This is a genomic window from Lysinibacillus sp. CTST325, assembly GCF_054665055.1.
Genome location: NZ_BAAFHO010000006.1, coordinates 1 through 115,343, shown reverse-complemented (window position 1 = coordinate 115,343; position 115,343 = coordinate 1). Strand labels below are relative to the sequence as shown.

The 115,343-nt window shown below is 38.1% G+C and carries 120 protein-coding genes, 1 tRNA gene, 1 riboswitch and 1 other annotated feature (1 of these 123 running past the window's edge); of the genes, 91 read left to right on the top strand and 30 right to left on the bottom strand.

Translation table 11 applies throughout. The features are described from left to right. The 5 genes from ACYQ73_RS15590 to pyk all read left to right on the top strand — a co-directional run. Window positions 1–569 carry the 3' portion of a FadR/GntR family transcriptional regulator gene (locus ACYQ73_RS15590; protein ID WP_460013332.1) on the top strand. It extends 73 nt beyond the left edge of the window, so only the last 569 of its 642 coding nucleotides appear in the window; its start codon lies off the left edge, out of view; its stop codon occupies window positions 567–569. Between the two features lie 21 nt (window positions 570–590). After that, on the top strand, window positions 591–1,439 hold the full coding sequence (gene accD, locus ACYQ73_RS15585; protein ID WP_460013331.1) for an acetyl-CoA carboxylase, carboxyltransferase subunit beta: 849 nt from the start codon (window positions 591–593) through the stop codon (window positions 1,437–1,439). Further along, the gene (locus tag ACYQ73_RS15580; RefSeq protein WP_460013330.1) at window positions 1,432–2,388 is read left to right on the top strand and encodes an acetyl-CoA carboxylase carboxyltransferase subunit alpha; all 957 of its coding nucleotides are present in this window, start codon (window positions 1,432–1,434) and stop codon (window positions 2,386–2,388) included. The genes accD and ACYQ73_RS15580 overlap by 8 nt, the downstream gene beginning before the upstream one ends. Window positions 2,389–2,666: 278 nt before the next feature. Beyond that, a complete protein-coding gene (gene pfkA / locus ACYQ73_RS15575; protein ID WP_460013329.1) occupies window positions 2,667–3,626 on the top strand; it encodes a 6-phosphofructokinase in 960 nt (319 codons plus the stop codon). A gap of 27 nt (window positions 3,627–3,653) precedes the next feature. Beyond that, window positions 3,654–5,414, top strand: coding sequence for a pyruvate kinase (gene pyk, locus ACYQ73_RS15570; RefSeq protein ID WP_460013328.1), 1,761 nt, complete (start codon window positions 3,654–3,656; stop codon window positions 5,412–5,414). Between the two features lie 91 nt (window positions 5,415–5,505). Here pyk and ACYQ73_RS15565 read toward each other — a convergent pair whose 3' ends face one another. Then, window positions 5,506–5,634: a hypothetical protein gene (locus ACYQ73_RS15565; RefSeq protein WP_460013327.1), complete on the bottom strand. Its 129-nt coding sequence runs from the start codon at window positions 5,632–5,634 to the stop codon at window positions 5,506–5,508. A gap of 252 nt (window positions 5,635–5,886) precedes the next feature. On the opposite strand from ACYQ73_RS15565, the gene ACYQ73_RS15560 reads away from it, so the two are divergent. Continuing rightward, window positions 5,887–6,276 (top strand): FxsA family protein, encoded by a 390-nt coding sequence (locus ACYQ73_RS15560; RefSeq protein WP_460013326.1) that lies wholly within the window; start codon window positions 5,887–5,889, stop codon window positions 6,274–6,276. Here ACYQ73_RS15560 and ACYQ73_RS15555 read toward each other — a convergent pair. After that, entirely contained in the window at window positions 6,260–7,225 is a 966-nt protein-coding gene (locus ACYQ73_RS15555) for an AI-2E family transporter (protein WP_460013325.1), read from the bottom strand. The genes ACYQ73_RS15560 and ACYQ73_RS15555 overlap by 17 nt on opposite strands. Window positions 7,226–7,476: 251 nt before the next feature. On the opposite strand from ACYQ73_RS15555, the gene citZ reads away from it, so the two are divergent. The 26 genes from citZ to ACYQ73_RS15425 all read left to right on the top strand — a co-directional run bounded on the left by citZ (window position 7,477) and on the right by ACYQ73_RS15425 (window position 34,643). Continuing rightward, window positions 7,477–8,592: a citrate synthase gene (gene citZ, locus ACYQ73_RS15550; protein ID WP_370075677.1), complete on the top strand. Its 1,116-nt coding sequence runs from the start codon at window positions 7,477–7,479 to the stop codon at window positions 8,590–8,592. A gap of 79 nt (window positions 8,593–8,671) precedes the next feature. Then, window positions 8,672–9,934 carry an NADP-dependent isocitrate dehydrogenase gene (icd, locus tag ACYQ73_RS15545; protein WP_460013324.1) on the top strand — a complete coding sequence of 421 codons (1,263 nt, stop codon included), beginning with the start codon at window positions 8,672–8,674 and terminating at the stop codon, window positions 9,932–9,934. Window positions 9,935–10,251: 317 nt separating this feature from the next. Further along, window positions 10,252–11,190 (top strand): malate dehydrogenase, encoded by a 939-nt coding sequence (mdh, locus tag ACYQ73_RS15540; RefSeq protein ID WP_460013323.1) that lies wholly within the window; start codon window positions 10,252–10,254, stop codon window positions 11,188–11,190. A 331-nt stretch (window positions 11,191–11,521) separates the two neighbouring features. Next, window positions 11,522–12,091 (top strand): hypothetical protein, encoded by a 570-nt coding sequence (locus tag ACYQ73_RS15535; RefSeq protein WP_460013322.1) that lies wholly within the window; start codon window positions 11,522–11,524, stop codon window positions 12,089–12,091. 103 nt (window positions 12,092–12,194) lie between these two features. After that, entirely contained in the window at window positions 12,195–12,989 is a 795-nt protein-coding gene (locus tag ACYQ73_RS15530; RefSeq protein WP_460013321.1) for a phosphotransferase family protein, read from the top strand. A gap of 149 nt (window positions 12,990–13,138) precedes the next feature. Next, window positions 13,139–13,579, top strand: a complete 441-nt coding sequence (locus ACYQ73_RS15525; protein WP_460013438.1) for a MaoC/PaaZ C-terminal domain-containing protein — start codon at window positions 13,139–13,141, stop codon at window positions 13,577–13,579. A gap of 52 nt (window positions 13,580–13,631) precedes the next feature. After that, the gene (locus tag ACYQ73_RS15520) at window positions 13,632–14,348 is read left to right on the top strand and encodes a response regulator transcription factor (protein WP_460013320.1); all 717 of its coding nucleotides are present in this window, start codon (window positions 13,632–13,634) and stop codon (window positions 14,346–14,348) included. Further along, window positions 14,345–15,880, top strand: a complete 1,536-nt coding sequence (gene pnpS, locus ACYQ73_RS15515) for a two-component system histidine kinase PnpS (RefSeq protein WP_460013319.1) — start codon at window positions 14,345–14,347, stop codon at window positions 15,878–15,880. The genes ACYQ73_RS15520 and pnpS overlap by 4 nt, the downstream gene beginning before the upstream one ends. A gap of 762 nt (window positions 15,881–16,642) precedes the next feature. Further along, window positions 16,643–17,011: a CidA/LrgA family holin-like protein gene (locus ACYQ73_RS15510; RefSeq protein WP_079561583.1), complete on the top strand. Its 369-nt coding sequence runs from the start codon at window positions 16,643–16,645 to the stop codon at window positions 17,009–17,011. Then, window positions 17,008–17,721: an LrgB family protein gene (locus ACYQ73_RS15505; RefSeq protein ID WP_460013318.1), complete on the top strand. Its 714-nt coding sequence runs from the start codon at window positions 17,008–17,010 to the stop codon at window positions 17,719–17,721. The genes ACYQ73_RS15510 and ACYQ73_RS15505 overlap by 4 nt, the downstream gene beginning before the upstream one ends. A 176-nt stretch (window positions 17,722–17,897) precedes the next feature. Then, complete coding sequence (gene hflK / locus ACYQ73_RS15500; protein WP_460013317.1) at window positions 17,898–18,887, top strand: FtsH protease activity modulator HflK; 990 nt, start codon at window positions 17,898–17,900, stop codon at window positions 18,885–18,887. Continuing rightward, window positions 18,887–19,897 (top strand): protease modulator HflC, encoded by a 1,011-nt coding sequence (gene hflC, locus ACYQ73_RS15495; RefSeq protein ID WP_460013316.1) that lies wholly within the window; start codon window positions 18,887–18,889, stop codon window positions 19,895–19,897. The genes hflK and hflC overlap by 1 nt, the downstream gene beginning before the upstream one ends. Before the next feature lie 489 nt (window positions 19,898–20,386). Then, entirely contained in the window at window positions 20,387–20,818 is a 432-nt protein-coding gene (locus ACYQ73_RS15490) for a DNA polymerase I (protein ID WP_460013315.1), read from the top strand. 200 nt (window positions 20,819–21,018) lie between these two features. Then, on the top strand, window positions 21,019–23,646 hold the full coding sequence (gene polA, locus ACYQ73_RS15485) for a DNA polymerase I (RefSeq protein ID WP_460013314.1): 2,628 nt from the start codon (window positions 21,019–21,021) through the stop codon (window positions 23,644–23,646). 12 nt (window positions 23,647–23,658) lie between these two features. Continuing rightward, window positions 23,659–24,531 carry a bifunctional DNA-formamidopyrimidine glycosylase/DNA-(apurinic or apyrimidinic site) lyase gene (gene mutM / locus ACYQ73_RS15480; RefSeq protein WP_460013313.1) on the top strand — a complete coding sequence of 291 codons (873 nt, stop codon included), beginning with the start codon at window positions 23,659–23,661 and terminating at the stop codon, window positions 24,529–24,531. A gap of 13 nt (window positions 24,532–24,544) precedes the next feature. Beyond that, complete coding sequence (gene coaE / locus ACYQ73_RS15475) at window positions 24,545–25,141, top strand: dephospho-CoA kinase (RefSeq protein WP_460013312.1); 597 nt, start codon at window positions 24,545–24,547, stop codon at window positions 25,139–25,141. Between the two features lie 206 nt (window positions 25,142–25,347). Continuing rightward, on the top strand, window positions 25,348–25,524 hold the full coding sequence (locus ACYQ73_RS15470) for a hypothetical protein (RefSeq protein ID WP_460013311.1): 177 nt from the start codon (window positions 25,348–25,350) through the stop codon (window positions 25,522–25,524). Window positions 25,525–26,019: 495 nt separating this feature from the next. Further along, a complete protein-coding gene (locus ACYQ73_RS15465; protein ID WP_142508812.1) occupies window positions 26,020–27,042 on the top strand; it encodes a glyceraldehyde-3-phosphate dehydrogenase in 1,023 nt (340 codons plus the stop codon). A 209-nt stretch (window positions 27,043–27,251) separates the two neighbouring features. After that, the gene (nrdR, locus tag ACYQ73_RS15460) at window positions 27,252–27,722 is read left to right on the top strand and encodes a transcriptional regulator NrdR (RefSeq protein WP_049667519.1); all 471 of its coding nucleotides are present in this window, start codon (window positions 27,252–27,254) and stop codon (window positions 27,720–27,722) included. A gap of 24 nt (window positions 27,723–27,746) precedes the next feature. Next, entirely contained in the window at window positions 27,747–29,111 is a 1,365-nt protein-coding gene (locus ACYQ73_RS15455) for a replication initiation and membrane attachment family protein (RefSeq protein ID WP_460013310.1), read from the top strand. A 24-nt stretch (window positions 29,112–29,135) separates the two neighbouring features. Beyond that, window positions 29,136–30,065: a primosomal protein DnaI gene (gene dnaI, locus ACYQ73_RS15450; protein ID WP_370075829.1), complete on the top strand. Its 930-nt coding sequence runs from the start codon at window positions 29,136–29,138 to the stop codon at window positions 30,063–30,065. 575 nt (window positions 30,066–30,640) lie between these two features. Beyond that, window positions 30,641–32,572, top strand: coding sequence for a threonine--tRNA ligase (gene thrS, locus ACYQ73_RS15445; RefSeq protein WP_460013309.1), 1,932 nt, complete (start codon window positions 30,641–30,643; stop codon window positions 32,570–32,572). A gap of 556 nt (window positions 32,573–33,128) precedes the next feature. Then, window positions 33,129–33,632: a translation initiation factor IF-3 gene (gene infC, locus ACYQ73_RS15440; RefSeq protein WP_024363824.1), complete on the top strand. Its 504-nt coding sequence runs from the start codon at window positions 33,129–33,131 to the stop codon at window positions 33,630–33,632. A 31-nt stretch (window positions 33,633–33,663) separates the two neighbouring features. Next, window positions 33,664–33,864, top strand: coding sequence for a 50S ribosomal protein L35 (rpmI, locus tag ACYQ73_RS15435; RefSeq protein WP_004226312.1), 201 nt, complete (start codon window positions 33,664–33,666; stop codon window positions 33,862–33,864). 61 nt (window positions 33,865–33,925) lie between these two features. Continuing rightward, window positions 33,926–34,285, top strand: coding sequence for a 50S ribosomal protein L20 (gene rplT / locus ACYQ73_RS15430; protein ID WP_004226314.1), 360 nt, complete (start codon window positions 33,926–33,928; stop codon window positions 34,283–34,285). A gap of 97 nt (window positions 34,286–34,382) precedes the next feature. Next, window positions 34,383–34,643: a DUF1294 domain-containing protein gene (locus tag ACYQ73_RS15425; RefSeq protein WP_460013308.1), complete on the top strand. Its 261-nt coding sequence runs from the start codon at window positions 34,383–34,385 to the stop codon at window positions 34,641–34,643. 125 nt (window positions 34,644–34,768) lie between these two features. On the opposite strand, the gene ACYQ73_RS15420 is transcribed toward ACYQ73_RS15425, so the two are convergent. Further along, window positions 34,769–35,161, bottom strand: coding sequence for a sigma-w pathway protein ysdB (locus ACYQ73_RS15420; protein WP_460013307.1), 393 nt, complete (start codon window positions 35,159–35,161; stop codon window positions 34,769–34,771). 103 nt (window positions 35,162–35,264) lie between these two features. On the opposite strand from ACYQ73_RS15420, the gene ACYQ73_RS15415 reads away from it, so the two are divergent. Both ACYQ73_RS15415 and ACYQ73_RS15410 read left to right on the top strand, forming a co-directional pair. After that, entirely contained in the window at window positions 35,265–35,750 is a 486-nt protein-coding gene (locus tag ACYQ73_RS15415) for a dUTP diphosphatase (RefSeq protein WP_460013306.1), read from the top strand. 96 nt (window positions 35,751–35,846) lie between these two features. Further along, on the top strand, window positions 35,847–36,935 hold the full coding sequence (locus ACYQ73_RS15410) for a M42 family metallopeptidase (protein WP_460013305.1): 1,089 nt from the start codon (window positions 35,847–35,849) through the stop codon (window positions 36,933–36,935). Window positions 36,936–36,989: 54 nt separating this feature from the next. On the opposite strand, the gene ACYQ73_RS15405 is transcribed toward ACYQ73_RS15410, so the two are convergent. From ACYQ73_RS15405 to ACYQ73_RS15385, 5 genes are all read right to left on the bottom strand, one after another. Beyond that, window positions 36,990–37,229: a hypothetical protein gene (locus tag ACYQ73_RS15405; RefSeq protein WP_460013304.1), complete on the bottom strand. Its 240-nt coding sequence runs from the start codon at window positions 37,227–37,229 to the stop codon at window positions 36,990–36,992. Between the two features lie 381 nt (window positions 37,230–37,610). Next, window positions 37,611–38,135: an AAA family ATPase gene (locus tag ACYQ73_RS15400; protein ID WP_460013303.1), complete on the bottom strand. Its 525-nt coding sequence runs from the start codon at window positions 38,133–38,135 to the stop codon at window positions 37,611–37,613. Between the two features lie 258 nt (window positions 38,136–38,393). Further along, entirely contained in the window at window positions 38,394–38,552 is a 159-nt protein-coding gene (locus ACYQ73_RS15395) for a hypothetical protein (protein WP_460013302.1), read from the bottom strand. 415 nt (window positions 38,553–38,967) lie between these two features. After that, on the bottom strand, window positions 38,968–39,963 hold the full coding sequence (locus tag ACYQ73_RS15390) for a serine hydrolase domain-containing protein (RefSeq protein WP_460013301.1): 996 nt from the start codon (window positions 39,961–39,963) through the stop codon (window positions 38,968–38,970). A gap of 13 nt (window positions 39,964–39,976) precedes the next feature. After that, window positions 39,977–40,435 (bottom strand): MarR family winged helix-turn-helix transcriptional regulator, encoded by a 459-nt coding sequence (locus tag ACYQ73_RS15385; protein WP_460013300.1) that lies wholly within the window; start codon window positions 40,433–40,435, stop codon window positions 39,977–39,979. Between the two features lie 237 nt (window positions 40,436–40,672). Here ACYQ73_RS15385 and argF point away from each other — a divergent pair, with 237 nt between their 5' ends. The 9 genes from argF (at window position 40,673) to ACYQ73_RS15340 (ending at window position 48,867) form a co-directional block, all read left to right on the top strand. Next, window positions 40,673–41,638, top strand: coding sequence for an ornithine carbamoyltransferase (argF, locus tag ACYQ73_RS15380; protein WP_460013299.1), 966 nt, complete (start codon window positions 40,673–40,675; stop codon window positions 41,636–41,638). A 319-nt stretch (window positions 41,639–41,957) separates the two neighbouring features. Beyond that, window positions 41,958–42,857, top strand: coding sequence for a LysR family transcriptional regulator (locus ACYQ73_RS15375; protein ID WP_460013298.1), 900 nt, complete (start codon window positions 41,958–41,960; stop codon window positions 42,855–42,857). A gap of 500 nt (window positions 42,858–43,357) precedes the next feature. Further along, window positions 43,358–44,686 carry an LLM class flavin-dependent oxidoreductase gene (locus tag ACYQ73_RS15370; RefSeq protein WP_460013297.1) on the top strand — a complete coding sequence of 443 codons (1,329 nt, stop codon included), beginning with the start codon at window positions 43,358–43,360 and terminating at the stop codon, window positions 44,684–44,686. Window positions 44,687–44,732: 46 nt separating this feature from the next. Then, a complete protein-coding gene (locus ACYQ73_RS15365) occupies window positions 44,733–45,746 on the top strand; it encodes an LLM class flavin-dependent oxidoreductase (RefSeq protein WP_460013296.1) in 1,014 nt (337 codons plus the stop codon). A 13-nt stretch (window positions 45,747–45,759) separates the two neighbouring features. Then, window positions 45,760–46,032 carry a glutaredoxin family protein gene (locus ACYQ73_RS15360; protein ID WP_460013295.1) on the top strand — a complete coding sequence of 91 codons (273 nt, stop codon included), beginning with the start codon at window positions 45,760–45,762 and terminating at the stop codon, window positions 46,030–46,032. A gap of 15 nt (window positions 46,033–46,047) precedes the next feature. After that, on the top strand, window positions 46,048–46,872 hold the full coding sequence (locus ACYQ73_RS15355; RefSeq protein ID WP_460013294.1) for a transporter substrate-binding domain-containing protein: 825 nt from the start codon (window positions 46,048–46,050) through the stop codon (window positions 46,870–46,872). Between the two features lie 26 nt (window positions 46,873–46,898). Continuing rightward, entirely contained in the window at window positions 46,899–47,603 is a 705-nt protein-coding gene (locus tag ACYQ73_RS15350; RefSeq protein WP_460013293.1) for an amino acid ABC transporter permease, read from the top strand. Window positions 47,604–47,614: 11 nt separating this feature from the next. Then, window positions 47,615–48,322 (top strand): amino acid ABC transporter permease, encoded by a 708-nt coding sequence (locus ACYQ73_RS15345; protein WP_460013292.1) that lies wholly within the window; start codon window positions 47,615–47,617, stop codon window positions 48,320–48,322. Between the two features lie 32 nt (window positions 48,323–48,354). Continuing rightward, window positions 48,355–48,867, top strand: coding sequence for an N-acetyltransferase family protein (locus tag ACYQ73_RS15340; RefSeq protein WP_460013291.1), 513 nt, complete (start codon window positions 48,355–48,357; stop codon window positions 48,865–48,867). Between the two features lie 195 nt (window positions 48,868–49,062). Here ACYQ73_RS15340 and ACYQ73_RS15335 read toward each other — a convergent pair whose 3' ends face one another. Then, window positions 49,063–50,442 carry an FAD-binding oxidoreductase gene (locus ACYQ73_RS15335; RefSeq protein ID WP_460013290.1) on the bottom strand — a complete coding sequence of 460 codons (1,380 nt, stop codon included), beginning with the start codon at window positions 50,440–50,442 and terminating at the stop codon, window positions 49,063–49,065. A 78-nt stretch (window positions 50,443–50,520) separates the two neighbouring features. Next, a complete protein-coding gene (gene sspI / locus ACYQ73_RS15330) occupies window positions 50,521–50,730 on the bottom strand; it encodes a small acid-soluble spore protein SspI (protein ID WP_100544862.1) in 210 nt (69 codons plus the stop codon). Window positions 50,731–50,966: 236 nt separating this feature from the next. Here sspI and ACYQ73_RS15325 point away from each other — a divergent pair, with 236 nt between their 5' ends. From ACYQ73_RS15325 to ACYQ73_RS15315, 3 genes are all read left to right on the top strand, one after another. Next, window positions 50,967–51,488 (top strand): sigma-70 family RNA polymerase sigma factor, encoded by a 522-nt coding sequence (locus ACYQ73_RS15325; protein ID WP_460013289.1) that lies wholly within the window; start codon window positions 50,967–50,969, stop codon window positions 51,486–51,488. Window positions 51,489–51,851: 363 nt separating this feature from the next. Next, complete coding sequence (locus ACYQ73_RS15320; RefSeq protein ID WP_460013288.1) at window positions 51,852–51,983, top strand: hypothetical protein; 132 nt, start codon at window positions 51,852–51,854, stop codon at window positions 51,981–51,983. Window positions 51,984–52,187: 204 nt separating this feature from the next. Continuing rightward, the gene (locus tag ACYQ73_RS15315; RefSeq protein ID WP_460013287.1) at window positions 52,188–54,350 is read left to right on the top strand and encodes a bifunctional diguanylate cyclase/phosphodiesterase; all 2,163 of its coding nucleotides are present in this window, start codon (window positions 52,188–52,190) and stop codon (window positions 54,348–54,350) included. 77 nt (window positions 54,351–54,427) lie between these two features. On the opposite strand, the gene ACYQ73_RS15310 is transcribed toward ACYQ73_RS15315, so the two are convergent. The 4 genes from ACYQ73_RS15310 to ACYQ73_RS15295 all read right to left on the bottom strand — a co-directional run bounded on the left by ACYQ73_RS15310 (window position 54,428) and on the right by ACYQ73_RS15295 (window position 57,021). Continuing rightward, complete coding sequence (locus ACYQ73_RS15310; protein WP_460013286.1) at window positions 54,428–54,799, bottom strand: hypothetical protein; 372 nt, start codon at window positions 54,797–54,799, stop codon at window positions 54,428–54,430. Between the two features lie 195 nt (window positions 54,800–54,994). Next, window positions 54,995–55,186: an H-type small acid-soluble spore protein gene (locus ACYQ73_RS15305; RefSeq protein ID WP_100544861.1), complete on the bottom strand. Its 192-nt coding sequence runs from the start codon at window positions 55,184–55,186 to the stop codon at window positions 54,995–54,997. Between the two features lie 12 nt (window positions 55,187–55,198). After that, complete coding sequence (locus ACYQ73_RS15300; RefSeq protein WP_460013285.1) at window positions 55,199–55,360, bottom strand: YfhD family protein; 162 nt, start codon at window positions 55,358–55,360, stop codon at window positions 55,199–55,201. A gap of 245 nt (window positions 55,361–55,605) precedes the next feature. Next, window positions 55,606–57,021: a LysM peptidoglycan-binding domain-containing protein gene (locus ACYQ73_RS15295; protein ID WP_460013284.1), complete on the bottom strand. Its 1,416-nt coding sequence runs from the start codon at window positions 57,019–57,021 to the stop codon at window positions 55,606–55,608. Between the two features lie 145 nt (window positions 57,022–57,166). On the opposite strand from ACYQ73_RS15295, the gene ACYQ73_RS15290 reads away from it, so the two are divergent. Beyond that, on the top strand, window positions 57,167–58,513 hold the full coding sequence (locus tag ACYQ73_RS15290) for an FAD-binding oxidoreductase (protein WP_460013283.1): 1,347 nt from the start codon (window positions 57,167–57,169) through the stop codon (window positions 58,511–58,513). A 76-nt stretch (window positions 58,514–58,589) separates the two neighbouring features. On the opposite strand, the gene ACYQ73_RS15285 is transcribed toward ACYQ73_RS15290, so the two are convergent. Then, complete coding sequence (locus ACYQ73_RS15285; protein WP_460013282.1) at window positions 58,590–58,985, bottom strand: (deoxy)nucleoside triphosphate pyrophosphohydrolase; 396 nt, start codon at window positions 58,983–58,985, stop codon at window positions 58,590–58,592. Window positions 58,986–59,924: 939 nt separating this feature from the next. Between ACYQ73_RS15285 and ACYQ73_RS15280 the strand changes: the two genes are divergently transcribed. After that, window positions 59,925–60,689 carry a TrmH family RNA methyltransferase gene (locus ACYQ73_RS15280; protein WP_427445818.1) on the top strand — a complete coding sequence of 255 codons (765 nt, stop codon included), beginning with the start codon at window positions 59,925–59,927 and terminating at the stop codon, window positions 60,687–60,689. Here the strand turns inward: ACYQ73_RS15280 and ACYQ73_RS15275 are convergent. After that, on the bottom strand, window positions 60,669–60,869 hold the full coding sequence (locus ACYQ73_RS15275) for a hypothetical protein (RefSeq protein WP_460013281.1): 201 nt from the start codon (window positions 60,867–60,869) through the stop codon (window positions 60,669–60,671). The two genes, ACYQ73_RS15280 and ACYQ73_RS15275, sit on opposite strands and share 21 nt — an antisense overlap. Window positions 60,870–61,339: 470 nt before the next feature. Between ACYQ73_RS15275 and pheS the strand changes: the two genes are divergently transcribed. The 3 genes from pheS (at window position 61,340) to ACYQ73_RS15260 (ending at window position 67,021) form a co-directional block, all read left to right on the top strand. Further along, entirely contained in the window at window positions 61,340–62,377 is a 1,038-nt protein-coding gene (gene pheS / locus ACYQ73_RS15270) for a phenylalanine--tRNA ligase subunit alpha (RefSeq protein ID WP_197144733.1), read from the top strand. 12 nt (window positions 62,378–62,389) lie between these two features. After that, window positions 62,390–64,807 carry a phenylalanine--tRNA ligase subunit beta gene (gene pheT / locus ACYQ73_RS15265; protein ID WP_460013280.1) on the top strand — a complete coding sequence of 806 codons (2,418 nt, stop codon included), beginning with the start codon at window positions 62,390–62,392 and terminating at the stop codon, window positions 64,805–64,807. A 246-nt stretch (window positions 64,808–65,053) separates the two neighbouring features. Further along, window positions 65,054–67,021, top strand: a complete 1,968-nt coding sequence (locus ACYQ73_RS15260; RefSeq protein WP_460013279.1) for a methyl-accepting chemotaxis protein — start codon at window positions 65,054–65,056, stop codon at window positions 67,019–67,021. Between the two features lie 126 nt (window positions 67,022–67,147). Here the strand turns inward: ACYQ73_RS15260 and rnhC are convergent, their stop codons facing one another. Further along, window positions 67,148–68,074, bottom strand: coding sequence for a ribonuclease HIII (rnhC, locus tag ACYQ73_RS15255; protein ID WP_460013278.1), 927 nt, complete (start codon window positions 68,072–68,074; stop codon window positions 67,148–67,150). Between the two features lie 133 nt (window positions 68,075–68,207). Here rnhC and zapA point away from each other — a divergent pair, with 133 nt between their 5' ends. Genes zapA through ACYQ73_RS15230 form a run of 5 tightly spaced genes read left to right on the top strand, consistent with a single transcriptional unit; the run spans window position 68,208 to window position 73,602 of the window. Beyond that, the gene (gene zapA / locus ACYQ73_RS15250) at window positions 68,208–68,468 is read left to right on the top strand and encodes a cell division protein ZapA (protein ID WP_370075581.1); all 261 of its coding nucleotides are present in this window, start codon (window positions 68,208–68,210) and stop codon (window positions 68,466–68,468) included. A gap of 5 nt (window positions 68,469–68,473) precedes the next feature. Then, window positions 68,474–69,013, top strand: a complete 540-nt coding sequence (locus tag ACYQ73_RS15245) for a CvpA family protein (RefSeq protein WP_460013277.1) — start codon at window positions 68,474–68,476, stop codon at window positions 69,011–69,013. 59 nt (window positions 69,014–69,072) lie between these two features. Further along, window positions 69,073–70,782 (top strand): DNA polymerase/3'-5' exonuclease PolX, encoded by a 1,710-nt coding sequence (gene polX / locus ACYQ73_RS15240; RefSeq protein ID WP_460013276.1) that lies wholly within the window; start codon window positions 69,073–69,075, stop codon window positions 70,780–70,782. Between the two features lie 18 nt (window positions 70,783–70,800). Further along, window positions 70,801–73,167 (top strand): endonuclease MutS2, encoded by a 2,367-nt coding sequence (locus ACYQ73_RS15235; RefSeq protein WP_460013275.1) that lies wholly within the window; start codon window positions 70,801–70,803, stop codon window positions 73,165–73,167. Window positions 73,168–73,188: 21 nt separating this feature from the next. Continuing rightward, window positions 73,189–73,602, top strand: a complete 414-nt coding sequence (locus tag ACYQ73_RS15230) for a DUF350 domain-containing protein (protein WP_370041571.1) — start codon at window positions 73,189–73,191, stop codon at window positions 73,600–73,602. 112 nt (window positions 73,603–73,714) lie between these two features. Here ACYQ73_RS15230 and ACYQ73_RS15225 read toward each other — a convergent pair whose 3' ends face one another. The 6 genes from ACYQ73_RS15225 to ACYQ73_RS15200 are packed head-to-tail and all read right to left on the bottom strand — an operon-like array spanning window position 73,715 to window position 75,689. Continuing rightward, window positions 73,715–74,146 carry a hypothetical protein gene (locus ACYQ73_RS15225; protein WP_460013274.1) on the bottom strand — a complete coding sequence of 144 codons (432 nt, stop codon included), beginning with the start codon at window positions 74,144–74,146 and terminating at the stop codon, window positions 73,715–73,717. Then, a complete protein-coding gene (locus ACYQ73_RS15220) occupies window positions 74,040–74,459 on the bottom strand; it encodes a hypothetical protein (RefSeq protein ID WP_460013273.1) in 420 nt (139 codons plus the stop codon). Before ACYQ73_RS15220 ends, ACYQ73_RS15225 begins: the two co-directional genes overlap by 107 nt. Continuing rightward, window positions 74,456–74,581, bottom strand: a complete 126-nt coding sequence (locus ACYQ73_RS15215) for a hypothetical protein (protein ID WP_460013272.1) — start codon at window positions 74,579–74,581, stop codon at window positions 74,456–74,458. The genes ACYQ73_RS15220 and ACYQ73_RS15215 overlap by 4 nt, the downstream gene beginning before the upstream one ends. Window positions 74,582–74,598: 17 nt before the next feature. Then, entirely contained in the window at window positions 74,599–74,808 is a 210-nt protein-coding gene (locus tag ACYQ73_RS15210; protein WP_460013271.1) for a hypothetical protein, read from the bottom strand. Next, window positions 74,805–75,464 (bottom strand): hypothetical protein, encoded by a 660-nt coding sequence (locus tag ACYQ73_RS15205; protein ID WP_460013270.1) that lies wholly within the window; start codon window positions 75,462–75,464, stop codon window positions 74,805–74,807. Before ACYQ73_RS15205 ends, ACYQ73_RS15210 begins: the two co-directional genes overlap by 4 nt. 36 nt (window positions 75,465–75,500) lie before the next feature. Then, entirely contained in the window at window positions 75,501–75,689 is a 189-nt protein-coding gene (locus ACYQ73_RS15200) for a hypothetical protein (protein WP_460013269.1), read from the bottom strand. 349 nt (window positions 75,690–76,038) lie between these two features. Here ACYQ73_RS15200 and ACYQ73_RS15195 point away from each other — a divergent pair, with 349 nt between their 5' ends. The 10 genes from ACYQ73_RS15195 to ACYQ73_RS15150 all read left to right on the top strand — a co-directional run bounded on the left by ACYQ73_RS15195 (window position 76,039) and on the right by ACYQ73_RS15150 (window position 89,611). Then, window positions 76,039–77,730: an AMP-binding protein gene (locus ACYQ73_RS15195; RefSeq protein WP_460013268.1), complete on the top strand. Its 1,692-nt coding sequence runs from the start codon at window positions 76,039–76,041 to the stop codon at window positions 77,728–77,730. Window positions 77,731–77,916: 186 nt separating this feature from the next. Next, window positions 77,917–78,498: a TetR/AcrR family transcriptional regulator gene (locus ACYQ73_RS15190; protein ID WP_460013437.1), complete on the top strand. Its 582-nt coding sequence runs from the start codon at window positions 77,917–77,919 to the stop codon at window positions 78,496–78,498. A gap of 14 nt (window positions 78,499–78,512) precedes the next feature. Further along, complete coding sequence (locus ACYQ73_RS15185; RefSeq protein ID WP_460013267.1) at window positions 78,513–79,286, top strand: enoyl-CoA hydratase; 774 nt, start codon at window positions 78,513–78,515, stop codon at window positions 79,284–79,286. Between the two features lie 117 nt (window positions 79,287–79,403). Beyond that, window positions 79,404–80,177: an electron transfer flavoprotein subunit beta/FixA family protein gene (locus ACYQ73_RS15180; RefSeq protein ID WP_460013266.1), complete on the top strand. Its 774-nt coding sequence runs from the start codon at window positions 79,404–79,406 to the stop codon at window positions 80,175–80,177. A 51-nt stretch (window positions 80,178–80,228) separates the two neighbouring features. Next, on the top strand, window positions 80,229–81,206 hold the full coding sequence (locus ACYQ73_RS15175; RefSeq protein ID WP_460013265.1) for an electron transfer flavoprotein subunit alpha/FixB family protein: 978 nt from the start codon (window positions 80,229–80,231) through the stop codon (window positions 81,204–81,206). A gap of 491 nt (window positions 81,207–81,697) precedes the next feature. Continuing rightward, window positions 81,698–81,931: a binding site (T-box leader), on the top strand. A 187-nt stretch (window positions 81,932–82,118) separates the two neighbouring features. After that, entirely contained in the window at window positions 82,119–83,477 is a 1,359-nt protein-coding gene (locus ACYQ73_RS15170) for an amino acid permease (protein WP_460013264.1), read from the top strand. Window positions 83,478–83,601: 124 nt separating this feature from the next. Then, the gene (trxA, locus tag ACYQ73_RS15165) at window positions 83,602–83,913 is read left to right on the top strand and encodes a thioredoxin (RefSeq protein WP_004226420.1); all 312 of its coding nucleotides are present in this window, start codon (window positions 83,602–83,604) and stop codon (window positions 83,911–83,913) included. 136 nt (window positions 83,914–84,049) lie between these two features. After that, window positions 84,050–85,840: an excinuclease ABC subunit UvrC gene (gene uvrC, locus ACYQ73_RS15160; protein WP_460013263.1), complete on the top strand. Its 1,791-nt coding sequence runs from the start codon at window positions 84,050–84,052 to the stop codon at window positions 85,838–85,840. 390 nt (window positions 85,841–86,230) lie between these two features. Then, a riboswitch (Lysine riboswitch) is annotated at window positions 86,231–86,409 on the top strand. 222 nt (window positions 86,410–86,631) lie between these two features. Then, the gene (locus tag ACYQ73_RS15155; RefSeq protein ID WP_460013262.1) at window positions 86,632–87,858 is read left to right on the top strand and encodes an aspartate kinase; all 1,227 of its coding nucleotides are present in this window, start codon (window positions 86,632–86,634) and stop codon (window positions 87,856–87,858) included. A 487-nt stretch (window positions 87,859–88,345) separates the two neighbouring features. After that, window positions 88,346–89,611 (top strand): methyl-accepting chemotaxis protein, encoded by a 1,266-nt coding sequence (locus ACYQ73_RS15150; RefSeq protein WP_460013261.1) that lies wholly within the window; start codon window positions 88,346–88,348, stop codon window positions 89,609–89,611. Window positions 89,612–89,806: 195 nt separating this feature from the next. Here ACYQ73_RS15150 and ACYQ73_RS15145 read toward each other — a convergent pair whose 3' ends face one another. Next, window positions 89,807–90,241: a YslB family protein gene (locus ACYQ73_RS15145; RefSeq protein ID WP_460013260.1), complete on the bottom strand. Its 435-nt coding sequence runs from the start codon at window positions 90,239–90,241 to the stop codon at window positions 89,807–89,809. A gap of 272 nt (window positions 90,242–90,513) precedes the next feature. On the opposite strand from ACYQ73_RS15145, the gene ACYQ73_RS15140 reads away from it, so the two are divergent. The 13 genes from ACYQ73_RS15140 (at window position 90,514) to ACYQ73_RS15080 (ending at window position 101,783) form a co-directional block, all read left to right on the top strand. Continuing rightward, window positions 90,514–91,122: a succinate dehydrogenase cytochrome b558 subunit gene (locus ACYQ73_RS15140; RefSeq protein WP_134026674.1), complete on the top strand. Its 609-nt coding sequence runs from the start codon at window positions 90,514–90,516 to the stop codon at window positions 91,120–91,122. 66 nt (window positions 91,123–91,188) lie between these two features. Beyond that, the gene (gene sdhA, locus ACYQ73_RS15135) at window positions 91,189–92,943 is read left to right on the top strand and encodes a succinate dehydrogenase flavoprotein subunit (RefSeq protein ID WP_460013259.1); all 1,755 of its coding nucleotides are present in this window, start codon (window positions 91,189–91,191) and stop codon (window positions 92,941–92,943) included. A 5-nt stretch (window positions 92,944–92,948) separates the two neighbouring features. Next, window positions 92,949–93,728 (top strand): succinate dehydrogenase iron-sulfur subunit, encoded by a 780-nt coding sequence (gene sdhB / locus ACYQ73_RS15130; protein WP_460013258.1) that lies wholly within the window; start codon window positions 92,949–92,951, stop codon window positions 93,726–93,728. Between the two features lie 391 nt (window positions 93,729–94,119). Further along, window positions 94,120–94,578, top strand: a complete 459-nt coding sequence (locus tag ACYQ73_RS15125) for an acyl-CoA thioesterase (RefSeq protein WP_460013257.1) — start codon at window positions 94,120–94,122, stop codon at window positions 94,576–94,578. Between the two features lie 350 nt (window positions 94,579–94,928). Next, window positions 94,929–95,150 (top strand): helix-turn-helix domain-containing protein, encoded by a 222-nt coding sequence (locus ACYQ73_RS15120; RefSeq protein ID WP_004226437.1) that lies wholly within the window; start codon window positions 94,929–94,931, stop codon window positions 95,148–95,150. Window positions 95,151–95,225: 75 nt separating this feature from the next. Next, window positions 95,226–95,678, top strand: a complete 453-nt coding sequence (locus ACYQ73_RS15115; protein WP_323653188.1) for a MarR family winged helix-turn-helix transcriptional regulator — start codon at window positions 95,226–95,228, stop codon at window positions 95,676–95,678. 10 nt (window positions 95,679–95,688) lie between these two features. Beyond that, complete coding sequence (racE, locus tag ACYQ73_RS15110; protein ID WP_460013256.1) at window positions 95,689–96,486, top strand: glutamate racemase; 798 nt, start codon at window positions 95,689–95,691, stop codon at window positions 96,484–96,486. Window positions 96,487–96,618: 132 nt separating this feature from the next. Next, window positions 96,619–97,368: a ribonuclease PH gene (rph, locus tag ACYQ73_RS15105; RefSeq protein ID WP_460013255.1), complete on the top strand. Its 750-nt coding sequence runs from the start codon at window positions 96,619–96,621 to the stop codon at window positions 97,366–97,368. A gap of 1 nt (window position 97,369) precedes the next feature. Then, a complete protein-coding gene (locus ACYQ73_RS15100; protein WP_460013254.1) occupies window positions 97,370–97,963 on the top strand; it encodes an XTP/dITP diphosphatase in 594 nt (197 codons plus the stop codon). 12 nt (window positions 97,964–97,975) lie between these two features. Then, a complete protein-coding gene (locus ACYQ73_RS15095; RefSeq protein WP_460013253.1) occupies window positions 97,976–98,479 on the top strand; it encodes a metallophosphoesterase in 504 nt (167 codons plus the stop codon). 511 nt (window positions 98,480–98,990) lie between these two features. Then, entirely contained in the window at window positions 98,991–100,451 is a 1,461-nt protein-coding gene (locus tag ACYQ73_RS15090; protein WP_460013252.1) for a protein adenylyltransferase SelO, read from the top strand. A 395-nt stretch (window positions 100,452–100,846) separates the two neighbouring features. After that, a complete protein-coding gene (locus ACYQ73_RS15085) occupies window positions 100,847–101,020 on the top strand; it encodes a DUF2639 domain-containing protein (RefSeq protein ID WP_460013251.1) in 174 nt (57 codons plus the stop codon). Window positions 101,021–101,081: 61 nt separating this feature from the next. Then, window positions 101,082–101,783 (top strand): YqjF family protein, encoded by a 702-nt coding sequence (locus tag ACYQ73_RS15080; RefSeq protein WP_460013250.1) that lies wholly within the window; start codon window positions 101,082–101,084, stop codon window positions 101,781–101,783. 811 nt (window positions 101,784–102,594) lie between these two features. Here the strand turns inward: ACYQ73_RS15080 and ACYQ73_RS15075 are convergent. Then, window positions 102,595–103,212 carry an SDR family NAD(P)-dependent oxidoreductase gene (locus ACYQ73_RS15075; protein ID WP_460013249.1) on the bottom strand — a complete coding sequence of 206 codons (618 nt, stop codon included), beginning with the start codon at window positions 103,210–103,212 and terminating at the stop codon, window positions 102,595–102,597. Window positions 103,213–103,412: 200 nt separating this feature from the next. Here ACYQ73_RS15075 and ACYQ73_RS15070 point away from each other — a divergent pair. After that, window positions 103,413–103,486 (top strand) — tRNA-Arg (locus ACYQ73_RS15070). A 138-nt stretch (window positions 103,487–103,624) separates the two neighbouring features. On the opposite strand, the gene ACYQ73_RS15065 is transcribed toward ACYQ73_RS15070, so the two are convergent. Then, window positions 103,625–104,173 (bottom strand): site-specific integrase, encoded by a 549-nt coding sequence (locus ACYQ73_RS15065; RefSeq protein WP_460013248.1) that lies wholly within the window; start codon window positions 104,171–104,173, stop codon window positions 103,625–103,627. Window positions 104,174–104,627: 454 nt separating this feature from the next. On the opposite strand from ACYQ73_RS15065, the gene ACYQ73_RS15060 reads away from it, so the two are divergent. The 9 genes from ACYQ73_RS15060 (at window position 104,628) to ACYQ73_RS15020 (ending at window position 111,033) form a co-directional block, all read left to right on the top strand. Beyond that, window positions 104,628–104,873 carry a hypothetical protein gene (locus ACYQ73_RS15060; protein WP_460013247.1) on the top strand — a complete coding sequence of 82 codons (246 nt, stop codon included), beginning with the start codon at window positions 104,628–104,630 and terminating at the stop codon, window positions 104,871–104,873. A 96-nt stretch (window positions 104,874–104,969) separates the two neighbouring features. Beyond that, entirely contained in the window at window positions 104,970–105,755 is a 786-nt protein-coding gene (locus tag ACYQ73_RS15055) for a hypothetical protein (RefSeq protein WP_460013246.1), read from the top strand. Window positions 105,756–105,775: 20 nt separating this feature from the next. Then, window positions 105,776–106,951 (top strand): GLUG motif-containing protein, encoded by a 1,176-nt coding sequence (locus tag ACYQ73_RS15050; RefSeq protein WP_460013245.1) that lies wholly within the window; start codon window positions 105,776–105,778, stop codon window positions 106,949–106,951. A gap of 4 nt (window positions 106,952–106,955) precedes the next feature. Continuing rightward, a complete protein-coding gene (locus ACYQ73_RS15045) occupies window positions 106,956–107,495 on the top strand; it encodes a hypothetical protein (protein WP_460013244.1) in 540 nt (179 codons plus the stop codon). Beyond that, a complete protein-coding gene (locus ACYQ73_RS15040; protein ID WP_460013243.1) occupies window positions 107,492–108,643 on the top strand; it encodes a hypothetical protein in 1,152 nt (383 codons plus the stop codon). Before ACYQ73_RS15045 ends, ACYQ73_RS15040 begins: the two co-directional genes overlap by 4 nt. 139 nt (window positions 108,644–108,782) lie before the next feature. Next, window positions 108,783–109,016, top strand: coding sequence for a hypothetical protein (locus tag ACYQ73_RS15035; RefSeq protein WP_460013242.1), 234 nt, complete (start codon window positions 108,783–108,785; stop codon window positions 109,014–109,016). Between the two features lie 82 nt (window positions 109,017–109,098). Next, a complete protein-coding gene (locus ACYQ73_RS15030; RefSeq protein WP_460013241.1) occupies window positions 109,099–109,359 on the top strand; it encodes a phage holin in 261 nt (86 codons plus the stop codon). Beyond that, window positions 109,359–110,102, top strand: coding sequence for an N-acetylmuramoyl-L-alanine amidase (locus ACYQ73_RS15025; protein WP_460013240.1), 744 nt, complete (start codon window positions 109,359–109,361; stop codon window positions 110,100–110,102). The genes ACYQ73_RS15030 and ACYQ73_RS15025 overlap by 1 nt, the downstream gene beginning before the upstream one ends. Window positions 110,103–110,616: 514 nt before the next feature. Continuing rightward, window positions 110,617–111,033: a hypothetical protein gene (locus tag ACYQ73_RS15020; RefSeq protein ID WP_460013239.1), complete on the top strand. Its 417-nt coding sequence runs from the start codon at window positions 110,617–110,619 to the stop codon at window positions 111,031–111,033. 74 nt (window positions 111,034–111,107) lie between these two features. Here ACYQ73_RS15020 and ACYQ73_RS15015 read toward each other — a convergent pair whose 3' ends face one another. From ACYQ73_RS15015 to ACYQ73_RS15005, 3 genes are all read right to left on the bottom strand, one after another. Next, a complete protein-coding gene (locus ACYQ73_RS15015) occupies window positions 111,108–111,356 on the bottom strand; it encodes a helix-turn-helix transcriptional regulator (protein ID WP_460013238.1) in 249 nt (82 codons plus the stop codon). Between the two features lie 237 nt (window positions 111,357–111,593). Further along, on the bottom strand, window positions 111,594–111,737 hold the full coding sequence (locus ACYQ73_RS15010; protein ID WP_427503580.1) for a hypothetical protein: 144 nt from the start codon (window positions 111,735–111,737) through the stop codon (window positions 111,594–111,596). Between the two features lie 123 nt (window positions 111,738–111,860). After that, window positions 111,861–112,550, bottom strand: coding sequence for a hypothetical protein (locus ACYQ73_RS15005; RefSeq protein WP_460013237.1), 690 nt, complete (start codon window positions 112,548–112,550; stop codon window positions 111,861–111,863). 995 nt (window positions 112,551–113,545) lie between these two features. On the opposite strand from ACYQ73_RS15005, the gene ACYQ73_RS15000 reads away from it, so the two are divergent. Continuing rightward, window positions 113,546–113,803, top strand: coding sequence for a hypothetical protein (locus ACYQ73_RS15000; RefSeq protein ID WP_460013236.1), 258 nt, complete (start codon window positions 113,546–113,548; stop codon window positions 113,801–113,803). A 544-nt stretch (window positions 113,804–114,347) separates the two neighbouring features. Then, window positions 114,348–114,740, top strand: coding sequence for a hypothetical protein (locus ACYQ73_RS14995; protein WP_460013235.1), 393 nt, complete (start codon window positions 114,348–114,350; stop codon window positions 114,738–114,740). Window positions 114,741–114,956: 216 nt separating this feature from the next. On the opposite strand, the gene ACYQ73_RS14990 is transcribed toward ACYQ73_RS14995, so the two are convergent. Then, window positions 114,957–115,343, bottom strand: a 387-nt coding sequence (locus ACYQ73_RS14990) for a transposase (protein ID WP_460013234.1), incomplete at its 5' end; no start/stop codon positions are given.

The following is a 115,343-nucleotide window of genomic DNA, read 5'->3' as shown; positions in this document are numbered from 1 at the left end:
AAAAAATACAGGCTGGTGAAAAGCTCCCTTCCGAACGAGTCCTTTCAGAACGTCTAGGTGTCGGGCGATCCTCCGTGAGAGAGGCATTGCGAAGCTTAGAATTGTTAGGTCTTATTGAAACGAAACATGGGGGAGGTACATTCCTAGCTTCCACACAAAAGCATCAGCTCGTAGAAATACTGTCGATGTTTATATTAGAAGATGAAAAATCAAAAAAGGATGTCGAATTAACGCGACAAATTCATGAAAAGGAAGCTATTCGCGTAATAAGTTGTACAGAGACTCTGCGAACACTACCTGTGTGGGACAGTTTTTTTGTAAAACTAGAGATAGAAGGTACGATTAATTGTCTGGATGTTTTACGGGAAATAATAATCACGTCAGGAAATCGTCTTTCACTAAAAGTATGGTTTCAGTTAGCAGTTTATGACGGTGACCGTTTAAATCGAAACTCAACAGAAGAAGAAAAATTAATCATTCAAACTATGTTGAAATCGATGCAGCTAGGCTTTGAAAGAGAAGCATTAAATGCTTACGAGCAGTGGATGAAGACTGTACGAAGTAATTAGACAACAAAGGGGGAGTCAAACATGGCAATTCGCAGCCTATTTACTAAAAAGAAAGAGGATGGACAAGAAAAGGGATTTCCAGAAGGACTTATGACAAAATGTCCAGAATGCCGTCATATTCAATTAACGAAGGAATTAGAAAAAAATCATAAAGTATGTTCAAAATGTGACCATCATTTCAAAATGACAGCGCAAGAGCGCGTAGTAGATTTCTTAGATGAAGGTTCATTTGTTTCAATGGACGATCATTTACAAACAAGTAACCCACTTAATTTCCCTGCTTATGTAGAAAAAATTGCAGCGGATCAACAAAAAACTGGATTAAGCGAAGCTGTGCTGACTGGGTTAGGTACCTTGGACGGAGAAGAAATTGTTGTAGCAATTATGGATTCTCATTTCCGTATGGGCTCAATGGGCTCAGTTGTCGGAGAAAAAATCACACTCGCCGTTGAAAAAGCTACTGAATTACGTCTACCATTTATTATCTTTACGGCTAGTGGTGGAGCGCGCATGCAAGAAGGTATTCTATCATTAATGCAAATGGCAAAAACGAGTGTGGCATTAAAACGCCATAGCGATGAAGGACTATTGTTTATTTCTATCTTGACGCATCCTACAACAGGTGGCGTTTCGGCAAGCTTTGCCTCTGTTGGAGATATTAATATTGCGGAACCACAAGCATTGATTGGCTTTGCTGGTCGCCGTGTCATTGAAGAAACAGTAAGAGAAAAACTGCCAAGTGATTTCCAAACGGCAGAATTTTTATTAGCTCATGGTCAGCTTGATGCCATCTTCCATCGAAAAGATTTACGAAACCAAGTAGCAGTGCTTGTAAAAATGCATACGAAAGGCGGCGTGCAACATGTCTAAAAATTTAGCTTTTGAAGAACCAGTAGTACAATTACGTGAAAAAATTGATGAGTTAAAAATGATTGCTGCCGATGCAGATGTAGATATGACAGGCGAAATCGAAACGTTAGAAACACGTCTAATACAGTTAGAACAATCCATTTATGCTAATATGAAGCCGTGGGATCGTGTACAGGTTGCTAGACATCCAGAACGACCAACGACATTACAATATATAGAGGCTATGTGTGAAAACTTTATTGAGTTACATGGTGATCGTACGTTTGGTGATGATGCGGCTATCCTTGGAGGAATTGCTCTTTTTGAAGGTCAGCCAGTAACAATTGTTGGACACCAACGCGGAAAATCAACTAAAGAAAACATTCGTCGGAATTTTGGTATGCCACATCCAGAAGGATATCGTAAGGCATTACGTTTAATGAAGCAGGCCGAAAAATTTAAGCGACCAATTATTTGTTTTATTGATACGAAAGGTGCTTATCCCGGTAAGGCTGCTGAGGAACGTGGTCAAAGTGAAGCGATTGCCAGAAATCTAGTTGAAATGGCCGGCTTAACAGTGCCAGTTATTAGTATTGTTATTGGAGAAGGCGGTAGTGGAGGTGCAATTGCATTAGGTGTAGCGAATCGTGTCTTTATGTTAGAAAACTCAACGTATTCGGTTATCTCACCTGAAGGAGCTGCATCGATTTTATGGCGTGATGGTAGCCTAGGAAAGCAAGCGGCAGAAGCAATGCGTATAACAGCACCTGACTTAAAAGAGCTTGGCGTTATCGATGGAATTATCCCTGAAATAACAGGTGGAGCTCATCGCAATGTAGCGAAGCAAGCACTTTATATAAAAGAATGCATAAGCGACACACTAAAAGCATTGAATTCTTTAAATGGCGAACAATTAATTGAAGACCGTTATGAGAAATTCAGAAAGATTGGACAATATACAGAAGCTTAAATTACAGTTTTAGGTTTTTGGATATGTAAATTTGCTCGAAAATAGTTAAAAATTGTGTTTTACATTAATGAAAAACTAAGAGTGAATAGTGTATAAAAATAATGAAAATATATTGAATGAATGTTAAAATTCGGATATTTTCGAATAGAAAGAGTGTGTGAAAGCGCATTCTTTTTATTTTTTATGTAAAAGTTATGTTTTTCTAGCCTCAGAACCCTTACATAGTTTGTTTTTTCATGTTAATGTGAATAATAATAGTATCTGCAGGAGGTTCGACAATGAAAAAAATTGCCGTATTAACAAGTGGTGGAGATGCACCAGGAATGAATGCAGCCATTCGTGCAGTTGTTCGTAAAGCAGCATATCATGGAATTGATGTTGTCGGAATTAAGCATGGCTATGACGGCTTAATAAAAGGTAATATGGAAAATCTCGATTTAGGTTCAGTAGGTGGCATTATTCAACGTGGTGGTACACATTTAAATTCAGCAAGATGTCCTGAGTTTAAAGAAGACGCTGTTCAGCAGCGAGGTATTGATAATATGCGTGAAGCTGGCATTGAAGGACTAGTCGTTATTGGTGGTGATGGTTCTTACCGTGGAGCTATGGATTTAGTGAAAAAAGGCTTTCCTGTTGTTGGCGTACCAGGAACAATTGATAACGACGTACCTGGAACCGAGTATACTATAGGATTCGATACTGCACTAAATACGGTCGTGGAATCAATTGATAAAATCCGCGATACAGCAACTTCCCATGAAAATTCCTTTATAGTTGAGGTAATGGGGCGAGATGCAGGGGACATTGCTTTATGGGCAGGTCTTGCAGCTGGGGCTGAAACAGTTTTAATTCCAGAAGAAGATTATAATTTGGATGAAATTGTGGCACGCTTAGACCGTGGAGCAGCTCGCGGGAAAAAGCATAGCATTATTATAGTTGCTGAGGGTGTTATGTCTGGTAATGAATTGGCAAAACTATTATATGAAAAAACAGGAAAAGAAACGCGTGTTTCTGTTCTTGGACATATCCAACGCGGCGGTTCACCAACTGCGCGTGATCGTGTTCTAGCGAGTCAATTCGGTGCACATGCAGTTGAATTGCTAATGGAAGGAAAGTCTGGCAGGGCGGTAGGTATCCGCAATCATCAAGTTATTGACTATGATATGCCTGAAGCTTTCGAAAAAAATCATGAGGCAGATGTAAGCTTATATACTTTAATGAAAGAACTATCAATATAATTTGTTATAAAACGGAGTGGGCAGAAAATGAGAAAAACAAAAATCGTATGTACAATTGGTCCAGCAAGTGAGTCACCAGAAGTTTTAGAGAAACTAATTGAAGCAGGTATGAATGTTGCCCGCTTAAACTTTTCGCATGGTTCTCATGAGGAGCACGAAGTACGTATTAATTTAATTCGTGAAGTAGCACAAAAATTAGGGAAACCAGTTGGGATTTTACTCGACACAAAAGGTCCCGAAATTCGTACGCATAATATGAAAAACGGAGAATTGCATTTAGCAGCAGGGCAAGTAATTGATATTTCAATGACTGAAGTTGAAGGAACTGAGTCAAGCTTCTCTGTAACGTACGATCGTTTAATCGAGGACGTTGAGCAAAACTCTATTATTTTATTAGATGATGGACTTATTCAATTACGTGTATTAGCAAAAGATATGGAAAAAGGCCTTATTCATACGATTGTTGAAAATGCGGGTGTCTTAAAAAATAAAAAGGGTGTTAACGTACCGGGTGTTTCTGTACAGCTTCCTGGAATTACAGAAAAAGATGCACAGGACATTCTATTCGGTATTAAACAAGGTGTTGATTTTATTGCAGCCTCGTTCGTTCGTCGAGCAAAGGATGTACTAGAAATTCGAGAATTACTTGAACAAAATGGCGGTAACCACATTCAAATTATCCCGAAAATCGAAAACCAAGAGGGTGTCGATAATATCGATGAAATCATCTTAGTTTCAGATGGATTAATGGTAGCACGTGGTGACCTAGGTGTTGAAATCCCGGCAGAAGAAGTACCGCTTGTACAAAAGAAATTAATTTTAAAATGTAATCAAGTAGGTAAACCAGTTATTACAGCTACACAAATGTTAGATTCAATGCAGCGCAATCCACGTCCAACACGAGCAGAGGCTAGTGACGTAGCAAACGCAATTATCGATGGTACAGATGCAATTATGCTGTCTGGTGAAACGGCAGCAGGGCTTTATCCAGTAGAATCCGTACAAACAATGAATAAAATCGCACAGCGTACAGAAAATTCATTAGACTATAAGGCAATCGTTTCTACACGTAGTCGTGAAAAAGAGGCAAATATGACTGAGGCGATTTCTCAGGCTGTAGCATACACTTCGATTAACTTAGGTGTGAGGGCAGTACTAGCACCAACAGAAAGTGGTAACACAGCAAGAATGATTGCAAAATATCGTCCTGGTGTACCGATTGTCGCTGTAACAGGTTCTGCCAATACAGCTCACGCATTAACACTAGTTTGGGGTGTAAACCCAGTTGTTTGTCAACGAGTTACGACAACAGATGAAATTTTAGAGCTAGCTGTTGATGAAAGCTTAAAGCACGGTTTTGTAACACACGGCGATGCAGTTGTCATTACAGCAGGTGTACCAGTAGGTGAAGCAGGTACTACTAACTTAATGAAAGTACACATCATCGGAGATTTATTAGCACGTGGTCAAGGAATTGGTAAAGCTTCAGTAGTAGGTAAAACAGTTGTTGCAAAAAATGCAGCAGAGGCACTAGCATATGATACAGACGGATGCATTATAGTAACAGTTGGCTCAGATCGTGATATGATGCCAGCACTTGAAAATTGTGTTGGTCTGATTACGGAGGAGGGCGGGCTAACAAGTCATGCAGCAGTTGTAGGACTAAGCCTTGGTATCCCTGTAATCGTCGGAGTAAAAGAAGCCACTACATTGATTCGTCACGGTCAAGAAATTACAATGGATGCTGAAACAGGAGTTATTTACAAAGGGCATGCAAGTGTACTTTAATCTATAATATAAAGCTCTAGTGCAAATAATTGTACTAGAGCTTTTCTTATAATAAAGAAGTAAATAGCATTTTGCGGTTTATCACCGAAATCTAGGGATGACATTTTGTTAAAACGTATGTCGTGTGTATAAGTTGATAGGAGTGGAGGCTGGGCGACTCCTTGGGGATTAGCGTCACAGATGAGACCCTGGAGCGAGCAACGCGAGTGAAGCGGCTCATCGGACGCCCCCAGGAAAGCGCCCAGCCGGAACGGAAATCAACCCCACGTTATGGTGACGAGCTGAATTTGCCTAGTTTAAACAATATTTAACCAAATTGAAATCGATCCTTTTCTCTCATGGAATGAGATTTACTATAAAAAGAATAACGTCATCGTCTCCTTAAATAGGACTCATTATTTTTTTAATGAAACTTAATGGGCTATAATAACGTATAAAAGGTATAGCGTTTTCAGCTAGAAAGGAGAAAAATATGAGAAAAGTTTTTCTTGGTTTCATTGTCTATGCATTAGCCGAGTTGGCGTTATTAATAGTAATGGGTCAAATTATTGGTGTTCTAAATACATTATTGCTTATAGTCGCTACAAGTATTATAGGTATTTATATAGTGAAAAATAAAGGTATGAATTCTGTACAAAAGGTAAAAAATACGATAGCACGCGGAGAAGCTCCCGGGCCAGCATTAGTTGACACAGTATTAAATTTCAGTGGTGGTGTACTTCTAGCATTACCAGGTTTTATAACAGATCTTGTTGGTTTATTACTGCTCATGCCTTTTTCTCGCAAAATGTTCCAGCCAATCTTTTATTATTGGATGCGGAAAAAAATGAAAAAAGGTCAATTTATCATCGTTCAAAAATAGCATTATCCTTTAGTTTAACCGCTAAAAATAAAAATATAGGGCTCAATAAAATGCCGTAAAAACCAAATAATAAAATAGAGGCAGCACTGATGAAAAAAGTATGGAATGTACGTAATTGTAATGTATTTGACCAAAGCATGGATTCAGCTAGCTGCCTTGTTAATTGAACGAAGAGATACAAAAGTAAAATAGCTACACATAAAAAGGTATTACCTTTTAAGTAAAAATAAAAGCTCATGGGTACAAGAAATACGCCAATCCCAAAGAACGGAAGCACATCTGCAAATGCAACTATAAAAGCTTTAATGATGGCTTGTTCAAATTGGAGAATCATAAATCCCGCACAAAGAATGAGCAGTGTAATCGTGAATAGCTGAAACTCCACGTACAAAAAGTAATGAAATAGCTGCATTATTTTAGAAAAATGCTTCTGCCATTCATTGCGGAATTTTTTTGGCACATATTGAAAAAACCAATATCGGGATTTGCGAGTTTCCAGTAGAGCGAAATAGTAAGCAACAAGGAATATAAATACTTCAATTACATGCTTCATGAATAGTTGGAAAATATTAGCTGTGTATAAAAAGATTGAATCGAAAATAGAAAGCGATTTTTCCTTTAAAACTTGGATGAACATTGATTCGTATTCATTGAAAAGCGGGAAATTTTGTAATGTATCTCTGATTTCAGGGAAGACAAGAATAATACTGTTTATCGATATGATAACGAGAAGAAAAACGCAAGCTAATATAAGTGCTTCTACAATAATTGCTGCAAGCCAATAGGTAATTCTACAATAAGAATGAAGAAATTTTATGATAGGATAAGTGGAAAAAGACAAAAAAATCGCGAGCGATACAGGTAATACGAACCATAATATTACCAAATAGAATATAAAAAATAAAATACTTGTAGTTCTTTCGTATGAAAAATATTTAATATTCCTCATTTTTACAAATTCACCCCGTTTCAAATGATAAATTAATATTGAAATGTGTGAAAGAATCTCTTTAAAGCTTATTTATAATCGCTCGTGCACCTTTTTCTTTATTCGGAGGTTTTTCATTCACAAAGCTGTCAAAAATGATTATAATAGCAATGTAAGCGATTAACTTAATGGTTCATATGAGCAAAAAACGTAAATGCGAGCTAATAATTGCATTTACCACTAAAAAATATATTATGAGGGAGCGATAATTTATGTCAGCAACTAAAGGTTTAGAAGGTATCGTAGCAGCGGAATCTAAAATCAGTTCAATTATCGATGACACACTTACATATGTTGGTTACAACATTGATGATTTAGCAGAGAATGCGTCATTCGAAGAGGTAATTTATTTATTATGGCATACTCGTTTACCAAAAGCGGACGAGCTAGCTGAATTAAAACAACAATTGGCAGACAACATGTCTATTCCACAAGCAATTGTGGATCAATTCAAAACATACCCACTTTCAACTGTACATCCAATGGCTGCACTGCGTACTGCAGTATCTTTACTTGGTGTATTCGATGAAGAGGCGGATGTTATGGATACAGAAGCTAACTACCGTAAAGCAATCCGTTTACAAGCTAAAATTGCTACAGTAGTTACTGCATTTGCGCGTGTTCGTAAAGGTTTAGAGCCAGTTGCGCCAAAACCAGAATTAGGATATGCAGCAAACTTCTTATACATGCTTAAAGGTGAAGAGCCAGCAGCAATCGAAGTGGAAGCATTCGACAAAGCATTAGTATTACATGCTGATCACGAATTAAATGCATCTACATTCACAGCACGTGTATGTGTAGCTACATTATCAGATGTTTATTCTGGTGTAACTGCAGCTATCGGTGCATTAAAAGGACCACTTCATGGTGGTGCAAATGAGCAAGTTATGAAAATGTTAACTGAAATCGGCTCACTTGAAAACGTTGAATCTTATATTCAAAATAAATTAGACAACAAAGAAAAAATCATGGGCTTCGGTCACCGCGTATACCGCAAAGGCGACCCACGTGCACCACACTTACGTGTAATGTCACAAAAATTAACTGAGCTAACTGGTAAACCAGAGCTTTATGAAATGTCAGTTAAAATCCATGACATGATCGTAGAACAAAAGAAATTACCTGCGAACGTAGACTTCTTCTCTGCGTCAGTGTATGATTCTTTAGGTATTGATCATGACCTATTCACACCAATTTTCGCAGTATCACGTACTTCTGGTTGGGTAGCTCATATTCTAGAGCAATATGCTAACAACCGCCTAATCCGTCCACGTGCTGAGTATGTTGGACCAGGCATGCAAAAATATGTTCCAGTCAGCGAGCGCTAATTCGGAAAATATGCTAGAATATTTGGGACTGTGTTACTGAAACACAGTCCTATGATTATGAATTTAGGAGGCAACATCAATGTCAAACAAAATTGTAGTTGAAAATGGCGTACTTAATGTACCAAACAATCCAGTGATTCCTTTCATCGAAGGTGACGGAATTGGTCCAGATATTTGGGCTGCAGCATCACGCGTAATCGACGCAGCAGTAGAAAAAGCTTACAACGGTGAAAAGAAAATCGAATGGTTAGAAGTTCTAGCTGGTGAAAAAGCATTCAACCAAACTGGTGAATGGTTACCGCAAGAAACTTTAGACAAAATTAACGAATACCTAATCGCAATCAAAGGTCCTCTTACTACTCCAATCGGTGGTGGTATCCGCTCTCTAAACGTAGCATTACGTCAACAGCTTGACCTATATGTATGCTTACGTCCAGTACGTCACTTTGATGGAGTACCTTCTCCAGTTAAACGTCCAGAAGACGTTGAAATGGTTATCTTCCGCGAAAACACAGAAGACATCTACGCTGGTATTGAATTCGAATCTGGTTCTGAACAAGCACAAAAAATCATCAACTTCTTACAAACTGAATTTGGTGTTAACAAAATCCGCTTCCCAGAAACTTCTGGTATCGGTGTAAAACCTGTATCTAAAGAAGGTACTGAGCGTTTAGTACGTTCTGCTATCGAGTACGCTATTAAACATAAACGCCCATCTGTTACTTTAGTACACAAAGGTAACATCATGAAATTCACTGAAGGTGGATTCAAAAAATGGGGTTATGAATTAGCTGAAAAAGAATTTGCTGATCAAACATTCACTTGGAACCAATATGATGCTATTAAAGCTGAACAAGGTGAAGAAGCAGCAAACAAAGCACAAGCTGACGCTTTAGCAGCTGGTAAAATCTTAGTTAAAGATTCTATCGCTGATATCTTCTTACAACAAATCTTAACTCGTCCAACTGAGTTCGACGTAGTTGCTACAATGAACTTAAACGGTGACTATATCTCTGACGCATTAGCTGCTCAAGTTGGTGGTATCGGTATCGCTCCAGGCGCAAACATTAACTATGTAACTGGACACGCGATCTTCGAAGCTACTCACGGTACAGCTCCAAAATATGCTGGTCAAGATAAAGTAAACCCATCTTCAGTATTACTTTCAGGTGTATTAATGCTTGAACACTTAGGATGGCAAGAAGCAGCTGACATGGTTACTAAATCTGTAGAGAAAACAATCTCTTCTAAAGTTGTAACTTACGACTTTGCTCGTTTAATGGACGGCGCTAAAGAAGTAAAATGTTCAGAATTCGCTACTGAATTAATCAAAAACCTATAATTTTCTATTCTAAAATAGAAATTATAGTTAAAGCGGAAGTATGTTCTGCCGATATAATTAGGGTGAAATGTAAATTTCTATTGACCTTAGCTTAATAAAATATTTACGATGAACTTGTTTAATCGAGGGAGGAGAATTTATTCTCCTCCCTTTTTTAAATTCTTTCAGCAGGTGTTTAAACACCCGCTGAAAGAAGCCTCCGGCGGATGTCACGGAATCGGAAAGGAGTTCTTTGTGTTTGCACAAAGCCGATTCCTGACGCAATTATGCCGAGGCATAATTGATTATATAACCTAATTTTAAAGGAGCGTATTCGAATGTCTCTGAAACGAAAAAAAATCTCAGTAATCGGTAGCGGTTTTACTGGCGCTACTGCAGCATTTTTAGCAGCTCAAAAAGAACTTGGTGATGTAGTGTTAGTGGATATTCCTCAAGCTGAAAACCCGACAAAAGGTAAAGCTCTAGATATGTGGGAAGCTGCACCAGTGCAAGGCTATGATTCTTATGTTAAAGGTACTTCTAATTATGCAGATACTGCAGATTCTGATGTAGTAATCATCACTGCTGGTGTTGCACGTAAACCAGGTATGAGCCGTGACGATCTTGTTCAAATTAACCAAGATGTAATGAAAGCAGTTTCTAAGGAAATTGCTAAGTACTCACCAAATGCAACAATCCTTGTTCTAACAAACCCAGTTGATGCAATGACTTACACAGTATTCAAAGAAACTGGCTTCCCTAAAAATCGTGTAATAGGTCAATCAGGTGTACTTGATACGGCTCGTTTCTGTGCGTTTGTAGCTGAAGAACTGAATATCTCGGTAAAAGACATCACAGGTTTTGTGTTAGGTGGTCATGGTGATACAATGGTGCCGCTTACTCGCTACTCATTCGCTGGTGGTATTCCATTAGAATCATTAATTCCAGCAGAACGTCTTGAAGAGATTGTAGACCGTACACGTAAAGGTGGCGCTGAAATCGTTAACCTCCTTGGTAATGGTTCTGCATATTATGCTCCTTCAGCGGCACTTATTGAAATGGCGGAAGCTATCATTAAAGACCAGAAACGTATACTTCCATCTATTGCATACTTAGAAGGCGAATATGGCTACAATGATTTATATCTAGGTGTTCCGACATTATTAGGTGCAAATGGTATAGAAAAAATCTTTGAGCTTGATTTAACAGACAATGAAAAAGCAGCTTTAGATAAATCGGCAGAGGCTGTCCGCGACGTTATGAAAGTTTTAGCTTAATAAGAGTTTATGAAATCGAGTGGGATTCATTCCTACTCGATTTTTTTTGTGTATAGAGACATCAAAGAGTTGGATGAATAGAGCGTCAAAAAGAGATATTTCATTACGGGATACCTGAAAATGGATATAGGTAATATCTAGAAATATCTAGAAATATCTAGGATCCTTAGCATACTGCCTAACCCATAATGAAGATTATTATAATCAATGTTTGACAAGAGCTACGGTATACAATTGGTAAAGGGCCAGCGGATATTTCTTCAACTAACCGAGCAGCTTAGTTAAACAAGATAAAAAGTTTGTTAGTACAAGTGAACATCGAGGTGACATTATGAAATTAACATTGGCAACAAACGAAGGAATCAATATCCTACATTCAAAATATAAAAAATTTAACACTCACCTTCTTGAAAAACCAAATGAGTTATACAATCGTATCGGTATTATGGACGTATTCAATCGTGTTCTTACTGAAGAAGAGGCATTTGAGTTATTGGGAGAAAACCATAATTTAAAGTACAGTGCAAATTTCTTGGATACTTTTACGCAACTTTTTCATAAAGAAGAGAATGGAGTGTATGTACACATTTATAAAAAAGGTTTGAGTAAAGAAGCGTTCAAATATAAATTAAGTTGCTTAAATCGGTCGAAGGCGAACATCTTTCGAAAATTGTTTTCCCGCAGTAAGGGAATTTATAAAATAGGAGACGTGGAAGCCCTTGTCTTTTTAACGAAACTCTCAGTAACTGAACTATATTTCGCAGATTTTTTCTTTCCTTCACTGGATACAGTGATAATAGGGAATTGTGATTTGTCGTTTCCTATTTATTCTAATTCGATAATAGGTTTTAATAAGTGTAAAGAGATTATTGAAGAAAACGGCTTGTTTATACGGCAATAGGTAATGAACAGTAATAGAAGTTCTGATTTATAGTTAAAGAAGGGATAATGATTATAGAGAAAGAATTAAATAGTAAAAATGCTTATTAGACGGGGTGTACTCAATGCAACCAATACATATCGATGAAATTCCAATTGAAATAAAAGAATATCTTAAAAATATTATTTCTATAAGGTTTCCAAGGCAAGGTTACACCTCTGATGTTGGGTTAATTGAGAATAACCAAGGGTTTTATGCACTAAAAAGGACAAAGGGAGAATTATTTTGTTCCTGGTTAAATAAAGAAATATCTGTATTAAACTGTTTGACTAATCAAACAAAACTACCTGTTCCAAAAGTGAAGAAATTTGTTGAACAAAAAAACCAAAGGGATTCCTGGGCTCTCCTTGAGTTTTTAAAGGGGGAAACACTAAGGACTGCTTTATTCACCGAGAAAAATGAAGAGAAACGGCAAGAATTGATATTTAATTTTGGTGCACTCTTATTTCAAATCCATACAACCCCTTGTCCAAAAGAGTTAATTTATGAAGGAAAATGGATTGACCAAATATTAAATCAAGCTGAATATAATTTGAAAAATTATGAAGTGGATGGAGATGAAAAATTATTAGAAAAAATTAAAACTAATAAACCCAACTTCTATAAACAAACTTTGATTCACGGAGATTTTACAATTGATAATGTTTTAGTCTACAACGGGGTAATTACAGGAGTAATTGATTGGGGAAGCGGAGCTTATGGAGACCCAAGATATGACGTATCATTGGCAATACGCTCAAAACCCAATGCCTTTGAAAATGAAATAGATAAAGAAATTTTTTTTGAAGGGTATGGGGAAAAGATTATTGATGATAACGAATATGATTATTTTGTAAATGGCTTATATGAATTCTTTTAATGTTTTGTTCTGCACTAAAGAGTTGCTTTCAAGAGGTAATCACCTCTTGATGCCGAATGAAGATCAAATGGTTATTCTGCTTTTCGTTGTACTTTTGGAATAAAATTGATACTATGAAGGTATATGATAGAAAAGGGGTTGGCGTATTTTTGCTTCAAAAAAACAGTAAGCTTGGTCTCACTATTGATGAAATTACAGTTGGCGAGAAGATTCATATTACCGAAAAGATAGAAGATAAGGATTTACTGCTTTATTTAGGACTTACGAATGATAATAATCCGCTTTATATTCAACATGATTATGCGGCGATGACACCTTTTCGAAAGCCAATCGTACCAACAATCATGTTAAATGGCATTATTACTTCAGCTGTGTCAAAGTATATTCCTGGACCAGGTGCACGAATTATTGAGCAACATATAAAATATTTAGAACCGCTCTATCATTATGAATTATTTGATACTCTTTTAGAGGTAACAGAAGTAAATAAATTACAAAATACAATTACTGTATCGGTACACTCTTATAATGAGCAGAAGCAGCTTATGATTGAGGGTACTTTGCTGGTGACACCACCACTTGCTTTATAGACGTCTTGAGATTTGAAATGGGGGTTTCAAATCACTAACGGAGGCTTTATACATGACAAAAACGATTTTAGTTGTAGAAGATGAATTTTCTATTGCGACATTATTGAAATATAATTTAGAACAGGCTGGATATGTTGTAGAAACAGCTGCAGATGGTCAAGAGGGTCTCGATAAGGCAATTGACTTACAACCAGATTTAATTTTATTAGATTTGATGCTTCCAAGACTTGATGGTATGGAGGTTTGTAAACAGATCCGTCAACAACGTATGAATACACCTATTATTATGCTAACAGCAAAAGATGATGAGTTCGATAAAGTACTTGGTCTAGAGCTAGGAGCAGATGATTATATGACAAAGCCCTTTAGTCCGCGCGAAGTGTTAGCACGGGTAAAGGCAGTTTTAAGACGTTTTACACAAAATGTAGTGCTTGAAGAGAAGAATGGGCCACAAGAGAAAATGTTTGAATTTGGACAATTGCGTGTCTTTCCAGAGCGTTTTGAAGTATTTTTACAGGAAGAGGCACTGGAATTTACACCAAAGGAATTTGAGCTACTCATTTATTTACTTGAAAATAAAAACCGTGTTTTAACACGTGATCAGCTATTAAGTGCTGTATGGAAGTATGACTTTGCTGGTGATACTCGAATTGTAGATGTGCACATAAGCCACCTTCGCGATAAAATCGAAGAAAATAGCCGTAAGCCGATGTTCATCAAGACAATTCGTGGCCTTGGCTATAAATTCGAGGAGCCGAAGACGACATGAAATCAATGAGCAACCGCTTATTCTTGACATTCATGCTATTGCTCGGATCGATATTAGCTGTCCTAATGATTGTTATAGGTCAGCTTTTTCCTGTTTATATAGAACAGTACAATGAGCAGGCTAGTTTCCGGGTGCAAGAATCCATTAACCAAGTAATAGATGAACGAAAGATTGAACTATCAAAAGAAGATAAAGAGGCACTGTATACTGCTCAAAACATTGAGGCAACAGATTCTCTAATATCGTATGTTCATGCGCGACTTTATGTTGTGCTAGCGATTCTTTTTATAATAGCCCTTATTTTAATGGCTATTGTAAGTCGCTATATGATTCGAAATTTCACTGCTCCTATTGATAACGTGACAGATACAGCACTTGAACTGGCGAAGGGAAATTACCGTGCTCGTGCCCATGAAAATGAGCATGAACGCATGATGCCACTTAGTCACTCTATCAATATTTTAGCGCGAAACTTACAGGATATTACGACGATTCGCGAGGTAGAAGAGGAAAGGCTTAAAACGCTAATTGAAAACATGGGAAGCTCCCTCATGATGATTGGACGTGAGGGGAATATATCTATCGTGAACCGTGTATTTTTAGAGCGTTTTGGTATGCAAATTGATGATGTGCAAGGAAAAGTTTTTCGTACAATTGGCTTACCTAAATCACTGGAGCAATTTATCGACCATGTGTTTCTAACAGAAATGCCTTATCGACAACAAATTAAAATGGAAGTCCAACAGGAGCTGTATAATAAGGAAGTGTATGGAGCACCTGTAATAGGGGATCATGGTCGATGGCTTGGTGTCGTTATCGTTATGCACGATATTACAGAGCTTGTTCGTTTAGAGCAGATTCGTAAGGATTTTGTAGCAAATGTATCCCATGAATTGCGTACGCCTATTACATCTATTAAAGGCTTTTCTGAAACTTTACTGGATGGAGCATATAAGGATGAAAAAATGCTGCTATCTTTTTTAGAGATCATTTATAAGGAAAGTAATCGTTTGCAGATGCTTATCCAGGATTTACTGGAGTTATCGAAAATTGAACAGCATGGTTTTACCGTTAATATTATGCCGATGGGTTTGCAAGATGTACTTATACGTGGAGCAGAGCTGACGGGACCTCGTCTAGATGAAAAAAATATGAGCTTTCATGTTGATATAGAACGTGATGTTCAGGTTATGGGTGATGCGAATCGTATCATTCAAATTGTCACCAATTTAATTACTAATGCCATTACGTATTCTCCAGAAAATACAATCGTTACGATTCGATTAAAGGAAAATGAAACGTACGGTATTCTTGAAATAGAAGACCAAGGTATAGGAATTGAAAAGCATGAAATTGCTCGTGTCTTTGAACGGTTTTACCGTGTGGATCGTGCGCGAAGCCGGAATTCTGGGGGGACAGGTTTAGGGCTTGCTATTGTGAAGCACTTAGTAGAAGCTCATCATGGTCGCATTCAGGTAGAAAGTGAAGTTGGCGTCGGGACAAAAATGATAGTCATGATCCCGAAAAATTAACGAATTCTTTACAATAGCACAATTTTAGATTCACAATAGGGACTTATACTTGTTAGTAGAAACCCCCTATATATTATTAAGACTTTTTAAAATAGCCAAAAAAATCTTTATATATGAAGATTTTCAGATTGCGTTGCTTAGTCAACGCCAATAGGAAGAATCTATTGCCAAACTTTTTGGTGATAGATTCTTTTTCTGTTTTACACGTAACGTAAATAGGTGTAAAGTATAGTAGCATAATATTCAACTAATAAGAAATGTACTGATTGTTAGTTCATAGTGTTGATAAACAGAATGGAAATGTGGAGCTTTAAATGAGGGGGATTTCCGTCTGGCTACTCTCTTTCCTTCCTCTGCTTTTGTTGTCGCTACGTTAGAAATACGCTTTGGCACAAAAATACTTTTTTTAGTTTCGTTTATCACTATAAATTAGAGGTATATGGCCGGAAGATACATTCTAAGAGAAGTAGTTGATTGGAGTGGAGACTGGGCGACTCCTTGGGGATCAGCGTCATAGATGAGACCCTGGAGCGAGCAAAGCGAGTGAAGCGGCTCATCGGACGCCCCCAGGAAAGCGCCCAGTCGGAACGGAAATCAACCACTCGTTTTGCAATACAATTCGACAACATGAACTAACAATCAATATACTTGTTAGTTGAACTAATCGGGCTTTATACGATCAGCTAATAAGCCCACTTTATTTAGAAGTGATTTATATTACTGGTCGTAAAAGCGGGATAAAAAATTGAAAGAAGGATGACCATGAAAATCGTCAAAAGTATCGTGCAAATCGGCTATCTTTATGTAATTTTATTTGTTGGGAATAGTATTGCACGTCTACTTCACTTGCCGATTCCAGGGAGCATAATTGGACTAGTCTTATTGTTTTTACTTTTGCAGTTTCATATTATTAAGCTTGAATGGATTGAGCTAGGTGCAGGTTTATTACTTAGTGAATTATTACTATTTTTCATTCCATCTGCTATCGGAGTAATCGATTATACTGCATTATTCGGTGTGCAAGGTGTGAAAGCTGTGCTTGTTATTGTATTGAGTGCCATAGTTGTAATGTTTGCAACAGGTTTCACAGCACAATTGCTAGGGCAACGAAAGAAAGGTGATACTGCATGAGCTTGTTAATAGCTATAGTAAGTTTACTAGGTACTATTGCAGTTTTTTATACTAGTAAAATGTTTTATAAAAAGTATCAGAAGGAATGGTTATCACCTATACTGATCACACCATTAGTAGCAATTATCATCTTGCTACTAACGGGTACATCCTATAAATCCTATACGGCAGGGGCCGGTATTTTATCAAATTTACTAGGGCCAGCAACAGTTGCATTTGCGGTACCAATTTATAAAAATTTTGACCTTTTAAAGAAACATGCTTTTGAAATTGTTCTAAGTATTGCAGTTGGCTCAGCTGTGGCTATTACATCATCATTTATCTTTGCTGTATTAGTTGGATTAAATAATGAGCTTGTGCATAGCATAGTTCCACGCTCAGTTACTACACCAATAGCGATGGACATTTCCAATATGATTGGTGGCTCTCCTACTCTTACTGCAGTTTTCGTTATGGTAACTGGTATTTTAGGGAGTCTAATAGCACCATTAGTTATTAAAGTTTGTCGTTTCCATCGACCATCCTCTAGAGGTCTACTGTTAGGAATGGGAGCACACGGTACGGGTACCTCTAAAGCATTTGAATTTGGTGAGCTAGAAGGTACTTTTGCAAGTCTTGCTATGATTGTAGCTGCATTAATTAGCATTGTTTTATCAACAACATTTTTCCCAGCATTTGAACATCTAGTTGTCAATATCCTGTTGCCTTAAATGGTAGCAGGATTTTTTTAAGTTCTATTTTTTTGGATTGCCAGTGCAGGAACGTTTGGTGAGCTTGCTCCTTATGTCAAACTGCCTAGAATAAAAAATTGGTTTATTAAAATATTTTGAAACTTTTTAAGAGGTGCCCCGTATACATTAGTACAAAGCTTAAGGGAGGTTTAGACATGAGTGTGAAAAGGTCACTAATGATGGTGGGACTTGGCATTTTCGGCATTGTTGCACTTATTGCGGTATTTACATCATGGTACACGGTAGATGAATCAGAACAAGCAGTTGTCATTACGTTCGGTCGTGCCGATAATACAGTAACAGAACCAGGTTTACATTTTAAATTACCTTGGCCTGTACAATCGGTTGAGGTTTTGTCGAAGGAAACATTTAGTTTAAAGTTTGGCTATAAGCAAAATGAAGATGGGGAATTGGAAGCTTATGATGCTGAAACGAAAATGATTACAGGGGATGAGCATATTGTTTTAACAGACCTTGTCGTTCAATGGAAAATTACAGAACCGAAAAAATATTTATTCAGCTCACAAGATCCAGAAAAAATATTACATAGCGCAACGTCGAGTGCGATTCGATCAATTATCGGAAGTTCCAACATCGACGCCGCGTTAACAGAGGGAAAAGCGGACATAGAAGCAAAATCACGAGATTTACTCGTTTCTCTTATTGAAAAATACGATATTGGTATAAGTATTTTAGGGGTAAAACTACAAGATGTTGAGTTACCGAATGCAGATGTGCGAGCAGCCTTTACAGCTGTTACAGACGCACGTGAAATGAAAAATACAAAAATAAATCAAGCAGAAAAATATGAGAATCAGCGACTTAGTGAGGCTAAAGGTGAAAAAGATGCAATTATCTCGAAGGCTCAAGGTGAAAAAACAGCCCGTATTGAGCAGGCTCAAGGGGATGTAGCTGTTTTTAATAAAATGTATGAGCAATATAAGGGCAATAAACAAATTACACGCGAACGTTTAATTTTGGAAACACTTGAAAATGTATTACCTAAAGCACAAATTTATATTATGAATGATGATGGTAACACGATGAAATACTTGCCTCTTCAAGCATTGCAACCTGAGCCAAAGGAGACAACTGCACCAAAAGAGACACCAAAAGAGGAGAAAAAAGAAGGGAGCGGTAACTAATGGATCAAAAAAATAAGGATCTTGAAAAATTCCTCAATTTTTTATCGGGTAAATCCAAAAATACTGCTCCAAAAGAAGGAGATACAGTGGATAATGTGGTCAAAATGTCGAAAAAAGGCCCGATGAATCCGAAAAAATATATTTCTCTTGCTGTAACATTAACAGCCGTTTTTGCTATTGCCATTATATTATTTGCTAATGTTTATATAGTAAAAGAGTCCGAATATGCAGTTGTTAGACAGTTTGGAGAAGTAGTGAAATTTCAGAGTGAGCCAGGCTTGAAAATAAAGGTTCCGTTTATTCAAACCGTAACGAAGCTACCAAAAAACCAAATGACATATGAAGTTTCTGAAGAAGAAATTAATACAAAGGATAAAAAACGAATTATTATTGATAATTATGCAGTTTGGCATATAACAGACCCAAAACAATTAATTTCCAATGCAGGGACAATAGAAAAAGTTGAATCACGTATGGAAGAGTTTATCTATTCAGTTATTCGCTCAGAGCTTGGTCGAATAGAATATACGGAAGTTATTAATGATGAAAATTCTTCACGTGGGAGTATCAATGATCAGGTAACTGCGCGTGTCAATGAGCTACTCTCGAATGATAAGTATGGAATCGAAGTAATAGATGTTCGTATCCGTCGTATCGATTTGCCTACTGATAATGAGCAAGCCGTGTTTACTAGTATGATTTCGGATCGTGAATCAAAGGCGCAAATATACCTATCAGAGGGTGACGCTGAGAAACGCCGTATTGAAGCTCAAACAGATAAGAAAGTTCAAGAAATGCTCGCAACAGCGAAAAAGGATGCGGCATTGATTCAAGCGGAAGGTGAAGCAGAAGCGGCTAAGATTTACAATAAGTCGTTCTCTCAAGACCCTGAATTCTATTCATTGTACCGTACATTAGAATCATATAAGAAAACTGTAGGTGAAGATACGGTCATTATTTTGCCATCCACTTCGCCGTATGCAAAAATATTATCAGGCTATATAAAGTGAAACTTTAATCAGTAGGGGTTTTCTCCAACCCCCACTGATTATTAGTCTTCACCAATCGGGCTTTTACGGGCAGATAATCTTCCGCTTAACTTCTTTGCTTTCGTAAATTTTGATGTAGGAGTCTTGTACCTGACGCTTCGCTTTTGGATAAATTACTGCCCGTTAAAGCGGGATAAAATAACACTATTATTCTTGCAGGGATAAGCATATGAAGTCGTCTCAAACTTTTTGAGGCGGCTTTTTTTACACTTTAGTAAGGTATTTTGTATAGCACCGGAAGGACTATAATGAACAGAAATCAACTCCACGTTATGGTGAGCAGCCTTCGAAGTCTAGGTTAGGTATTTTTAATTATAGACTTTGTAAAAATCTATCGCATGTCGATAGTTTGTTATAAAAATGATAGAAATTTATAATTTTATGTTTCGTTTATGACTATTATCTGATAGAATGATAATGTTCGAGAATTAAACAATGGGGGTAATAGTTGTGAAATTGCAAATTAGCAAGTGGCTCCAAAATTTAGGGATAGCCTGTAGTATTGCATCGTTATTTACACTTTTCTTCCGTCTATCAGATTTTGCATGGATCACAAAAAGTGTTTATCATATACCAGTATTTTTTGTCATTGTGTTTTTATTAGGTTTAGTCATTGCAGAGGATGTACGCAAAATATTTAAAAGAATATTTTTGTACGAGAAACGCAAAGTTAAACGTCCTATATGGCAAGTAGGGATTGGCTTTATTTTCTTCTTAGCGCAAATCAGCACTGTAATGGTGTTTAATACAGAGCTTACACATCTACAGCTTGGTGGTATGCCATTATTTTTAGTATTTGCCTTTATGAATGCCTTTATGTTGACCGTCATATATGAAGAGATTTTCTATCGTAAAGAAAAAACTAATAAAGCTAGTGAATAACATAGATGAAGTCAATTACAATGAGTGATTGGCTTTTTTTGTTCAGTCAATTTTAAGCTATCGATGTAGAAAATTTGGCGATTTTCAACGTTATGATTGGTAAAATACCTGTTTTCTCGATAAAGTAAAAGGAAGAGGCATTTTCAAACATACGTTTTCGTTTTACAATTAAGAAGACGACAACGCAGGAGGATAAAATCATGACAAAGGAAAAATTGCTATTATTGGACGGCAATAGTTTAGCATATCGCGCGTTTTTTGCGTTACCTCTATTAACGAATGATAGTGGGATTCATACGAATGCAGTGTACGGCTTTACAACAATGCTACAAAGAATATTAGAGGAAGAGCAACCGACGAAAATAATGGTTGCCTTTGATGCGGGTAAGACAACCTTCCGCCATGAGACATTTACGGAATATAAAGGTGGTCGACAAAAAACTCCACCAGAATTATCTGAGCAGTTTCCTTATATACGTAAACTTATTGATGCTTATGGTATTAAGCGATATGAGCTTGAATTGTACGAAGCGGACGATATTATAGGAACACTTGCCAAAGAAGCTTCATCACAGGATATGGACGTCATCGTCGTATCGGGAGATCGTGACTTAACGCAGCTCGCGACTGAGCAAGTAACAGTATACATTACTAAAAAAGGTATTACTGAAATTGAAAAAAATACACCAGCCTTTATTGCGGAAAAATACGGCTTAACTCCCCAACAAATTATTGATATGAAAGGTTTAATGGGGGATTCTTCAGATAATATCCCTGGTGTACCAGGTGTCGGTGAAAAAACGGCAGTTAAATTGCTAAAAGAGCATGGTTCAGTAGAGTCGCTTTATGCGGCAATGGATACGGTGAAGGCTTCTAAAATGAAAGAAAAATTAGTTGCCAATGAAGAACAGGCACTAATGAGTAAAAAGCTGGCTACCATTTTTACAGAGGCGCCGATTGATATAACGCTTTCGGATCTTGTTTATAATGGTCCGAATGAAGAAGAATTAATTAGCGTGTGGCGAGAGCTCGGCTTTAAATCATTGCTGGAGAAAAGTGATTTTACTGTCCAAGAAGAGGAACAAGCACCTTTTGACTATGAAATTGTGCAAGAAGTAAAACAAGAGCATTTAAAAGATGTAATGGCAGTGCATTTGGAGCTAGAGGACGAGCATTATCATACATGTCAGCAACTAGGCATTGCACTAACAGATGGAGCGAAAACAATGTATGTGCCGTTTGATATTGCGGCTAAATCAGATGTCCTTCGTCTTTGGTTAGAAGATGCTACTAAAATAAAGTATATGTCTGATTCAAAAGCATCTCAGGCTGCGTTAAAACGTGCGGGAATTCGTTTAGCTGGTGTGGAATTTGACTTATTACTTGCTTCTTATATTAATAATCCTGCGTTAAGTGGAGATGATGTGGCAACACTTGCGAAAGAACTAGGCTATCGTAATGTGCAAGCAAATGAGACTGTTTATGGTAAAGGGGCGAAACGAGCTATACCTGCCATTGAGGCACTTGCTGAGCATGCCAGCCGCAAAGTCTTTGCTGTGTGGTCTTTACAGCCTAAGCTTGAGGCATTGTTAAAGGAAAACGAACAGTTTGAACTTTATAAAAATTTAGAGCTTCCGCTTGCTTCTATTTTAGGGGAAATGGAAAGTGAAGGAATCACGGTCAATTGTGCCACATTAGAGAAAATGGGGCAGGATTTAAATGACAAACTAGTTGTGATTGAACAGGAGATTTATACAGAGGCAGGAGAAGCCTTTAATATTAATTCACCAAAGCAATTAGGCGTTATTCTCTTTGATAAACTTGGTCTTCCTGTTATTAAAAAGACAAAAACTGGCTATTCCACTGCGGCAGATGTATTGGAAAAATTAAAACCTGAGCATGCCATCATTGAGCATATTCTTTTATATCGTCAGCTTGGGAAATTACAGTCAACTTATATCGAAGGCTTGCTAAAGGAAATCCATGAAGAGGATGGAAAGGTGCATACTCGATTCCAACAAGCACTAACTGCTACAGGACGTTTAAGCTCAACGGATCCGAATTTGCAAAACATCCCGATTCGTTTAGAGGAAGGGCGAAAAATTCGTCAAGCGTTTGTGCCATCGAACGAAGATTGGATATTATTTTCTGCCGATTATTCGCAAATCGAATTGCGTGTATTGGCCCATATGTCAATGGATGAAAACTTAGTCGACGCTTTCCGTGAAGGTATGGATGTTCATACACGTACTGCTATGGATGTATTCCATGTATCAGAAGATGAGGTCGACAGCAATATGCGCCGTGCTGCAAAAGCAGTAAACTTTGGTATTGTCTATGGTATTAGTGATTACGGCTTATCGCAAAACTTGGATATTACTCGTAAGGAAGCTGCTACATTTATCGAGAAATATTTTGCGAGTTTCCCAGGTGTAAAGCAATATATGGATGATATCGTCCAAGATGCGAAATTTAATGGATATGTGACAACTATATTAAATAGACGTCGATACTTACCTGACATCACAAGCTCAAATTTCAATCTACGAAGCTTTGCTGAGCGTACTGCGATGAATACACCAATTCAAGGAAGTGCAGCTGATATTATTAAAAAAGCAATGATTGATATGGATGCTCGCTTGAAAAAAGAAAATATGCAGGCAAAACTTTTATTACAAGTGCATGATGAATTAATTTTTGAAGCGCCTAAAGAAGAGATTGCATTGCTTGAAAAAATAGTACCAGAGGTTATGGAGAACGCAATCGAGCTTTCAGTACCATTAAAAGTAGATTTTAACTACGGTGCTACTTGGTACGAAGCAAAATAAGGAGGGGTTAAAATGCCTGAATTACCAGAGGTTGAAGGTGTCGTCCAGGCATTAAAACCAAAAATTGAAGGGCGTACAATTCAACAGGTTCAACTATCTGAAATTATTCGTTTTTCCTTTGGGGAGGGGAAGCAATGTATCGTGAAGCAAGCTGAGCCTGATGCATTTGAAATATCCTTGTCTCAAATGACAATTACAAAAGTCGAACGACGTGCGAAATACATCTTCTTTCATTTGCTGAAAGAGGATGTCCCTTATGTGCTTGTTAGTCATTTAGGGATGACAGGTGCATGGTTTGTGGTGAATTCACCTGAGGAAATCCATGAGGCGAAATTTAAAAAGCATATTCATGCTACATTTCAAATGGCAGATGGTGGCTATTTAATCTATTCGGATATACGCCGCTTTGGTGAATTACGTTTTTTAACAAAAATTGAAGATCATATTCCATTAACAAAAATGGCACCAGAGCCTTTTGATGAAATAGCGTGTGATTATTTTATTGCGAAATCAAAGTTACCGAAATATGAGAAAAAGGCCGTTAAGGATGTCATTATGGATGGGCAGGTTATTTCGGGCTGTGGCAATATTTATGCTACCGAAGCATTATTTGCTCAAAAAATTCATCCGGCCCGCACAATGAACCGCATCAGTGAAAAGCGTAAGTGTGCATTATTCGAGGCAATTGTCGTTATTTTACGCCAAAGTATTGAAGCAGGGGGTTCAACAATTTCAGATTATCGTAATATTAATGGCGAAGCTGGAAGTATGCAGGACCGACTGCAAATGTATGGTAAGAAGATGTGTCCAACGTGTGGTACCGAAACGAGCCAAATGACGATAGGTGGGCGCACTTCAGTCTTTTGCCCAAATTGTCAACATTAAAGGGGATTTAACTATGATTATCGGACTAACAGGAAGTATTGCGAGCGGAAAAAGTACAGTAGCAAAAATGATGACAGCACATGGTTTACCGATTGTCGATGCAGATATTGTTGCGCGTGATGTTGTAGAACCAGGTACGGAGACTTTAAAGTTAATAGCTGAAAATTTTGGACAAGATATATTGCTAGAAGACGGTAGTTTAAATCGTGCCAAACTTGGCGATATTATTTTTCACGAGCCTGCCAAGCGTAAAATATTAAATGATATTATGCATCCTGCTATTCGTCAGGAAATGTTACGCCAGCGCGATGCTTATTTAGAGGCTGGAGAAAAGCATGTTGTGATGGATATTCCGCTTTTGTTTGAAAGTAAGTTACAGCATTTTGTCGAGCGCATTATCGTGGTATCGGTTAGTGAAGAGGTACAACTCCGTCGATTAATGGAGCGTAACAACTTATCGGAAGAAGATGCACTAGCTCGAATGCGCTCTCAGTTACCTATGTCAGTCAAAGAAAAAGGTGCCCATGCGGTTATTTATAATAATGAAAATCTAGAACAAACAGAGCACCAATTAAAAAAAATCCTGACCTATTGGGACGTAATTAATTAAAATCTGTAAAATCATTCGATGCGTAGCAATGACATATTGCTACGCATTTCATATTGTTGAAAAACTATTGTGTCAATGAAATTAAGGTGTCACATTAAAAATAGTATGGCTCTTCGGCGAAACGAGGGGCTGATTTCCGTTCCGGCTGGGCGCTTTGTTGCTGACGCTTCGCTTTCGCACAGAGCAAAGCTTCCTGGGGGCGTCCGATGAGCCGCTTGGGCCAACAGGATGTTGGTCACGAAGGCGTTATCACAGGATGTGATGGTTTTAGCCTTCGTTCCTCTATCGCTAATCCCCAAGGAGTCGCCAAGCCTCCACTCCAATCAACCGCTTCACATAGCGTGTATCTTCTGACATGGCACTTTAATTTATTGTTACAGTGAAAGAACGAAGCATTGGCAATAACAGGTTACAATTGCTTCATTGTTATAAGTCTTTTCTGTTCGATTAAGGTGTGTAGCAATAGTGTTTACTTTTGAAATGAATAAAATTTATAAAAATTCTACGCTATCGCTGATTGGAGTGGAAGGCTACTCGACTCCCGTGGGAAAGCGAGACAGGCGAGACCCTGCACGGAGCGCAGCGGAGGAAGCGGCTCGACGCTCGCCCACAGGAAAGCGAGTAGCCTGGAACGGAAATCACCTCATTTAAAGTGACACAACATTCACTATGAAGTGTGCAGCAAGAACATTTTGCTATGCATTTTTTGTGGATTTATACCATAATAAGGGCTAATTTAGGCGATTTTATTTTCAGAAAATAAGAACTTTAATATTATGAATATATAATGTTCATCTTTTTTAAAATTGTGTTATACTAATCACCATAAAGAAAGTATATAATTAATCTGAGTATGTACTCACAGGAGGATTTTATAAATGACAGTATCAGTTGCTATTAATGGTTTCGGACGTATCGGACGTATGGTTTTCCGCCAAGCGATCGTGCAAGAAGATTTAAATATCGTTGCAATTAACGCTAGCTACCCAGCTGAAACGTTAGCACATTTGATTAAGTATGACACAAATCACGGAACATTCGAAGGTTCAGTTGAGCCAGCAGGCGATGCTTTAATTGTAAACGGTAAACGTGTTCAAATTATTAGCGAACGTGACCCATTAAAATTACCATGGGCAACAATGGGTGTAGATATCGTTATTGAAGCAACTGGTAAATTTAATGATCGTGAAAAAGCAGCAATGCACTTAGAAGCAGGAGCAAAGAAAGTTATCTTAACAGCACCAGGTAAAAACGAGGACGTAACAATTGTTTTAGGTGTAAATGATGAGAAACTTGATATCGCAAAACATGATGTTATTTCAAATGCTTCTTGTACAACAAACTGCTTAGCACCAGTTGCCAAAGTATTAAATGACACATTTGGTATCGAAAGCGGATTAATGACAACAGTTCACGCTTATACAAATGACCAAAAGAATTTAGATAATCCACATAAAGATTTACGTCGTGCACGTGGTTGCGCACAATCAATCATTCCAACATCTACTGGTGCTGCAAAAGCATTGAAATTAGTGTTACCAGAATTAGAAGGCAAAATTCATGGTATGGCACTTCGTGTTCCAACACCAAACGTATCATTAGTTGACCTAGTAGTTGATTTAAACACAGACGTAACAGTTGATTCTATCAATGCTGCATTTGTGAAGGCTGCTACTGAAGGTCCGATGAAAGGTATCTTAAACTTCTCAGTTGAGCCTCTAGTATCTTCTGATTACAATACTACAACTTACTCTTCTACAGTAGATGGACTTTCTACAATGGTAATGGGTAACCGCAAAGTGAAAGTACTCGCTTGGTACGACAATGAGTGGGGTTATTCTGCACGAGTTGTAGATCTTGTGAAAAAAGTGGCAAAAGCTTTAGAAACAGTTAATGCATAATAATAATAATTAGACTGAGCACATTGAAATCCAAGTGATTTCAATGTGCTTTTTTATTTAGAGAGCTGGTTTAAATCTAGAATCTATGCTTGTACTTTAGCCTTTCAAGGTTTATCATGAGCACACTAGCGTCAATGCGCTTTTCTTATACATAGGAAATTTGTTATAATAGAAATATTAAATTGTTGTGAAATCAGGAGAGTAATTATATGAGATGTCCATCTTGCCAATTTAACGGAACGCGTGTTGTGGATTCGAGGCCAGTTGATGATAATAAAGAAATTCGTAGACGTCGTGAATGTGAGTCATGTGGCTTCCGCTTTACAACGTTTGAAAAAATTGAAGAGACACCTTTAGTTGTCGTGAAAAAAGAAGGTTCACGAGAAGAATTTAGCCGTGAAAAGGTGCTTCGTGGACTTATTCGTGCTTGCGAAAAACGTCCTGTTTCTCTTGAAGTACTTGAAGGACTAGTAATGTCTATTGAAAAAGATCTTCGCCGCATTGGGAATTCCGAAGTCCGATCTGAGGATGTAGGAGAAATGGTAATGGATCGCTTAGCAAAAATCGATGAAGTTGCTTATGTACGTTTTGCATCGGTTTATCGTCAATTTAAGGATATCAATGTCTTTATTGAAGAAATTAAAGAAATTATTCAACGTCAGACAGAACAGAAATTATAAGGTAATCAGAGAGGGTGAATGACGTTGAACCATTTGTATAAGGAATTGCAGCCAGCTGATTCTTTTGACATTCGTCTACCTCATGCACTTTCTACGCAGGAACGTCAATTAGTAACGCTTTTTTATCAGCCTTTAATTGGAGCACAGCCAATCAGCCTTTATTTAACACTATGGGCAGAAGCTGAGCAAATGCCAAGGCAGCAAATGACGCATTATTATTTAATGAATGTGCTAGGGCTTCCTATTGGCAAAATATTTGAGGCACGTATTGCGCTCGAAGCAATTGGTCTGTTACGCACATGGAAAAAAGAAGATGCTGACCAGCGAAGCTTTTTATATGAGTTGATACGTCCACTTGATGCAGATAGCTTTATGAAAGACCCACTGCTCTCGATGTTTTTATTTAGTAAAATAGGGGAGCAAGCTTATCGGAAGTTACGTCAGCGTTTTATTCCATCTGCAAGAGATGAAGAATTTAAAGATGTATCGCGAGCCTTCATAGATGTTTTTAAACCTGTAAGTACAAAGATTCCAGATGATTTACAAGCTGATACTTGTCATAAGGATAAACAGCAAAAGGTATATCCGTTTTATTTTGATCAGTTTGACTTTGAACTACTGCAAGCGGGCTTATCGGAGCAACTAGTGCCGGCAAACCTATTAACATTTGAGGTGCGTGAATCAATAGCAAAATTAGCATTTTTATATCACTTAACGGCACTTGATATGCAAAAAGTAGTGATTCTTGCATTAGATGATGACTTAGGGATTTCATTGGAACGTTTACGTAAGGCCGCTGCGGATTTTTATAAGCTAACGGTATCAAAAGAACCACCAAAGCTTGCTAGAGTGAGTAAGCAGCCGTCATCCATAGAGGATTCAGGCCAAAAAACAAAGGATCAGGAGCTTCAGCAATATTTAGAAACGACTCCCCCGGTGCAAGTACTGCGAGATATCAATAATGGCAAAGAACCTCTACAGACCTCCGTGCAGCTTGCGGAGAGTTTAATTGTCCAACATGGGATGCCAGTAGGCGTTGTTAATGCTCTTTTGGAATATGTCATGCTAACAACTGATATGAAGCTACCTAAAAAATATGTGGAAACGATTGCGGATCATTGGGTACGTAAAAATATTCAAACAGCAAAAGAAGCCATGGAACTAGCACGCCAAGAGCATGATAAGTACACTACGTGGAAAAATAAGCCGCAGACACCGAGGAAAAGTAATCAAAGTGCTAGAGGACGTTCAGGAAATCAACGTGAAGAGAAGGTACCTGAATGGTTTTACAAACGTAACGAACAACAAGAAGAAAACACTTCAAGCACGATAGATTTTGAGCGAGAGCGTCAAAAGATATTGGAGATGCTTGGGAAAAGTGATAAGTAAGGAGGGTGAACGACAATCGAACCAATTAATGGACCATTAAAAAGAGCAATTAATGTACCATCATTTCAAGAACGTTACGAAGCGATGCGTCGAGAAATTTTAGAAAACCCTCGTGTGCAAGAATTTTTAGCAGAGCATGCAGATGAGTTAAGCTATGAATCAATTGAACGTAATTTACCGAAGCTCCATGAGTTTATTAGTCAATCTACAGTATGCTGTGGTTGCGACAATACGGAAAGTTGTACAAACTACTTAAAAGGTTTTTTACCATCTTTACGAGTAGTCCGGGGTACCGTTGAAATTGATTATGTACGATGTGAACAAAAGATGCGTGAGGAGGAACGTCGTGATGTAGCCAATATGATTGCGAGTATGCATATGCCGAAGGATGTGCTACAAGCAACCATTCAAGATTTACTCATTGACGATGAATCTCGTGTCATGATTGCTCAAAAAGCTGCACAATTTGTGAAGGCAACATTGGAAACAGGAAAGCTTCCTGCAAAGGGTTATTATTTATACGGTAAATTTGGTGTAGGGAAGTCCTTTGTACTGGGAGCACTTGCGAATGAATTAGCCTCAATCAAAATTCGTTCTGTAGTCGTTTTTGTGCCTGAATTTTTACGAGAAATGAAAAATGCAATTGGCGATAATACGTTGAATGAAAAAATAGACTATGTAAAAAAGGCACCAGTGCTAATGCTCGATGATTTAGGAGCCGAGACACTGACTGCTTGGACGCGAGACGAAATTCTGGGGACTATTTTCCATTACCGCATGGCGGAGCAACTGCCAACATTCATTACATCTAATTTTAATTATGATGAGTTGGAGCATCATTTAGCACAGTCGCAAAAGGGTGACATTGAAGTCGTGAAGGCTGGACGTATAATGGAACGTGTCAAAGCCTTGACAGAGCCAATTGAAATGCGTGGAAAAAATCGCCGTATGTAACATTGACTGTTGCATTTTGCAACAATCGAGCGTATACTGTCACATATAATAATTAACTTCTTTCAACAGGCTGTGCAAACACCCGCTGAAAGAAGTTAATGCTTCGGCGGATGTCACGGAATCGGCTTTGTGCAAACACAAAGCCGATTCCAGACGCAAGTATGCCGAGGCATAATTGATCAAAAAAATGCATTGATGAGGACATGAGTTTTGTGTAACGGCTTTAGAGAGGGAAGTCATTGGCTGTAAGCTTCCTAGTTCGAGCACACTATTTACTACCTACTGAGCAGCGAAAGGGATAATCTTTCGCCGGTCCCTAGCCCGTTAGCTAGCCTTGAGCTTCGTCTGACTATAAAAAGTCGGAAGGAAGAAGGGTGGAACCACGAGCATACGCTTCGTCCCTTTCGTAGGGACGAAGCTTTTTTTATTTCCGTTCAATGGAAAATAGTGGTGAGATGAATGCGGATGTAGTTCCTTTTCAGTGGGTGTCCAAACACCTGCAAAATAAGGATAAATTCCGGAGATTCTTGGACTTCAATCATGCATCACAACAAAACTAGAAGGAGTGCAAAAAAATGTCAGATATGATTAAATTAACTTTCCCAGATGGCGCTGTAAAGGAATTTGCAAAAGGTACATCTACTGATGACGTAGCATTATCAATTAGTCCTGGACTTCGTAAAAAAGCATATGCTGGTAAAGTAAATGGTGTCTTAGTCGATTTAAAAACACCAATTGAAGAGGACGCAACAATCTCAATTATTACACAGGATGATGAGGAAGCACTGGAAATCCTACGTCATTCTACTGCACACTTAACAGCACAAGCGATTAAACGTTTATTCCCAGATGTTAAACTTGGTATTGGTCCGGTTATTGAAGGTGGCTTCTACTACGATATTGATGCACCAACGCCAATCACTGCTGAAGACTTACCAGCAATCGAAAAAGAAATGAAAAAAATTATCGCTGAAAACCTAGAGATCGAGCGCAAAAATGTTAGCCGTGCAGATGCACAAGCGATCTATGAAGAAATCGGCGATGAATATAAATTAGAATTACTTGAAGCGATTCCAGCAGATGAGCAAGTTTCTATTTACTACCAAGGTGAATTTTTCGACCTTTGCCGTGGTATCCACGCACCATCAACTGGCAAACTTCGTGAGTTCAAACTTCTTTCATTAGCAGGTGCTTACTGGAGAGGTAACTCAGATAACAAAATGCTACAACGTGTTTATGGTACTGCATTCTTTAAAAAAGAAGATTTAAAACATCATCTACAAATGCTTGAAGAAGCAAAAGAACGTGATCATCGTAAAATTGGGAAAGAATTAGAGTTATTTACAACTTCTCAAAAAGTTGGGCAAGGCTTACCGCTATGGCTACCAAACGGTGCAACAATCCGTCGTGTTATTGAGCGCTATATTGTAGATAAAGAATTATCTCTTGGTTATAAACATGTTTATACACCAGTACTTGGTTCTAAAGAGCTGTACCAAACTTCTGGTCACTGGGATCATTACCAAGATTCTATTTTCCCACCTATGGAAATGGACAATGAAACATTAATTATGCGTCCGATGAACTGTCCTCACCATATGATGGTGTACAAAAACAGCATGCACTCTTATCGTAACCTACCATTGCGTATTGCGGAGCTTGGTACAATGCACCGTTACGAAATGTCAGGCGCTGTTTCAGGCCTACAACGTGTACGTGGGATGACTTTAAACGATGCACATATCTTCGTTCGTCCAGACCAAATTAAAGTGGAATTTCAAAAAGTAGTACAGCTAATTTTAGAAGTTTACAAAGACTTCGATTTAAATGATTATTCATTCCGTTTATCTTACCGTGACCCAGCAGATACTGAGAAATACTTCGACGATGATGCAATGTGGGAAAAAGCACAAAGTATGTTAAAAGAGGCAATGGATGAGCTTGGCTTAGATTACTTCGAAGCTGAAGGTGAAGCTGCATTCTACGGTCCTAAACTTGACGTACAAGTGAAAACGGCAATTGGTAAAGAAGAAACTTTATCAACAGTTCAGCTTGACTTCTTATTACCAGAACGCTTTGACTTAACTTACGTTGGAGAAGATGGTAAACCACATCGTCCAGTTGTTATTCACCGTGGTGTCGTATCAACAATGGAACGTTTCGTTGCCTTCTTAATCGAAGAGTATAAAGGTGCATTCCCAACGTGGTTAGCACCAGTACAAGTTGAAGTCATTCCAGTTTCAAACGAAGCACACTTCGATTATGCAAAACAAATTGAAGAGCAATTAACTGCAGCGGGCTTACGTGTTGAAATGGATGACCGTGAAGAAAAACTAGGCTACAAAATCCGTGAAGCACAAATGAAAAAAATCCCGTATATGCTTGTTATCGGAGACAAAGAAGTAGAGGCTGGTGGCGTAAATGTACGTCGTTACGGCTCAAAAGACTCAGAAACAATTAGCTTCCAAGACTTCTTAGCTAACATTAAAGCAGAAGTTACAAAATAATTTTATCTTCTTTTAGCAAATCAGCTGAAAGAAGTTAAAGCCTCCGAATGCAATTATGCCGAGGCATACTTCTAATGTTGGGGTGGCACTTGTTAATATAAATACGATTTATATAAATTGATTGAAGTGAAGGCTGGACGCCCCCAGAAAAGCGCCCAGCCAGAACGGATATCAACCTCACGTTATGAAGATGAACCATTATAATGGTTTAGATTAAAAGTTTTTAGGTTACTTTAATAATAATAAGCTAAAAAACATTTGACAGCTTATAAAGTACATGCTATCATAATTAAGGTTAATGAATACAAAGTTTGTGGTTGAAGTAGAGGCTGCCCGCTTCTCACCTGATACAACGCTCTTAGGCTGTGAACAGGTATTACACGTTGAATTGTTTTGCGCAGACTTGCGCATGCACATATAGCGGGCGGACATCTTCAAAGTGTCCGTCCTTTTTTTATGGACATGACAAGAGGATGTACCGTTCAACCGGGCAAGGCTTTGCCCAAACCATGTATTCGCGACAACTACTTGGAGGTGGATTACTATTAGCAAAGACATGTATGTAAACGAAGGCATTCGCGCACGTGAACTTCGATTAATCGATCACAATGGTGACCAGCTTGGTGTAAAGACACGTAATGAAGCGCTAGAAATCGCCACTCGTGTAAACTTGGATCTTGTCCTTGTGGCCCCTCAAGCCAAGCCGCCAGTCGCTCGTATCATGGACTATGGTAAATTTAAGTTTGAACAGCAAAAGAAAGACCGTGAAATTCGTAAAAATCAAAAGGTCATCGTAATGAAAGAGGTTCGTCTGAGCCCAACAATCGATGAGCATGATTTCCAAACGAAGCTACGTAATGCGATTAAATTCCTTGAAAAAGGCGATAAAGTAAAATGTAGCCTACGTTTCAAAGGTCGTGCGATTACACACAAAGACATTGGTCAACGTGTATTAGATCGTTTTGCTGAAGCTTGTGCTGAAGTATCGACGGTTGAACAAAAACCGAAGATGGAAGGCCGAAGCATGTTCTTAGTTCTTCAACCAAAGAACGAGAAATAATATTAGACGAACAGTTTAGGAGGAATTCGACATGCCAAAAATGAAAACTCACCGTGGAGCTGCGAAACGTTTCAAAAAAACGGGTTCAGGTAAATTAAAATATGACCGTGCTTATGGAAGCCACTTATTCGCAAACAAATCTACAAAACAAAAACGTCACCTACGTAAAGCAAACATCGTTTCATCTGGTGACTTCAAACGCATCAAATCATTACTTGTTTACATGAAATAATTTGACTACACAAACAAAATACTAACATTCATTTTTAAATGAAAAGCAGGAGGTAATTCATATGCCACGCGTAAAAGGCGGAACAGTGACGCGCAAACGTCGTAAAAAGGTTTTAAAATTAGCTAAAGGTTACTATGGTTCAAAACATACATTATACAAAGTTGCAAACCAAGCGGTAATGAAGTCAGGTCAATATGCATACCGTGACCGTCGTCAGAAAAAACGTGATTTCCGTAAATTATGGATCACTCGTATCAACGCAGCTGCTCGCATGAACGGTCTTTCATACAGCCGTTTAATGCACGGTTTAAAAGTTGCTGGTATCGAAGTTAACCGTAAAATGTTAGCTGACTTAGCTGTAACTGATGCAGCAGCATTCACTCAATTAGCAGACGCTGCTAAAAAAGCTGTAGCTAAATAATAAAGCAAAATAATGCTTTCACAAGACTGATGGATTTATCCGTCAGTCTTTTTTATGTTAGAGTAGTAGTAAATAGAAAATAAAAAGGAGTACTTCAATGGGGCAAGCATTATTCGCGTATATGGCGATTGTTTCTATAGTCCTGCTCGTGATGATGGGTATGGATAAATCAAAGGCAAAAAAACATGAATGGCGTATCGCAGAACGCACATTATTTACATTAGCAATCGGTGGGGGTGCAGTAGGAGGCGTGCTGGGAATGTATTTATTCCGTCATAAAACACGCCATAACAGCTTTGCATTTGGCTTCCCGCTGCTAGCAGCTATTCAAATTTTTATTCTAGTACAATTATGGTGATAAATCACGGGAATGTTCCGATAAAACTAAAAGATGTTCCGATAAATCATAGGAATGTTCCGATAAAATCAGAAAATGTTCCGATAAATCATGAAAACATTCCGATAAATAAAAAAACATCCTCATTATGAGGATGTGTTGCGCATAAGCTTTTCAATGGGCTGCTTCCAATTTATTTTTGCGCTCGGATAGTTCAAGAGGATTTCTTGCTGAAGGTATTCAAAGTCTCTTTTCGTAAAACCTTGAAGTGCAGCGGCGTCACGGGCGCCAACAAAAATTGTCACAACCTCGAAGGCATCTTCCGTAGTGCCGAGGTATTTTTCACCTTCAAAAAGAGCACCCTTGTAAGAGATAAAGAAATTTTTTCGAACATTTTTGACGTCATCATAAAAATAATATTGGCCTTTTTCATAGGCTTCATCGAGTTTTCGCTTAGGATCGGTTATATAACGAATCGCTTTATAAAATACATAGATAATAAGCGCAATAACAGCAAGACGAATAAGTAACGGCAACATTTTTAATTTCCCCCTTGAAGAAAGGTTATTCCTTCCTATACGATTGTGGAGGGCAATTAGTTTCACTTTTTATAAATATTTTTAAGAAATTTAGGAGAAAAAAATGAATTTACAACAATTGTTTAAAATGCAAAAAGAGCTTGATGATTTCATCGAGAAAACACAAAATATAGAACGTGATGTATTTAAAGAAAAAGGTTTAGCCTTAATGGTGGAGCTAGCCGAACTAGCAAATGAGACACGTTGCTTTAAGTTTTGGAGCACAAAGGGAGCCTCAGAACGTGATGTGATTTTAGAGGAATATGTGGATTCGATTCATTTTATATTATCACTTGGCTTATTAAAAGGTTATACAACGATCGAAAAATGGCCGGTGATTGAAGAGAAGAGAGATTTAACAGAGACATTTTTAATGACACAAGACTATATTTTAAGTTTTATTAGTCAACCAACAGAGGATAGATACCTAGCGATCTGGCAATGTTATGGATTGCTTGCATTTAATCTGGGCTTTTCATTTGAAGATGTTGTTGCGGCGTATATAGAGAAAAATGAAGAAAATTATAATCGTCAGCGCTCAGGATATTAAAGTGTAAGAAATACACCAATTTTCTGACGATTAAGCTAGGAATATTTCGGTAAACGAAGTATAATAGAGGAGATATAAGAGTCAGGAGGAAAAAGGATGACACAGCTAGATTCAACATTACAAATGTTTAAAGATTTAACAGATGCGAATGGTATTGCAGGTAATGAACGTGCACCACGCGAGGTCATGAAAAAATACATTGGACCATATGCAGACTTAGTTGAAACAGATAATTTAGGTAGCGTCATTGCTAAAAAAGTTGGGGATGAAAATGGCCCAAAAATCATGGTTGCAGGTCACTTAGATGAAGTAGGCTTCATGGTTACTCAAATCGATGACAAAGGGTTCATCAAATTCCAAACAGTAGGTGGCTGGTGGAGCCAGGTTATGCTTGCACAGCGTGTAACAATTACAACACGTAAAGGCGATGAAATTATTGGGGTTATTGGTTCAAAGCCACCTCATATTTTACCAGCAGATGTGCGTAACAAAGTGGTAGACATTAAAGATATGTTTATCGATGTTGGTGCGGCTTCAAAAGATGAAGTACGTGAATGGGGCGTACGTCCTGGCGATATGGTTACACCATATTTCGAATTTAATGTCATGAAAAATGAAAAATACTTATTAGCAAAAGCGTGGGATAACCGCATTGGTTGTGCAATTGCAATTGATGTGATGAAAGCATTGCAAAATGAAAAGCATCCTAACATCCTTTATTCTGTAGGGAATGTCCAAGAGGAAGTAGGGCTTCGTGGTGCGAAAACTGCTACGCATAAAATCCAACCAGATATCGGTTTTGCTGTCGATGTAGGTGTAGCAGGAGACACACCAGGGGTAACTGCAAAAGAATCAACTAGTAAAATGGGCGCTGGTCCACAAATTGTTGTTTACGATGCATCAATGGTGTCACACCGTGGCTTACGTGAATTCGTATTAGATGTGGCCGATGAGCACAATATTCCATATCAATTCGAGGCGATGGCTGGTGGCGGTACAGACGCTGGTTCTATCCACGTAACTGCAAATGGTATACCTGCCCTATCAATCGGTATTGCAACACGCTACATCCACTCACATGCAGGCATTTTACATCGTGATGATTATGATAATGCTGTAAAATTAATGGTGGAAGTTATTAAAAAATTAGACCGTGATGCAGTCAATAAAATTATTTTTGACTAATCAAACAACCCTCAAACGAAATAAAGTTTGAGGGTATTTTATATGAAAAATAATTTAATCATCAAATTGTTGAAAAAAGGATATGATAGTTTGTAAAGAAATTTGTTTGATCGCATTTGCTTCAATTTGCTCGTTTGAACAGCAAGCTAAAGAATATTGCTGTTCAACACTGGAGGCTAAAAAGTATAGAGAATTCAGTTGGTTTGTAACATATAAATGAATGCCATCATTATTAATTTTAAAAAAGAAGGAATGAAGTGGCAAAGACAAGCCTATCTTGTTGATTCGTAACATCTAACTTTATTAATAATGTATCACCTAGAGTTTCAGGGTCTGTTGTAACTGTTCTTTTTGACCGAAAAAATGATATAAGATACATCCTTATCTACTTCGTTGATTAATTGACGTGTATTTTTTCATCAATGACTTATTCACTTTTTCCGGAACGCTCTCAATTTCACTAATACTTAGCGTTGATGAGTTACATGCTGTTAAAATAAATACTGTCAAAAACATTAAAAATAACTTTTTTCAATGCCTTTTCATCTGCCTCTCCTCAACTAATTGGAAATTATGTATTTGGCAACATAGAAAATCATGAGTTGGCGAAGGGAGTAAGGATAATCATTAGATTCAATACATAGGTCGTATAAACTTCATGTGTGCATAGAGTAATCAGTTATTTATATAATCCATTACTTCTTGTATATAGTTTTCCAGTGGTTGCCCTGTATTCACAGTAATACACTTATAGTTTGAAGGCTTTTTGCTACTTTGAAGCGTATGTATAAAAACGGCTTCTGATTTTATTTCTCCTATTTGACTAACCATTCTTTCACGATTTTTCAATCTATAATTTATCTTCTCGAAGTCATCAAGATAACACTCAATATACTTATACTTAACATTATATTTAACTGATAGTTTTGTTCCTTTTTCAACCAATTCTTCATATAGACATGGACTATCAAGTATTACGTTTTGTCCTTGTGATAAATGAAAGTCAACTAAGCTCCAATCAATATTATATGAAATCTTTCCTGCAAGCTTTCCATCGATTGAAACTTCATCAATAGAATTTAATAGAGCCGATTTTACAATATCGTGATCAATGATAATACTCCCTGTTCTTTTAGCAATTTCACGTGAAAGAGTAGACTTGCCGGAACCAGGAAAACCTGACATTTGAACAAAAAACAAACTTCATCCCACCTCTTCAATAATAAAGTAATTTTTTAAAAATAACTTGCTTTGTTAGTTGAATAACTGAATTTCAGTGATTGGTAAAGTGTTGCGAGCTGAAAGTGTATTGATAAGAGAAAGATTGATCGTTACAGTAGGGTGAAGTTATATTTTCTAAACAGATTCAAACTTTGAATTAGCTTACAACAACTGTGGTAAGCTCCTAAGAGCGTTTTATGAGCTTACGAGGGTTGAGATTGAAGTAGGAATAACTTGCTATTCACCAATATGCTTTACGATTTCCCACGTCTCATTAGAATTATCTAGCTTTTTCCAAATCTGCCCGCTTGTTGAGTTGTATAAATATAACCATCCATCACTTACAACTAACTCATAATTTTCATTTGTCCCAATTCCATTTATTGAATTCGCCATTTGAAACTTTGAATTTGTAATATCGCCCCCTGCATTATCTATACTATTTGATAATTTAGTCGTGCCTTATCCATTTAAATCTCTTCCTCTATAGTATTTAACTTTACCACCATCAATAAATTCATATGGAAATAATACCATAATAAATAATTATTTGGTAGATGAGTGGTGAATATGAAACGGAAGAAATCAACCTTTATCTCTTAGCGACACTATAAGCCCTAAATGCCTTTGAATCCTATTCAGCAAAAAAGCGCAGCTCTATACTGAAAAAAACCTATACAATAATTATAAAAACAGCCCTCAAGCTTACATGCTTAAAGGCTGATTGTTAGTTTATGTCGATAAATAAAAAGTTGGGTGATAAATTTAAAAAGTTAGGCGATAAATTCACATTATCCCTCGATAAAAAAATCTATTTATTTTGTAAAAGCTGTAATATCTCTTTACCGATTTGCCCAGGGTTTGCCGCCAATATAGGCGATCGATAATTTGAGAGAACAACAACGCCCGTTTGTTGTGTTTTATCAAATCCTAAATAACTAGAGAAAGCTTTCGTCGAACCATTATGCCAAATGATATTGTGATCGAGTTGCCAACCTAGACCAATACCTATATTTTCTGAAAAAGTTTCAGTAGCTTGATGTGTTAATGTATAACCTAAATTTACATCACGTAAATGTACTTTCATAAATGTTAAAAGATCATTAACAGTTGAACGGGCTGCCCCTGCCGCCATAAATTCATTCATTTGGAGCGGAGGCTTTTTATGTCCAAGGATCGTGTATCCTTGCAATACTGCCTCTGCTTGATCAGAAGGGATAGAGATAAATGTATTTGGCATATCTAAAGGATCTGTTAATCTTTGTTTAATAGCTGTTTCATAATCAGTGTGAAGTGTATTGGCTAAAATATATCCTAAAAGCCCCATGCCTACATTAGAATATCTAAATTTAACTTTAGGCTCATCAGTGTGCGTTTTAAAATAATGGATAGTCTCCTCTAGTGAATATTGACAAAATGGATCGCGAGGTGTTTGCGCGTCAAAAAGATTGGAAATGTTCTTTAGTACACCTATTCCTGGTAATCCAGAAGTATGATTTGCTAAGCGTTTGAGTGTGACAGGGTGAGTATCGGGAATTTCAGAAAAGTATTTGCCAATAGAATCTTCTACATGGATTTTTCCCTCCTGAATCAATTCCCCTAATATGGATGTAGTAAAAACTTTAGAAATCGACCCAACTTCATATATATAAGGCTTTTCTTCCAGCATAAAATTCGAGCCACCGAAAGCAAAAGTAGCTTCTTGGTCTTGAGAAATGATACCGATAGATAAAGCAACATTTGGACGGGTTTTTATATAGGGGTAAGCAATTTTAAATATGTCCTTTTTTAAATCGTGTAAATCCACAATAATACCTCCATTAAGAATGCTTATTTTTTTCCTGCTCCTCTGAAATAATAAAACGTAATTTCAAAAGTATGTCCTTTAATTGTAACAAGTCCTCTCTATTGAGCTTTGTATAATATTTATAAATAATAGCAAGCTCAATTTCCTCCTGTTTTTGAAAATAAAGATGTCCCCGTTCATCTAGTTCTATAATAACTTCTCTACGATCCTTTTTACTCATTGTTCTTTTTATATAATCTTCTTGCTCTAGCCTATTTACTAGTTGGCTAACAGCACTTGGGGATGTACCCATTAACTTTGCTAATTCATAAGTTTGAAGGGGACCTTTCGTCTGAAGAAGACTTAAAAATACTGCTTGTTTTGTAGTTAATGTTTCATCGAACAATGAGGAAAATTCTTCAGTTAACATTAAATGGGTATCATATTCAGCTTGATGGATTTCTTTAACAAGATGTACCAAATCCTTATCCATGTATTTTACCACCTAAATAATTAATATAGATTAATTATAAATATGTATTAACAATAATGCAATTTTCTTACTATGCGATTGAAGATGGAATATGCATAAATATTCTATTATTCGCATTTTAGACACATCCGAAGAAAAAATTCTAACTTTTTAAAATAAACATAAAAATTCAGTTGATTTTATATTTATGCATTTGTTATACTAAGCCCAACAGCAAGTAAACAAGGAGCGAAGGCTATGAAATTACTCGAGGAAGTACAGTTAAAGTTAGTATCTAGTTTAAAAGGTAAGGACCTATTAACCTTGCTAGACTATACAAGTGAAGAGGTTCAGCAGTTAGTTGAATTAGCGACACAGCTGAAAATGATTACTAAAGAAGGGAAATGTCCAAAGCTGCTAGAAGGTAAGACACTCGGCATGATTTTTGAAAAACATTCAACTCGTACTCGTATTTCATTTGAAGTTGGTATGAACCAATTAGGCGGAAAAGGTATGTTTATGCATGCACGTGATTTGCAGATTGGTCGCGGTGAATCGATTTATGATACAGCACATGTGTTAGCAGGCTATTTAGATGGTATTATGATTCGCGCAAATTCTCATGCAATGGTAAAGGAGCTTGCAGAGCATGCATCTATACCGGTAATCAATGGATTAACGGATATTTATCACCCATGTCAAGCATTAGCGGATTTAGAAACAATCGCTGAAAATAAAGGTCATCTAAAAGGATTAAAAATTGCATATGTTGGAGATGGCAACAACGTGGCGCACTCATTACTAGTCGCTTCTGCGCATGTAGGAATGAACGTGGCAGTGGCAACACCAGTTGGTTATGAATGTGATGCAGAGGTCATCGCAAAAGCTCAGGCTATCGCAGAAGCAAATGGTAGTACAATTATTATTACAAACGATCCTATAGATGCGGTTATAAACGCGGATGTAGTGTATGCTGATGTATGGACGTCGATGGGGCAAGAAGAGGAAGCTACAAAACGTCTAGAAGACTTTGAAGGTTATCAAATTAATGATGAACTTGTCGCATATGCAAAACCGAATTATATGTTCCTGCACTGTTTACCAGCTCATCGTGAAGAAGAAGTAGCGTCATCTGTTATTGATGGTCCAAATTCCTACATCTTTGAGCAAGCAGAAAATAGACTTCATGCACAAAAAGCGGTGCTAGCCTCAATCCTAGCTTAAAGAGAATTTCGAGCAAGGACAGACGACAAGTATTATGCTTCTCAGTTAGAGAAGTACTATATAGATAGAGTTCATATTGGCAACAGGGGGTGCCAATATGAATAACATAACAGTGGTTGCAGACAGAGGGATGTAAGCCACGCGTGATGTATGTTATCAAGATGGATGACCACATTGCTACATACTAAAGTAACCTGGGAGACGTTAGGTTGCTTTTTTTCTTGTTGAAAATATAATCCCTAGTTTTCCAATCTTTTATAGAGAATAAAAGCGATTATCTATATAATAGGATAAATAAGTAATTTGAGGAGGGCTTCAGATGAATATTGACCATATCGAAGCGTTTTTATATGTCGTGCATTATAAAAGTATTCATAAGGCCGCAAATGCATTGTTTTTATCTCAGCCGACTGTGACGGCACGTATTAAATCATTGGAGCGAGAGTTGAATGTAGAGTTATTTCATCGCGATGGGCGAAGTGTAATATTATCGGATAAAGGCAAGGATTTTGTACCGTTTGCGACTCAGATTGTGCAAACCTTCGAACAGGGAAAGAAACAATTAGAGGAAACGAAGGAGTCTGACGAGGTGTGCATTGGTACAAATGGAGTTACAGCTCAATATTTTTTAGCTTACGCATTGCCAAAGTGGAAGGAAGATTTTCCTCACTTGCGCTTTCAGATTATCACAGGTTCAACAGCAGTGATTTTAGAGAAATTGCAAAGTCATCAAATTCATCTTGGTTTAATTCAATACGTGCATAGGGAAGGAATTTGCAATGAGCTATTGCTAAGTAATGCAGTCAAACTTGTAATGCATCGCGAGCATCCCTTTATACAACAAAATCTAATGAAAGCGAAGGAACTGGCACAACAGAAAATGGTGTTTTTTGAATGTGGGGCTTTTGATTGGAATTATGTGCATAAAATGTTTGAGGTAGAGGGCGTATCAGCCAATATTGAAGTGCGAACGGATCATTTAGAAGTAGCGAAAGAATTTATTCGTACGAAAGAGTATATGAGCTTCTTACCACATCTTTGTGTAAAAAAGGAGCTTGAAAGTGGGGAATTTGTTGAGATTGATGTTAAGCATTTACTTGATATGAATCAACACATTTTTTTAACGTATAAAAATAAAGAGACGCTGGCGCCAGCCTTTTGGACAACAATAGTAGAAACTGCTATGCAATATGAAAGTATTCAAGAAAATTCGAATTGATAAAATATTTTATAAGACAGTAAATTTTTTTCTATTATGTAGCCTATTGCAAATTGCATAAATGAGCTGTATTATCTTCCTCAATCCTATTTTATCTTCATTCAGCAAAAGACTCTACCTCTTGAGGTGTTGAGATGAATGCGGATGTGATTACTTTTCAGTAGGTAAAACACTTACTTAAATAGAGGATCTCAGTCTAAGAACGCTACGTCCTGTGGCAACGACTGAGTGACCAACTTCGTGTTGGCCGAAAGCCTCCGACGGATGTCATGGATTTTGAAAGGAATGAATAAAGGATGTTAGCCTAAAACCTTCACATCCTGTGAAAACGGCTAACTGACCTGCATCGTGCAGGCCTGGGCACAATTCAAAATCCGGACGCAATTACGCCAAGGCGAAATTGATTTATTTATGGTTATTCATGAATAAAGTATTTTTTTAACTATAAAACATACTTAACCACTATGTTTAGTAAAAATAAAATTTGAGGAGGAACAAATATGGTGAGACAGGACAAAATTAGATTCGGGGCTATTATTCATGGTGTGGGTGGTAATATTTCAGGTTGGCGTCATCCTAAGGTGGCTAGCAATCAAAGTGTAAGCTTGCCGTTTTATATTCAGCAAGCACAAAAGGCTGAGCAGGGGAAATTTGATGTTGCTTTTATTGCAGATGGTTTGTTCATCAATGAAAAATCGATTCCTCATTTTTTAAATCGTTTTGAGCCAATAACAATTCTTTCGGCCCTAGCAGTAGCAACTAAAAACATCGGGTTAGTTGGTACTGTATCAACTTCCTATAGCGAACCATTTACTGTTGCACGCCAATTTGCCTCTTTAGATCATATTAGTGGGGGCCGTGCTGGGTGGAATGTTGTAACGACACCATTGGAAAGCACTGCCTTGAATTATAATAAATCCATTGAGCAGCATCCTAGTCATGCAGAGCGCTATCAAATTGCTGAGGAATATTTAGAAGTGGTAAAGGGTTTGTGGGATTCGTGGGAAGATGATGCTTTCATTGCAGATGTAGAAAATGATGTATTTTTCGATTCTGATAAGCTGAACACTTTAAATCATAAGGGCAACTATTTTTCAGTTCAAGGTCCGCTAAATATTGCTCGCTCTAAGCAGGGGCAGCCTGTTATTTTCCAAGCTGGTTCTTCAGATGCAGGTATTCGATTGGCGGCAAAGGATGCAGATGCAATTTTTACACATGGTGCGGCAATAGAAGAGTCACAGAAATTTTATAAAAGGGTGAAGACTGAGGTTGCAGCATTTGGACGCAATCCAGATGAAGTTAAAATTTTCCCAGGAATCTCTCCGATTATTGGCGATACGCTTGAGGAAGCGGAAGCGAAGTATCAGGAAATCGTTGAGCTTGTTTCGATAGAGCGTGCACTTGCTTATCTTGGCCGATATTTCGATCATCATGATTTTTCACAATATGATGTAGATGCACCGTTCCCAGAGCTTGGTGATATTGGAGCAAACAGCTTTAGAAGTACGACTGATTATATTAAAAAATATGCCAAACAAGAAGGGCTAACATTGCGACAAGTTGCGTTACGGGAAGCAACTCCCAAAACAGCATTCTTTGGTACAGCAGAGCATGTTGCTGACCTCGTGCAGGACTGGTTCGAGCAAGAGGCGGCTGATGGCTTTATTATAGGCGTTACTGTACCTGGAGCACTGGATGATTTTGTAGACAAGGTTGTGCCGATTTTACAAGCAAGAGGGTTATACCGTGAAGAATATGAGACTGACACATTACGGGGTAACTTAGGTTTACCATTTAAAGAAAGCCGTTATGTCAAACAGTCTGTCTAAAAACCTAGTAAATATATAAGAATAAATGTATTTAAGGAGGCAATGTATGAGCTATTCATTAGGTATATTAGATCAAAGTCCTATTATTGAGGACGCAACAAATGAGCAGGCCTTACAAAAAACAGTGGCTCTAGCACAAAAAGCAGAGCAATTGGGCTACTCACGTTTTTGGGTGTCAGAGCACCATAATACAGATACATTAGCGGGTTCATCGCCAGAGGTATTAGTATCTTATCTCCTTGCTAAAACAAAATCTATCAATATTGGGTCGGGTGGAGTGATGCTACAACACTACAGCCCATACAAGGTAGCAGAAAATTTTCATGTGCTCGCATCGTTGGAGCCAGGGCGAGTTGATTTAGGTATAGGAAAGGCACCGGGCGGTTTACCCCTCTCTACGAAGGCGTTGCAATATGGCACCCTCCATAAAGGTGAAGATTTTGAGGGAAGATTAACATTTTTACAGCAATTAATTGAGCAAACAATACCAGCAGAGCACGAGCTATATGGCGTACAGGCAACACCGATTCCAAAGGTAAAGCCAGCGTTATTTTTACTGGGAGCAAGTCCACAAAGTGCCGCACTTGCAGGCACACTAGGCATTGCGTTTGTCTTTGCGCGATTTATTAATAGTGATAATGATGTATTAGCACAAGCAGCTACAGCTTATCGCACGCATCATCCAAACGGTCATTTTGCCATCTCCATCGCAGCCCTTGCAGCCCCTACAAAAGAGGAGGCGAAAGAGCTGATTGGTGATCAAAAAATTACGAAGGTGCATTTAGCAAGTGGCAGAAGCCTAACATTACAATCGGTAGAGCTAGCAGAGAAATTTGGTCAGGAATCTGGAGAGTCATTTACGGTGAAGCAATATGATGCAGATATTTTATATGGGACTCCGGATGATATTAAAACGATGTTAGATGACTACCATGTGCGTTATCAAATTGATGAGTTTATTTTGCATACGCCTGTGTTGAAGGAATTTGAACGGGAACGATCATTTGAGCTATTAAGTCCATTGAATTTACATTTACAACAAAAAGAAGCGGTAAGCTAAGGAGGAAATGAACATGACAAAAAATATAGATGTAATTGTTTGGTCAAAGCAAGGCTGTAGTTATTGTGATGAAGTGAAGACATATTTACAACAACAAGGCATTTCTTACAAAATAGTGGATGTAACACATAATGATGCATTCCGTGACATCCTTGAAGTAAAGTATGGTGTCCGTTATGTTCCGGTTGTCGAAATTGGATCGAATGGTGTCTTTAAAGCAGTCACAGAGATTGGACTGGAGCATTTAAAAACAGCACTTGCTGTTGATATACCGTCGCACGCATAAGAAGAGAGGGATTCTATGAAAAAATTATCATGTTATTTACTATTGTTGCTAGCTTTACTTTTAACAGCTTGCACAAGTTCTGAAAAGTCCGAAGGGGATGCTAGTGAGAATAATCCAGCACAAGGCGGAAAGGGAGTTCAAAAAATTATTGTCGGTACCGGTACTCAATTTCCAAATATTTGCTTCATTGATGACAAGGGTAATTTAACAGGTTATGATGTGGAGCTTGTTCGCGCTATTGATGAGAAGCTACCAGAATATGAGTTTGAATTTAAAACGATGGAATTTTCAAATTTATTACTAAGTTTAGAGACAAGGAAGATTGACTTTGTTGCCCATCAAATGGAAGTCAATAGTGAACGAGAGGAGAAATTCCTCTTTAATAAAGAGCCATATAATGTGTTCCCATTAAAAGTAACGGTCAATGAAAAAAACAATTCTATTCAATCCATTGATGATTTGAAAGGGAAAAACGTTAGTGTTTCACCAACTAGTAACTCTGCTGTATTTATAGAGAAATACAATAAGGAGCATAATTTAGGCGCTAATATTGTCTATTCTTCTGGCTCAGTTGATGTTCACAATCAACTTGCGACAGGGCGAATCGATGCAATCATTACAACACCATTTGCAGTAAAGTACTATAACGAAAGCAATAAAGCACAAGAGAAGGTTGTAGGAGATGCTTTATTAAATTCAAAAGTGTACTTCTTATTAAATAAAGACGAGGTTGTCTTACAGGAGCGACTTGATGATGCTATTCGAGAATTAAAGGCAGAAGGCGTCATTAGTAAGTTAAGTAAGAAATGGCTAGGTGACGATTATTCGGTAGACTTCTAAACGAAATAGGAGAGGGAGAAGGAAGTATGGCTAATGACTTTGACTTCACACTAATTGCAAAAGTACTTCCAATATTGCTTCAGTATTTGCCAGTAACGCTCGAAATTTTAGTGTTCGCAATCTTTTTTGGCATGCTGCTTGGTATAGTAATCGCTATACCAAAGCTGCTACACATACCAGTTTTGAAGCAAATTATAACGATTTATATTTCGTTTATTCGAGGTACGCCGATTTTAGTGCAATTGTTTTTAGTGTTTTATGGTATACCAGCGTTATTAAAGCTTGTGCATATTGATGTAACAAGAATGGATGCTATGTATTTTGTAATTATTACTTATACGTTGAGCAATGCTGCATCGTTTGCTGAGATTTTTAGAGCGGCTATTTTAACAGTTGATCGTGGACAAATGGAGGCAGCTTATTCAGTTGGATTAAGTGGAATACAGGCCTTTCTACGTATTGTGCTCCCTCAGGCGATTCGTGTTGCCTTCCCAAATATGGCAAATACGATGATTAGTTCATTAAAGGATACTTCTTTAGCATTTTCAATTGGTGTCATGGATATGGTAGGACGTGGAGAAACACTTATCGCTTCAACGACAAGGGCGCTAGAGATATATTTGGCGCTGTCCATCGTTTATTATATCATTGTTTTGCTGTTAGAAAAGGGTTTAAAACTAAATGAACGATATCTTAATCGATATATGCCAAAGGAAGCTGCATCTAGCTAGGGGGAAATGTTATGACAATAGATTTTGCTTTTATTTTTGAAGCTTTAATAGAAATTAGTAAAGTATTGCCGTTAACTTTGTTCATGACAGTTACGCCTGTTTTATTAGGCATTTTAATCGGCATAATAGTTGCTTTTGTGCGGATACAACAAACGAAAATAATCGCACCATTGTTGAATTTTTACGTTTCTTTTTTTAGAGGCACACCAATCATTATGCACATTATGCTTGTTTATTTTGGAATACCAATTGTGGTTGATGTCATTGCAAAAGCTTTAAAGATAGAGTATCAATCAAGCTCTATCCCTATTTTATTTTTTGTTATTTTGGCTTTGACGCTAAGTGCAGGAGCTTACGCCTCCGAAATAATTCGGTCCGGTATTTTAAGTGTACCTAAGGGACAGCTAGAGGCAGCTTATGCAGTCGGTTTAACATTTTCACAGGCGATGCGACGCTATATATTACCCCAAGCATTTAGTAAATCCATACCTAACTTCACAAATGTTTTTATTGGGTTCTTACATGCCACATCACTAGCTTTTTTCCTTTCAGTTAAAGAGTTAACAGGAGTTGCGAATATCGTTGCTTCTATTAATTTAAAGTTTCTGGAGGCATTTATCGCTGTCGGGTTAATTTATTGGAGTGTTTCAGCTATCGTCGAATGGCTGGCACATCGTATTGAAAAAAGAGTAACTGCCTATAGTAGGGGTGGCATTTAAATAGAGTTTATTAATAGGAAGGGGATTGAACGATGACAGTAGCTGAAATAGTGATTGAGCATTTGAAAGAGGAAGACTATGCAAGGTATTTAGAGGTTCTAGTAGAGAGTTATGCACAATATGAAAAAGAATATGAAAACCCAGAGGACTGGGCTTCATACTTAAGTGATATTCGCGCATCTGTCGGTAATCCTAATGCAGAGGCAATTTTAGTGGCAAAGCGCGGTGATGAGATTTTAGGGGGACTGCAATTATTTACAGATTCTGAAAAAGCATATGGTTTGCCAGAGCTTAACATACAGTCTACGATTGTGCGCTTACTCGGTGTGCATCCTAATGGAAGAGGGCTAGGTGTTGCAAAAAAATTATTGCATGAAAGCTTCGCCTTTGCACGCAATCGTCAGGATCAAGCATTATATTTGCACTCGGGTGATATTATGCAGGCTGCTATTAATCTTTACTTATCGCTAGGCTTCGTAAGAGATGAATCTAAAGAATTTAATAAGGGAGATAAGCTAGTAAAAAGCTTCCGCTATAATTTATAAAAAAGAGAGGCTGGGACAAATGTGTTTCAGCCAACAAAAAATACCGAACTATCCAATGAAACTCTCATGAAGTGTTTCGGGATAGTTCGGTTTTTCTATTTATCGTGTTTTGTTCATTTAGAGATTATTCGGCTTTATGAAGGAACCATTTAGTTATGTCCCAGCCCCTTTATATGTTTGAACGTAATAATAAGTTTACATGCTGAAAATTTTCCCTGGATTCATAATATTATGTGGATCAAGTGCTGCCTTTATGCTCTTCATCACTAATAGAGATGTACCGTGCTCTGTAGATTGATATTTCATTTTTCCAATACCAACACCATGTTCACCAGTGCAAGTGCCACCACGCAGTAAAGCAAAGTGCACAATATGTTCATTGAAGCGGTTGGCTTTTTCATGCTCCTCAGCATCGTTTGGATCTAACATTAACAAGGCATGGAAGTTACCGTCTCCAACATGACCTACAATTCCACCTGCAAGACCAACTTCCTCAAGCTGTTCACGAGCATATAAAACGGATTCAGCAAGCGTAGATATTGGCACACAAACATCGGTCGACATAAGCTTTTTCCCTGGATAGGCATGGATATATGCATAGGCCAATGAATGGCGTGCCTCCCAAAGCGTATTACGTGCAGCATTGTCTTGTTCAAATTCAACAGAAAGACAGCCAAAGTCCTCAAAAATTTCTTTAGCAAATTCTATATCGGCATGCATACCTGCTTCATTTCCGTGAAATTCTAAAAATAGTGTTGGTTTTTCATCATAGGATGTTTCATTATAAATATTTGCTTGTTTGATAGAGGTTTCATCGACCAGTTCAACACGGCCAATTGAAATGCCCGCTTGCAACAATGCGGTTACTGCACTGACAGCATCGCCAACTGTCGCAAAAACTGCACGTCCCGCCGTCACAAATTCGGGTATACCATAGACTTGTAAAGTTAATTCTGTAAAGCAACCTAGTGTACCCTCAGAGCCAATGAAAAGGCCATTCAAGTGATAACCAGAAGAGGATTTTGCTGCTAAGCTACCGGTATGAATGACTGAACCGTCTGCGAGTACAACCTCTAAATCTCGTACTTGATCGCGCATAACACCATACCGCACTGCTGTTGTCCCGCTGGCATTAGTTGCTGCCATTCCACCAAGTGTAGCATCAGCACCAGGGTCAACTGTGAATTGAAGTCCATGTTTTTTTAATTCTTTATTCAATTGAGCACGTGTTACACCCGGTTGTACTTTCACAAGCAGGTCATCTGGTCGAATTTCTAAAATAGCATTCATTTCAGAGAAATCGATAGAAATACCATTTGCAATGGGAATTGCATTTCCTTCCAAGCTTGAGCCAACACCAAAAGGTACGACTGGTACACGTTCCGCATGCGCAATTTTTAAGATGGCACTGACATCGGCCGTGGAACGAGGGAAGACAACGATATCTGGTAAGCTCATTGTATGATGAGATTCGTCCCTTCCATGTAGCTGCCGCACCGTTTCGTTTGTTGACACCTGTTCTTCAGATAAAACCTTTTTTAGTTGATTTACTATTAATTCTACAGCAACAGTCATTCCAATCCCTCCTAATTTTCTGATAAGTTAAACTTTATCATGCATTTATTGGAAATGGAATGAACTGTCTATAAAAAATTAGTGAGCAAAGACTTTTTCAAGTTTTTGAACAAATGCATCCTGCTCAGTAGGGCTAGATTGCTGCCACCATTTTTCAAAAAACACACCAAGCCCTGGAAGTAAATGCTCTTCACCACGGCTAATTGCATCTTCGACAATATCCTTAAATTCGGCCGCTGATTGACCATGTACGTTTGTCGTTATCGCATCTCTTATTTGAAAATTCATCTATTTCGCCTCCTTAGTAGTAATTTTGTCCAACCTTTTAAGAAATATGTATAGTATGACAGTTAAAAGATATGATTTTTTAAATATCATACTGTTGTTATGTATAAATATTAAAAAGGACTTATAAAGATTCTATGGTTATATTGACAAAAGAGCTGTTCGACACCTCCTTGTATAGTAATTAAGATGAAGGCACCTAGGAATAATGGACTGTGCACAGTCGACAGGACAATAAGATGACAACACAGCATAAAAAACAGTTATCTCCTGAGCAACCATTTGATGAAGTATTAGAATTAGTCCAACCGATGATAACGTCGATTTTGTTAAGGTGCCGCATTTATAAGGATTTTGAGTATTATCGTCATATAGCATCCATAGCGGTGTGGGAGGCTTGGCGTAAAGCAGATCAATCAAAAGGGCTGTTTTCTGCTTATATTTATACAACCGTTAAAGGAGAAATTTTAAAAGAGCTTTCAAAGGAAAAGAGTTTTGAAAATAATCATACACCTATGGATAATGACACGATAAATTATATTCGAGATCATGAAATGAGTGAAATAAGTCCAGTTCTTACAGAATGCATTATGTCTCATTTAAAATTTGAAGAAAGAAAAATATTACTCCTTTTTTATGTAGATGGTTATAGTTACTTGGAAATAGCTAAAGAACTAGGTTTATCTGTGGACGCAGTTAAAAAAAGACGCACAAGAATAATGATTAAGCTTCGCGAGTTATTATATTCTAAAGACGAATAGTGCGATAAGCATTAAAGGTATGCTAATATCAAATCTGAATATTGGCATACTTTATCAATTATGCCTAGGCATAATTGCGTCTGGAATCGGCTTTGTGCTTAGGGCTGCAGATGTTTTTTTGTGGGAAAGCGCAGTGTTAACGTAGCGCAGCAACAGATGTTTTTTGTGCGAAAGCGCAGTGTTAACGTAGCGGCAGCAACAGATGTTTTTTGTGCGAAAGCGCAGTGCTAACGTAGCGCAGCAACAGATGTTTTTTGCGCGAAAGCGGCAGGATGCAGGTCAGTTAGCCTTTATCGCATGGATGCGATAAAGGCTAACATCCTATATGAACTTCTTTCCATTCTGTGACATCCGCCGGAGGCTTTGGGCCAACATGATGTTGGTCACTCAGTCGTTGCCACAGGACGTGGCGTTCTTAGACTGAGTTCCTCTATTTCAGCGGATGTCTTTTGTGCCGAAAGCGTAGCGACAGGCACAGATGTTTGGATACACTGAAAAGTGATTTAAACCCGCATTCATCTCACCACCTATAGAGGTGGGAGACATTTGCTGAAAGAAGGTATAGTTGCATACAAATTCCAATAAAAATGCTATGATTTGTAAGAAGTCAAAGAAAAATACAATTTTTAATGTTATATTTCCTTTGGGTAGATCATATTACCTATCTAATTTTATATATATTGGTATGGAGGGTTTCTGTTGGAGAATTGGTTGAAACAATTAGAGATAGAAAAGAAAGAGATTCGGTATGTAGTATTGCCACTATTGCTAGTGTTGCCATTATTAGGTTTAAGTAATCAGGTATTTGGTTCTTTTAATGAAGAAAGTTACATTTGTTTGAACTTGATTATACAAATACTAATTATTGTGTTTACAATGGCAATCGCTATTCAATCTTGGCTCGTTTTTTCACACTTATTATCGAGTCAAACATTATACATAGGTAATTTATTTTTTATCATCGCCTTGTTTGAATTAGTGAGCTTGGTTATCGCTCAATATCCAAAGGCTGATACACTATATTTGGAAATATGGTTGGATTTAATAATGCGTTTATGCTTATCAATCGGTTTTCTTTTTATTATTTTAAAGCCAAAAAAACGCTTAACGATGAATGATCGTTATTATACATATAGCAGTTCCTTATTATTTGTACTACTGAGCCTTTTTCTAGTGTATCTCTCCTCAAAATATTTTGTACTTGAAGAACAATTGTTGCTGAAAGCAAGCGCTATTGTTCATATAATGTCTGCTGTCTTACAAGGTGTAACGATAGTGGTTTTAAGTAAATATATAAAAAAGTTGCCAAAACGAGTTATGTGGCTTATTAGCGCAGCAACTTATTTAATTGTTAGTGATGTTTTCTTTGCGTTCATCAAAGATTTGAAATCAATTTGGGGCTTTTCAGCATTAATTTATCAATTTTTCGCATTCTACTTTTTCCTAAAAGCCATTTATTATACAACTGTTGAAAAACCATATAAACAACTTTTAAAAATAAAGCGAGATCTCGAGCATTCGCAGCAGGAGCTTCATTTTCAAGCTTATCATGATGATATTACTAAGCTTCCAAATGAACATTTATTATTGAAAACATTAAAAGAGGATTTACACGACAATAGTCATCAAAAAGCAATCATTGCTATTGAGATTGATCGCCTTGCTGCTATTAGCTCATCTATAGGTATTAGCTATTCTAATACAATGATGAAGCTCGTAGCTGAGAGAATTCAAGCTATTTTACCCCCTCATTATTTTGCTACAAAGCTTCGTGAGGGACAGTTTATTATTTATATTAATCATGTGAAGACAAGAGAAGAGTTGCTACAATTTTGCTTGAACTTGAAGAGTGCTATGAAAAAACCATTACAAGTACAACTATTTCCGCTCAACGGAAATCTTAATATTGGCATTGCCCTGCATGAAGAAGATTGCTCAGGTGAAGAGCTTTTAATGCACGCGCAGTTAGCGATGAGGGAAGCGGGTCAAATACCTCAAAGAGTTCTTTTTTATAAGCCATATATGTCAAATGGCATTGCTGATCGTATATTGATTGAGCAAGAGCTCCATAAAGCATTAGCTAATGAAGAATTTTACTTGGATTTTCAGCCTCAAGTAAATTTAAAAACGGGTAAAATTGAATCGGTAGAAGCGCTAGTACGTTGGCGTCATCCTACCCGTGGATTTGTTTCACCTGAGTTGTTTATCCCAATTGCAGAAGAATCTGGTCTAATTATTCCTTTAGGAAAATGGATTTTAGAAATGGCGTGCACTCAAGCGAAGACATGGAAGGAGCAAGGTTTGCCACCAATGAAGGTTGCTGTGAATATATCCATTGGACAGTTATTCCAGCAAGATTTAGTGCAAATGGTGCAAGAAATCTTACAACGTACAAATTTGGAACCTAAATATTTACAATTAGAAATTACAGAAAGTATGACGATGAACATTGATCAAATAACTCAGCTACTTCATGAGTTAAAGGCAATTGGTATTCAAATTGCAGTTGATGACTTTGGGACAGGCTATTCGTCGCTTTCATATTTAAAAGATTTTCCAATCGATTGTTTAAAAATTGATCGGGCTTTCGTTCGAAATATACAGCATAATTCAAATGATAAAGCGCTCGTTTCTATGATTTTATCAATGGCGAAGCATTTGAGATTAAAGGTTGTTGCTGAAGGAATTGAAGAGGTAGAGCAGCTTGCGTTCCTGATTGACGGTAATTGCGATTATATTCAGGGTTATTTATTTAGTAAGCCAATTTCTGCTGAACAAATTTCTAATAACTTCAAAGAGTTACACAATCGAGCAAGTGATATTTTAACAGAGTTTAAATTCGAAGAGGATTACGTAATTTAAAATTAAATCTTAATGTTGGCGATATTTGAGGTTATTAATTTCATGGAGTAAGCAGTTATTAGTGTTTGTATGAAATGTCAAAAAACCCCTTCGTAAGAGCGATTTCCGTCCCGGGCTACTCGCTTTCCTGTGAGTAAGTGCCGAGCCGCTTCCTTCGCTTTGTTGCTGCCGCTACGGTTACTCTTCAAAATAGACTTATAACAGTTAAGGCAATTGTATATCTGTAGCCGTATAAATATTATTGTAGTTTTGTCACTATAATTAAAGTGACATGCAAGAAGATACACACTATGCGGAGTGTTTGATTGGAGTGGAGGCTGGGCGACTCCTTGGGGATCAGCGATAGAGGAACGAAGGCTAAAACCATCACGTCCTGTGATAACGCCTTCGTGACCAACATCGTATTGGCCCGAGACCCTGGAGCGAGCAACGCGAGTGAAGCGGCTCATCGGACACCCCCAAGAAGCTCTGCTCTGCGCGAAAGCGAAGCGTCAGCGGCAAAGCGCCCAGCCGGAACGGAAATCAAACACTAGATTTGCCGAAATGCCATACTTTATCTAAAAGGAATTTTATTGACATAATAAACATGAAAACTGCTTACTTCAGCCAAAGGAAGTAAGCAGTTTTTTTATTTGATGGTAAGTCTAATGTACGAGGTACTCTTCCTTTAATTCTCCTATGTCCACTTCGGATCGTTCCTCTAAAGAACGACGTAAATGGACAGTTGCAGTTTTACCATCATCATGAAGTTTGTCAATCCAAATAGATACGCCATTATAACTTACTTCATATTCTTTTGGTGAGGCGACAATTTCTTGTGCACGTGTGTAATCCACTTGAAGGCCCCCTTATTTTTTCGTTTTGCCTTCTTTAGTGACTGAATTAATCATGTTCATAAATTCTTGAGAAAATTCTTCACTAGCTTTGTCTGGCGCTATTTTTTGGTTTTTTGGCGTTTGAGGCAATGACCCTTTGTTGGCGCTTTTACCTTGTTTATTGTCTCTTCCCATGTTTAGTTTCTCCTTTCGTTTTGATATTTCTTAATATGGCTTTAAATTGATTTTTTATCATGGGAAAAACTAGGGAAAGGAAAGAATATATTGTATAAATGTATAGAACTTTTTGAGTTAATAGATCTGCCTTAAATGCGCATACTATGCCATAATATCGCCTTCGTAATCAACAACTTTTTGACCAAAGTGGTTCATTGGACACTCACTGAAAACTGCTTGGTCTACCAGAAATCACCCCATGTTTATAATGAAACCTTTTTGATGGCAAAATCATTATTTAATAGTGCCCAGTTTTGAGGGAAAGGAAAACCTAACGCCCAATAGCTAATACCTCGAAGATTATATTCCTTCGTCATGTCAAACTTAGCTTGTGCACTTCTAGCATCTTCAAACCATACCTCATGATTTTTACCTTGTTCATCAACATAACGGAAATACGGTGATTGTGCGGTCCTATCATATTGAATAGTTGCGCCATGTTTTATTGCTCTGTTAAGGGCTTCCTGAGAGCTGAATGTTTCTGCCTCTTGACCTTTAACATGCGGTAGAAGCCAATCGCGAGCATAAATTTGAAAGCCTAAAAATATTTTGTTAGCAGGCATAACTGATAAAGCATATTCCACAACTTTTCTCATCTCGTTAATGGGTGAAATGGCTTGTGGTGGGCCAAGTCGGTATCCCCACTCATATGTCATCAAAATGACAAAGTCTGCAATTCTTCCGTGTGCTTCATAATCATGTGCCTCATATAATGTTCCTGCCTGCGTTGCGCTCGTTTTTGGCGCAAGTGCCGTTGATACTAGGAATCCTTTTGGGTGAAGACGATCAACAGCTAATTGGAGGAAAGTGTTGTAATTCTCTCGATCTGCTGGAAGAACGTTTTCAAAATCAACGTTTAGAACTTTATAGCCCTTTTCCTCCATCACTTGCAAAGTATTGTTGATAACCTTTTCCCGTAAATCAGCACTAGATAAAATAACATGTGATAAGTTGGAACCTGCTTCTGTGGAAGAGAAATTCGTAAGGGTCAACATAGGTGTAATGTTTTTGGCAACAGCTGCATCGATCATTTCTTTATCCTTTATAGGCTGCAGTGTACCATCCTCCTTCACCATATAAGCAAAGGGACTAAAATAAGTGAGTAGATGACCAATTGCGTTAATCGATTGTACGGCTTCTTTAGGCTCTTGATACGTATAAGCATTTACTTCAATGGAAGGCTTTGCTCTCGGAATAATCAAATGCGCACCAGCATAAATCATGTTTGGATCTGAAATTTCATTTTCTAAAACAATTGCTTGAACAGTCGTTCCATATTGTGTAGCAATTTGCGATAGAGTTTCTCCTGGCAGCACAATATGTGTAGTAGGTGGAATAATTAGTCTAGTTCCAGGCGTTAAAACATCTGGATTCGTTAAATGATTTTCTGTGATAATCGATTGCATAGTCACCCCATAATGTTGGGCGATCGACCATAAGGTGTCACCCCTTTTTACAATATGGGTTGTGTAGGGAGAAGGGATAACAAGTGATTGCCCGATTACTAATTGATCTGGATTAGATAAAGCGTTTAATTGGATAATGGAATTGATAGGTACAGAATAGCTATTTGCAATTTGCCAAAGTGTTTCACCAGCACTCACAACATGAATAATCATAAGGACACCTCCATAGTGGTTTCAATATAGCATCATATGTATGAATAAAGAGAATGAGCATTTATCTTTAATTTTTATATTCTTTCCAAGTGATAAGCATAGAATAAAACATATGCATGGCATCATTAGTGAGAGGAGTTGTATGTTGAAGAAAGTAAAGCTCACAGGAAGAATTGTTACCCCTGAAGATCCGGACTATGAGCAAGCAAGAACAAATAATAACTTAAATGATCCCAAATTTCCGAGTATCATTGTATTTTGTCGCCATACAAAAGATGTGATCAACGCATTAAGATGGGCGAGAGAAAATAATGAATCATTTCGAATTAGAAGTGGAAGGCATAACTATGAAAATTATTCATTATTAAATAAAGGTCTTGTTATAGATGTTAGTGATATGAATGACATAACAATTAACCGGCAAGATATGACAGCGAGAATTGAAGCAGGCGCTAATCTAGGAAAAGTGTATCGGGTATTATGGGAAAATGGTTTTACAATCCCGGCAGGAACTGAAGGTAGTGTAGGGGTTGTTGGTTTAACACTTGGTGGCGGAATTGGTATGCTATCGCGTCCATTTGGGCTAACATGTGACAATTTACTTGAACTTGAAATGGTTGTTGCAAGTGGTCATGAAGGGGCTGAAGTAATCCAAGCTGACAAGGAGAAAAATAGTGATTTATTTTGGGCAAGTTGTGGAGGGGGCGGTGGGAATTTTGGCATCGTTACAGCTCTTACATTTAAACTGCATCCTATTTCTAACGTATCGATTTTCTCCATTACATGGGGATGGGAAGATTTTGAACGAGCCTTTGACGCATGGCAAAAATGGGCGCCATATACAGATGAACGCTTGACCTCACAGATTGAGCTTAAATCTAAGAAAGTGGGCGAAATTGTTGCTCAAGGTGAGTTTATAGGTACAGCATCTGAGTTAAAGAAACTACTCCGTTCATTAAGGAAAACAGGTTCACCAACGAATATATGGATAAAGGAAGTACCGTATATTAAAGCTGTAGAATTTTTTGACTTGCCGAGTGGCAATAAACCAGCCTTTCGTAAAAGATCTGGATCCTTTATTGAAAGACCATTCCCTCATGCTGCCATTGTACAAATGAAAGAATTTTTATCGAACGCTCCAAATAGAGATACGACCATTTGGCAACAATCTCTTAGAGGTGCGGTAAGCCAAATTGCGTCAAACCGAACAGCTTATTATTATAGGAATGCTTTGATTGCTCAGGAGTATAATACTTCATGGAAAAAGGCTAAAGAAGAGAAAAATATTCAGTGGGTGGAGAATTTAAGAAGGGCTTTGTCACCTTACACTGCTGGTGATTATGTGAATTTTCCAGATCGTTTTATAAAAGATTGGCCAACTGCCTATTATGGTCGTAACCTTAGAATGCTTAGAGAAGTAAAGGGAAAATACGATCCATTTAATGTATTTCATTTTCCTCAAAGTATTCCGCCAAAGAAAAGATGGCTTTAAATGAGGAACAATAGAAAAAAGAGCAGAAACCACAGAGGGGAATCTGCTCTTTTCTTCCGCATTTACTGCCCATAGACTATTTTTCCGCAAGTATTTTATTGATCGAGGGAATATCAGCAGGAGCAAAGTTAAGATTTAGGAGTTCATTTCGAGGAACCCATCTAATTTCAGTATGTTCTAGCAGGACCGGCTCGCCCTTTGTAATCGACGCTTTAAATGTTTCTAAGCGTACGATAAATTTTTCATATTCATAAATGGTATCCTCAACCTTTTCCTCAACTTGTATAGAGCAATTAAATTCCTCTAATATTTCACGAGATAAAGCTTGCTCAGGCGATTCGCCCTCTTCGATTTTTCCGCCAGGGAACTCCCAATAATTTGCTAGTACCATATTAGGATTTCTTAACGCACAAAAAATTTCATGCTTATCATTTTCGATAATTGCACCTACTACATGTACATTTTTTTTCATTCATTTTCACCCTTAAGTTTATTTATATCTTAGCCATCCCAAAAATGGGAATTGAATTGCATTTTAAAAATATTGAAAATTATAACATGTATTTCCGAATTTCCCCATTATCTAGTATGGAATAATTTTGCTTATTTCCATAGCGTGGGGTTGATTTCCGTTCCGGCTGGGCGCTTTGTAGCTGTCGCTTTGCTTTCGCTACAGAAAACATTTGTTGCTGCCGCTTCGCTTTCGCGCAGAGCAGAGCTTCCTGGGGGCGTCCGATGAGCCGCTTCGCTTCGCTCCAGGGTCTCGGGCCAACACGAGGTTGGTCACGAAGGCGTTATCACAGGACGTGATGGTTTTAGCCTTCGTTCCTCTATTGCTAATCCCCAAGGAGTCGCCCAGCCTCCACTCCAATCAACTTATTCACATGGTATACGTTTTAACAAAATGTCATCCCAAAATACAGATGATGGCAAAATATCTTAGCATGTATGGCTCATCGTAATAGCGTGGGGGGCTCCACCTGCACATTAATTCTTTTATTATAAAGGAAAGCGTGACTAAAATAATAGTGTGATACATTGCGTTGTTTGGAGAAGCATCATTCGACTCCTGTGGGAGAGCGAGACAGACGAGACCCCGCACAAAGCGAAGCGTAGGAGGAGGCTCGACGCTCGCCCGCGGAAAGCGAGCGGAATGCTTCGGAAAACAACAGTAGAGTCACAGTGCCAAATGAAAAAAGCGAGGTATTCAACGATTTAATCGTTGAATACCTCGCAATGTGAGAAGATATAGACTTTTTCAGTGCCCTCGTTCCGTCTAGGGGGCTTTTTTTGCTAATGATTGGTAAATGGAGAGATAACAATTAAACTGTTTTTTGCATGACTATGTAATTTATCGTTTTCTACTGTATAATAATGAACAATATATAGGAAAAAGGCGGTACGAGGTACGATGAAAAGAATTGAATCTACGCAAAATGCGTTAGTGAAATATTGGAAGAAGCTTGCGACAACACGTAAAGAGCGTGAAAGATCTGGAGAATTCCTAGTAGAGGGATTCCACTTGGTAGAGGAAGCGTTAAAAAATAACGAGCAGGTGCTACAGCTAATTGTACGTGAAGGTGTAGATTTACCAATGCTTTGGCCGATTGATAATGTAGCGGTAGTTGAAGTAACAGCGGCTGTTGCCAAAGAGTTTGCTGAAACGGAAACATCTCAAGGTGTATTTGCAGTTTGTAAGCAACCTTTGTTAGAAGAAGATGTAATGGCTTCGTGGCGCAAGGTGCTACTAATTGATGCCGTCCAAGATCCAGGGAATATTGGGACGATGATTCGTACTGCGGATGCAGCTGGTTTAGATGCAGTCATACTTGGTAAGGGCTGTGCGGATTTATATAATCCTAAAACGCTTCGCTCTGCACAGGGCTCACATTTCCATATTCCTGTCCTTCGTGGTGATTTAGAGGAATGGATTGAGCAGCTACAAGATAATGGTGTACCAGTATTTGGAACTGCTTTAGATGAGGATGCAGTTGTCTATAATGATATTGAGCATACTGGTGCATTCGCGATAATGATGGGGAATGAAGGTAGTGGCATTCATCCACAACTACTTTCAATGACAGATCAAAATATTATTATTCCAATTTTGGGACAAGCGGAGTCTCTAAATGTAGCAGTGGCAACAGGAATCGTTTTATATGGATTTGTTAAGTAGGTAATAAAAGTAATTAAAACTGAAATAATAAGGAAATATTAAAATTGAGCCATCACTAAAAGTTATAGATAACATATTTAAATATATGTACTGTATATTAGTTGATTGGAGTGGAGGCTGGGCGACTCCTTGGGGATCAGCGTCACAGATGAGACCCTGCAGCGAAGCGAAGCGGCTCATCGGACGCCCCCAGGAAAGCGCCCAGCCGGAACGGAATTCAACCACACGTTTTGGTGATGAGCCTAAAATTGCCGATAAAACCATCAATATCTACTGTAATAGGCACATGGCTCTTGATTTGAATTGGTATAGTATTGTATAATCACTGTTAAAATGTAAACTAAAATGCTTTGACCGGGAAGTAGTAAAGATTGTGAATGGACGACAGGGAGCGCAGGCCGGAGATTGAGAGCTAGCGCCGTACCAATGCAGTTTTGAATTCATCCCGCGAGCAGCTACCGGGACCAGCAAAATGCTGTAAAGGTATGCCGGCTTTAATCTAGTCGTTATGTCAATGAAGTGATTGCTAGGAATTTGCCTTGCAATAACTAGGGTGGTACCGCGAATATGTCCTCGTCCCTTTTTTAGGGGCGAGTTTTTTTATGCCATCAACAAAATTGGCATGGATTTGAACAAGGAGGGTTTATTACATGGAAGAGCAATTAAAGCAATTAGAGCAAGAAGCACTTGCTAAAATTGAAGCGGCAGCAAATTTAAAGGAATTAAATGATGTGCGAGTAGCATATCTAGGAAAAAAAGGACCTATCACGGATTTATTAAAAGGGATGGGGAAATTATCAGCTGAGGAACGCCCAAAAATGGGTGCCTTAGTCAATACGGTTCGTGAAAATGTAACTGCTGTATTAGAGGAAAAGGTAACTGTGCTAGAGGAAGCAGCAATTGCTGAAAAATTAGCAAGTGAGTCGATTGATGTCACTTTACCTGGCCGTGAAATTAAAGTTGGCAATCGTCATCCATTAACACGTGTTATTGAAGAAATTGAAGATTTATTTATCGGGATGGGTTATGAAATTGCCGAAGGTCCAGAAGTGGAAAAGGATTATTATAACTTCGAGGCACTGAATTTACCGAAGGGCCACCCTGCTCGTGATATGCAAGATTCGTTCTATATTTCCGAGGAAATATTATTACGTACGCATACTTCTCCTGTGCAAGCTCGCACGATGGAAGAGAAGAAGGGTGAATCCATTCGCATTATTTGCCCAGGGAAAGTATTCCGCCGTGACAACGATGATGCTACACACTCGCACCAATTTATGCAAATTGAAGGGTTAGTGATTGGTGAAAATATTCGCATGAGTGACCTTAAAGGTACGCTTGATACATTAGCGAAAAAAATGTTTGGTGCGGACCGCGAAATTCGACTTCGACCAAGCTTCTTCCCATTCACAGAGCCATCTGTTGAAATGGATATCTCTTGCTTCAAATGTGGTGGTTCTGGCTGTAACGTATGTAAAGGTACGGGCTGGATTGAAATTTTAGGGGCTGGTATGGTACATCCAAATGTACTTGAAATGGCTGGCTATGATCCGAAGAAAGTGTCAGGCTTTGCATTTGGTATAGGTGCTGAACGTATCGCAATGTTGAAATATGGTGTCGACGATATTCGTCATTTCTATACAAGTGACACACGTTTCTTATCACAATTCGAGCGAACAGAGGCGTAAGGGGGATAAAAAATGTTAGTATCATTAGATTGGTTAAAAGATTATGTAAGTACACAGGATTTAACACCTGAGGAGTTAGCTGAAAAAATTACGCGCTCTGGAATTGAAGTAGATGCAGTAATTGACCGTGCTAACGCAATGGATAAAGTTGTTGTCGGCCATGTCGTATCAAAAGAGAAACATCCTGAAGCGGATAAATTAAATATTTGCCAAGTGGATGTTGGTGAAGCTGAACCACAACAAATTATTTGTGGTGCTCCAAACGTTAATGCTGGTCAAAAAGTTATTGTCGCTCGCCCAGGTGCACATTTACCAGGCGGCATTAAAATAAAAAAAGCAAAACTTCGTGGACATGAATCAAACGGTATGATTTGTTCATTACAAGAGTTAGGAATCGAAGGAAAACTTGTTCCTAAAGCATATTCTGAAGGTATTTATGTGCTTCCTGCAGATGCTGAGGTCGGCTCGGATGCCCTTGCTATTTTAGGTTTACGTGACACAGTGTTAGAGCTTGGTTTAACACCAAACCGTTCAGACGCACTGTCAATGCTAGGTGTGGCGTATGAAGTTGGCGCAATTCTATCTGAAGAAGTGAAGTATCCAGAAATCGCCTACAGCACATCTTCTGAAAAAGCAGAAGACATGTTAAAGCTTCGAGTAGAAGATTTACAAGCAAATCCAATGTATGTAGCAAAAGTTGTGAAAAACGTAAAAATCGCGGAATCACCGATGTGGCTACAAAATCGCTTAATGGCTGCAGGCGTACGCCCACATAATAATGTTGTCGATGTAACGAACTACATTTTAATGGAATACGGTCAACCGCTTCATGCCTTTGACTATGATAGTCTTGCAACAGGTGAAATCGTAGTGCGTAAAGCAACAGAAGGCGAAAAAATTACTACTTTAGATGACCAAGAGCGTACATTAAAAGCAACAGATTTAGTCATTACAAATGGCAAAGAGCCAGTAGCTATCGCAGGTGTAATGGGTGGTGCAAACTCTGAAGTAAATGATTCTACAACAACGGTTGTCATCGAATCTGCTTATTTCGACGGTTTAACTGTACGTCAAACATCACGTCATCTTGGACTTCGTTCAGATGCTTCTGCTCGCTTTGAAAAGGGTGTTGACCCTAACCGTGTATTACCTGCTGCAGAACGTGCTGCAGCACTACTAGCTGAACTAGCTGGCGGTGAAGTGTTAGAGGGAACATGCATCGTGGATGAACTAGATAAATCACCAGCACGTGTTGTCGTTTCTCCAGATTTTATTAATGAACGTTTAGGTATGAAAATTTCGTTAGAAGAAATGTTGACTATTTTAGAGCGTCTTAAATTTGGCGTAGAAGCAGCAAATGGTTTACTAATCGTTGATGCGCCAACACGCCGTCAAGATATTAAAATTGAAGAAGATATCGTAGAGGAAATTGCTCGTTTATACGGCTATGATGAAATCCCGATGACGTTACCAGAGGGAGCAAACCAAGTAGGTCGTCTAACGCCATATCAAGCAAATCGTCGTGTAGTTCGTAGTTACATGGAAGGGGCAGGTCTTTACCAAGCTGTCACTTACTCATTAACTTCAGATGCATTGTCACAACGCTTTGCATTGAAAGCTGAGCCGGTAACACGTTTACTAATGCCGATGAGCGAGGACCGTTCAACACTACGTCAAAGTCTTATCCCGCATTTAATTGAAGCGGCTGCTTATAATGTTGCGCGTAAGGCTGACAATGTGGCACTTTATGAAATTGGTTCCGTATTCCTTGGTCAATCAGAAGAGGGGCTACCATATGAGGAAGAGCATGTGGCAGCAGTAGTAACAGGAAAATGGCTTGACCATGCTTGGCAAGGTGAGAAAAAAGCAGTAGATTTCTTCGTCTTAAAAGGCATTGTAGAAGGTGTTATTGGTAAGCTTGGTTTAGAGGATCGTATTTCATTTGTGAAAGCTGAAGTAGATGGATTACACCCAGGCCGTACTGCTAGCATCCTTTTAGACGGTGAACAAGTCGGCATTATCGGTGGATTACATCCAGCAGAGCAAAAAGCATGGGGTGTAAAAGACACATATGTAATGGAAATGAATCTAGTAACATTATTAAATGCTACTGCAAAAGAAGCACCTCTTGGTTATACACCAGTGCCTCGCTTCCCAGCGATGTCTCGTGATATTGCACTTATCATGGACCGTACAACAACAGCTGGAGAGGTTATTGCTGCGATTCGCTCAGCAAACGTGAAATTATTGAAAGACGTTCGTGTATTCGACGTATATGAAGGTGAAAAAATGGAGGCTGGTAAAAAATCAGTGGCATTCTCCCTAACATACTTCGATCCAGAACGTACTTTAACAGATGAAGAAGTTGTGGCAGCACATAACAAAGTGTTAAAAGCTATTGCAACAATTGAAGGTACAGAAGTACGCTAATTTAATAAATTTTATGTGAGCTGTCTCTTAATGAGGCAGCTTTTTGATTTGTTAACATCATGCACAGTTACAAGTAGTTTTTGCAGGAAGTGTGAGAGAAATAAAGCGCTAGGAGAAGACTTAAAGTTAATTCACATCTTTAAGTGTTTCGTAATATTTAGAAATAACAAAAAATAAATTTTTGATCTATATTATGTGTATAGTATAATTTGGATAGAAAATTTTACTATTGGGGTGGTAGTTGTTATGAAAAATCATCAAAAAAGAAGAGGCCTTTCCGTGCGAGCCCGATTAATATGGGCGTTTACTTTGACACTTTTAATCCCCAGTATTGCTATTGGTACGTTTTCATATTTGAAGGCTTCTGATCAATATTACAAGGAATTAAGTAATAGCTCGCGCGAAAATGTCGATTTGTTAAATACACTAATTTCAAATGAAATATCACCTATTCAAAGTGATGTGGAGTATTTAGCTGCTTCTTTTAATAAGAATGTGCAAGAGGCAGATGCTTTAAAGGAATTAGAAAAATATAATGCATTACATAGCAATGTCTCTGTTGTCAATTTAGCCATTGAGGGGCACAAATTTATGCGTGAACCATATGCTAAATCCTCAGCTGATTATGATCCATTTACGCGACCATGGTACTTAAAGGCTATTGAATCACCAGGTAAAAGCGTTATGGTTGATCCATATAAATCAACGATTACAGGAGAATTAATACTAGCAGTATCGGCTGGTTTACAGGACCGTTCAGGAGTTATTTCTATTGGTCTAAATTTAAACGGGATTTCCGAGCTAGTGAAAACAGTGGAAATTGGTGATAATGGCTATGCTACATTAGTAAACGCCAATAATCTTATTATTGCTGATCCACAATTAGAGGTAGGATCGGAGCTCAAAAAGTCATATTTAGAAAAGATGCAAGGAAAAGAAGAAGGTAGTTTTACCATTAAAGAAGATGGAAGAGAGCATCAAGTGTTTTTTACTACCAATAAACTAACAGGTTGGAAAATTATCGGTACTATGGATTTGGCAGATGTTGCAACTGTCACAAAACCAATATTAACAAACACAATGATAGTTATTGTCATTGCTTTAATCGTATTTGGAATCATTGGTGCTTTCATTATAAGAACAATCATTCAGCCATTAAATAAGTTGTCAACAGTAGCTGAGCAGGTAGGAGACGGTGATTTACGTAATTTAATTGAAATTAAAAGACATGATGAGATAGGTAAATTGGCGGATATATTCAATAAAATGATTCTATCTTTACGTGGTGTAGTTGGTAACATTGGTGAGGAATCAAATCAGTTAGCTGCATCATCGGAGGAACTTACAGCAAGTACATCCGAAAATAAACGAGCTACATCGCAAATTGTTGATTCCATTCAAACATTTGCTGAAACGGTTGATTTGCAAGCCGAAACAATTAATGATAGCACTAACGCTGTACTTGAAATGTCTTCATCCATTCAACAAATTGCAGTAAAGTCCGATACCGTTAATGAGATGTCGAATAAAGCAATGGAGGCTGTTGTAATAGGAGACAAAACTATTCAAACGGCAATTGGCCAAATGAAAATGATTCAAAGTACTGTCCAAGCACTTGAAAACACCGTACAAACACTAAGTGAACGTTCTAATGAAATAGGACGTATTGTAGAGGCAATTACGCAAATTGCTGATCAAACCAATCTTTTAGCTTTAAATGCTGCAATAGAAGCTGCTCGTGCAGGTGAGCATGGAAAAGGTTTTGCAGTTGTTGCTGATGAGGTGCGAAAGCTTGCTGAGCAATCCGCACAATCAACAATGCAAATAAAAGATATCATTGATTATATTCAAACCGATACAAAACTAGCGGTTGAATCAATGGCTGCTGGTTCAGCTGAGGTATTAAAGGGAATTGATGTCACAAATATGGCAGGAAAGTCATTCAAAGAAATTAGTGATAATGTACAAAGCGTAACCTATGAAATAGGACAAATTTCAGAGACAGCAAAAGTTATTTCTGAACATTCCAATCAAGTGGCAGTGGGAATTGAAAGTGTGCTTCAGCGAACAAATGAAAATACAGCAAGTGCACAAAATATTTCCGCCGCAACAGAGGAACAGCTTGCTTCTATGGAAGAAATCGCTGCATCGGCTGAAGCCCTTGCTAAAATGTCTGAAAATCTACAACAAACCATTAGACAGTTTAAATATTAAGCTAAAAAAATCGGATCATAATAAGTTTTTGATATAAAGAATTTCGCTAACTACAGTAGAGAGCAAGTTGTGGTAACTTGTAATCTGCTGGCGTATAGCGAAATTTTTTTGTCTATTAGACCAACTTTATTTCATCTTTTTAGCTTTCTCAGTATTCGCAAAATGCCATTTCGTAATGGAGCGTAAAAATCCCTCACCTTGTTTCCGCCAAATGCGTGCTGCTAACGCATCTACTTTCGCTGAAGCTCCCTTCAACAACTCTATCCCAGCAATCTCACTCAGGCGGTCCATTTCTTTTAAAAATGCAGCACGCGCTAATATCGATGCAGTTGCTACGGAAAGATGTAATTGCTCGGCCTTCGTAGAAAATAGCACATCCTCTCGAACAATATCTCGTTCATTTTTTAAGTAATTGTAATAAACGCCGCGTTCCGCAAACTGATCTATCAAAATATGTTCTGGTTTTTCGGGCGCCATTTTTGCCAGTGCACTTTTAAGTGCCCGATTGTGCATCATAGCTTTCATCTTACCCTGAGAGTAGCCTCGTGCTTGTAATTCGTTATATTTTTCGTTGCGAAGTACAAGCACACTATGGACACAAGCGGCACGTAAATCGGGCGCTATTTTACGCATGTAATCATCTGTTAGCATTTTTGAGTCCTTGACACCAAGTTCGTTTATAAGCGCAATTTTTGACGATGGGACATATACGGCTGCAACTGTTATTGGACCGAAATAATCACCAGTACCAGTTTCGTCTGAGCCTAGCACCGACATCGTAGCAAAACCTTCTGGAAGAACGTCGCCCTTTGCGCCTATCGAAGATGATTTTTGTGTGTTTTTTACTTCTATGTTTCCCCAGCGTGCAGCTTCTCGCTCAGCTCCTCCCCCTTGGAACATTAATTTACCTGATTTATACATTGTAATTGCTGTATCTGGGAGTTTTGCGGCAAAGATTACACCTGGAGCTTTACGCTCTACAAAATGGTTTGCATAGTAAGACATCACCTCTTTTTGTATATTTGTTGATATGGAAAGTACAATATTTGACATTTACTCATTCCTTTCTGTCCTCGTTGTTCACAATTTTATACCTTTCATGGTATGATAATAAATAGCTTTTTTGTGTAAGCTGCTCACAATCAAAAAATTCGTGAGCACAAAAATTTTAAAGGAGGGTGCGACTATGGAAAATCAAGAAAAGAATAAAATTTCTGTGGAAATCTACGGTCATACATATAAAATGGTCGGCTCTGAATCCATGGGACATATGCGACTTGTCGCTTCGATTGTTGATGACCGTATGCGCGAAATGAATGTACATAATCCCTCTCTTGATAGCACAAAGCTTGCCGTTCTTACAGCAGTAAATACCGTTCACGATTATTTACTATTAAAAGAACAAATGGAACAACTAGAAGAAGAATTGAAAAAATTAAAGGGTTGAAGTGAATGTTAGATTTAATCATATTAGCGGTTCTATTAGCCGGTCTCATCGTTGGAGCAAAAAGAGGTTTCATTGTACAGATGATGCATATCGTTAGCTTTATAGTTGCGTTAATTGTTGCGTATATCTATTATAAACCATTAGCACAAAAATTTGTGTTTTGGGTTCCGTATCCAGGTGTAACAGATTCAGGTAGTCTTGGAGTAGTTATTGATAGCCTGGATTTAGACCGCACTTTTTACCGTGTCATTGCCTTTGCAGTCATTTTCTTCGCGGTGAAAATTACATTGCAAATTGTGGCGTCGATTTTTGATTTTATAGCGTATTTACCTGTGCTAGGTACAGTGAATCGCTGGCTTGGAGCATTGTTTGGCATGATTGAAAACTATTTAATTATGTTTATTTTGCTGTACATTCTTGCTTTATTGCCAGTTGCTTCTATTCAAAGTTTAATGTCGAAGTCGTTGTTAAGTGGTCTCATTTTGGAACACACCCCAATTATTACGAGTATGTTCCAAAATTGGTGGTATATTTATATGCAATAGCAAACTGTGCACTTCTCTCGGTTTTGAGGGAAGTGTTTTTACGATAGGAGGAATTCCCAATGAACAAAAAAACTATTATTCGCACATTTGAAAAAATTGCATTGTATATGGAATTACAAGGGGAAAATCCATTCAAAGTGTCTGCCTTTCGAAAAGCTGCTGCCGCACTTGAAGGGGACGAGCGCTCATTAAGTGAGATGGAGGATGTAACAAAGCTTAAAGGTATAGGTAAAGGTACAGCTGCTGTTATTGAGGATTTAATGGCAAATGGTGAATCAGGCTTATTAAAAGAATTAGAAGAAATTGTACCAAAAGGATTGCTCCCATTATTAAAACTTCCAGGCTTAGGTGGTAAAAAAATAGCTAAGCTTCATCAAGAATTAGGGATTGATTCTGCGGAAAGTTTAAAGGTTGCTTGTGAGGAAGGTAAAGTTCGTGAGCTGGCAGGCTTTGCGGCTAAGACCGAAGAAAAAATTTTAAAGGAACTTGCAAATTTAGCAAATCGATCAGAACGTTTACCGATTTGGCAGCTGGAGCCAGTTGTTTTACAAATTGAAGCTCTTCTAGGTAGTATGGAAGAAGTGGAACGTTTTTCTGTTGCTGGAAGTTTCCGTCGTGCAGCTGAAACAAGTAAAGATATTGATTTTATTGTTGTAACTGAAGCAGTTGAAACTGTACGTGAAAAGCTACTGAATGAGCTTTCTGTACAAGAAGTCGTAGCAGCTGGCGATACAAAAATTTCAGTTATTTTAGACCTAGATGAGCCTGTAAGTGTAGATTTCCGATTAGTAAGAGATGTTGAATATGCAACGGCCTTGCATCATTTCACAGGCTCGAAAGATCACAATGTACGCATGCGTCAAATTGCTAAAGCCCGTGGTCAAAAAATTAGTGAATATGGTGTAGAGCAGGCTGATGGCACCGTACTAACGTTTAAGGATGAAGAAGAATTTTTTGCGCATTTTGATTTACCATTTATCCCGCCGAGTTTGCGTACAGGAACAACGGAATTTGACAAAACGGATGACATTAAAAGTCTAGTAGAAATAGAAGATATTAAAGCAGATTTGCATATGCATACGACTTGGTCTGATGGTGCGTACTCTGTAGCTGAAATGGGCGAAGCATTGATTGCGCGAGGCTATCAGTATAGTGTTATTACTGACCATTCACAATTTTTAAAAGTAGCGAATGGTCTAACGCCAGAGCGCTTAACAAAGCAACGTGTTGAAATTGAGGCATTTAATGAAGCACATCAAGATTTCCATTTATATGCGGGGACAGAAATGGATATTTTGCCGGATGGTTCCCTAGATTTTGAAGATGATGTGCTAAGAGAATTAGATTTCGTCATTGCCTCTATTCACTCTAGCTTTACACAATCGCAGGACAAAATTATGGCACGTTTACTGACGGCGATGCAAAATCCGTACGTTCATATGATTGCACATCCAACTGGTCGCATTATTGAGGATCGTAATGGCTATAATCCTGATATGGAGCAATTAATTTCGTGGGCAAAGGAATATGGTAAAATTTTAGAGTTAAATGCGAATCCATATCGTCTTGATTTATGTGTTGAGCATTTAGAAATGGCTTTGACAGCTGGTGTACCCGTAGCAATCAATACGGATGCCCATGATATTGCTCATTTACGCTTTATGGATATTGGGGTGCGCTACGCAAACAGAGCATGGTTGAAAAAGGATATGATTGTGAATACATGGACGCGAGAACAATTTGAAGCGTTTATTCGACGAAATAAATAGATTGAGGAGGTGTTCTCAGTGATCGCAGAACGCGCATTGAAAACACTAGAATATGATAAAGTACGTCAGCAAGTGGCTACATACTGTACTTCTTCAATCGGTAAATCAGCGGTTGATGAACTTGTACCACAGACAGACTATGAAAAAGTTGTGCAATTATTAGAAGAAATGGATGAAGGACTATCCATTTTACGTGTAAAAGGCAATGTGCCGATGGGTGGTATTTTTGATGTGCGACCAGCTGCAAGGCGTGCACAAATCGGTGGCATGCTTTCAGCGATGGAACTAATGGAAGTTTCAAGTACAATTCGAGCTAGCAGAATTCTTCGCAATTTTATCGAAGATATAGAATCAGAAGAAGTGATTGAGATTCCTCATTTCATCGCAAAAAAAGAAGCGATGCCTGTTTTGACAGGCTTGCAACATGAAATTAATAACTGTATTGATGACAACGGCTCTGTGCTAGACTCTGCAAGCCAAACTTTGCGTTCAATTCGCCAATCTTTGCGCGCAGAGGAGGCTAAAGTACGTTCTAAACTAGAAAGCCTTATACGCGGGAGCAATGCTTCAAAAATGCTCTCAGACACACTTGTAACGATTCGTAATGATCGCTTTGTTATTCCCGTTAAGCAAGAGTATCGTCATCATTATGGTGGAATTGTGCATGACCAATCATCTTCTGGCCAAACGTTATTTATCGAGCCAGATTCGATTGTACAAGCGAATAATGAGATTCATCGATTAAAAATGAAAGAGCAAGCTGAAATTGAACGTATCTTACTTGCATTAAGTGCAATGGTAGAGGAAGTAGCTCCAGATTTATTTAACTTAGTCAAAGTACTAGGTGAGATTGACGTTATTTTAGCTAAAGGCAAATATGGTCAAGCGAACAAATGTACAATGCCTAAAATGAATAACGACGGCTATATTCGACTTGTTCGTGCACGTCATCCACTTTTACCAATTGAAACGGCGGTTGCTAACGATATTGAATTTGGGAAAGACATTACGGCAATTGTGATTACAGGACCAAACACGGGTGGTAAAACCGTCACTTTAAAAACAGTTGGACTATGTACATTAATGGCACAGGCTGGGTTACCAGTGCCTGCACTTGATGGTTCAGAGCTTGCTGTTTTCAAGCAGCTTTTTGCAGATATAGGAGATGAACAGTCTATTGAGCAATCACTGTCAACTTTCTCCTCTCATATGGTCAACATAGTAGATATCTTGCAAAAGTTTGATGACGAATCACTCGTTCTATTTGATGAATTAGGTGCCGGGACAGATCCTCAGGAAGGGGCAGCTCTGGCCATCTCCATTTTAGATGAAGTACATGGTCGTGGCGCCCGCGTTATGGCAACAACGCACTATCCTGAGCTAAAAGCATATGGCTATAATCGTCCAGGAGTTGCCAATGCAAGCGTAGAGTTTGATATTGAGACATTGAGTCCAACATATCGTCTACTTATTGGTGTACCAGGCCGCTCCAATGCATTTGAAATTTCAAATCGCCTGGGCTTACCAGAATCGATTATTGACCGTGCGAAAAGCTTTACAGGTACAGATCGCCATGAGGTAGAGTCAATGATTGCTTCACTAGAAGAGACTCGTCGCCAATCCGAAGATGATGCAGAACGCTCTCATGAGTTACTAATGGAGTCTGAAGAACTTCGTAAAGAGCTACAAGGAAAACTACAAGCTTACGAGGAACGCAAAGAAGCACTCGATAAAAAAGCGAAAGAAAAGGCTCGCAAAATTGTTGATGAAGCAAAAAGAGAAGCAGAATCAATTATTACTGAGCTTCGAGAAATGCGCAAAAATGCAGACCAAGTTGTCAAGGAGCATGAACTCATCGAAGCACGTAAACGATTGGAAGAAGCTACACCGATTGAAAACAATAAAGTGCTGAAAAAAGCGGCACAAGTAAAGGCTCGTGCACAAAACTTAGTTGTCGGAGACGAGGTAAAGGTGTTAAGCTATGGACAACGGGGTACATTGCTCGAAAAAGTATCGGATACTGAATGGGTTGTCCAAATGGGTATTCTGAAAATGAAAATCTCGGATAGTGATTTAGAGTACATTAAACCAGAAAAAGAACCTGTGCAACGTATGGCTGGTGTAAAAAATCGTACTAGCCATGTAAAATTAGAATTAGATTTACGCGGCGAACGATATGAAGATGCCATCATACGTACGGAAAAATATATTGATGATGCCTTGCTTGCTAATTATGGGCGTGTATCAATTATTCATGGTGTCGGTACAGGTGCATTACGTCAGGGAATTCAAAGTTATTTGAAAAAGCATAAGCGTGTAAAATCCTTCCGATTTGGTGAAGCCGGCGAGGGAGGCCTAGGCGTCACGGTTGTGGAATTGAAATAAGCAGTAAAGGGGACGGAGAAAATGCTTAATTCTAGCTTTTGGCGATATCCAATTATCGAAACGGCAGGATATTTTAGTGTTGTTGTATTATGTTTAGTCGTCTCGATGGCATTGTTCGAAGTCGTTACGAAATATAAAAATTGGGAAGAAATTAAAAATGGTAATGTCGCTGTGGCACTCGCAACAGGAGGGAAAATACTGGGGATCTGTAATATTTTTCGCTTTTCCATTGCGCGCCATAGCACTTTAAGTGAAATGATTGGCTGGGGCCTCTTTGGTTTTACATTACTAATTGTGGCGTATTTCTTATTCGAATTTATGACACCACGTTTTAATGTCGATCAAGAAATCGCAAATGATAATCGCTCAGTCGGTTTCATATCCTTTACCATTTCACTCGGTCTATCGTTTGTTATTGGGGCAAGTATTGCATAGGAGTGTAATGACATGGAAAAATTAGCAAAAGTACTAATCGTTGTCTGCATAGCATTTTTGGCAGTCGGTGTCTATTATATGATGACCCTTTAAGCGAAAATAACGCATCCTTTTATGAGGATGCGTTTTTTTGTGGGTAAAGAGAAGAATTGCTCGGGTGTCTAGCGACGGAAAGAAGGCAGGGCGACGGAAAGAAGGCAGGGCGACGGAAAGAAGGCAGGGCGACGGAAAGAAGGCAGGGCGACGGAAAGAAGGCAGGGCGACGGAAAGAAGGCAGGGCGACGGAAAGAATAGCCAAAGCGACGGAAAGAAGAGCCAGAGCGACGGAAAGAAGGCAGGGCGACGGAAAGAAGAGCCAGAGCGACGGAAAGAATAGCCAAAGCAACGGAAAGAAGGCAGGGCGACGGAAAGAATAGTCAGAGCGACGGAAAGAAGGGTCAGGGCGACGGAAAGAAGAGTCGGAGCAAAGGAAAGAAGGGAGGGCGACGGAAAGAAAGGTCAAAGCGACGGAAAGAAAAGCCAGGGCGACGGAAAGAATAGCCAAAGCAACGGAAAGAAGGCAGGGCGACGGAAAGAATAGTCAGAGCGACGGAAAGAAGGGTCAGGGCGACGGAAAGAATAGCCGAGGCGACGGAAAGAAGAGTCAAAGCGACGGAAAGAATAGCCGAGGCGACGGAAAGAAGAACCAAAGCGACGGAAAGAAGAGTCAAAGCGACGGAAAGAAGAGTCAAAGCGACGGAAAGAATAGCCGAGGCGACGGAAAGAATAGCCGAGGCGACGGAAAGAATAGCCGAAGCGACGGAAAGAATAGCCAAAGCGACGGAAAGAATAGCCAGAGCGACGGAAAGAAGAGTCAAAGCGACGGAAAGAAGGCAGGGCGACGGAAAGAATAGTCAGAGCGACGGAAAGAAGGCAGGGCGACGGAAAGAATAGCCAGAGCGATGGAAAGAAAAGCCAGGGCGACGGAACGAAAGGTCAAAGCGACGGAAAGAAAGGTCAAAGCGACGGAAAGAAGAGTCGGAGCAAAGGAAAGAAGGGAGGGCGACGGAAAGAAGAGTCAAAGCGACGGAAAGAATAGCCAAAGCAACGGAAAGAAGAGTCAAAGCGACGGAAAGAATAGCCAAAGCAACGGAAAGAAGGCAGGGCGACGGAAAGAATAGTCAGTGCGACGGAAAGAATAGCCAAAGCGACGGAACGAAAGGTCAAAGCGACGGAAAGAAGGCAGGGCGACGGAAAGAATAGCCAGAGCGACGGAAAGAAGGCAGGGCGACGGAAAGAAGGCAGGGCGACGGAAAGAATAGCCAAAGCGACGGAAAGAAGCCAGGGCGACGGAAAGAAGAACCAAAGTGACGGAAAGAAGGGTCAGGGTGACGGAACGAAAGGTCAAAGCGACGGAAAGAAGAGTCGGAGCAAAGGAAAGAATAGCCAGAGCGACGGAAAGAATAGCCAAAGCAACGGAAAGAAGGCAGGGCGACGGAAAGAATAGTCAGAGCGACGGAAAGAAGGGTCAGGGCGACGGAAAGAAGGGTCAGGGCGACGGAAAGAAGAGTCGGAGCAAAGGAAAGAATAGCCAGAGCGACGGAAAGAATAGCCAAAGCAACGGAAAGAAGGCGGGGCGACGGAAAGAAGAGTCGAAGCAAAGGAAAGAAGGGAGGGCGACGGAAAGAAGAGTCAAAGCGACGGAAAGAAGGGTCAGAGCGACGGAAAGAAGGCAGGGCGACGGAAAGAATAGCCAGAGCGACGGAAAGAATAGCCAGAGCGACGGAAAGAATAGCCAGAGCGACGGAATGAAAAGCCAGGGCGACGGAAAGAATAGCCAGAGCGACGGAAAGAATAGCCAGAGCGACGGAAAGAATAGCCAAAGCAACGGAAAGAAGGCAGGGCGACGGAAAGAATAGTCAGAGCGACGGAAAGAAGGCAGGGTGACGGAAAGAATAGCCAAAGCAACGGAAAGAAGGCAGGGCGACGGAAAGAATAGCCAAAATGACGCTAAAGTGACGAAAAAGAGTAAAGAACTGCTCTGGCCCGAAGAGAAACTGCTCCGGTTGAGAATGTAACCGCCCCAGCCAATAAATAAAAACCTTCAATTCCCTCAAAAAAAATCATAAGTTACATCATCCTCACACCCCAACATCATAAAATAGTACTAAAACCTATTAATATTCCTTCATCTACCTAAAAAGTTATCATTAAAAAATTATTTTTGGAATATAGAAATATGAACTCAGTCTTGTGCATAAACAAAGAAAGAATGAATGAGTATTCATACGCTCTATCGATTCAATATCCTAAGAAATACAGTTATATAAATGTTGTTAAACGCATAATAATTAATCGAAAATGCATTTATTTTCTATTTTATGTTTGAAAGAGTATTTCTTTTTCATTATAATTAAAATAAGAGTTTACAAGTTTGGGGCAAAGGGGAGAGGACGTATGACAACAAAACCATGGCTAAAAAATTATCCTGAAGAAATACCATCGTCTTTAACGTTTGAGGAAATTCCTGTGCAAGAGTTTTTGACACGTGCCTATAAAAAGAATCCATCCAAAGTTGCGATTCATTTTATGGGAAAGGATTTGACGTACACTGAGCTATATGAGTCAGCGCTAAGGTTCGCAAACTATTTACATGCCCTTGGAGTAGAAAAGGGAGATCGAGTAGCTATTATGCTGCCAAACTCACCACAAAGTGTAATCGCTTACTATGGGGCAATGTATGCTGGAGCGATTGTCGTACAAACAAATCCACTTTATACTGAGCGTGAACTTCAATATCAAATGGCTGATTCAGGTGCAAAAGTAATTTTATTGATGGATATTTTGTATCCGCGTGTTATGAAAATCATAAAAGAAACTGCACTTGAAAATGTAATTGTCACGGCTATTAAAGATTATTTACCATTTCCAAAAAATTTGGTTTATCCCTATATTCAAAAAAAGCAGTACGGTTTTAGTGTCAAGGTTGAACATAGTGGTCAAAATCATTTATTTACAGAAATTATGCGCTCTTCGCCCATCAAAATGATTGATATGCCATTTGATTTTGAAGAGGACATAGCACTGCTTCAATATACAGGTGGAACGACTGGCTTCCCTAAGGGTGTGATGTTGACCCATAAAAACTTAATTGCTAATACATCAATGTGCGATGCGTGGATGTATAAATGTGTACATGGTGAGGAAACCATTATGGGCATACTGCCATTCTTCCATGTTTATGGTATGACGGCTGTTATTTTATTATCCGTATTCACGCAAAATAAAATGGTGTTATTACCAAAGTTTGATGCAGAGACAGCGTTGAAAACGATTGATAAGCAAAAACCAACACTATTCCCAGGTGCACCGACTTTATATATTGGTTTATTAAATCACCCTGATATTGCAAAGTACGACTTGTCGTCCATAAAAGCATGCATAAGTGGATCTGCCTCGTTGCCAGTAGAAGTACAGGAGAAATTTGAAGCGGTAACAGGGGGAAAACTTGTTGAAGGATTTGGATTAACAGAAACTTCTCCTGTCACACATGCAACACCTATTTGGGGTAAGCGTGTCATGGGCTCGATTGGTTTACCTTGGCCAAATACGGATTCAATCATTTTACGTACTTGGGATGCTGAAGCGCTTCCAGTCGGTGAGGTTGGCGAAATTGCTGTAAAGGGCCCGCAGGTTATGAAAGGTTATTGGAATCGCCCTGAGGATACAGCAGCAGCATTCGTAGATGGCTGGTTTTTAACAGGCGATCTTGGCTATATGGACGAGGAAGGCTATTTCTATGTAGTTGACCGTAAAAAAGATATTATTATCGCAGGTGGTTTTAATATTTATCCTCGTGAGGTAGAGGAAGTACTATATGAGCGCGAGGAAATCCAAGAATGTGTAGTTGCGGGTATACCTGACCCGTATCGAGGAGAAACAGTAAAAGCTTATATTGTTTTAAAAGAAGGATATTCGATTACAGAAGACGAATTAAATAAATATTGCCGTCAAAACTTAGCTGCCTTCAAAGTTCCTCGTTATTATGAGTTTAGAGATGAGCTACCGAAAACAGCTGTTGGAAAAATTTTGCGTCGTGCATTAGTTGATGAAGAAAAAACAAAATTGGTGAATAAAGAAGCAAAATAAATACGTGATAAAGTATTGACAAGCAAAGATGTAAATTATAATATGAAAATATGAATGAATGACCATTCATATTTTCATATTTTTTTAGGTTACCACGTCATATCCTTAACAATATATCAAAGGATGACATCATGTAGTAAGCATGAATTTAGACGTGTGCAAGTTTTTTTAGGTGGTGATATAAAAGTGAAACGTGATAAGCCAAAATATAAGCAAATTATTGATGCAGCTGTCATCGTTATTGCAGAAAATGGGTATCACCAAGCACAGGTATCGAAGATTGCTAAACAGGCAGGGGTGGCCGACGGAACAATCTATTTATATTTTAAAAATAAAGAAGATATATTAATTTCTGTCTTTAATGAAAAAATGGCTGTTTTTGTAGAGTCATTACAAGATATAATAGAAAATGGAAGTACGTCTAAGGACAAACTTTCACGAATGATTGAAAATCATTTTAATGTTCTAGCGACAGATCGATACCTAGCAACCGTCACACAATTGGAACTACGACAATCGAATAAAGATTTACGACTAAAGATCAATTCGGTATTAAGAGAGTATTTACAATTACTTGATCAAATTTTAATCCAGGGTATGCTATCTGGTGAGTTCAATCAAACGATGGATGTACGCTTGGCACGTCAAATGGTATTTGGAACAATTGACGAAACCATTACGTCGTGGGTTATGAATGAATATCGATATGATTTGATAGAACAGGTTCCGAAAGTTCAGGCATTAATCTTGAACGGCATTAAAGCTTAAAAGGATGTGGAGAAATGGAATTTCTAAGTTGGAAAGCAGAGGATGGAGTAGCGATTATTACAATTGCACGCCCACCAGCAAATGCATTATCTCGCGGAATCATTACCGAAGTAAATGCTGTGCTAGATGAAGTAGAAAATGATGACACAGTACGTGTCCTTGTACTTCATGGTGAAGGTCGTTTCTTCTCAGCGGGTGCAGACATTAAAGAATTTACAGAGGTTGAATCTGGTGATGAGTTTTCAAAGCTAGCGATCAATGGTCAACAAGTTTTTGAGCGAGTTGAATCGTTCTCTAAACCTATTATTGCTGCAATTCATGGTGCTGCACTAGGTGGGGGCCTTGAACTAGCGATGAGCTGTCATCTGCGCTTTGTGACAGAATCTGCGAAATTAGGACTGCCTGAATTACAATTAGGTCTTATTCCAGGTTTTGGGGGTACACAACGACTACCTCGATATGTAGGGGTTGCAAAAGCTGCAGAAATGATGTTTACAAGTGAGCCGATTTCTGGTACAGAAGCTGTACAATGGGGTTTAGCGAATCGTGCATTTACTGATGAAGCATTATTAGAAGAAACGCTAAAGGTAGCGAAGAAAATTGCGAAGAAGAGCCCGGTTGCTTTAAAAGTAGCTATTCAAACATTGCAATATGCTAAGCATGCTTCGTTTTATGAAGGTATTGAGGCAGAAGCGAAATCCTTTGGCACAGTATTCGTTTCGGAAGATGCAAAAGAGGGAATTCAAGCATTTATTGAAAAACGCGAGCCTGTGTTTACGGGTAAATAATATTCCATCAGTGTCGATAGCGACTTGAAAGAGTGTTATCGACGTTATCGACACTGAAAATATATAATATTTATAAGTTTACTTAGAAATAAAAAACGTTGCAGGAGGTATGGATATATGAATATTTTTGCATTAATTAAACGTACGTTTGATACAGAAGAAAAAATTGTTGTGTCGGGTGGTAAAATCCAAGAGGATGGTGCAGAGTTCATCATCAATCCTTACGATGAATATGCCATTGAAGAGGCAATTCAAGTACGTGACGCTGCTGGCGGTAAAGTAACAGTTGTGTCAATTGGTGGCGAAGAGACAGAGAAGCAATTGCGTACAGCTCTTGCGATGGGAGCAGATGAAGCAGTTCTTATTAATACAGAAGACGATCTAGATGAATTGGATCAAAATGCAGCAGCCTATATTTTAGCTGAATATTTAAAAGATAAAGATGCTGATTTAATTTTAACAGGAAACGTTGCAATTGACGGAGGCTCTGGTCAAGTAGGACCTCGTGTTGCAGATTTACTAGGTATTAACTATGTAACAACAATTACAAAGCTTGAGATTGATGGAACATCTGCGAAAATTGTACGTGATATTGAAGGTGACTCAGAAGTTATTGAGACATCTTTACCACTTTTAATAACAGCTCAGCAAGGTTTAAACGAGCCACGTTACCCATCTTTACCAGGGATTATGAAAGCGAAGAAGAAACCGCTTGCAGAACTTGAGTTAGATGATTTAGATATCGATGAAGATGATGTAGAGGTTAAGGTAGAAACAGTTGATATTTTCTTACCAGCTCAAAAGGCAGCAGGCCGTATTCTAGAAGGCGAACTTTCTGCACAAGTAAAAGAGCTAGTAAGCCTACTTCATACAGAGGCGAAAGTAGTTTAAGTCATCTGATGACACAAATCGAATCTTAAAGGGTAACGGAGGGAATATACTATGACAAAAAAAGTATTAGTATTAGGTGAAGTTCGTGAAGGAAGCTTACGTAATGTTTCTTTCGAAGCGATTGCAGCTGCAAAGCAAATCGCAGACGGTGGTGAAGTTGTTGGTGTACTTTTAGGGGATGCCGTAGCAAACTTAACAGGTCCATTATTTGAATATGGTGCAGATCGTGTTGTAACAGTGGAGCATCCACATTTAAAACAATATACATCTGATGGCTATGGTCAAGCTTTATTAGCAGTAATTGAGGAAGAAAAGCCAACTGGTATCGTATTTGGTCATACTGCAAACGGTAAAGATTTATCACCGAAAATTGCAAGTAAATTACAAGCAGGTCTTGTATCTGATGTAACGTCAATTGAGGGTGCTGGCGATGATGTTGCATTCATCCGTCCAATTTACTCTGGTAAGGCTTTTGAAAAAGTTAAAGTAAAAGACGGTTTGGTTTTAGCTTCAGTTCGTCCAAATAATATTGCACCATTAGAAAAAGTAGCCGGTAAATCAGGTGACATCACTTCTCTTACTGTAGATATTACAAACCTTCGTACAATCATTAAAGAGGTAGTACGTAAATCTTCAGAGGGTGTTGATCTTTCTGAGGCAAAAGTAGTTGTAGCAGGTGGTCGTGGCGTAAAATCTGAGGAAGGCTTTGAACCATTAAAAGCGCTAGCGGATTTACTTGGTGGTGCAGTAGGTGCTTCACGTGGTGCATGTGATGCTGAATATTGTGACTACTCACTTCAAATCGGTCAAACAGGTAAGGTAGTAACACCAGACCTTTACATTGCAGCGGGTATTTCTGGAGCGATTCAACACTTAGCTGGTATGTCAAACTCAAAAGTAATCGTTGCGATTAATAAAGATCCAGAAGCAAATATTTTCAAAGTTGCGGATTACGGTATCGTAGGTGATTTATTTGAGGTAGTGCCTCTTCTAATCGAAGAATTTAAAGCATTAAAAGTAAATGCCTAATTAAATTATCTTCATTCAGCAAATTTACTGAATGAAGATAAAGCCTCAGGCGGATGTCAAAATCCGGACACAATTACGCCAAGGCGAAATTAATATTTGTTTTGTCGCGGGGAGGGTGTGTCTTCCCCGTTTTTTTGCGTTCGAATTTTTTGATTTTTTAAAGTTATTGCAAAATAAAATGTTGACATAATTAATTTTAGAACGTATAGTGATGAATATTAATTTAACTTCTTTCAGCGGATTAAACATTCGCTGAAATAGAGGATTTCAGTCTAAGAACGCCACGTCCTGTGGCAACGACTGAGTGACCAACTTCGTGTTGGCCTAAAGCCTCCGGCGGATGTCACGGAATCGGAAAGGAGTTCTTTAAAGGATGTTAGCCTAAAATCATCGCATCCATGCGATAACGGCTAACTGACCTGCATCGTGCAGGCCTAAGCACAAAGCCGATTCCAGACGCAATTATGCCGAGGCATAATTGATTTTTATAAAGAAACGCAAAGATTAGGAGTAGTAAAAGCTCATTATTTGGTGAAGAGAGCTGCGGGTTGGTGCGACGCAGTCCGATAAGACTTTGAACTTGCCTAGGAGCGGTAAGATAAATGGAATTTGCAGAATATTCTATTTGTTGGACGGTTAACCTTCGTTATTAGGTTTTTAAGCAGGGTTCTTAAAGAACCAATTAGAGTGGTACCGCGGTTTGCTTATGGCATATCGTCTCTTCTTTCATTAGATAATGAAGGAACAGACGATATGCCTTTTTTGCGTCTAGGCTAAAGCGCTACATCCTCGAGGTCGCTTCGATGCCTCGGGCAAAAGTGGAGGAGCACTTACTTTTGCTTCGGGCTCTCCAGCGCTTGTCGGATGTAAACGAGCACTTTAGCGCATTTGTTGATTTTAGGAGGTAAGGAAATGGAAAACGACAATCAGAAATTAAAAAGAACGATGACCTCACGGCATATTACGATGATGGCTTTAGGTGGTGCCATTGGTGCAGGGTTGTTTAAAGGAAGTAGTACGGCCATTGATATGGCAGGGCCATCAGTACTTATTGCGTACTTAATTGGTGGGATTATTCTGTTATTTGTTATGCAAGGTTTAGCAGAAATGGCAGTCCGCAATAGCGAAGCGAGAACATTTAGAGATTTAGTGCAAGCCGTTTTAGGAAAGTATCCAGCTTATTTTCTAGATTGGATTTATTGGAAAATGTGGGTGTTAAATATTGCAGCGGAATCTATAGTTGCGGCAATTTTTATTCAGTATTGGTTGCCGGATTATCCAATTTGGATACTTGCATTATCTGTTTCGGTGTTAGTTACAGCCATTAACTTGTTATCGGTGAAAGTTTTTGCTGAAACTGAATATTGGCTAGCGTTAATTAAAATAACCGTTATTGTGGTGTTCATCATAGCGGGACTAATTTTATTACTTGTTACTTTTGGTAATCATACAGCTGTTGGTTTTTCCAATTTAACGGAGCGTGGTGGGTTCTTCCCGAACGGGTCAATGGGGTTGATTGCTGCAATGCTTGTAGTTATTTACTCTTATGGTGGCACTGAGATTATTGGTATTACATTAGCTGAAACGAAAAATCCAGAGAAAGTAGTGCCGAAAGCAGTTCGCAGTACATTAGTACGCATTGTGACTTTTTATTTAGTTCCGTTCTTTATTATCGTTAGCTTGATTCCTTGGAATGAAGTAAACGGTGTGCCAGAAAGTCCGTTTGTAATGGTCTTTAAAATGGTTGGGATTCCTGGTGCTGATCATATTATGAACGCTGTTGTTTTACTCGCAATTATTTCATCAATGAACTCAGGACTTTATGGTTCATCACGCGTTCTGTATACACAAGCTGTGGACGGGCGTGTTCCTAAAATCTTTGCACATTTATCAAAAAGAAAAGTTCCGGTGTATGCCATATTAATGTGTACATTAGCTTTATATATGGCCGTAATATTTTCTTTATTTGCGGGAAGCAAAACTTTTGATTTCCTAATGGGCTCACTTGGATATACCGTGTTATTTATTTGGTTAATTATTGCGATTGCACATCTGAAATCGCGTGAAAAACAGCCAGAAAAAACAAGTACCTATTCAGTAAAATGGTTCCCTTATACAACTTGGATCGCTATTATTGCGTTAAGTGCAATTCTGGTTGGTATTATTTTCACAACATCGATTATCGTAACAGGTATTACATTAGCTATCTATCTCTTTATTACGTTAACTTATGTCTTTAAAGGTCGTTTTCAAGAAAATGAGGCTAAATAACAAATCAACTTAATGCCTTTTTCGACCTTATTTTTCATAAATTTTGCATACTAGGCAGATTGTTCGCTCAAGAGAATTTATCCATGCTATACTACAAACATAGTAAGTTTAAGGAGGATTTCAAATGGCAATTGTACATGCAACAGATGCAACTTTCCAAGATGATATTAAAGAAGGGTTAGTATTAGTAGACTTTTGGGCTGCTTGGTGCGGACCTTGTAAAATGATTGGACCTGTTCTTGAAGAAATGGATGCTGCAGGTAGTGCGGCTAAAATTGTAAAAGTAGATGTAGATAACAACCAAGGTACTGCAGCACAATACCAAATTATGTCTATCCCGTCATTACTATTATTTAAAGATGGTGAATTAGTAGACAAAACTGTTGGTTTCCAACCAAAAGAAGCGTTAGAAGCATTTATCGCAAAACATGCTTAATCTGTAAGAAAATATGAGTCAAGCCATCAATAAGATGTGCTTGGCTTTTTTTCGTTATATAATATAGAGAAAACGAGAACGTTATTTTTGGGAATAGGAGACGAACGTTTTTTTAAAAAAAGGGGGCAGGTAGGCGATGAATGATTTAATTAAACGAAAGCTTGAAATTTTACCAGATCAGCCTGGCTGCTATTTGATGAAAGATCGACAAGGAACCATTATTTATGTCGGGAAAGCAAAGGTGCTAAAAAATCGAGTACGCTCGTATTTTACTGGTTCGCATGAGGGGAAAACACAGAGGCTTGTAGGAGAAATAGAAGATTTTGAGTACATTGTGACATCCTCCAATATTGAAGCTTTAATTTTAGAGCTTAATCTTATAAAACTACATGACCCGAAGTACAATATTATGCTTACGGATGATAAAACGTATCCGTATTTAAAAATTACAAATGAAAAACACCCGCGCCTTATTACAACACGAAAAGTGAAAAAGGATAAGGCGAAATATTTTGGTCCTTATCCGAATGCGTATGCAGCAAGTGAGACGAAAAAGCTGCTAGATCGTTTATATCCTCTTCGAAAATGTGTACAACTCCCTACCAAGGTTTGTTTGTATTATCATATGGGACAATGCCTAGCCCCTTGTATCAAGGATATAGGTGCTGATATTTACCACGATATGATTGAGAATATGACAAAATTTTTAAATGGTGGGGTTGAGGAAGTCAAAAAGGAGCTAGAGGTAAAAATGCTAGCGGCCGCAGAAAATTTAGAGTTTGAGCGTGCAAAGGAATTTCGTGATCAAATTGTCCATATCGATACAGTCATGCAAAAGCAAAAAATCGTATCAAGTGATACAACGAATCGCGATGTATTTGGCTATGCCGTCGAGAAGGGCTGGATGTGTGTTCAAGTTTTCTTTGTTCGTCAAGGAAAGCTTATAGAACGAGATGTCTCGATTTTCCCGGTTTATCAAGAGGCAGAAGAGGAATTTTTAACGTTTGTTGGACGATTTTACGAAAAGTTAGAGCACATTAAGCCTAAAGAGATCTTTATCCCACAATCTATTGATGCAGATATTTTAACGGAATTATTAGAAGTTAAGGTACTGACACCAAAACGTGGGCAAAAAAAAGAGCTAGTTGAATTAGCGACAAAAAATGCTGAAATTGCTGTAGCAGCAAAGTTCCAGCTTATTGAACGTCAGGAAGAACGCACAATAGGAGCATGTGAGGCGCTCGGTGAAGCTATGGGCATTTCTACGCCTTTAAGAATTGAGGCTTTCGATAATAGTCATATGCATGGGACAGATGCTGTATCTGCAATGGTTGTATTTATCGATGGAAAACCTGCGAAGAAGGAGTATCGAAAATACAAAACACGTACCGCCGCCAAGCACGATGATTACGGGGCAATGCAGGAAGTAATACGTCGTCGATACACACGTGTATTAAAAGATGGTCTACCTTTACCGGATTTAGTACTAATAGATGGTGGGAAGGGGCAAATGGAAGTCGCGCGAGAAGTATTAGAGGATGAGCTCGGCCTTGTCATTCCAATTGCCGGATTAGCGAAAGATGAAAAGCATAATACGTCACAGCTTTTATTTGGTGATCCACCAGAAGTTATTGCGTTAAAGCGTACAAGTGATGGATTCTACTTACTACAACGAATTCAGGATGAAGTACACCGCTTTGCTATAACCTTCTTACGACAGCAGCATGAGAAACATGCTATACAATCTGTCCTCGATCATATAGAGGGCATTGGCCCAAAGCGAAAACAGCAGTTACTTAAGCATTTTGGCTCTGTCAAAAAAATTCGTGAGGCAAGTGTGCAGGCACTACAGGAAGCTGGGATGCCAGCTAATCTAGCTAGCGATATTTATGCTTATTTTCATTCAGCAGAAGACTCCCATCTCTGAAGGTGCTGAGATGAATGCAGACGGAATTCCTTTTCAGTGGGTATTCAAACACCTACTGAAATAGAGGAGCTCAGTCTAAAAACGCTACGTCCTGTGGCATTACCAAAATGACCGATATCGTGTCGGTCCTCGTGCAGGCATGTGCACGATTCATAATCCGGACGCATTGTTTATCTGCAGCGAGCAAAGCGTCAGCGGCAATTACGCTAAGGCTAAGTTAATTTTTAACAGGATACATTGTCAAAGGATTAGACGTATGCTAAGGTTGATATATAACATTGCTCTTCAATATAGCAATGTTATATGCGGCGCCTTAGTTTTTTTCAGTAGTTTCTACTTATTAAAATGGAAATTTCTTCACTAAGGTTCAATTAAATACAATCACTATTTAGTGATGATAGAGGTGCAAGGTTCAAGAGTAGTACATTCGAGGACGAACAAGTCCAGTGAAGATGTATGAAAGGGGAGCTTGCCGAAGTGGAGCATCGTTGTTTCCGATGCTGTGCTGGTTTTACATTTAAGAGATGTGAGACTGTCGAATCTAAACGTTTCGGAGAGCTATCACACATGCGCAAGTTACTTTTATTGTACATGTTATTTAGGCAGCTTTCACGTTATGTGAGAGCTGCCTTTTTAGATTTCTCGAAACAACATTTTTTCAAGGCTGTTACTCTTACCTAAGAGGTGAAGGAGCGCTATTTGCTTTTGCGGTGTTATTTTTGTAAAAAGCTAAAAAAGTATAGCTACTTTATAATCAGCGAAATGATTGAATAAGAAGGAGAATGATAAAGATGGCGAAAGTTGTGATGAAATTTGGTGGTGCAGCATTTGCATCAACAGAGCGCATTCGAAATGTTGTGAAAAAGGCGATTGCAGAAAAGGAAAAAGGTTTTGATGTTGTCGTTGTCACTACAGCTATGAGGGGTATGTCTAAAGAATTAGCAAAGATGGCTCGTGATTTATCAGACCATGCATCTAAGCGTGAACTAGATGCACTATTTTCATCAAGCTCACAACTTACAAGTACATTAGTGGCAATTGCTTTACAAGAGGAAGGATATGATGCCGTGTCATTAACGGGCTGGCAGGCGGGCATTGAAACCGATGCTATGTATAGCAATGCCCGTATTGATGAGATAAATGCTAGTCGAATAGAAGAGCATTTTGTACAGGGAAAAATCGTTATCGTTGCTGGGGAACAAGGTATCGATAATTCACGGAATATTACGATGTTAGGTAAAGGTGGGGCAGAAACGTCGGCTATAGCTATTGCAGCAAAATTGAAGGCGGAGCGGGTAGATATTTACACGAATGTGGAAGGAATCTATACAGCTGATCCAAGTCATGTTGCTGGGGCACAAAAGCTAAAAGAAATCTCCTATGATGAGATGCTAGAGCTATCAAACTTAGGATCACAAGTTTTACACCCGCGAGCAGTAGAGTTAGCAAAGAAGTTTCAAATCCCAGTTATCATTCGGTCGAGCGAAATAGCTACAGTAGGTACTTTATTGAAGGAGGAAGTTGAAATGGAAAAAAATTTAATTGTACGTGGTGTTGCCTATGAGTCAGACGTTATTCGCTTAACAGTTGGTTATGATGCTTATTCGAATGCTTCGTTAGCAGATATGTTCACAATACTTGCAGAAAATTGTATAAACGTCGATATAATCGTACAAGCAATAATTGATGGCTTAAAGCCGACTGTATCATTTACCATTTTAAAAGAGGAGTTCGCTGAAGCATTACGTGTCTTAGAAGATAGTAAATTATCATTAGGATTTAGTTTTGCCGATTTTGAAATTGGCTTAGCAAAAGTCTCTATTATTGGCTCAGGAATGGCATCAAATCCAGGGGTAGCTGCCCGTATGTTTGATCGTCTACGTCGTGAAGATATCCCTGTAAAGATGGTAAGTACGTCTGAAATAAAAGTGTCTGTTGTTGTACCTCAGGACGAAATGATTCGTGCAGCAAATGCATTACATGATGAATTTAACTTAGAACAAGCGCTTTACATATAATGTTGAAGAGGATGTGTCAGTAAAAGGCACATCTTTTCATGTTGTTGAAAAACTATTATGTCAATGAAATTAATATGTCATATTAAATAAAGTAGGGTTCTATGGCAAAACGAGGGGTTGATTTCCATTCCGGCTGGGCTCTTTGCCGCTGACGCTTCGCTTTCGCGCAGATAAAACATTTGTTGTTGCTGTCGCTACGCTTTCGCACAGAGCAAAGCTTCCTGGGAGCGTCCGATGAGCCGCTTGGGCCAACACGATGTTGGTCACGAAGGCGTTATCACAGGACCTGATGGTTTTAGCCTTCGTTCCTCTATCGCTGATCCCCAAGGAGTAGCCTAGCCTCCACTCCAATTAACTACTTCACTTAGAATGAATCTTCTGGAATGGGCACATCTTTTTTTGTTCACATCAATTTAATACTTTATCCAATTCTATTGTTATATAATAAAATGTGACATGTTTTACCAAGGGGAAGGTGGAAGTTTGTATGGGGTTATTTGGTTTATTTCAAAAGCCAATGGATGAAAGTGTTGAGAGGCACAACGATATAGACATACAAATATTAAAAAAACGAATTTTGGAATTGGAACTTGAGCAGGAAAGCATTGATGTGAAAAATGCGATTTTAGACTTTGTACTAGCGCATATGGAGTTAATTAATTTTCAAACGGCTTTAAAGGTTCAAAATGTCTCTACGAGTGTAGGGGATATTTCAGCGATGAGTGAAGAAATGTCGTCAAATACAGAGGAGATGCTTGCGGTTGAGCAAAATGTTAATGCAAACATTCAAGAAATAAAACAGCATTCATTACTACTTGTAGAGGAAATGGAATCATCCATTTCAAAAGGTGAAATGGTTCAGGCGTTGTTGGCCAAAGGAGCTCGTTCAACAGAGCAACTGAATGATGAAATGACTAAAATGGATGATATCAGTAAAGGTGTAACCGGGATTGCCGATCAAACACAACTACTATCTTTAAATGCCTCTATTGAAGCCGCACGTGCTGGTGAGCATGGAAAAGGCTTTAATGTTGTCGCGATGGAGGTAGGGAAGTTAGCCAGTAGCTCGAAAGGTTCATTGCAAGAAATGACAAAGATTCGATCAGTCATTGATAAGAAATTACATAATACAATAACAAATATTAAACAAGTCGAACATTATTTAACTGACTTTTTAAGTATCATGAAGGACAATATTGCTAATCTGACTGTAACAAGTAGAAATATTGAAGAAGCAGCACATGGCATTCATCAAATAACAGCTGCATCAGAAGAAAATGTAATAGCTGTAGGTCGTTTAGCGGAAACGACGACGGAATTATCACATTCTAGTGACTTCTCGGATATAATCCAAAATCAAGTATCTGAAATGTTAAAAGCTATTGCACCGACAATCAGAAAACCATCAGAGCAAACGGTAGTTAGCCAAATGGCAGCAAGGTTAATGGATCATGCTCGCTTTTTACGAGATGCTATTCAAAAGGCTGGTCAGAAAGAAACGATAAAAACGCATCATCAATGTATGTTTGGAAAATGGTATTACGGACATTATGAGGAATATCAGAATTTACCAGAATATCTTCATATTGAACAACCACATGAATTAGTCCATATGGCCGCACAAAAATTAGTGAATGAACTGTCAATTCATAACATAGAAGAAATGATTCAACACTCACTTAATATTTTGGAGGCATTTATTGCGTTAATAGATGTGCTATTAAAAGAAAGACATGCTCAACTATCAATATAAAAAGGATTCGTGAGTATAACGAGAGGTTGATTTCCGTTCCGACAGTGCGCTTTACTGGGGCGTCCAATGGAGCTGCTTCGCTTGTCCATCTATGACGCTACTCTAAGGAGTTGCCCAGTCTTTACTACAATTAACTTCTATAGTATAAACAAAAAGGATTGTCATCCATAAATCTGGGATGACAATCCTTTTTGTTTATTCTGTAGGAACGGTGTTCATGATTCTTTCTTTAACGTCCCATTTTACTGTAAACGTAACATTTTGTTGTTTTTCACGTTTTTCATCATAGCATTCTGTTAAATAACCTTTTGCTTGCTGGATTTGCTCAGCTATAAACCCTGCTTCAAGTCTAAAGCTACGAAGACCGATTTGTAACAGATCTGGATCATTTGTCAACTGGAATATGCGTCCATCCTTCGATTCTTTGACAAGCTCTAAATTACCCCAACAGGCATCTGCGAAAAATGCGATAAGTTCATCTTGACTTGTACATGGGAACTTCCGAGCTAGATCTTTTCCTGCCCAGTAAAGGACATCATCTTCGTGTTTACCAAGAATGGAAGATAAAATATAATCGCGAATTATCTCATAGCCAAATGCTGAGATTGTAGGAGATGAAGTGTTTAACATTGAAAGCCTTCTTTCTTAGAATTTTCTTAAAATTTGACACTGATAAAGTAAAGGTAGATTTTTCGAGAAAAAACGATGCATCATGTACTAGATTGCTTCTTTAATAAGGGATGTGAAAAACTTTAAGTTGCCTTGACGCTCGTAGCTCTTGAGAGTACAATAAACATGTCATAATATTGTACCATGATGAAATACACAGTCAATGAAGTATCAGTTACAAAATGATGACTTCTTTAGTTGTGCTATTTTAAGTACTAAGGGGGGTAACAGTCTTGTCGAAAGATCGAGAGTTTTTATTGCGTCGCTTACATTCTCTACTTGGTATCATTCCAGTAGGTCTGTTTTTAACGATGCACCTGTTAATTAACTTTACAGCAACAGGCGGAGCAGAAAGTTACAACGCAGCTACCGCTAATATGGAAAAGATTCCATTCCTTATCCTAGTTGAATGGATTGTCATCTATATTCCATTAATGTTCCACGCATTTTATGGTGTCTACATTGCATTCACTGCTACACCAAATACAGGACGTTTCAGCACATACCGTAACTGGATGTACTCATTACAACGTTTCACTGGTGTATTCTTAGTGATCTTCATTGCATGGCATATTTTCCAAACTCGTATTCAAAAAGCACTTGGTACAGAAGTTGATTACGACATGATGGCAAATATCGTTTCTAATCCATTCATGCTTGGATTCTACATTGTTGGTATTATATCAGCAACTTTCCACTTATCTAATGGTTTATGGGCATTCCTAGTAAGCTGGGGTATTACACAATCTCCTCAGTCTCAAAAGATTGCTACTTATGTAACAAACATTATTTTCGTAATTCTAAGTGTAGTTGGTGTGGCTGCTATTTTAGCTTTCGTTTAATTCAATAGAAGCTACTATAGAGTACATGCAATCATTGCAATTTTTTAAGAGGAGTGAGAAATAATCATGGCGAAAAGCAAAATAATTGTTGTCGGCGGCGGTCTAGCTGGTCTGATGGCAACGATTAAAGCAGCTGAAGTTGGTACAGAAGTTGATTTATTCTCATTAGTTCCTGTAAAACGCTCACACTCTGTATGTGCGCAGGGCGGAATTAATGGTGCGGTAAATACAAAAGGTGAAGGGGATTCTCCTTGGATTCACTTTGATGATACAGTTTATGGTGGGGACTTCTTAGCGAACCAACCACCTGTTAAGGGTATGTGTGATGCAGCCCCTGGTATTATTCACTTAATGGACCGTATGGGTGTAATGTTCAACCGTACACCAGAAGGTCTTCTTGACTTCCGTCGTTTCGGTGGTACTTTAATGCACCGTACAGCTTTCTCTGGTGCAACAACTGGTCAGCAATTACTATACGCACTAGACGAGCAAGTTCGCTCTCACGAAGTAGCTGGTTTAGTGAACAAATATGAGCACTGGGAATTCCTTGGTGCAGTAGTCGATCCTGACGGCGTTTGTCGCGGTATCGTAGCGCAAGATATGCGTACAGAAGAAATTAAATCATTCCGTGCAGATGCTGTTATTATGGCGACTGGTGGCCCTGGTATTATCTTCGGTAAAACAACAAACTCTGTAATTAATACAGGTTCTGCTGCTTCTATCGTTTACCAACAAGGTGCCTCATACGCGAATGGTGAGTTCATCCAAATTCACCCAACAGCGATTCCTGGAGATGACAAAAACCGTCTAATGTCAGAGTCAGCTCGTGGTGAAGGTGGCCGTATTTGGACTTATAAAGACGGTAAACCTTGGTACTTCCTAGAAGAAAAGTATCCTGCATATGGTAACTTAGTACCACGTGATATTGCAACACGTGAAATTTTCGACGTTTGTGTAAACCAAAAACTTGGTATCAACGGCGAAAACATGGTATACCTAGATCTTTCTCATAAAGATCCACATGAATTAGATGTAAAACTAGGTGGTATTATTGAAATCTACGAAAAATTCGTAGGTGATGATCCACGTAAATTACCAATGAAAATTTTCCCGGCAGTTCACTACTCAATGGGTGGATTATGGGTTGACTACAACCAAATGACTGAAATTCCTGGTCTATTTGCAGCAGGTGAATGTGATTATTCTCAACATGGTGCAAACCGTCTTGGTGCGAACTCATTATTATCTGCTATCTATGGCGGTATGGTTGCTGGACCAAACGCAGTAGATTATGTTAAACATCTTAAAAAGCATGCTGAAGATCTTCCTCAAGAAATATTCGATGCTCGCGTTAAAGAAGAACAAGCTAAGTGGGATGCTGTCATGAAAATGGACGGCACAGAAAACGCTTACTTACTTCATAAAGAGCTTGGTGAAATGATGACAGCTACTATGACAGTAGTACGTTATAACGACCAACTTCAAGATACATTGAATAAACTTGATGAATTCCAAAAACGTTGGGAAAACATTAACATCAACGATACTCAAAAATGGAGTAACCAAGGTGCTCACTTTACGCGTCAGTTGAAAAATATGATTTACCTAGCGAAAGTAATGACAAAAGGTGCATTACTACGTAACGAATCTCGCGGTGCTCACTATAAGCCAGATTTCCCGAACCGTGATGATGAGAACTTCTTAAAAACAACAATGGCGAAGTTTGACCCAACTACTGGTAACCCAATCATCACGTACCAAGAAGTCGACGTTTCATTAATTCCACCACGTAAACGTGATTACTCTGCGAAAGGAGACTAAGAATTATGAATATCGCAGCTAATACTGGAAGAATGGTCAAAGTTGAAATTTTACGTCAAGATACAAAAGGCGGCAATGGCTACTGGCAAAAATTCCAAGTGCCTTACCGTCATGGTATGAACGTAATTTCTATTTTAATGGAAATTCAAAAAAATCCTGTTACTGAAAATGGTGAAAACACTACTCCAGTAGCATGGGATATGAACTGTCTTGAAGAAGTTTGTGGTGCATGTTCAATGGTTATCAATGGCCGCCCACGTCAATCATGTTCAACTCTTGTTGACCAATTGACTGAGCCAATTAAAATTGAGCCTATGAAAACTTTCCCAGTTATTCGTGACTTACAAGTTGACCGTGAACGTATGTTCAATGCACTTAAAAAAGTTAAAGCATGGGTTCCAATCGATGGTACTTATGATTTAGGTGAAGGTCCACGTATGCCAGAAGGTAAACGTCAATGGGCTTATGAATTATCTAAATGTATGACTTGTGGTGTATGTATGGAAGCATGTCCAAACGTGTCTGAAAAAGCTTCATTCATCGGACCAGCACCATTATCACAAGTACGTCTATTCAACACTCATCCAACTGGTGCAATGATTAAAGACGAACGTTTAAATGCAATCATGGGTGATGGAGGCCTTGCAAACTGCGGTAACTCACAAAACTGTGTAGCTGCTTGTCCAAAAGGTATTCCTTTAACAACATCTATCGCATCATTAAACCGTGCAACTACAGTGCAAATGTTCCGTAATTTCTTCGGTTCTGACCACTACGTTGACTAATAGTACAAGCTTTACTCCCAACTCCCTTACACTGAATGTGTGAGGGAGTTTTTTTCTATGAAAAATATAAAATAATTTTGTAGAATAAAACTCGTAAATGCTTGATTGATCCTATTCACCATTAAAGTTTTGTACTATAGGGAGTTCAGATAGGGGCATTTTCAAGAAAGAGTACTAAACTAAGTATGATGACATCATAGTAAAAGACCGAATTACTCAAAATAGAATAGGAATGTCGATATCGACGGAAAATAAGTTTTAACGAGTGAAAATGTGAATTTTCTATGATAATATAGTGTTTTCCTTTATAATGAATGTATATTCATTTGTGATTTGCTAATTCCATTTGTTGTTCTGGAAGAAGCGAATGAAAATTAGGGGGATGGCTAAGATGAAAGCAAATTATATCGGAGATTTTCAGGAATGGGCAAAGGATTTTGCATTTTTTATTGAGGTCCGTGTACGTTTTTCAGAAACGGATATGTACGGTCATATGAACAATACAATTAGCTTTACATATTTTGAACAAGCACGAATCGATTATTTCCGTCATTTAGGTGTTCTAATGCCATCAGCAATTGATGAACATGTAGAGGGTATTCCGATTGTAGCCGACTTACAGTGTGATTACGTGAAGCAAGTTTTCTTTGATGATGTGCTAAAAATTTATACGAAGGTAGCTACAGTAGGGAACTCGTCATTGGATATTCATTACTTAGCGAAAAACCAGCATGATGAAGTTTGCTTTACGGGTCGTGGTACGGTAGTGCAAATGAACCCTCGAACTGGCAAGAGTGTACCACTATCTGAAGAGGCAAAAACTCAATTAGCAAGTTTAGTGTTCATATAGTATTGGAAAAGGATTACGAAAAAGTCCTGAGGAAAGAAGTATAAACAATGATCTCGACGATTGAAATTGCATTTTTACGACTCAGCTCATTACAATAAGATGTGGATGACTGTATGCTATATATAAGTTTATTGGAATAGAGACTGGGCGCCTAAGAAAAGCGGCCAGTCGGAACTGAAACCAACCACTCGTTATGGTGATGATCCACTTTTACATAAAATGCATTAATGAGTGGAAGTAATTTCCGAATTTTTTTAGGAAACACGAGATATTCATGAAAATAGCCGTCACCGCTCCTCATTCCTTAACATAAGTTACAATACGTGCGGGGGAGGAGGGTGTAACTGAAAATGAATGGCTCTCATCATCGTTCTCTTTTAACGAACCGAGAACGTGAAATATTTGCGCTTTTATTAGCTGAAAAAACAACGAGGGATATTGCAGAGCAACTTGGTATTAGTGAAAAAACAGTGCGAAATCACATTTCCAATACAATTCAAAAGTTAGGTGTAACGAATCGATCTCAAGCGTTAATTGAGCTGTTACGCTTAGAAGAATTTAAATTAGACTAATTGGACACTTGCTATTTCAGAAAAAAAACGACAAAATAGAACTATTCAACGTATTTTTAGGAGTGAAATAGTTATATGTCGGATGAAGTAACAAAGCACTCACCTGAAACCGTTGCAACGGTTGAAAAGGAATTACGCTATATAGCGGCGATTGTGAAGCAAAAAGGAAGAGAGATTGTTTCACAATATGCGATTACGCCGCCACAATTTGTTGCATTACAGTGGTTAGAAGAGCTTGGAGATATTACAATTGGCGACCTGTCAAATAGATTATACTTAGCTTTTAGTACAACAACAGATTTAGTGGACCGAATGGAGAAAAATGAATTAGTCAAGCGAATGCGTGACGAAAACGATCGTCGTGTCGTTGTTGTTCATCTTCTCGAGAAGGGCGAACGCATTATTCAAGAGGTTATTGAAAAAAGACAGCAATATTTGCAAGAGAAGCTTGTTGGTTTTAACGAACAAGAGGTCGCGCAATTATCAAGCTATTTAGAAAAACTACATGTACACATGAAACAGGATTGAGGCGGAAAGTATGAATGCCCCGATAGGCGTTATTGACTCAGGAGTAGGCGGTTTAACCGTAGCAAAAGAAATAATGAAGCTATTACCAAACGAAACGATCTATTATATTGGTGATACAGCAAGATGTCCGTATGGTCCAAGAAGTCGTCAAGAAGTACGAAATTTCACTTGGCAAATGGCAAAAGCACTAGAGAAAATGAATATCAAAATGCTCGTCATTGCTTGTAATACAGCGACTGCAGTAGCACTCGAAAGTTTACAAAGAAATATGCCTTTTCCGGTACTAGGCGTTATTAATGCTGGCGCACGTGCAGCTGTAAAGAAAACGAAGCGACATGAAGTCGTTGTGCTTGCAACAGAAGGAACAATTAAAAGTGGAGCGTATGAGGAAGCCTTATTATCACTGAATACGTCGACTCATATTATTCCACTTGCATGTCCAACATTCGTACCACTTGTAGAAAGTGGCGAATATAAAGGTGAATTTGCAAATAAATTAATTGCGGAAGGCTTAAAGCCGTTGAAAAATGAACAATTTGATACGGTCATACTAGGATGTACGCACTATCCTATTCTGCAAAAACAAATTGAAGCTGCTGTAGGGGAGGAAGTGTTTGTGCTTTCTTCTGCAGAGGAAACAGCAAAGGATGTTCAAGAAATGCTTGAATATAATGGCACTTTGGCTGATCCAGACGCTGTGCCTGCCCATAAATTTTATGCAACTGGTTCAGTACCGATTTTCCGTTCAATTGCTGAAAGTTGGCTTGAGCAAGGTACTCTCCATATAAAGCGTATGACATTAAAATAAAAAATCAGCTTAGCTAGAGGCTAGGCTGATTTTTGCCGTTTTTAGCATTTTACATAAAGGACCGAGCACTTTTTTGAAGGTGAAAATTATGTTAAGATGAGTGCGCGAAAGATTTTAGGAGGAACGAAAATTATGACAAGATTTGATGGAAGAAATGTAGATGCGCTGCGTCCTGTGAAAATAGATAGTGAGTATTTATTGCACCCAGAAGGCTCAGTGTTAATTCAAGTAGGCAATACAAAAGTAATTTGCACAGCAACGATTGAGGATAAGGTTCCTGGATTTTTACGTGGACAAGGCAAAGGGTGGATTACTGCAGAATACTCGATGCTACCTCGTGCAACAGCACAGCGTACAGCACGTGAATCATCTCGCGGCAAAGTCAATGGCCGCACAATGGAGATTCAACGATTAATCGGTCGTGCATTACGTGCTGTCGTTGATTTAGAAGCACTTGGTGAGCGTACTGTGTGGATTGACTGTGACGTGATTCAAGCAGACGGAGGAACGCGTACAGCCTCAATAACAGGAGCATTTGTAGCGATGACACAAGCAGTTGCAAAGCTCGCAGAAGAAAAACAATTAGCAAAATTCCCGATCACAGACTATTTAGCTGCAACAAGTGTTGGGATTGTAGAGGATCACGGAGCAATTTTAGACTTAAACTACGTTGAAGATGTTGCTGCTGCTGTAGATATGAATATCGTCATGACAGGAGCAGGACGCTTTGTTGAGCTACAAGGGACAGGTGAAGAAGCAACATTTTCACGTGAAGAGTTAAATGAACTTCTGTCGTTAGGTGAAGCAGGTATTCAACAATTGATTGCACTTCAAAAAGAGACACTAGGTGAATTGGCTAACAAAGTGGGAGGAAATGAATAACATGAAACAAGTAGTCATTGCAACTAAAAATAAAGGAAAAGCAAAAGATTTCGAAGCGTTATTTGGTCCACTTGGCTATGAAGTAGTAACGATGTTTGATGTTGCCCCAGAGATGGAAATAGAAGAAACAGGCACTACCTTTGAGGAAAATGCAATCTTAAAGGCAGAAGCATTGGCAAAAGAGCTAAAGACAATTGTTATTGCTGATGATAGTGGCTTAGCTGTTGATGCATTAAATGGTGAGCCAGGTGTTTATTCCGCACGTTATGCTGGTGATCATGATGATGAAGCAAACATGGTTAAACTGTTAGAAAACCTAAAAAATGTCGAGGATGAAAAGCGTACAGCACGTTTCTGCTGTTGCATCGCTATTGCAGGACCTGGTTTTGAAACGACAACAGTTTTTGGTACTTGTGAAGGTGTTATTGCACACGAAAAACGTGGTACAAACGGATTTGGTTATGATCCAGTCTTCTTTGTCCCAAGCTTAAACCGTATGATGGCAGAGCTAACAGCCGATGAAAAAGGAGCAATTTCCCACCGCGGGAATGCTATTCGTAAGTTGAAGGAACAATTACCTAATCTTATAAAATAAGAGGTGATATCCATGCAAATACTGGTCATGAGTGATACACATGGCGATAGTAATGTGATTGAAAAAGTTCGTAGCTTTTACCCAAATGCTGATGCTTTCATTCATTGCGGAGATAGTGAGCTTCCTTTCTCGCATAAAGCATTGGATGGCATGAAGAAAGTACGCGGAAATTGTGACATCGATCAAGCCTTCCCTGATGAGGCAGTATTCGATTTAGAGGATGTCAGAGTCTTTGTAACACATGGCCATTTATTCAATGTTAAAAATTCCATCTTATCATTATCATATCGGGCCAAAGAAGTAGGCGCGCAAATTGCGTGCTTTGGTCACTCTCATATCCTTGGGGCGGAAATGATTGATGATGTGTTATTTTTAAATCCAGGGAGCTTATTAAAACCACGTGGTCGTAAAGAAAAAAGCTTTGCTCTTGTAGCGGTTGAAGATACGTATTTTGAAGTAAAGTTCTTGACGGATGATAATAACTGTATTTCCACCCACAAGTTTATGCGAAAATGATGAAGCAAAAACGCTTAGAGTTTCTAAAACTTAAGCGTTTTTGTTTTATCCCACAATCAATTATGCCTCGGCATAATTGCATCCGGAATCGGCTTTGTGCTCAGGCCTGCAGATGTTTTTTTGTGCGAAAGCGCAGTGCTAACGTAGCGTCAGCGGCAACAGCATGACATTGGTCAGTCAGTCGTGTGTTGCTGTTGCTTCGCTTTCGCACAGATAAATTGCCACAGACCGTGGCGTTCTTAGACTGAGGTCCTCTATTTCAGCGGATGTTTGGACACACACTGAAAAGTAGTTTAAATCTGCATTCATCTAGCTGACGCTTTGCTGTCGCTACAAAAAACATTTGTAACTGCCGTTTCACTTACGTTACATAAAACATGTGTAGCTGACGCTTCGCTTACGCTACAGAAAAATAATTGCTGAAAGAAGTTAAATGCAAATGGTAAAAATGACTATGAATTGTTTGTGATGAAGTTGAAAAAATAAAGATAAACGTAACGAAGGAGATAACATGGAAAATACAATAGGATGGAATTTTGATAATAGCTATGCTCGCCTACCAAACATTTTTTATTCAACAATTAATTTAAATCCAGTTCGTTCACCAAAGTTAATACTAGTAAATGAATCAGTTGCCAATTCACTTGGATTAAACGTCGATGCGTTGCAAAGCGAGGAAGCGGTAGCGATTTTTGCAGGTAACGACAATCCGACTGGTGGCATGCCTATTGCACAAGCTTACGCAGGTCATCAATTTGGTCACTTTAATATGCTCGGAGACGGAAGGGCACTGTTATTAGGTGAACAACTAACACCAACTCATGAACGTTTGGATATCGCACTAAAAGGCTCAGGAAGAACTCCTTATTCCCGAGGCGGAGATGGCAGGGCAGCACTTGGTCCAATGCTACGTGAATATATTATTAGTGAAGCCATGTATGCACTTGGCATTCCAACCTCTCGAAGTTTAGCTGTCGTGAAGATAGGTGAAACGGTCCTTCGTGAAACAGAGCTTCCAGGAGCGGTTTTAACGCGTATTGCAAGCAGTCATTTGCGAGTGGGAACTTTCCAATATGCAGCGAACTTTGGAACGGAGGATGAGCTAAAAGCTTTGGCGGATTATACTTTGGAACGTCACTATCCTAATGCTGATGAAGATCAAAATCGTTATTTAACCCTTCTAGAGGAAGTTATCAAGAAACAAGCATCTCTCATCGCAAAATGGCAGTTAGTTGGTTTTATTCATGGAGTCATGAACACAGATAATATGACCATTAGTGGTGAGACGATTGATTATGGTCCTTGCGCTTTCATGGATACGTATGATCCAGCGACAGTATTTAGCTCTATTGATCGACAAGGCCGTTATGCGTACGGCAACCAGCCTAATATCGGAGGATGGAATTTAACACGACTGGCTGAATCATTAATACCGTTAATCCATGAAAATCAAGAACAGGCTATACACTTAGCTCAAGAGACTCTCAAACAATATCCTCAGCTGTATTATGCAAACTGGCTAGCAGGTATGCGAGCAAAGCTTGGGATATTTAACGAAGAAGATCAGGACGTAGCACTCATTGAAGAGCTTCTAAAGTTAATGCAGCAACATCAAGCAGACTATACGAATACATTTATCGCATTAACCTTCGATAAATTTGATGACTCAATGTTATTTAGTACAAATGAATTTAAAGAATGGCATAAGAATTGGCTTGCAAGGCTAGAAAGACAACAAGAAACAAAAGACATGTCTCAACAATTAATGCGCGATCATAATCCAGCAGTTATTCCACGAAATCACCGTGTAGAAGAAGCATTAGAGGCTGCTGTTGAGCAGGGAGACTATAGCGTAATGGAGCGATTACTAGATGCTCTTGCTCAACCTTTTGCACATTGTGTGGAGCAGCAGGAATATGCGACATTACCAACGCCATCTAACCAACCATATCGAACGTTTTGTGGCACATAAGTTGAAAATTATTGTGTCAATGAAATTAATGCTCAAGTATAGCCCTTAGGCAAAATGAAGGGTTGATTTCCGTTCCGACTGAGCGTTTTCCTGGGGGCGTCCGATGCGCTTCACTCGCGTTGCTCGCTGCAGGGTCTCATCTGTGACGCTGATCCCCAAGGAGTCGCTCAGTCTCCACTACAATCAACCAGCTCACATAGTATGTATCTTATGTATGAAAGCAAGCGCCCTGGAACGGAAATCATCCTCATTTAAAGAGCAATAACATTCACCAAAATTACCTTGACCTATTCTGTTTGAGAAAACGAAGGAACAATTCTTCGTTTTTTATTTTGAAAAAATGTCACTACACAAATTCCTGAGCATACGCTATGTAATGAATAGTAGTGAAGGGAATGTGTAAAGTGCATAAGTATTCAAAAGGTTGGTTTGTGAAACAACTTCGAGATCATGGTATTTTGGTGCATCCACAATATAAAAGTCATTTAGGCAGTTATAAAGAATCCGAACTGCGCAACTTATATTACCAATATGTTGAAACAGAAACATTAGATTCAGAACAAAAATAATCATTTTCGTTTGAATAACTCCTTTGTAGGAAAGAATTTAACTACAGAAAGGAGTTATTTTATGTGGAGTAAACCGTGGATTTTAACGCAAATATGGCAAGATGTGTTGTTTCTACATTGGCCAGTTCCACCTAAGGATTTAAAGCAGTACATTCCGCGAGAGTTGCAACTGGATCTCTATGAAAATAACGCTTGGCTTAGTGTTGTCCTTTTTAAAGTAAAAGGACAACGACTGAGATTTCTACCACCATTACCAGGAGTAGGTTCGCATTTACAGCTTAATGTCCGGACATATGTTACGTATAACGGCATGAAAGGTATCTATTTCTTTAACTTAGATGTTACGAATCGTTTTATCGTACAAATAGCTACAAAGGGCAGTTTATCGTATCGCCATTCAAAAATATCTTTAAAACAAACAGGGGACAATTTCTCTTTTACAAGTTTATATCAAGGTGCACTCGATGAAAGGTTGGAAATTTCATATCAACCGATTGCCAGTGAAATAAGTAGTTCTACCTTTGATAAATGGTTAGTAGAACGGTATCATTCTTGGTCAAAGTGGAAGAATTCCCTATTTCGCATAGATATAGATCATATGACATGGCAGCTACAACGAGTCCATATTAACATTGAAAGCAATACACTAGCTCCATTTGTGAAGGAATCTGTCCAAGGCATTCAACCGATTGCTCATTATTCGAAGAATAAGCAAGCTAGAATTTATTCACCAAAAATAGAAACCGGATTCAAAAATGCTTAGTGAATCTGATTTGCTTTTGTTCGCTATTGAGTAGTAGGTTTGACTTATTCTTCATAGATCATTTTCTTTGTCATCCCACCATCCACTGTTAGATTAATGCCTGTGACGAAATTATTTGTGGGGCTTGATTAATTATGCCTTGGCATAATTGCGTCCGGAATCGGCTTTGTGCTTGGACCTGCGTGATGCAGGTCAGTGAGCCGTTATCGCATGGATGCGAGGATTTTAGGCTAACATCCTTTTAAGAACTCCTTTCCGATTCCGTGACATCCACCGGAGGCTTTAACTTTTTTCAGCGAGTGTTTGGACACTTGCTGAAAGAAGTTAAATATAAGCAAGCCTGTGCAATGTCTTCAGGTACGCCTACACGCCCTGATAAATGCTGCTCGTGATCAATTTTACAGATTTTCCGAACGAGAAAGCCCACGCAGGGTGTAGCCCGTCTTTAGACATGGGGTGAAAGCGAGGTCAGACAAGAGGTAACTTCAGATATCTTAATTTTCTGAAAGTTGTCATACTCCATGTATTGACAAGTAAAAGTCTTTAAAACACGCTCGTTCATTGAAAATTGGATATTGTATAAGGTTCGATAGCCTAATTCATGCTATCGGTAAAACAATATGTGTCGTCAAGAAAAAGACGCTAAAACACATCGAACGAAACCAATTATACGCTATGGTAACAGTAGCGTAGCCCTATCTGCTATATGCACTGGATAGGGAGGGGTAATGGGATACCTCAATCTTGAGAGCTGTTCAAAACAGAAATGGACTGCGAACGCTTAGTTACTCAGGAATCCCACTGACATTAGTCAGCTTGTCCCTTTAAGGGTGGGAGTCTCAAGGAGCTGCTCATAATCACCTGTTTCAATCCAACCAGGCGAAATACAATTAACCGTGATATTATCTGGACCTAAAGAACGCGCTAAAGCATGTGTTACTGCGACGATACCGCCTTTTGTTGCTGCATAGGCTTCTGTATGGGGCTCAGACATCTCAGCACTTGTAGAGGCTATAGAAACGATTGAGCCGCCATTGACATTCACTCGCATAACTTTTGCAGCCTCTCTCGAACACAAAAAGACACTCGTCAAATTAGTTTGGATCATATCGTTCCATTCGTCCAACGTTACGTCATAGAGAGATTTATGTTGAAATTTACCCACATTATTAATTAAAATATGAATAGTACCGAAATGATTAACAACTTTTTGCATTAAAGAAATGATGTCTTGTTCTTTCGTAACATCTGTTTGAACAAAAAGAACAGAATAACCTTGCTCAAGTAAATATTTTTCCAATTGCTGACTTAATTCTTTATTAACATCGGCAATAACTACATTGGCATCATTTCTTACATACGTAAGTACAATGCTTTTGCCGATCCCTTGTGCACCGCCAGTTACGACGACTACTAGATCTTTAAACATAATAGCTTCCTCCAGTTTTTTTGCTTTCATTATTTTAGCAAAAGTAGAGATGAGGAGGGCATAGTGGGGTGCAGGAGATCATATAATATTAATATGAGGCAAACCTTGCCTTCATAGTAAAATTAATGTTGACATTACGATAAAAAGCACATATAATAAATATTGTCCTTGATATGGACTACATAAAAAAATAACATCATGTCTCAGTAGCTCAGCAGGATAGAGCAACGGCCTTCTAAGCCGTCGGTCGGGGGTTCGAATCCCTCCTGGGACGTCAATAGGTAGTTTTAGAAATAGAAACTACAGAGTGGAAAACACCTTAAATCCTTTAATATCAAGGATTTAAGGTGTTTTTTATATTCTTGAGAAGTCGTTAAAAAGAGTTGAAAAATAAAAGTTTTCTACACATTTTCTACACATCTACACGCCCAATTTTAGTTGAAGGCAATAACATCATCTTTTTAAATACATCTGCTGTTTTTCTGGAATCACGTTCACGCAATTCTTTTAGTACATGGGCGTATGTAGAAGAAGTAATTTCAATACTTGAATGACCTAGACGTTCAGACACATAAATCAAATTTACTTCTTCAAAAAGTAAAATACTCGCATGTGTGTGACGTAATCCGTGAGCAGTAATGAGTGGTGTTATTTTAAGATGTTTCAATGCTGCTCGTAGTACATCATTTAATCGATCATTTGTGACGACTAAAATATCGGATGTATCTTCGAAAAAGACTAGTTGATATTGATTATCCGAGTGTGGTGTACGATACTTAAAAAATTTCTTAAACAATAGCATAGTCTCTGTATCAATAGTTATCGTACGCTCAGAGCTTTCATTTTTTAAGTCACCAAAGCCACCGCCTTCTTTGTATTTCCATTGCCGTTCTACACGAATGAAACTTTCCTTAAAGTTAAAATCTGTTTCGATGAGGCCAACCAATTCACCATAACGCATACCAGAAAGGTAGTATTACAAAAATTATGTTCAAATGTACCTTCTTGTTTTAAACGAGAAATTTTATAATATAGCTCAACAATATTACTAAATAATTCGTAGTTCATATCTTCAATTATATCAACAGCTAATGTATCCCATAAATCAGTTCGTAAATTTTCACTAAGTGCTTTATCTATTTCTGTTTCCGATTTAACAGGTACAAGGTCTAAACATATTTTTAATTGATTCTTATTATAAGAAATTTCATGTCTTAATAATTTTATTCTACTCACTAATTTCTTTCTTTTATCAAGCTCTTCTTTCTTTTCATTATGTGAAATTTGATAATCAGCAACCCTAAAGGCAACAAAAGCAGCAATAAAGGCTGAAATAATGCTTGATAGAGATGTAATAATTACATCAATCAGCGGCTTTTCAGGTAAATCTCTAAATCATTTCGCAATGTTGGGGAATGGACGGTTTTCAGGTTGTCGATTTAGCAGGAGGTTATTATTACTACAGGCCAAGTGCTAAAGGTGGTCGGAGTCGCATTAATGAATTCGCACGCCAAAATGGGTTAGAAGTTGAATATAACAAGTTTGTAATTACGATTTATAACAGACGTGGTGCAAATAATAAACTAGTGCTAGAGGTTGGGAAAAACATTCAATCGATTACACAAAAAATTGATTTGAATGAAAATTTTTCATATGATTAAAAGTCATTGTGGATGGCAATGAGTATGACGTGATTAAGGCAGATTCGGATCGAGAAAAGATGTACCTCTATTTTTATTTGCAGGAGGTGGGAGCACATGAGCAAAACAAAAATCAAGATGCAAGAACAGATTGACGCATTACTTACAGCTTTAAACACCTTTGATATTCCTGTTTTTGAGGATGATCTAGCAGAGGATGAAGAAACTCAGTTTAAGAAAAAGAACTACCATTTCTTTGTTTATGAGACAGGTGACATGAATAAAAACGATGATAATAAGTCTATCAGTCAAGATGTAGTTATCTATTACTATTCAGAAAACCGTGACGACATTGACGAACGTACGATTGATATTATTACAGAACTTTCTAATTTACCTCGCATAGTGGGTGTTGATGGATTAAAAATATTTGGTGAAAATATAAACGTGGAGTTAATATCCTGTTATAGCGACATTTCGGTAGGTGGTATCTATCACAAATGGAGCAGTGATTATTACTATTTAGAAGGTAGTTTTGTAAGAGGAATTGACAATGAATTATATATAAATTATAACAGGCAAGATAAAAAAGACTATGATTATTGGGAGTCTGAATGGAATAGTACAGGTCCTCCTCATTGGTGGCCAAAACCTTATTATAGGGCACAGCCTATAACAGGTGAAGTATGGCCAAATTTCTGGAAGCAAGTAACGTCAGAAACACATCTCGAGGCACGTACAACCACAGAAATGCAAAGACAATCAACATTTGATGGATGGGATTTTGATACGGTTTGGACAATAGATGAAGGTAGAGGCTATCCACGATTTAAGTTAAAAATTACACAAATAAAATGCATACGAAGACCAATACCAAATTACAGATGGAAAACTGTGGACTGAAGAAGAAGGAGAGGGGGATTATGTTTAGTGGTGGAACTGGTACAAAAGATGCCCCATTTTTAATTAAAACTATACAAGATCTTATCAATGTGAGGATTAAAAATAATGAAAATCCTAGGTATTACTATAAACAAGTAGCGGATATCGATTTATCAGGTGTTGAATGGTTACCAATAGGCGGTCAAGGTCAAGCGTTTTGTGGTACCTATAATGGTGGCGGATATACGATAAGTAATTTAACAATCACTGAAGATATTGGGGGTCCAGCTTTTATCAGTTCAGCAATAGAAGCAACACTTTTAAATATCACGATTGATAATGCGTATATTACTAACACGTTATATAACTGGATAGCTATTTTAGTATCACAAACAAACGATTGTACAATTACCAATTGCCATGTAACAGGTAAAATGGAATCCACAAATGTACGCAGTAGTACAGGCGGTCTAGTAAGTTCAGCTGGTACAGGGACCATAATAAATAAATGTTCTGCTAATGTTGATATAACGGCAGGATTGGCGGGAGGATTTGTCTGCTATTCCAATGCTGTTATAAAAGATTGTTATGTTACAGGAAAAATTAGTGGCGTACAAGATGAAGATAAGCCGGATGATAAGTATATAAAGGCTGGCACATTTGCTTACATTCTATATAGTGGTAATGTTGAGAATTGTTATACAAGTGTAGAGATTTATAACTATTCGTCACGCAGTAGGAAACAGTTGTATGTTTTTGCAGAAAATTATGGTGCTGAAATAAATTCCTGTTATTGTGATGTATCGTTAGGTGTTACTATGCGGGGGTGGTCTAGCGATTTATCTTATATTGAAGTAATGTTTATAAGAGGTACAGATAATAAATTATATTTTAATTACAAATCACAATACAATAAAGATCGTGATTATTGGGAGCCTGAATGGAATAGTACAGGTCCTCCTTCATGGTGGCCAAAACCTTATTATAGGGCACAACCTATAACAGGTGAAGTATGGCCAAATTTCTGGAAGCAAGTAACGTTAGAAACACACCCAGAAGCACGTACAACTACAGAAATGCAAACACAATCAACATTCGATGGTTGGGATTTTGATACGGTATGGACAATAGATGAAGGTAAAGACTATCCTCGATTTAAGTTAAAAATTACACAAATAAAATGCAAACGGATGTCATTAACAAACTACGGAAGGTGATAATATGACGAAAATTAATCAAGAAAAGTTAATCCGTGATGCATTGGGAAGCCCTATACCTAGTCAGGATTGGGATAATGAAAAGCAAGCTTTTATAGTACCAGGTGGTGATGGTGTTGATTTTACAAAAAAGAAGCTGATCCGTGATGCAGTTGGCGCAGTCATACCGCAATATTGGGATGGTGAAAAGTTTGTTCCTCGAACATCTACAGGCGGTGGAGGAGAGCAAGGTCAACCAGGTCCAAAGGGGAACCCTGGGGATTCAGCTTATCAAGTTGCCGTTAAGAATGGCTTTGTAGGCACAGAGCAAGAATGGCTTGACTCGCTTAAAGGTTCTAATTCATATGATGCAGCTATTGCAGCTGGCTACAAAGGTACAGAAGATGAATGGAATAAAGCATTAGTTAATTTTGTAATGAATGGTGGAGGGTCTGGCGGTGCAAGCGGTGTTCCGATAGGCCCAGCATTAAAAACTGAAACATTTACAGTAAAACCACAAACAATCACGACATCACACAGCATTGTATTGGAGGATAAACTATGATAGAGAGAGTAGAAATGGCTAAACTCCTACCACAAGGCCTTATTAAGGTTGAGCTTTTTGATGCTGAAACGCATGAGAAGGTGCAAGAGATTGAGACACATAACTTTATTGCTAAGGGTGTATTAGAATATATATTTACAGCGCGTGCTATTGATGTCTTCACTACTGATCGTGCTACTAATTATTTTGAAGATGGTCGCAGATACACAGATAGATTTAGAATGATTAGCCTAACTGATGCTAGTCATCCTGAAGAGCCCGCAACTGAATGGTTGCGTAGGGGCACAAGACTCGGTTACGCGTTTTCAACTACTACTTACTCCGGAGAAGATCCACTGCAAGGCAGCTATAATAAAGCAGAAAGCTTCACTACACTCGAGCAAGTACGTATGGTATTTGACTGGCCAACGCATGCTGCTAACGGTACTTTCAAAAGTATCTATTTTAGTTGTGATGGCAATGGCGCTTATACTAGTATGTCATCATTAGCAATTCCAGCATTGGAATACCTTAGATCTATTACGCTATATAAGAATAGATATTACTTGCTAAAAGGAAATACTACTTTAGAAATATATGGCATAAATTGGATGATAATAAGTAAAAACACAATTAGCAGATCGCAGGACATGTGCATTGTAGATGACTTTATTTACTTTATTAATGACGTTGACACTGACACAGTTAAAAGAGCGCCAATAACAGAGCTAACTGAAGCTGTTGCTGTTGTTAGCATACCAGGTGGCGGCTATATGGGCGGCATTGCATTTGATGAAAGTACGCAAGAATTTATAACGCCTAGTTTACAAGAGCCTTATCATTTAAGATACATTGATAAAACATTTAAAGAGACACGTCGTAAGCCTATCAATAAAAACAGCTATAGTTATAGCACTAGTGTGCTATCTTTGGCTGGTGATGGTGAAGTAATAATTGGCTCATACCATCCTGCCTCAGAATCGCATTCTTACGTTGTTGCGGGCAATACAATGGTCTGTGGCATAATTGGTGATGATGTGTATACTGCTAACTATAAGTATAAAAAGAGCTTTATAGGCTCGCGTGCATTACTTGCTGAACCAATAACTAAAACAGATAAACAGGTTATGAAGATAACTTATGACTTTATAATGCCTAAACTATATTAAGGAGGTAAGGGTGAAGAACTAAACGTACTTTCCTAGAGTGAGGATTCAAATTTGATTTAAGACAAACGCAAGCGGAAGCTTAGCGTTATTTTTATTGACTAAAATCCCAAACGTTTGGGATTTTGAAGGATGCGTCTTTATGGCGTGTCCTTTTGATTTTGGTGAAAGTGGGTGTTCTATGAATATTGAAATATCATTACTTTTTGGCGCTATTGGTACTTTGATAGGAGTGCTTGGTGCAATTATAACAATGAAAAAAGATAGCAAAAATCAAGGCGCATCCGAGGCTAGCATTACATCTAAGGTAGATTATATTGCGCGCGGTGTAGATGATATAAAACTAGATTTTAAAGATCAAGCAAGAAAAATTTAATCGCAAAATGAGCGTTTGATTCGAGTGGAGGAATCCACAAAATCAGCACATAAACGATTAAATAAAATGGAGGGAATTACAGATGAAGATTAATTGGAAAGTTCGTTTACAACACAAACAATTTTGGGTGTCATTAATTGCATTACTTATTGTGCTTGCTAATCAAATAGCAGGCATTTTTAATATCGATATTACGGTTTACAACGATCAAGTAACAGGCATTTCAGAGACAGTTCTAAGCATTTTAGGCTTGCTTGGTATTATCATCGACCCGACAACAAAAGGCGTTTCAGATAGCCAACTAGCAATGGATTATGACAAACCAAAGGACGGTGGACAATAATGGTAACAATCCGTAAAAAACTAGTATCAGAATCTCAAGCAGCTAAGGTCACTAATGGTAAAGGTAATACAAAAAGAAAAGTAGTTGTACACGGTACTGATAATTACCGAACAGGAGCAGATGCAGATGCACATGCTCGTCTTCAAGCAAACGGTAACAGTCGATCTGCTTCTTGGCATTGGACGGTAGATGAAATTGAGGCAGTCCAATCATTTGAACATGCTTGGAAATGTTGGGCTGCAGGTTCAGCGAAAGGCAATACAGAGGGCATACATGTAGAAATGTGTGTAAATAGTGATGGCGACTATAGCAAAACGTTAGAAAATACTGCCGGATTGGTGGCGAAAATCTTAAGAGATGAAGGTCTAACAATCAATGATGTAGTACAGCATAATTACTATAGTGGCAAAAACTGCCCTCGTGAAATTCGTGCTGGTAATGTTGCTTGGAACATTTTCTTGCAAATGGTTAAAAATGCAGGTGGTAATACACAGGAACAAAAGCCAGCTATCGACAATAATAAATACCGTGTACTTACTGGAACATACGGCACACAACAAGCAGCCGAAAATGTACTTGATGTGTTAAAACATCGTTTCGGTTGGGTTGCGTACATCGAGCCTGACGGCAAGTTATGGCGTGTTAAAACAGGAACATTTACTGGAATGACTGCAGCACAAGCAGGAGCAGATAAAGTTAAAACAGCTAAGTTAGCCCAGGTAACAAATATAGTAGCTGAATAATAGAAGAAAGTAGACCAGCAAAGTTAATTTAGCCGAGCTGGTCTTTTTTTGTTGATACCATAATACTAAAATTGACAGTTTTGTGAAAAATGTTATTTCCCTATATAAACTAAACTAAAATAATTTTTCAAGTGTTTTAGGATAAATTCACAAAAATATATTACTTCTTATTAAAAAAATATTGAATACGAAAAAAATGGCGGTATAGGTGGCGTGATTTGGCGTGGTTTACAAAATAGGTAATTAATACCGCCAAAAAATAGCGGATTGAACGCCAAGAAATGGCGTAAATAATCAATTGAATTCTATTTTAAGGAATGATAGGATAATAGTAACTCGAGGGAAATTAAATTTGTTATAACAAATAATGTGAAAATATTATTGCTATAGAATATTGATTTTACTACATAATCGTTTACAGTTTTTAGAACTAAAAAAGAGTTTCAATAGAAATTTAATGAGTAATGTAGGAAATATATAGTGGTAAAATTCTATTTAAAGGAGTTTAATATCTGTGAAGAAAATAAAAATATTTACAATGTTAGCTGTATTATTAATAACAAGTCTGGGCTTATTTTCAATAGAAAAAGCAGATGCTTCAAGTTCAGGTTGGGCAACTAAAAATGGTATAAAAGCACAGGTTTCTACTAATAAAGATACTTATGGTAATGAACAAATTGTTGTTACAGGTGAAAAAACTGGTACAGGCACATTTTATTATTGGGTATCATTAGATAAATTAACAGTAGGACCAGCTTCGCCATGGGAACAAGTTGGAGAAAGTCAGTTTGGTTCTTTTACAAATAAAACATCTGGAATAAAATTTAGTCATTCTGGAAAAGGAATATATAAAGTAAATTTTAAAATTTTTAGAGATCAAGCAAAAATGGATTATGTTGGAGAATGGGAAACAAACATTAGCGTAAAATAAATAGAAAAATAAAGTCAATTGATAAACAAATAACCAGGCGCTCATTAAAAGGTGAGAACCTGGTCTTTTTGTGTTTATTCATCGTACGGTCTATATTTTGTTTGAAGCTCTTTAGCTGCTTCTTTTCTACTTTCAATATCTTCTTTCAAATATAATTTATCTCGAGTTAATTCCTTTACAGGAACTAACTTACCGCGCTTTACAAGTGAGTTTAAAGCTTGCCGAGATATTTGTAGTTCCTCTATAACCTCTGACGTTGTTAATATTTCAGATTGAACCAGCTTAATAAATTCATTTTTATTATCTACTTTGTATTCCGTCAATTGGCTAACCTCTCTTCTTCTTAAAATACAGGACAATATTAAATATAACTAATAAAAGACAAATTGAGTAAGTGACAATCATAAAGTAATCAAAAAACTTTGGTTCTTGCCAGTTAACCATATCGGTTAAAATGTAAAAGGCAAATGCTAAAGCAACAACATATCCGATATTTTTCATAATGAGATGGATGTGATAAGATTATAGGGAAGGAGGGGTTAACCTCCTTCTTTCAGTGTTTAGCGACGTTTCTTCTTTGCGGGAGTGCGTCGCTTTTCTTTTTTCTTACTTTTTATATCGCTTATGTTTTTCGCTGAACTTGTAAGTAAGTTTGCGATTGTTGCGATAGCTACTAGGTAAGCTAGAATCTTATCATAATCCACTTTTGTTCACCTCCTTTCTATACTCTTATTATACAATATCTATTTACGTTAGTCAATAGATACCAGTGATTTATTTTCCTGTTGTGATAAAAAATCCCATATAAAAAAGCCACTATAAGTGACTTAATTTCGATTTTCTTTGGATTCTACATCTAATGCATTTTCAAGAGTAACTAAAGAAACAGATGCATCGTACACATATGTGTCGCCTTTTTTTATAAGCTCTACAGCTTTATCCATATGAGTGGGGCTATTTTGTCTTAAGGTTAAAATAGCATAATCAGCAGCTTCCTCACGTTTTAAAATAGCTTTTTCTACATTTGTTATAAAATCATATACTTTCTTTTGGTTATTTTTAGAAAGTCCAGAAACAGGAGGGGACATATCTTTTTCACGTACAGATTGATAGGCAACTTTTAATAAAGTGTATTGATTAACAGCCTCTTTTGTAGTTATCTGCGAATTAGAAAGTTTGTTAGCTGTACCTTTCCAAAATTCAGCCCAAGTGCCATCAAACTTTTTTAATAGCTCATCAACGTATGGTTTTGTTTGAGTTAAATAGTATTCTTTTTCAGATTGATCTACAACTGCTACTGGTAATGTTTCGTTATCTTTTTTTGTGTTTTTTTCAACTTCTGAAGCAGTTACACCTACTCCTGCTAACGCTACAACTACCACAACAAATGATATTCCAGTGACTTTTAAATTCTTTTTTGTATCTTGCTTTTTAATAAAATCTAATAATGATTTTATACCAAAAACAGTAAAAAATAATAAACCTATTAATACAACTATTGCAAATAAATTATCCATTTTCATCATCTCCTTATAATTACCATTCTAGGAAATTTGGTATGGAAAGTACATATAAAAAAACAGACAACTGTAATAAGTTATCTGTTAAACTAGTACCTGCCCAAGGGTTTATATAAATTATATTAACGTTCCCCACAAAGTTCCCCAAATGGATTCTTCTGTTTTCTTATTTAGATATTAAAGATAATTATAAAATTAGCTCAAACATTAGTTTTATAAAGGGTTTCATAAAATCAATTCTGTAGTTTTCTGAGCCTATCCATATTACTATAAGAAGTCTTTCTTATAATTAGACTTTTCATTAGCTTGTTCTTTATTTAATGGAATTAACGAATTATTCTTGTTAGTATTAGAAGAAATTAACTATCCGGAGGGTTATAAATTGGGAAATGCAATTTGCTTTGCTACATACAACATATTTTTTGAAGAAAATCCTGAAAGAATAAAAAATATCGAATTTAAAGATAATGTTTACTTAGACGACGGGTTATTTATATTGAGTTACTTGAATTGCATCAAATAAAATGTGTTAAATAAATTTTCTTTTGATTTTAAAAAAAGGTAGTTAACTATTGATAAAGAGAATGATTCCTAGTAGAGTAATAGAAGTAAATTAAGTGCAAAAAATCAAGGGTTCTTTAATACAACACAAATGCTACACAACAACCCTATGAAACGTTGATATGATGCACTTTTACTATGCCCTCCGAGGGCATCATTTTGTTTGAGTTATTTATTAACTAATAATGCTAATGCAATATTTTCTACACATTTTCTACACAATAGTTTATATAAAGTCAGTCATATCAACGTTTTGGGAGTATTAGATACTTCCTCCTGGGACGTCTAAGGGTTCAGATAGAATAAGTTTGAACCAACTGGAAAGCGCTTCAAATCCTTTTTTATAAAGGGTTTGAGGCGCTTTTGCTTTTTTGAGAATCCGTTATAAAAGTGTAGAAAATATACTGAGAAAAAATAAAAGGAGCTATACTATGAATTTTTATTTATTATGGGAAAAATCGGACAAAAAGGCACTCTTCAAAAATGCTGGAGAAGATTCTAATATAAGGAAATGTGATGAATGTAGAGGGGGGCGATCAATTTTAAAAAAACCTCTAAATATCCAATTACGAGATAAGGAAACTAGTGACTTTTATAAAGTGGGATATGATGTTATTGGAGGTGGAAATCAAGATATTCTAATCAGACATAATTTTAAAGGGGTTCAAATTATCCCCTATAGAAATTGAAGTTAAAAATGAGGAACGATTATTAGATAAGGAATTATATAAATTAGCCCGCATTGATGCTACAGGTAAAGGTGGATTTCTTCACGATCTTTTAGGAAATAAAATACCGTGTTGTGAGAAATGTGGAAGAATAAAAATATTACGTAATCATAAAGGGATAAGCGTAGATGAAAAAGAGTGGGATGGTAGTGATATTTTCTACTTTAATAACTGGTACGGTAATTTAATTATTACTGAAGATGTTTACAAGGTTTTAAATGAATCTAACGCTCAAAACGTTAGGTTTATTAATTTAAAAGAATTTGTGTTTTAATACCAATAGAAGGAGTCTGAAATGAAGAGATTAATATAAACAATCAAATAAAGGAAAAAGTTTGTGAAAAAATGTACTTAAACTAACGGGTGCAAGAGTTAAACAAGATGTTGCTGCGGTAGCATCTTTTTTCTTATTGAGCTAACGGTGCAGAATAGTTGAAGAAGGATTTATTTATTCTTAAGAGAACTTATATATTTATTAGGAAAATTAGTAAAGGTGGTTTTCAATTTGAAAAAGATATTAATAGGGACTTTCTTTATGAGTTTCACGTTATTGTTAGCATCTTGTAATAATGATAACAGTGGTACCGTCTTTAAAGGAGAAGGAGATAAATGGAGTGGGGAATTAATTACTTCATATGATTTTTGGGGAAACGAGAGGCAGAGTATAAGGGTTCAATATAAGGGAGAAAATCTTGATAAACTCCAAGAAAATGATTTCTTTGTAGAAAGTCCCGATTTTTTAGGTTGGGGCATAGGTAACATTGAGTTGGATAATAAGGGGAATTATTATAGTGGAGAAGCCGCTAAACAAGAAACTAAAACATCTTCCTCCTCTAAAATAAACCTTACAATTGAAGGTGTTGAGTCTGAAACTATTACATTAAGTTCAAATTCTTAATAATGATGCATCAGTTATCTACTTCACTAACGGGTGCTTTAATTGAAGATCATTGAGTTGCATGTGCAGCTCTTTTTCTTACGATTAGTCAAGTATCTATAATAACTTTCTTAACTTTCTGATATTATTTTGATAAATTGGGCCATGCTGAATAAGCCTAGTGATTTTTCGATTTTTCATAAGGCTTTAGTATGTTAAACTGATGCTACGACTGTACTAGGGAGCCAACCTGTAGTCGTAGTTTTGATTATGTGTGACAAGAAAGAAGATCGTTTTCAATAACTTGTTTACACATGCGACGGAGGCAACCTTATGACATTTGTTATAGGGTTGCGTTTTTAATTTATCGTAGTACTCAACGATGTGATTTCCACCAAATCGTCGCTGTCTAATCATGTTCTGAACGGTTAGATACATTATTTTACGTAGGTGTTTATTGCCGCGTTTATTAATCTTGTCTTTAGCTATAAACTTCCCGGATTGATACCGCCTAATATCAATACCTGTATAGGCATTCAACTGTCTGTTGTTGTCAAACCTCTGAATGTTCCCAATTTCTGCTATGATTCTGACAGCTGAGTTAGCTCCAATAGCCGGAATACT

Coding starts and splice junctions, on each gene's coding strand:
- accD (WP_460013331.1), top strand. CDS start 591: ATGGCAATTCGCAGCCTATTTACTAAAAAGAAAGAGGATGGACAAGAA.
- ACYQ73_RS15580 (WP_460013330.1), top strand. CDS start 1,432: ATGTCTAAAAATTTAGCTTTTGAAGAACCAGTAGTACAATTACGTGAA.
- pfkA (WP_460013329.1), top strand. CDS start 2,667: ATGAAAAAAATTGCCGTATTAACAAGTGGTGGAGATGCACCAGGAATG.
- pyk (WP_460013328.1), top strand. CDS start 3,654: ATGAGAAAAACAAAAATCGTATGTACAATTGGTCCAGCAAGTGAGTCA.
- ACYQ73_RS15565 (WP_460013327.1), bottom strand. CDS start 5,634: ATGAGCCGCTTCACTCGCGTTGCTCGCTCCAGGGTCTCATCTGTGACG.
- ACYQ73_RS15560 (WP_460013326.1), top strand. CDS start 5,887: ATGAGAAAAGTTTTTCTTGGTTTCATTGTCTATGCATTAGCCGAGTTG.
- ACYQ73_RS15555 (WP_460013325.1), bottom strand. CDS start 7,225: ATGAGGAATATTAAATATTTTTCATACGAAAGAACTACAAGTATTTTA.
- citZ (WP_370075677.1), top strand. CDS start 7,477: ATGTCAGCAACTAAAGGTTTAGAAGGTATCGTAGCAGCGGAATCTAAA.
- icd (WP_460013324.1), top strand. CDS start 8,672: ATGTCAAACAAAATTGTAGTTGAAAATGGCGTACTTAATGTACCAAAC.
- mdh (WP_460013323.1), top strand. CDS start 10,252: ATGTCTCTGAAACGAAAAAAAATCTCAGTAATCGGTAGCGGTTTTACT.
- ACYQ73_RS15535 (WP_460013322.1), top strand. CDS start 11,522: ATGAAATTAACATTGGCAACAAACGAAGGAATCAATATCCTACATTCA.
- ACYQ73_RS15530 (WP_460013321.1), top strand. CDS start 12,195: ATGCAACCAATACATATCGATGAAATTCCAATTGAAATAAAAGAATAT.
- ACYQ73_RS15520 (WP_460013320.1), top strand. CDS start 13,632: ATGACAAAAACGATTTTAGTTGTAGAAGATGAATTTTCTATTGCGACA.
- pnpS (WP_460013319.1), top strand. CDS start 14,345: ATGAAATCAATGAGCAACCGCTTATTCTTGACATTCATGCTATTGCTC.
- ACYQ73_RS15510 (WP_079561583.1), top strand. CDS start 16,643: ATGAAAATCGTCAAAAGTATCGTGCAAATCGGCTATCTTTATGTAATT.
- ACYQ73_RS15505 (WP_460013318.1), top strand. CDS start 17,008: ATGAGCTTGTTAATAGCTATAGTAAGTTTACTAGGTACTATTGCAGTT.
- hflK (WP_460013317.1), top strand. CDS start 17,898: ATGAGTGTGAAAAGGTCACTAATGATGGTGGGACTTGGCATTTTCGGC.
- hflC (WP_460013316.1), top strand. CDS start 18,887: ATGGATCAAAAAAATAAGGATCTTGAAAAATTCCTCAATTTTTTATCG.
- polA (WP_460013314.1), top strand. CDS start 21,019: ATGACAAAGGAAAAATTGCTATTATTGGACGGCAATAGTTTAGCATAT.
- mutM (WP_460013313.1), top strand. CDS start 23,659: ATGCCTGAATTACCAGAGGTTGAAGGTGTCGTCCAGGCATTAAAACCA.
- coaE (WP_460013312.1), top strand. CDS start 24,545: ATGATTATCGGACTAACAGGAAGTATTGCGAGCGGAAAAAGTACAGTA.
- ACYQ73_RS15470 (WP_460013311.1), top strand. CDS start 25,348: ATGAGCCGCTTGGGCCAACAGGATGTTGGTCACGAAGGCGTTATCACA.
- ACYQ73_RS15465 (WP_142508812.1), top strand. CDS start 26,020: ATGACAGTATCAGTTGCTATTAATGGTTTCGGACGTATCGGACGTATG.
- nrdR (WP_049667519.1), top strand. CDS start 27,252: ATGAGATGTCCATCTTGCCAATTTAACGGAACGCGTGTTGTGGATTCG.
- thrS (WP_460013309.1), top strand. CDS start 30,641: ATGTCAGATATGATTAAATTAACTTTCCCAGATGGCGCTGTAAAGGAA.
- infC (WP_024363824.1), top strand. CDS start 33,129: ATGTATGTAAACGAAGGCATTCGCGCACGTGAACTTCGATTAATCGAT.
- rpmI (WP_004226312.1), top strand. CDS start 33,664: ATGCCAAAAATGAAAACTCACCGTGGAGCTGCGAAACGTTTCAAAAAA.
- rplT (WP_004226314.1), top strand. CDS start 33,926: ATGCCACGCGTAAAAGGCGGAACAGTGACGCGCAAACGTCGTAAAAAG.
- ACYQ73_RS15425 (WP_460013308.1), top strand. CDS start 34,383: ATGGGGCAAGCATTATTCGCGTATATGGCGATTGTTTCTATAGTCCTG.
- ACYQ73_RS15420 (WP_460013307.1), bottom strand. CDS start 35,161: ATGTTGCCGTTACTTATTCGTCTTGCTGTTATTGCGCTTATTATCTAT.
- ACYQ73_RS15415 (WP_460013306.1), top strand. CDS start 35,265: ATGAATTTACAACAATTGTTTAAAATGCAAAAAGAGCTTGATGATTTC.
- ACYQ73_RS15410 (WP_460013305.1), top strand. CDS start 35,847: ATGACACAGCTAGATTCAACATTACAAATGTTTAAAGATTTAACAGAT.
- ACYQ73_RS15405 (WP_460013304.1), bottom strand. CDS start 37,229: ATGTTACGAATCAACAAGATAGGCTTGTCTTTGCCACTTCATTCCTTC.
- ACYQ73_RS15395 (WP_460013302.1), bottom strand. CDS start 38,552: ATGGCGAATTCAATAAATGGAATTGGGACAAATGAAAATTATGAGTTA.
- ACYQ73_RS15385 (WP_460013300.1), bottom strand. CDS start 40,435: ATGGATAAGGATTTGGTACATCTTGTTAAAGAAATCCATCAAGCTGAA.
- argF (WP_460013299.1), top strand. CDS start 40,673: ATGAAATTACTCGAGGAAGTACAGTTAAAGTTAGTATCTAGTTTAAAA.
- ACYQ73_RS15375 (WP_460013298.1), top strand. CDS start 41,958: ATGAATATTGACCATATCGAAGCGTTTTTATATGTCGTGCATTATAAA.
- ACYQ73_RS15370 (WP_460013297.1), top strand. CDS start 43,358: ATGGTGAGACAGGACAAAATTAGATTCGGGGCTATTATTCATGGTGTG.
- ACYQ73_RS15365 (WP_460013296.1), top strand. CDS start 44,733: ATGAGCTATTCATTAGGTATATTAGATCAAAGTCCTATTATTGAGGAC.
- ACYQ73_RS15360 (WP_460013295.1), top strand. CDS start 45,760: ATGACAAAAAATATAGATGTAATTGTTTGGTCAAAGCAAGGCTGTAGT.
- ACYQ73_RS15355 (WP_460013294.1), top strand. CDS start 46,048: ATGAAAAAATTATCATGTTATTTACTATTGTTGCTAGCTTTACTTTTA.
- ACYQ73_RS15350 (WP_460013293.1), top strand. CDS start 46,899: ATGGCTAATGACTTTGACTTCACACTAATTGCAAAAGTACTTCCAATA.
- ACYQ73_RS15345 (WP_460013292.1), top strand. CDS start 47,615: ATGACAATAGATTTTGCTTTTATTTTTGAAGCTTTAATAGAAATTAGT.
- ACYQ73_RS15340 (WP_460013291.1), top strand. CDS start 48,355: ATGACAGTAGCTGAAATAGTGATTGAGCATTTGAAAGAGGAAGACTAT.
- ACYQ73_RS15335 (WP_460013290.1), bottom strand. CDS start 50,442: ATGACTGTTGCTGTAGAATTAATAGTAAATCAACTAAAAAAGGTTTTA.
- sspI (WP_100544862.1), bottom strand. CDS start 50,730: ATGAATTTTCAAATAAGAGATGCGATAACGACAAACGTACATGGTCAA.
- ACYQ73_RS15325 (WP_460013289.1), top strand. CDS start 50,967: ATGACAACACAGCATAAAAAACAGTTATCTCCTGAGCAACCATTTGAT.
- ACYQ73_RS15310 (WP_460013286.1), bottom strand. CDS start 54,799: ATGAGCCGCTTCACTCGCGTTGCTCGCTCCAGGGTCTCGGGCCAATAC.
- ACYQ73_RS15300 (WP_460013285.1), bottom strand. CDS start 55,360: ATGGGAAGAGACAATAAACAAGGTAAAAGCGCCAACAAAGGGTCATTG.
- ACYQ73_RS15295 (WP_460013284.1), bottom strand. CDS start 57,021: ATGATTATTCATGTTGTGAGTGCTGGTGAAACACTTTGGCAAATTGCA.
- ACYQ73_RS15285 (WP_460013282.1), bottom strand. CDS start 58,985: ATGAAAAAAAATGTACATGTAGTAGGTGCAATTATCGAAAATGATAAG.
- ACYQ73_RS15280 (WP_427445818.1), top strand. CDS start 59,925: ATGAAAAGAATTGAATCTACGCAAAATGCGTTAGTGAAATATTGGAAG.
- ACYQ73_RS15275 (WP_460013281.1), bottom strand. CDS start 60,869: ATGAGCCGCTTCGCTTCGCTGCAGGGTCTCATCTGTGACGCTGATCCC.
- pheS (WP_197144733.1), top strand. CDS start 61,340: ATGGAAGAGCAATTAAAGCAATTAGAGCAAGAAGCACTTGCTAAAATT.
- pheT (WP_460013280.1), top strand. CDS start 62,390: ATGTTAGTATCATTAGATTGGTTAAAAGATTATGTAAGTACACAGGAT.
- ACYQ73_RS15260 (WP_460013279.1), top strand. CDS start 65,054: ATGAAAAATCATCAAAAAAGAAGAGGCCTTTCCGTGCGAGCCCGATTA.
- rnhC (WP_460013278.1), bottom strand. CDS start 68,074: ATGTCAAATATTGTACTTTCCATATCAACAAATATACAAAAAGAGGTG.
- zapA (WP_370075581.1), top strand. CDS start 68,208: ATGGAAAATCAAGAAAAGAATAAAATTTCTGTGGAAATCTACGGTCAT.
- ACYQ73_RS15245 (WP_460013277.1), top strand. CDS start 68,474: ATGTTAGATTTAATCATATTAGCGGTTCTATTAGCCGGTCTCATCGTT.
- polX (WP_460013276.1), top strand. CDS start 69,073: ATGAACAAAAAAACTATTATTCGCACATTTGAAAAAATTGCATTGTAT.
- ACYQ73_RS15230 (WP_370041571.1), top strand. CDS start 73,189: ATGCTTAATTCTAGCTTTTGGCGATATCCAATTATCGAAACGGCAGGA.
- ACYQ73_RS15195 (WP_460013268.1), top strand. CDS start 76,039: ATGACAACAAAACCATGGCTAAAAAATTATCCTGAAGAAATACCATCG.
- ACYQ73_RS15185 (WP_460013267.1), top strand. CDS start 78,513: ATGGAATTTCTAAGTTGGAAAGCAGAGGATGGAGTAGCGATTATTACA.
- ACYQ73_RS15180 (WP_460013266.1), top strand. CDS start 79,404: ATGAATATTTTTGCATTAATTAAACGTACGTTTGATACAGAAGAAAAA.
- ACYQ73_RS15175 (WP_460013265.1), top strand. CDS start 80,229: ATGACAAAAAAAGTATTAGTATTAGGTGAAGTTCGTGAAGGAAGCTTA.
- ACYQ73_RS15170 (WP_460013264.1), top strand. CDS start 82,119: ATGGAAAACGACAATCAGAAATTAAAAAGAACGATGACCTCACGGCAT.
- trxA (WP_004226420.1), top strand. CDS start 83,602: ATGGCAATTGTACATGCAACAGATGCAACTTTCCAAGATGATATTAAA.
- uvrC (WP_460013263.1), top strand. CDS start 84,050: ATGAATGATTTAATTAAACGAAAGCTTGAAATTTTACCAGATCAGCCT.
- ACYQ73_RS15155 (WP_460013262.1), top strand. CDS start 86,632: ATGGCGAAAGTTGTGATGAAATTTGGTGGTGCAGCATTTGCATCAACA.
- ACYQ73_RS15150 (WP_460013261.1), top strand. CDS start 88,346: ATGGGGTTATTTGGTTTATTTCAAAAGCCAATGGATGAAAGTGTTGAG.
- ACYQ73_RS15145 (WP_460013260.1), bottom strand. CDS start 90,241: ATGTTAAACACTTCATCTCCTACAATCTCAGCATTTGGCTATGAGATA.
- sdhA (WP_460013259.1), top strand. CDS start 91,189: ATGGCGAAAAGCAAAATAATTGTTGTCGGCGGCGGTCTAGCTGGTCTG.
- sdhB (WP_460013258.1), top strand. CDS start 92,949: ATGAATATCGCAGCTAATACTGGAAGAATGGTCAAAGTTGAAATTTTA.
- ACYQ73_RS15125 (WP_460013257.1), top strand. CDS start 94,120: ATGAAAGCAAATTATATCGGAGATTTTCAGGAATGGGCAAAGGATTTT.
- ACYQ73_RS15120 (WP_004226437.1), top strand. CDS start 94,929: ATGAATGGCTCTCATCATCGTTCTCTTTTAACGAACCGAGAACGTGAA.
- ACYQ73_RS15115 (WP_323653188.1), top strand. CDS start 95,226: ATGTCGGATGAAGTAACAAAGCACTCACCTGAAACCGTTGCAACGGTT.
- racE (WP_460013256.1), top strand. CDS start 95,689: ATGAATGCCCCGATAGGCGTTATTGACTCAGGAGTAGGCGGTTTAACC.
- rph (WP_460013255.1), top strand. CDS start 96,619: ATGACAAGATTTGATGGAAGAAATGTAGATGCGCTGCGTCCTGTGAAA.
- ACYQ73_RS15100 (WP_460013254.1), top strand. CDS start 97,370: ATGAAACAAGTAGTCATTGCAACTAAAAATAAAGGAAAAGCAAAAGAT.
- ACYQ73_RS15095 (WP_460013253.1), top strand. CDS start 97,976: ATGCAAATACTGGTCATGAGTGATACACATGGCGATAGTAATGTGATT.
- ACYQ73_RS15090 (WP_460013252.1), top strand. CDS start 98,991: ATGGAAAATACAATAGGATGGAATTTTGATAATAGCTATGCTCGCCTA.
- ACYQ73_RS15085 (WP_460013251.1), top strand. CDS start 100,847: ATGTGTAAAGTGCATAAGTATTCAAAAGGTTGGTTTGTGAAACAACTT.
- ACYQ73_RS15080 (WP_460013250.1), top strand. CDS start 101,082: ATGTGGAGTAAACCGTGGATTTTAACGCAAATATGGCAAGATGTGTTG.
- ACYQ73_RS15075 (WP_460013249.1), bottom strand. CDS start 103,212: ATGTTTAAAGATCTAGTAGTCGTCGTAACTGGCGGTGCACAAGGGATC.
- ACYQ73_RS15065 (WP_460013248.1), bottom strand. CDS start 104,173: ATGCGTTATGGTGAATTGGTTGGCCTCATCGAAACAGATTTTAACTTT.
- ACYQ73_RS15060 (WP_460013247.1), top strand. CDS start 104,628: ATGGACGGTTTTCAGGTTGTCGATTTAGCAGGAGGTTATTATTACTAC.
- ACYQ73_RS15055 (WP_460013246.1), top strand. CDS start 104,970: ATGAGCAAAACAAAAATCAAGATGCAAGAACAGATTGACGCATTACTT.
- ACYQ73_RS15050 (WP_460013245.1), top strand. CDS start 105,776: ATGTTTAGTGGTGGAACTGGTACAAAAGATGCCCCATTTTTAATTAAA.
- ACYQ73_RS15045 (WP_460013244.1), top strand. CDS start 106,956: ATGACGAAAATTAATCAAGAAAAGTTAATCCGTGATGCATTGGGAAGC.
- ACYQ73_RS15040 (WP_460013243.1), top strand. CDS start 107,492: ATGATAGAGAGAGTAGAAATGGCTAAACTCCTACCACAAGGCCTTATT.
- ACYQ73_RS15035 (WP_460013242.1), top strand. CDS start 108,783: ATGGCGTGTCCTTTTGATTTTGGTGAAAGTGGGTGTTCTATGAATATT.
- ACYQ73_RS15030 (WP_460013241.1), top strand. CDS start 109,099: ATGAAGATTAATTGGAAAGTTCGTTTACAACACAAACAATTTTGGGTG.
- ACYQ73_RS15025 (WP_460013240.1), top strand. CDS start 109,359: ATGGTAACAATCCGTAAAAAACTAGTATCAGAATCTCAAGCAGCTAAG.
- ACYQ73_RS15005 (WP_460013237.1), bottom strand. CDS start 112,550: ATGGATAATTTATTTGCAATAGTTGTATTAATAGGTTTATTATTTTTT.
- ACYQ73_RS15000 (WP_460013236.1), top strand. CDS start 113,546: ATGAATTTTTATTTATTATGGGAAAAATCGGACAAAAAGGCACTCTTC.